105 protein-coding genes, 1 tRNA gene and 1 pseudogene (2 of these 107 cut by a window edge) are annotated in these 112,989 nt (G+C 65.2%); 61 read left to right on the top strand and 46 right to left on the bottom strand.

Features of this window, described 5'->3' with window-relative positions; all coding sequences use genetic code 11:
• Nucleotides 1-740 carry the 5' portion of a hypothetical protein gene (locus LB518_RS18430; protein WP_224579251.1) on the bottom strand. Its footprint begins 244 nt before the window's first position, so the window shows 740 of its 984 coding nt (coding positions 1-740); it begins with the start codon at nt 738-740; its stop codon lies beyond the left edge, outside the window.
• Between the two features lie 207 nt (nt 741-947).
• On the opposite strand from LB518_RS18430, the gene LB518_RS18425 reads away from it, so the two are divergent.
• The 3 genes from LB518_RS18425 to LB518_RS18415 all read left to right on the top strand — a co-directional run bounded on the left by LB518_RS18425 (nt 948) and on the right by LB518_RS18415 (nt 4,373).
• Nucleotides 948-2,366 carry a DegQ family serine endoprotease gene (locus LB518_RS18425; RefSeq protein ID WP_224579250.1) on the top strand — a complete coding sequence of 473 codons (1,419 nt, stop codon included), beginning with the start codon at nt 948-950 and terminating at the stop codon, nt 2,364-2,366.
• Between the two features lie 28 nt (nt 2,367-2,394).
• Nucleotides 2,395-3,675: a replication-associated recombination protein A gene (locus LB518_RS18420; RefSeq protein WP_286198761.1), complete on the top strand. Its 1,281-nt coding sequence runs from the start codon at nt 2,395-2,397 to the stop codon at nt 3,673-3,675.
• A 77-nt stretch (nt 3,676-3,752) separates the two neighbouring features.
• Complete coding sequence (locus LB518_RS18415) at nt 3,753-4,373, top strand: glutathione S-transferase family protein (protein ID WP_224579248.1); 621 nt, start codon at nt 3,753-3,755, stop codon at nt 4,371-4,373.
• Nucleotides 4,374-4,376: 3 nt separating this feature from the next.
• Here LB518_RS18415 and LB518_RS18410 read toward each other — a convergent pair whose 3' ends face one another.
• Entirely contained in the window at nt 4,377-5,855 is a 1,479-nt protein-coding gene (locus LB518_RS18410) for a DHA2 family efflux MFS transporter permease subunit (RefSeq protein ID WP_224579247.1), read from the bottom strand.
• 166 nt (nt 5,856-6,021) lie between these two features.
• Here LB518_RS18410 and LB518_RS18405 point away from each other — a divergent pair, with 166 nt between their 5' ends.
• The 3 genes from LB518_RS18405 (at nt 6,022) to LB518_RS18395 (ending at nt 9,372) form a co-directional block, all read left to right on the top strand.
• Complete coding sequence (locus LB518_RS18405; RefSeq protein WP_224579246.1) at nt 6,022-7,134, top strand: S-(hydroxymethyl)glutathione dehydrogenase/class III alcohol dehydrogenase; 1,113 nt, start codon at nt 6,022-6,024, stop codon at nt 7,132-7,134.
• 4 nt (nt 7,135-7,138) lie between these two features.
• Entirely contained in the window at nt 7,139-8,260 is a 1,122-nt protein-coding gene (locus LB518_RS18400; protein WP_224579245.1) for an AAA family ATPase, read from the top strand.
• A 71-nt stretch (nt 8,261-8,331) separates the two neighbouring features.
• Nucleotides 8,332-9,372 carry a fatty acid desaturase gene (locus LB518_RS18395; protein WP_224579244.1) on the top strand — a complete coding sequence of 347 codons (1,041 nt, stop codon included), beginning with the start codon at nt 8,332-8,334 and terminating at the stop codon, nt 9,370-9,372.
• 4 nt (nt 9,373-9,376) lie between these two features.
• On the opposite strand, the gene LB518_RS18390 is transcribed toward LB518_RS18395, so the two are convergent.
• The 6 genes from LB518_RS18390 to LB518_RS18365 form a co-directional block, all read right to left on the bottom strand.
• Nucleotides 9,377-9,802: an HIT family protein gene (locus LB518_RS18390; RefSeq protein WP_224579243.1), complete on the bottom strand. Its 426-nt coding sequence runs from the start codon at nt 9,800-9,802 to the stop codon at nt 9,377-9,379.
• A 26-nt stretch (nt 9,803-9,828) separates the two neighbouring features.
• Nucleotides 9,829-10,809 carry a 2-hydroxyacid dehydrogenase gene (locus LB518_RS18385; RefSeq protein ID WP_224579242.1) on the bottom strand — a complete coding sequence of 327 codons (981 nt, stop codon included), beginning with the start codon at nt 10,807-10,809 and terminating at the stop codon, nt 9,829-9,831.
• Nucleotides 10,810-10,835: 26 nt separating this feature from the next.
• A complete protein-coding gene (locus LB518_RS18380; RefSeq protein ID WP_224579241.1) occupies nt 10,836-12,521 on the bottom strand; it encodes a sulfatase-like hydrolase/transferase in 1,686 nt (561 codons plus the stop codon).
• A gap of 35 nt (nt 12,522-12,556) precedes the next feature.
• Nucleotides 12,557-13,831 carry a GNAT family N-acetyltransferase gene (locus LB518_RS18375; RefSeq protein ID WP_224579239.1) on the bottom strand — a complete coding sequence of 425 codons (1,275 nt, stop codon included), beginning with the start codon at nt 13,829-13,831 and terminating at the stop codon, nt 12,557-12,559.
• Between the two features lie 86 nt (nt 13,832-13,917).
• Nucleotides 13,918-14,664: a glycerophosphodiester phosphodiesterase family protein gene (locus tag LB518_RS18370; protein ID WP_224579237.1), complete on the bottom strand. Its 747-nt coding sequence runs from the start codon at nt 14,662-14,664 to the stop codon at nt 13,918-13,920.
• 2 nt (nt 14,665-14,666) lie between these two features.
• Nucleotides 14,667-15,131 carry a RidA family protein gene (locus tag LB518_RS18365; RefSeq protein ID WP_224579234.1) on the bottom strand — a complete coding sequence of 155 codons (465 nt, stop codon included), beginning with the start codon at nt 15,129-15,131 and terminating at the stop codon, nt 14,667-14,669.
• A 260-nt stretch (nt 15,132-15,391) separates the two neighbouring features.
• Here LB518_RS18365 and LB518_RS18360 point away from each other — a divergent pair, with 260 nt between their 5' ends.
• Nucleotides 15,392-16,213 (top strand): cell envelope integrity EipB family protein, encoded by an 822-nt coding sequence (locus LB518_RS18360; RefSeq protein ID WP_224579233.1) that lies wholly within the window; start codon nt 15,392-15,394, stop codon nt 16,211-16,213.
• Here LB518_RS18360 and gph read toward each other — a convergent pair.
• A complete protein-coding gene (gene gph, locus LB518_RS18355) occupies nt 16,210-16,893 on the bottom strand; it encodes a phosphoglycolate phosphatase (RefSeq protein ID WP_224579230.1) in 684 nt (227 codons plus the stop codon). The two genes, LB518_RS18360 and gph, sit on opposite strands and share 4 nt — an antisense overlap.
• A 179-nt stretch (nt 16,894-17,072) precedes the next feature.
• Between gph and rpiA the strand changes: the two genes are divergently transcribed.
• The 6 genes and pseudogenes from rpiA to LB518_RS18325 form a co-directional block, all read left to right on the top strand.
• Nucleotides 17,073-17,771: a ribose-5-phosphate isomerase RpiA gene (gene rpiA, locus LB518_RS18350; protein ID WP_224579229.1), complete on the top strand. Its 699-nt coding sequence runs from the start codon at nt 17,073-17,075 to the stop codon at nt 17,769-17,771.
• A gap of 28 nt (nt 17,772-17,799) precedes the next feature.
• Nucleotides 17,800-18,306 (top strand): DUF2059 domain-containing protein, encoded by a 507-nt coding sequence (locus tag LB518_RS18345; protein WP_224579227.1) that lies wholly within the window; start codon nt 17,800-17,802, stop codon nt 18,304-18,306.
• Between the two features lie 112 nt (nt 18,307-18,418).
• A complete protein-coding gene (gene gor, locus LB518_RS18340; RefSeq protein ID WP_224579225.1) occupies nt 18,419-19,789 on the top strand; it encodes a glutathione-disulfide reductase in 1,371 nt (456 codons plus the stop codon).
• Nucleotides 19,790-19,885: 96 nt separating this feature from the next.
• Nucleotides 19,886-21,169, top strand: a complete 1,284-nt coding sequence (locus LB518_RS18335; protein WP_224579223.1) for an MFS transporter — start codon at nt 19,886-19,888, stop codon at nt 21,167-21,169.
• Nucleotides 21,170-21,220: 51 nt separating this feature from the next.
• Entirely contained in the window at nt 21,221-21,412 is a 192-nt protein-coding gene (locus tag LB518_RS18330) for an Ada metal-binding domain-containing protein (protein ID WP_353619968.1), read from the top strand.
• Nucleotides 21,413-21,510: 98 nt separating this feature from the next.
• Nucleotides 21,511-22,200 (top strand): annotated as a pseudogene (locus LB518_RS18325) (DNA-3-methyladenine glycosylase family protein); the annotation flags it as partial.
• Between the two features lie 71 nt (nt 22,201-22,271).
• On the opposite strand, the gene LB518_RS18320 reads toward LB518_RS18325, so the two are convergent.
• Complete coding sequence (locus LB518_RS18320; RefSeq protein WP_224579222.1) at nt 22,272-22,631, bottom strand: nuclear transport factor 2 family protein; 360 nt, start codon at nt 22,629-22,631, stop codon at nt 22,272-22,274.
• Between the two features lie 131 nt (nt 22,632-22,762).
• Here LB518_RS18320 and LB518_RS18315 point away from each other — a divergent pair, with 131 nt between their 5' ends.
• The 3 genes from LB518_RS18315 (at nt 22,763) to LB518_RS18305 (ending at nt 25,485) form a co-directional block, all read left to right on the top strand.
• The gene (locus tag LB518_RS18315) at nt 22,763-23,560 is read left to right on the top strand and encodes a helix-turn-helix transcriptional regulator (RefSeq protein ID WP_224579220.1); all 798 of its coding nucleotides are present in this window, start codon (nt 22,763-22,765) and stop codon (nt 23,558-23,560) included.
• A gap of 142 nt (nt 23,561-23,702) precedes the next feature.
• Entirely contained in the window at nt 23,703-25,091 is a 1,389-nt protein-coding gene (locus tag LB518_RS18310) for a class II 3-deoxy-7-phosphoheptulonate synthase (RefSeq protein ID WP_224579218.1), read from the top strand.
• Nucleotides 25,081-25,485 (top strand): GFA family protein, encoded by a 405-nt coding sequence (locus tag LB518_RS18305; protein ID WP_224579216.1) that lies wholly within the window; start codon nt 25,081-25,083, stop codon nt 25,483-25,485. The genes LB518_RS18310 and LB518_RS18305 overlap by 11 nt, the downstream gene beginning before the upstream one ends.
• 526 nt (nt 25,486-26,011) lie before the next feature.
• Here LB518_RS18305 and LB518_RS18300 read toward each other — a convergent pair.
• Both LB518_RS18300 and LB518_RS18295 read right to left on the bottom strand, forming a co-directional pair.
• Nucleotides 26,012-26,824 carry an aminoglycoside phosphotransferase family protein gene (locus LB518_RS18300; protein ID WP_224579214.1) on the bottom strand — a complete coding sequence of 271 codons (813 nt, stop codon included), beginning with the start codon at nt 26,822-26,824 and terminating at the stop codon, nt 26,012-26,014.
• Between the two features lies 1 nt (nt 26,825).
• Nucleotides 26,826-28,103, bottom strand: coding sequence for an MFS transporter (locus tag LB518_RS18295; RefSeq protein WP_224579213.1), 1,278 nt, complete (start codon nt 28,101-28,103; stop codon nt 26,826-26,828).
• 93 nt (nt 28,104-28,196) lie between these two features.
• Between LB518_RS18295 and LB518_RS18290 the strand changes: the two genes are divergently transcribed.
• A complete protein-coding gene (locus tag LB518_RS18290) occupies nt 28,197-28,790 on the top strand; it encodes a TetR/AcrR family transcriptional regulator (protein WP_224579211.1) in 594 nt (197 codons plus the stop codon).
• Nucleotides 28,791-28,834: 44 nt separating this feature from the next.
• On the top strand, nt 28,835-30,208 hold the full coding sequence (locus LB518_RS18285) for a glutamate--tRNA ligase (RefSeq protein ID WP_224579209.1): 1,374 nt from the start codon (nt 28,835-28,837) through the stop codon (nt 30,206-30,208).
• Here LB518_RS18285 and LB518_RS18280 read toward each other — a convergent pair.
• Nucleotides 30,147-31,235: a DUF2865 domain-containing protein gene (locus LB518_RS18280; RefSeq protein ID WP_224579207.1), complete on the bottom strand. Its 1,089-nt coding sequence runs from the start codon at nt 31,233-31,235 to the stop codon at nt 30,147-30,149. The two genes, LB518_RS18285 and LB518_RS18280, sit on opposite strands and share 62 nt — an antisense overlap.
• Nucleotides 31,236-31,468: 233 nt before the next feature.
• Here LB518_RS18280 and LB518_RS18275 point away from each other — a divergent pair, with 233 nt between their 5' ends.
• Together LB518_RS18275 and LB518_RS18270 are read left to right on the top strand one after the other, a co-directional pair.
• Nucleotides 31,469-32,875 carry an MATE family efflux transporter gene (locus LB518_RS18275; RefSeq protein WP_224579205.1) on the top strand — a complete coding sequence of 469 codons (1,407 nt, stop codon included), beginning with the start codon at nt 31,469-31,471 and terminating at the stop codon, nt 32,873-32,875.
• A 69-nt stretch (nt 32,876-32,944) separates the two neighbouring features.
• Nucleotides 32,945-33,454, top strand: coding sequence for a CreA family protein (locus LB518_RS18270; RefSeq protein ID WP_224579203.1), 510 nt, complete (start codon nt 32,945-32,947; stop codon nt 33,452-33,454).
• 15 nt (nt 33,455-33,469) lie between these two features.
• On the opposite strand, the gene LB518_RS18265 is transcribed toward LB518_RS18270, so the two are convergent.
• Nucleotides 33,470-35,110, bottom strand: coding sequence for a peroxidase family protein (locus LB518_RS18265; RefSeq protein WP_224579202.1), 1,641 nt, complete (start codon nt 35,108-35,110; stop codon nt 33,470-33,472).
• Between the two features lie 295 nt (nt 35,111-35,405).
• Here LB518_RS18265 and gatB point away from each other — a divergent pair, with 295 nt between their 5' ends.
• The 4 genes from gatB to LB518_RS18245 all read left to right on the top strand — a co-directional run bounded on the left by gatB (nt 35,406) and on the right by LB518_RS18245 (nt 40,508).
• Complete coding sequence (gene gatB / locus LB518_RS18260) at nt 35,406-36,887, top strand: Asp-tRNA(Asn)/Glu-tRNA(Gln) amidotransferase subunit GatB (RefSeq protein WP_224579200.1); 1,482 nt, start codon at nt 35,406-35,408, stop codon at nt 36,885-36,887.
• A 163-nt stretch (nt 36,888-37,050) separates the two neighbouring features.
• Nucleotides 37,051-37,830 (top strand): FadR/GntR family transcriptional regulator, encoded by a 780-nt coding sequence (locus LB518_RS18255; protein WP_224579198.1) that lies wholly within the window; start codon nt 37,051-37,053, stop codon nt 37,828-37,830.
• Between the two features lie 99 nt (nt 37,831-37,929).
• Entirely contained in the window at nt 37,930-38,931 is a 1,002-nt protein-coding gene (gene araD1, locus LB518_RS18250) for an AraD1 family protein (RefSeq protein ID WP_224579197.1), read from the top strand.
• A gap of 140 nt (nt 38,932-39,071) precedes the next feature.
• On the top strand, nt 39,072-40,508 hold the full coding sequence (locus LB518_RS18245; protein WP_224579196.1) for an aldehyde dehydrogenase family protein: 1,437 nt from the start codon (nt 39,072-39,074) through the stop codon (nt 40,506-40,508).
• Nucleotides 40,509-40,597: 89 nt separating this feature from the next.
• Here LB518_RS18245 and LB518_RS18240 read toward each other — a convergent pair whose 3' ends face one another.
• A complete protein-coding gene (locus LB518_RS18240; protein WP_224579195.1) occupies nt 40,598-40,813 on the bottom strand; it encodes a hypothetical protein in 216 nt (71 codons plus the stop codon).
• A gap of 180 nt (nt 40,814-40,993) precedes the next feature.
• Between LB518_RS18240 and puuE the strand changes: the two genes are divergently transcribed.
• Together puuE and parC are read left to right on the top strand one after the other, a co-directional pair.
• The gene (gene puuE / locus LB518_RS18235) at nt 40,994-41,905 is read left to right on the top strand and encodes an allantoinase PuuE (protein WP_224579194.1); all 912 of its coding nucleotides are present in this window, start codon (nt 40,994-40,996) and stop codon (nt 41,903-41,905) included.
• A gap of 89 nt (nt 41,906-41,994) precedes the next feature.
• Nucleotides 41,995-44,253, top strand: a complete 2,259-nt coding sequence (gene parC, locus LB518_RS18230) for a DNA topoisomerase IV subunit A (RefSeq protein WP_224579193.1) — start codon at nt 41,995-41,997, stop codon at nt 44,251-44,253.
• Between the two features lie 26 nt (nt 44,254-44,279).
• Here parC and LB518_RS18225 read toward each other — a convergent pair whose 3' ends face one another.
• A complete protein-coding gene (locus LB518_RS18225; protein WP_224579192.1) occupies nt 44,280-45,032 on the bottom strand; it encodes an arginyltransferase in 753 nt (250 codons plus the stop codon).
• 79 nt (nt 45,033-45,111) lie between these two features.
• On the bottom strand, nt 45,112-45,612 hold the full coding sequence (locus LB518_RS18220; RefSeq protein WP_224579191.1) for an RDD family protein: 501 nt from the start codon (nt 45,610-45,612) through the stop codon (nt 45,112-45,114).
• Between the two features lie 191 nt (nt 45,613-45,803).
• Here LB518_RS18220 and LB518_RS18215 point away from each other — a divergent pair, with 191 nt between their 5' ends.
• Both LB518_RS18215 and LB518_RS18210 read left to right on the top strand, forming a co-directional pair.
• A complete protein-coding gene (locus tag LB518_RS18215) occupies nt 45,804-46,769 on the top strand; it encodes a glycosyltransferase family 2 protein (RefSeq protein WP_224579190.1) in 966 nt (321 codons plus the stop codon).
• A 227-nt stretch (nt 46,770-46,996) separates the two neighbouring features.
• On the top strand, nt 46,997-48,667 hold the full coding sequence (locus tag LB518_RS18210; RefSeq protein WP_224579189.1) for a hypothetical protein: 1,671 nt from the start codon (nt 46,997-46,999) through the stop codon (nt 48,665-48,667).
• 44 nt (nt 48,668-48,711) lie between these two features.
• On the opposite strand, the gene LB518_RS18205 is transcribed toward LB518_RS18210, so the two are convergent.
• From LB518_RS18205 to LB518_RS18190, 4 genes are read right to left on the bottom strand one after another with little or no spacing between them, the layout of a single operon-like run.
• Nucleotides 48,712-49,956 carry a threonine ammonia-lyase gene (locus LB518_RS18205; RefSeq protein ID WP_224579187.1) on the bottom strand — a complete coding sequence of 415 codons (1,245 nt, stop codon included), beginning with the start codon at nt 49,954-49,956 and terminating at the stop codon, nt 48,712-48,714.
• 15 nt (nt 49,957-49,971) lie between these two features.
• A complete protein-coding gene (locus tag LB518_RS18200; protein ID WP_224579186.1) occupies nt 49,972-51,333 on the bottom strand; it encodes a branched-chain amino acid ABC transporter permease in 1,362 nt (453 codons plus the stop codon).
• A 25-nt stretch (nt 51,334-51,358) separates the two neighbouring features.
• Nucleotides 51,359-52,381, bottom strand: a complete 1,023-nt coding sequence (gene hemB, locus LB518_RS18195) for a porphobilinogen synthase (protein WP_224579184.1) — start codon at nt 52,379-52,381, stop codon at nt 51,359-51,361.
• Between the two features lie 52 nt (nt 52,382-52,433).
• Nucleotides 52,434-53,738 (bottom strand): hemolysin family protein, encoded by a 1,305-nt coding sequence (locus LB518_RS18190; protein WP_224579182.1) that lies wholly within the window; start codon nt 53,736-53,738, stop codon nt 52,434-52,436.
• 264 nt (nt 53,739-54,002) lie between these two features.
• Between LB518_RS18190 and LB518_RS18185 the strand changes: the two genes are divergently transcribed.
• The 7 genes from LB518_RS18185 (at nt 54,003) to LB518_RS18155 (ending at nt 60,505) form a co-directional block, all read left to right on the top strand.
• On the top strand, nt 54,003-54,425 hold the full coding sequence (locus LB518_RS18185) for a DUF6163 family protein (RefSeq protein ID WP_224579180.1): 423 nt from the start codon (nt 54,003-54,005) through the stop codon (nt 54,423-54,425).
• Nucleotides 54,426-54,607: 182 nt separating this feature from the next.
• Entirely contained in the window at nt 54,608-55,120 is a 513-nt protein-coding gene (gene ldtR / locus LB518_RS18180; RefSeq protein WP_224579274.1) for a transcriptional regulator LdtR, read from the top strand.
• 414 nt (nt 55,121-55,534) lie between these two features.
• Entirely contained in the window at nt 55,535-56,800 is a 1,266-nt protein-coding gene (locus LB518_RS18175; protein WP_224579178.1) for a L,D-transpeptidase family protein, read from the top strand.
• Between the two features lie 131 nt (nt 56,801-56,931).
• A complete protein-coding gene (glyA, locus tag LB518_RS18170) occupies nt 56,932-58,239 on the top strand; it encodes a serine hydroxymethyltransferase (RefSeq protein WP_224579176.1) in 1,308 nt (435 codons plus the stop codon).
• 12 nt (nt 58,240-58,251) lie between these two features.
• Nucleotides 58,252-58,728 carry a transcriptional regulator NrdR gene (nrdR, locus tag LB518_RS18165; RefSeq protein ID WP_224579174.1) on the top strand — a complete coding sequence of 159 codons (477 nt, stop codon included), beginning with the start codon at nt 58,252-58,254 and terminating at the stop codon, nt 58,726-58,728.
• Between the two features lie 29 nt (nt 58,729-58,757).
• Nucleotides 58,758-59,891, top strand: a complete 1,134-nt coding sequence (gene ribD, locus LB518_RS18160) for a bifunctional diaminohydroxyphosphoribosylaminopyrimidine deaminase/5-amino-6-(5-phosphoribosylamino)uracil reductase RibD (RefSeq protein ID WP_224579171.1) — start codon at nt 58,758-58,760, stop codon at nt 59,889-59,891.
• Between the two features lie 2 nt (nt 59,892-59,893).
• A complete protein-coding gene (locus LB518_RS18155) occupies nt 59,894-60,505 on the top strand; it encodes a riboflavin synthase (RefSeq protein WP_224579169.1) in 612 nt (203 codons plus the stop codon).
• Nucleotides 60,506-60,532: 27 nt separating this feature from the next.
• Here the strand turns inward: LB518_RS18155 and LB518_RS18150 are convergent, their stop codons facing one another.
• Nucleotides 60,533-61,228, bottom strand: coding sequence for an isochorismatase family protein (locus LB518_RS18150; RefSeq protein WP_224579167.1), 696 nt, complete (start codon nt 61,226-61,228; stop codon nt 60,533-60,535).
• A 242-nt stretch (nt 61,229-61,470) separates the two neighbouring features.
• On the opposite strand from LB518_RS18150, the gene ribH reads away from it, so the two are divergent.
• The 5 genes from ribH to LB518_RS18125 all read left to right on the top strand — a co-directional run bounded on the left by ribH (nt 61,471) and on the right by LB518_RS18125 (nt 66,940).
• Nucleotides 61,471-61,923, top strand: a complete 453-nt coding sequence (gene ribH / locus LB518_RS18145) for a 6,7-dimethyl-8-ribityllumazine synthase (RefSeq protein ID WP_224579165.1) — start codon at nt 61,471-61,473, stop codon at nt 61,921-61,923.
• Between the two features lies 1 nt (nt 61,924).
• The gene (gene nusB, locus LB518_RS18140) at nt 61,925-62,455 is read left to right on the top strand and encodes a transcription antitermination factor NusB (RefSeq protein WP_224579164.1); all 531 of its coding nucleotides are present in this window, start codon (nt 61,925-61,927) and stop codon (nt 62,453-62,455) included.
• A complete protein-coding gene (gene thiL, locus LB518_RS18135) occupies nt 62,448-63,443 on the top strand; it encodes a thiamine-phosphate kinase (RefSeq protein WP_224579162.1) in 996 nt (331 codons plus the stop codon). The genes nusB and thiL overlap by 8 nt, the downstream gene beginning before the upstream one ends.
• A complete protein-coding gene (locus tag LB518_RS18130) occupies nt 63,430-64,659 on the top strand; it encodes an MFS transporter (protein ID WP_224579160.1) in 1,230 nt (409 codons plus the stop codon). The genes thiL and LB518_RS18130 overlap by 14 nt, the downstream gene beginning before the upstream one ends.
• Before the next feature lie 145 nt (nt 64,660-64,804).
• The gene (locus LB518_RS18125) at nt 64,805-66,940 is read left to right on the top strand and encodes a sodium-translocating pyrophosphatase (protein WP_286198759.1); all 2,136 of its coding nucleotides are present in this window, start codon (nt 64,805-64,807) and stop codon (nt 66,938-66,940) included.
• Nucleotides 66,941-67,081: 141 nt separating this feature from the next.
• Here LB518_RS18125 and LB518_RS18120 read toward each other — a convergent pair whose 3' ends face one another.
• Nucleotides 67,082-67,594: an outer membrane protein assembly factor BamE gene (locus tag LB518_RS18120; RefSeq protein WP_224579156.1), complete on the bottom strand. Its 513-nt coding sequence runs from the start codon at nt 67,592-67,594 to the stop codon at nt 67,082-67,084.
• A 230-nt stretch (nt 67,595-67,824) separates the two neighbouring features.
• On the opposite strand from LB518_RS18120, the gene LB518_RS18115 reads away from it, so the two are divergent.
• The 9 genes from LB518_RS18115 (at nt 67,825) to LB518_RS18075 (ending at nt 74,487) form a co-directional block, all read left to right on the top strand.
• On the top strand, nt 67,825-68,373 hold the full coding sequence (locus tag LB518_RS18115) for a ubiquinol-cytochrome C chaperone family protein (protein ID WP_224579154.1): 549 nt from the start codon (nt 67,825-67,827) through the stop codon (nt 68,371-68,373).
• Entirely contained in the window at nt 68,373-68,909 is a 537-nt protein-coding gene (locus LB518_RS18110) for a YceD family protein (RefSeq protein WP_224579153.1), read from the top strand. Before LB518_RS18115 ends, LB518_RS18110 begins: the two co-directional genes overlap by 1 nt.
• Nucleotides 68,910-69,030: 121 nt before the next feature.
• Nucleotides 69,031-70,092, top strand: coding sequence for a phosphate acyltransferase PlsX (gene plsX, locus LB518_RS18105; RefSeq protein ID WP_224579152.1), 1,062 nt, complete (start codon nt 69,031-69,033; stop codon nt 70,090-70,092).
• The gene (locus LB518_RS18100) at nt 70,089-71,066 is read left to right on the top strand and encodes a beta-ketoacyl-ACP synthase III (RefSeq protein WP_224579151.1); all 978 of its coding nucleotides are present in this window, start codon (nt 70,089-70,091) and stop codon (nt 71,064-71,066) included. Before plsX ends, LB518_RS18100 begins: the two co-directional genes overlap by 4 nt.
• A gap of 121 nt (nt 71,067-71,187) precedes the next feature.
• The gene (locus tag LB518_RS18095; protein ID WP_286198755.1) at nt 71,188-71,532 is read left to right on the top strand and encodes an integration host factor subunit alpha; all 345 of its coding nucleotides are present in this window, start codon (nt 71,188-71,190) and stop codon (nt 71,530-71,532) included.
• 65 nt (nt 71,533-71,597) lie between these two features.
• Entirely contained in the window at nt 71,598-72,425 is an 828-nt protein-coding gene (locus LB518_RS24905) for a MerR family transcriptional regulator (RefSeq protein ID WP_224579149.1), read from the top strand.
• A gap of 119 nt (nt 72,426-72,544) precedes the next feature.
• Nucleotides 72,545-72,621: transfer RNA gene (locus LB518_RS18085), tRNA-Pro, on the top strand.
• Nucleotides 72,622-72,739: 118 nt separating this feature from the next.
• Nucleotides 72,740-73,108 (top strand): YybH family protein, encoded by a 369-nt coding sequence (locus LB518_RS18080; RefSeq protein ID WP_224579148.1) that lies wholly within the window; start codon nt 72,740-72,742, stop codon nt 73,106-73,108.
• A 713-nt stretch (nt 73,109-73,821) separates the two neighbouring features.
• The gene (locus tag LB518_RS18075) at nt 73,822-74,487 is read left to right on the top strand and encodes an outer membrane protein (RefSeq protein WP_224579147.1); all 666 of its coding nucleotides are present in this window, start codon (nt 73,822-73,824) and stop codon (nt 74,485-74,487) included.
• Between the two features lie 257 nt (nt 74,488-74,744).
• On the opposite strand, the gene LB518_RS18070 is transcribed toward LB518_RS18075, so the two are convergent.
• The 5 genes from LB518_RS18070 to LB518_RS18050 form a co-directional block, all read right to left on the bottom strand.
• Nucleotides 74,745-75,014 (bottom strand): helix-turn-helix domain-containing protein, encoded by a 270-nt coding sequence (locus tag LB518_RS18070; protein WP_224579145.1) that lies wholly within the window; start codon nt 75,012-75,014, stop codon nt 74,745-74,747.
• 104 nt (nt 75,015-75,118) lie between these two features.
• The gene (locus tag LB518_RS18065) at nt 75,119-76,435 is read right to left on the bottom strand and encodes an O-antigen ligase family protein (protein WP_224579143.1); all 1,317 of its coding nucleotides are present in this window, start codon (nt 76,433-76,435) and stop codon (nt 75,119-75,121) included.
• On the bottom strand, nt 76,432-77,925 hold the full coding sequence (locus LB518_RS18060; protein ID WP_224579141.1) for an undecaprenyl-phosphate glucose phosphotransferase: 1,494 nt from the start codon (nt 77,923-77,925) through the stop codon (nt 76,432-76,434). Before LB518_RS18060 ends, LB518_RS18065 begins: the two co-directional genes overlap by 4 nt.
• A gap of 135 nt (nt 77,926-78,060) precedes the next feature.
• Nucleotides 78,061-79,221: a glycosyltransferase family 4 protein gene (locus tag LB518_RS18055; protein WP_224579139.1), complete on the bottom strand. Its 1,161-nt coding sequence runs from the start codon at nt 79,219-79,221 to the stop codon at nt 78,061-78,063.
• 4 nt (nt 79,222-79,225) lie between these two features.
• Nucleotides 79,226-79,792: a polysaccharide biosynthesis/export family protein gene (locus LB518_RS18050; RefSeq protein ID WP_224579137.1), complete on the bottom strand. Its 567-nt coding sequence runs from the start codon at nt 79,790-79,792 to the stop codon at nt 79,226-79,228.
• A 184-nt stretch (nt 79,793-79,976) separates the two neighbouring features.
• Between LB518_RS18050 and LB518_RS18045 the strand changes: the two genes are divergently transcribed.
• Nucleotides 79,977-82,118 (top strand): GumC family protein, encoded by a 2,142-nt coding sequence (locus LB518_RS18045; RefSeq protein ID WP_224579135.1) that lies wholly within the window; start codon nt 79,977-79,979, stop codon nt 82,116-82,118.
• Here LB518_RS18045 and LB518_RS18040 read toward each other — a convergent pair.
• The gene (locus tag LB518_RS18040; protein WP_224579133.1) at nt 82,115-83,317 is read right to left on the bottom strand and encodes a GNAT family N-acetyltransferase; all 1,203 of its coding nucleotides are present in this window, start codon (nt 83,315-83,317) and stop codon (nt 82,115-82,117) included. The two genes, LB518_RS18045 and LB518_RS18040, sit on opposite strands and share 4 nt — an antisense overlap.
• A 120-nt stretch (nt 83,318-83,437) precedes the next feature.
• Between LB518_RS18040 and LB518_RS18035 the strand changes: the two genes are divergently transcribed.
• Entirely contained in the window at nt 83,438-84,547 is a 1,110-nt protein-coding gene (locus LB518_RS18035) for a polysaccharide deacetylase family protein (protein ID WP_224579131.1), read from the top strand.
• Here the strand turns inward: LB518_RS18035 and LB518_RS18030 are convergent.
• Nucleotides 84,507-84,713 (bottom strand): DUF2842 domain-containing protein, encoded by a 207-nt coding sequence (locus tag LB518_RS18030; protein WP_224579128.1) that lies wholly within the window; start codon nt 84,711-84,713, stop codon nt 84,507-84,509. The genes LB518_RS18035 and LB518_RS18030 overlap by 41 nt on opposite strands.
• A gap of 194 nt (nt 84,714-84,907) precedes the next feature.
• Between LB518_RS18030 and LB518_RS18025 the strand changes: the two genes are divergently transcribed.
• Both LB518_RS18025 and waaC read left to right on the top strand, forming a co-directional pair.
• Nucleotides 84,908-85,996, top strand: coding sequence for a COX15/CtaA family protein (locus LB518_RS18025; RefSeq protein WP_224579126.1), 1,089 nt, complete (start codon nt 84,908-84,910; stop codon nt 85,994-85,996).
• A 54-nt stretch (nt 85,997-86,050) separates the two neighbouring features.
• Nucleotides 86,051-87,085, top strand: a complete 1,035-nt coding sequence (waaC, locus tag LB518_RS18020) for a lipopolysaccharide heptosyltransferase I (RefSeq protein WP_224579125.1) — start codon at nt 86,051-86,053, stop codon at nt 87,083-87,085.
• Here waaC and LB518_RS18015 read toward each other — a convergent pair.
• Genes LB518_RS18015 through LB518_RS17985 form a run of 7 tightly spaced genes read right to left on the bottom strand, consistent with a single transcriptional unit; the run spans nt 87,068 to nt 95,371 of the window.
• Nucleotides 87,068-88,207 carry an AGE family epimerase/isomerase gene (locus LB518_RS18015; protein WP_224579124.1) on the bottom strand — a complete coding sequence of 380 codons (1,140 nt, stop codon included), beginning with the start codon at nt 88,205-88,207 and terminating at the stop codon, nt 87,068-87,070. The genes waaC and LB518_RS18015 overlap by 18 nt on opposite strands.
• Nucleotides 88,204-89,643, bottom strand: coding sequence for a D-glycero-beta-D-manno-heptose-7-phosphate kinase (gene rfaE1, locus LB518_RS18010; RefSeq protein WP_224579123.1), 1,440 nt, complete (start codon nt 89,641-89,643; stop codon nt 88,204-88,206). Before rfaE1 ends, LB518_RS18015 begins: the two co-directional genes overlap by 4 nt.
• Nucleotides 89,640-90,179 (bottom strand): D-glycero-alpha-D-manno-heptose-1,7-bisphosphate 7-phosphatase, encoded by a 540-nt coding sequence (locus tag LB518_RS18005; RefSeq protein ID WP_224579122.1) that lies wholly within the window; start codon nt 90,177-90,179, stop codon nt 89,640-89,642. The genes rfaE1 and LB518_RS18005 overlap by 4 nt, the downstream gene beginning before the upstream one ends.
• Nucleotides 90,176-91,183 carry an ADP-glyceromanno-heptose 6-epimerase gene (gene rfaD, locus LB518_RS18000; protein WP_224579121.1) on the bottom strand — a complete coding sequence of 336 codons (1,008 nt, stop codon included), beginning with the start codon at nt 91,181-91,183 and terminating at the stop codon, nt 90,176-90,178. The genes LB518_RS18005 and rfaD overlap by 4 nt, the downstream gene beginning before the upstream one ends.
• Before the next feature lie 22 nt (nt 91,184-91,205).
• Nucleotides 91,206-92,285, bottom strand: coding sequence for a lipopolysaccharide heptosyltransferase II (gene waaF / locus LB518_RS17995; protein ID WP_224579120.1), 1,080 nt, complete (start codon nt 92,283-92,285; stop codon nt 91,206-91,208).
• 47 nt (nt 92,286-92,332) lie between these two features.
• Entirely contained in the window at nt 92,333-92,617 is a 285-nt protein-coding gene (locus tag LB518_RS17990; protein ID WP_224579119.1) for a hypothetical protein, read from the bottom strand.
• A 54-nt stretch (nt 92,618-92,671) separates the two neighbouring features.
• Nucleotides 92,672-95,371: a DUF2339 domain-containing protein gene (locus LB518_RS17985; protein ID WP_224579118.1), complete on the bottom strand. Its 2,700-nt coding sequence runs from the start codon at nt 95,369-95,371 to the stop codon at nt 92,672-92,674.
• Nucleotides 95,372-95,537: 166 nt separating this feature from the next.
• Between LB518_RS17985 and LB518_RS17980 the strand changes: the two genes are divergently transcribed.
• From LB518_RS17980 to LB518_RS17965, 4 genes are read left to right on the top strand one after another with little or no spacing between them, the layout of a single operon-like run.
• Complete coding sequence (locus LB518_RS17980) at nt 95,538-97,259, top strand: ArnT family glycosyltransferase (protein WP_224579116.1); 1,722 nt, start codon at nt 95,538-95,540, stop codon at nt 97,257-97,259.
• Nucleotides 97,256-98,212 (top strand): phosphatase PAP2 family protein, encoded by a 957-nt coding sequence (locus LB518_RS17975; RefSeq protein ID WP_224579114.1) that lies wholly within the window; start codon nt 97,256-97,258, stop codon nt 98,210-98,212. Before LB518_RS17980 ends, LB518_RS17975 begins: the two co-directional genes overlap by 4 nt.
• Nucleotides 98,169-98,948 (top strand): glycosyltransferase family 2 protein, encoded by a 780-nt coding sequence (locus tag LB518_RS17970; protein WP_224579112.1) that lies wholly within the window; start codon nt 98,169-98,171, stop codon nt 98,946-98,948. Before LB518_RS17975 ends, LB518_RS17970 begins: the two co-directional genes overlap by 44 nt.
• On the top strand, nt 98,941-99,267 hold the full coding sequence (locus tag LB518_RS17965; protein WP_224579111.1) for a lipid-A-disaccharide synthase N-terminal domain-containing protein: 327 nt from the start codon (nt 98,941-98,943) through the stop codon (nt 99,265-99,267). Before LB518_RS17970 ends, LB518_RS17965 begins: the two co-directional genes overlap by 8 nt.
• 6 nt (nt 99,268-99,273) lie before the next feature.
• Here the strand turns inward: LB518_RS17965 and metC are convergent, their stop codons facing one another.
• The gene (metC, locus tag LB518_RS17960) at nt 99,274-100,452 is read right to left on the bottom strand and encodes a cystathionine beta-lyase (protein ID WP_224579109.1); all 1,179 of its coding nucleotides are present in this window, start codon (nt 100,450-100,452) and stop codon (nt 99,274-99,276) included.
• Nucleotides 100,453-100,767: 315 nt separating this feature from the next.
• Here metC and LB518_RS17955 point away from each other — a divergent pair, with 315 nt between their 5' ends.
• The 4 genes from LB518_RS17955 (at nt 100,768) to LB518_RS17940 (ending at nt 105,296) form a co-directional block, all read left to right on the top strand.
• Nucleotides 100,768-101,787, top strand: coding sequence for an amino acid ABC transporter substrate-binding protein (locus LB518_RS17955; protein ID WP_224579107.1), 1,020 nt, complete (start codon nt 100,768-100,770; stop codon nt 101,785-101,787).
• 135 nt (nt 101,788-101,922) lie between these two features.
• Nucleotides 101,923-103,140 (top strand): amino acid ABC transporter permease, encoded by a 1,218-nt coding sequence (locus LB518_RS17950; RefSeq protein WP_224579105.1) that lies wholly within the window; start codon nt 101,923-101,925, stop codon nt 103,138-103,140.
• 7 nt (nt 103,141-103,147) lie between these two features.
• A complete protein-coding gene (locus LB518_RS17945; protein ID WP_224579103.1) occupies nt 103,148-104,488 on the top strand; it encodes an amino acid ABC transporter permease in 1,341 nt (446 codons plus the stop codon).
• 16 nt (nt 104,489-104,504) lie between these two features.
• Nucleotides 104,505-105,296 carry an amino acid ABC transporter ATP-binding protein gene (locus LB518_RS17940; RefSeq protein WP_286198754.1) on the top strand — a complete coding sequence of 264 codons (792 nt, stop codon included), beginning with the start codon at nt 104,505-104,507 and terminating at the stop codon, nt 105,294-105,296.
• A 44-nt stretch (nt 105,297-105,340) separates the two neighbouring features.
• Here the strand turns inward: LB518_RS17940 and LB518_RS17935 are convergent, their stop codons facing one another.
• The 8 genes from LB518_RS17935 to LB518_RS17900 form a co-directional block, all read right to left on the bottom strand.
• A complete protein-coding gene (locus LB518_RS17935) occupies nt 105,341-106,633 on the bottom strand; it encodes an OmpA family protein (RefSeq protein WP_224579101.1) in 1,293 nt (430 codons plus the stop codon).
• 134 nt (nt 106,634-106,767) lie between these two features.
• Nucleotides 106,768-107,313 carry an MOSC domain-containing protein gene (locus tag LB518_RS17930; RefSeq protein WP_224579099.1) on the bottom strand — a complete coding sequence of 182 codons (546 nt, stop codon included), beginning with the start codon at nt 107,311-107,313 and terminating at the stop codon, nt 106,768-106,770.
• Nucleotides 107,310-108,164 carry a 3-mercaptopyruvate sulfurtransferase gene (sseA, locus tag LB518_RS17925; RefSeq protein ID WP_224579097.1) on the bottom strand — a complete coding sequence of 285 codons (855 nt, stop codon included), beginning with the start codon at nt 108,162-108,164 and terminating at the stop codon, nt 107,310-107,312. Before sseA ends, LB518_RS17930 begins: the two co-directional genes overlap by 4 nt.
• 20 nt (nt 108,165-108,184) lie before the next feature.
• Complete coding sequence (locus LB518_RS17920) at nt 108,185-108,901, bottom strand: alanyl-tRNA editing protein (RefSeq protein WP_224579095.1); 717 nt, start codon at nt 108,899-108,901, stop codon at nt 108,185-108,187.
• Entirely contained in the window at nt 108,898-109,941 is a 1,044-nt protein-coding gene (locus LB518_RS17915) for a cysteine synthase A (RefSeq protein WP_224579093.1), read from the bottom strand. Before LB518_RS17915 ends, LB518_RS17920 begins: the two co-directional genes overlap by 4 nt.
• A gap of 109 nt (nt 109,942-110,050) precedes the next feature.
• Nucleotides 110,051-111,517 (bottom strand): cryptochrome/photolyase family protein, encoded by a 1,467-nt coding sequence (locus tag LB518_RS17910; protein ID WP_224579091.1) that lies wholly within the window; start codon nt 111,515-111,517, stop codon nt 110,051-110,053.
• 67 nt (nt 111,518-111,584) lie between these two features.
• A complete protein-coding gene (locus LB518_RS17905; protein ID WP_224579090.1) occupies nt 111,585-112,619 on the bottom strand; it encodes an acyltransferase family protein in 1,035 nt (344 codons plus the stop codon).
• Nucleotides 112,620-112,852: 233 nt separating this feature from the next.
• A protein-coding gene (locus LB518_RS17900; RefSeq protein ID WP_224579088.1) for a hypothetical protein crosses the window boundary here: on the bottom strand, nt 112,853-112,989 show its 3' portion. Its footprint extends 31 nt past the window's final position; the window shows 137 of its 168 coding nt (coding positions 32-168); its start codon lies beyond the right edge, outside the window; its stop codon occupies nt 112,853-112,855.

Below are 112,989 nucleotides of genomic sequence, written 5' to 3'. Positions count from 1 at the left end.
GGAAGGGCGATCGAGAGGATCGTGCGGCCGCCGGGATCGCGATCGAGTTCCTTGACCGCACCAACCCAGCCCTGGATGTCGGGCTTCTTGACCGCCGCGCAGACTGCGGCCGCGCGGCTCGACTGGACCGAGGCGCGATCGTCATCGCTCGCCTTGTCATAGGCGGTGCGCGCATCGGTAACGGCCTTGGTGAAGGCGGCTTCTTCGCGCGTCTGTTGAGGAACCAAGGCGGCGAGCTTCTCGGCGTCGGTCGGCGGTGGTGGCTCGGCAGGCGCCGTGGGCTCCGGCGGCGGGGAGGGGACCGGCGTAGTCGATGATGGCGGAGTTGCCGCGGCATCGTTCAACGGATCGGTCTCGGTGCCGACGACCGTGGTCGTGGGGACGGAGAGGGGGGCCGGCAGCTTGGCGGGCGCCAGCTGCGACTCGTCTTTCGATGAAGCCGGTGCTGGGCTCGCCGCAGGCGCTGAAGGTGACGGCGCGGCCGGAACTTCGGCAGCGGGCGCGGGCGGTTCCGGCTGCGGTTCGGGCGCGGCTTCGACGGGAGCAGGCAGCGGCGGGGCGGCGACATCGAAAGCAGGCAGGCGTGGCTTCAGGATCACGCCGCCGGCGCCGGCGGCAAGCACCACGAGGCCGAGCGAGGCGGCGAGGCTGTTGACGAGCCTGGGACCGCGCAGAATGAGTGGCATGACCCCGACAAGCAGGATCACCAGACCGGCGATGAACAGCAGAACCCAGAGCATCGGTTTCCTTCTCGCCCCGCGGCTATTATCCAGATGGGACGCATCCCGCCAAGCCCCGAATCGGGCGAAGGGAGATGCTCTACCGGCAAAGGGGCCGTGCCAAGCCGCCGCGTGATCATTGGCCGATTCAGTGGGGCCGCCGGCCACGGGCTTGCCTCAATTGATGGCGAATCGTCGTCCCTTCGCAGCAACATGGAGATCGGGCGCATGCGGATACGCGTGATGATGGCATTGGCTCTGGCCGGATGGCTCCTGCCGAGCCTGGCACCGTTGGCGGCCCGGGCGGCCGAACCAAGCGTTCCCCCGTCCGAGGCGGCGCTGCGCTATTCCTTCGCGCCGCTGGTGAAGCGGGTCTCGCCGGCCGTCGTCAATGTCTATGCCTCGCGCGTCGTGAAGCAGCGCGTCTCTCCCTTCATGGATGATCCCTTCTTCCGCCAGTTCTTCGGTGGCGGCGGCGGCGGGGCGCCGCGCACGCGGATCCAGCAGTCGCTCGGCTCCGGCGTCATCATCGACAAGGCCGGCATCGTGGTGACGAACTACCACGTCATCGCCAATGCCGACGAGGTCAAGGTCGCGCTCTCGGACAAGCGGGAACTTGCCGCCGACATCGTGCTGAAGGACGAGCGGATGGACCTCGCCGTGCTGCGCCTCAAGGACGCGACCGGCCCGTTCCCGATCGTCGAGTTGGCCGACAGCGACTCCGTGGCGGTCGGCGATCTCGTGCTGGCGATCGGCGATCCTTTCGGCGTCGGCCAGACGGTGACCAGCGGCATCGTTTCGGCGCTGGCTCGTACGCAGGTCGGGGCCACGGACTATCAGTTCTATATCCAGACCGACGCGGCGATTAATCCCGGCAATTCCGGCGGTGCGCTCGTCGACATGAATGGCCGCCTCGTCGGCATCAATACGGCAATCTATTCGCGCTCGGGTGGTTCGATCGGCATCGGCTTTGCCATTCCCTCGAACATGGTGCGCGTGATCGCCAAGGCAGCGCTCTCGGACGGCAAGGTTCATCTCCCCTGGATCGGCGCCGAATTCCAGCAGGTGACGCCGGACCTGGCCGATGGGCTCGGACTCGACCGGCCGCATGGCGCGCTCGTCGCGGGCGTCACTGAGGGCAGCCCTGCGGAAAAGGCCGGGCTCACGGCCGGCGATCTCGTCGTCAGCGCGGACGGGATCGACATCGACGATCCGAACGGGCTCAACTATCGCCTCGTGACCAAGGGCATCGGCGCTTCAGTCGAACTCGGCCTCCTGCGGGGCGGCAAGCCCGCCAATGCGACGATCGTGCTGGCGGCGGCGCCCGAGATCCCGCCGCGCGACGAGATGATGTTGAAGTCGGAATCGCCGTTCCAGGGTGCGACGGTGGTCAATCTCTCCCCGGCGGTGATCGCCGATACAGGCTATAAAGGCCGGCGGTCCAAAGGTGTGCTGATCGAGAAGGTCGACGACGGCTCGATCGCTGCCAGCGTCGGCTTCCAGGCCGGTGATATCGTCGTCGAGGTCAACGGCCAGGCGGTCGATGCGACGCGGACTCTGGCGTCAGTGACGGCGACCCCGGCCGATCTCTGGCGCTTGACCATAGAGCGCGACGGAAGGTTGATCCGCTCGACCATCGGAGGATGAGGTGAGCAATCTTTTCGAGGCGGCAGGCATGGAGCGGGCGGCGCCACGGCCGCTTGCTGATCGTTTGCGTCCCGAAAAGCTCGCTGATGTCGTCGGACAGGACCATCTCGTCGGTCCTTCCGGCGCGCTGACGCGCATGCTGAACTCCGGCTCGCTCGGCTCGATGATCTTCTGGGGGCCGCCCGGCACCGGCAAGACGACGGTGGCCCGCCTGCTTGCCGGCGAGACGGACCTGCATTTCGAGCAGGTCTCGGCCGTCTTCTCAGGCGTCGCCGATCTGAAGAAAGTGTTCGAGCAGGCGCGTGCGCGGCGGCAGATCGGCAAGGGCACGCTGCTCTTCGTCGATGAAATCCATCGCTTCAACCGCGCGCAGCAGGACAGCTTCCTTCCGGTCATGGAGGACGGCACGGTGACGCTCGTTGGCGCCACAACCGAGAATCCGTCCTTCGAGCTCAACGCGGCCTTGTTGTCGCGTGCGCGGGTGCTGGTGTTTCATTCGCATGGGCCGGACTCGATCGCACAGCTCCTCGCTCGCGCCGAAGCGGTCGAGCAGCGCCCGCTGCCGCTGGATGAGGAAGCGCGCGAGGTGCTGATCCGCATGGCCGACGGCGACGGACGGGCGTCGCTGACGCTCGCCGAAGAGGTGTGGCGTGCGGCGCAGCCGGGGGAGATCTTCGACGCGGCCGGACTGCAGGAGATCGTTCAGCGCCGGGCGCCGATCTATGACAAGGGCCAGGACGGGCACTACAATCTGATTTCGGCGCTGCATAAATCGGTGCGCGGCTCCGATCCTGACGCGGCGCTCTATTATCTCGCGCGGATGTTCGACGCCGGCGAGGATCCGCTCTATCTCGGGCGGCGGCTGGTGCGGATGGCGGTCGAGGATATCGGCCTTGCCGATCCGCAGGCGCTCGTCGTCGCCAATGCAGCGAAGGATGCCTACGACTATCTCGGCAGCCCCGAGGGCGAACTCGCCTTCGCCGAGGCCGCCGTCTATCTCGCGACGGCGCCGAAATCGAATGCCGTCTATACGGCGTTCAAGGCAGCTACGGCTGCGGCCAAGCAAGGCGGCTCGCTGCTACCGCCGAAGACCATCCTGAACGCGCCGACCAAGCTGATGAAGACCGAGGGCTATGGCGAGGGCTATCGCTACGACCACGACGAACCCGACGCCTTCTCAGGCCAGAACTATTTCCCGGATGCCCTTGGACGACAGTCGTTCTACGAGCCGGTCGAGCGCGGCTTCGAGCGCGAGATCCGAAAGCGGATGGAATACTGGGCGAAGCTGAGGAAAGAGCGGGGCGGGTAGCCTTACTTTCTGTTGGGCTTGACCGAGATGTGGTTCGCATGCCGGGATGCAGCGTTCAATCGCTTGGAGCCGTCCGCATGTTCCTCATCGGCCAGTATGACTCGCCCTTCGTCCGCCGCGTCGGCATAGCGCTTCGGCTCTATGATCTCGAATTCGAGCATCGGCCATGGTCGACCTTCAGCGATGCCGAGAAGATTGCGGTCTACAATCCGCTTCGCCGCGTGCCGACTTTGGTGCTCGATAGCGGCGAGGTGCTGATCGAGAGCGCGGCGATCCTCGACTATCTGGATGAGGAGGTCGGGCCCGAACGTGCGCTGATTGCGGACCACGGACCTGACCGGCGGCGCGCGCTCAAGATCGCCGCGCTCGGGACCGGGCTCGCCGACAAGGCGGTGATCCTCTTCTACGAAGGCGTGCTGCACAAGGAGAAGTCGGATGTCTGGGTGGCGCGCTGCAAGGCTCAGATCCGCGATGTTCTGGCTGTTCTGGAGCAGGAGCGGGCAACGCATGAGACAACATGGTGGTTTGGCGAAACGATCGGCCATGCCGATATCGCGGTCGCCTGCGCGCTGCGCTTCGTGCGCGAGGTTCATCCCGATCTCTTCGGCGAGCATCCCGGGCTTCTGGCTCATGCTGAACGCTGCGAGGCGCTGCCGGCATTCCAGGACGTTGCGCAGGCTTTCAGCCCGCCCGCCTGAGCGTCAGCTTTCCGGCGCAAGGCGGCGGCGCCACCATGTCGCGATGGCAGCGATCAGCGCCAGGACGAAAAGCAGGCCGAAGCTCGTTTCGACGGCGCCCAGCATGGGGTGGCCGTAAAAGAAGATGTCGGTGTTGCTCGACCCCGCGATGACCTCGGTTCGCCAATGCAGCATTGAGGCGGAACTGGCAACGCCGAGACTGACCCCGAGCATGCGGGCGAGGTTGATCAGCGCCCCGGCCTCGCCTGAGAAGGCCGGCGGCGCCGCACCCATGGTGGCGCTGTTGTTGGGTGCCATGAAGAAGCCGAGACCGGCGCCGAAGACGGCGAGGGCCACCATGCCGATCGCGCGTGAAGGTGTTGCCTCCAGCGCGACCAGCGAGAGGACGAGGAGCGCCGCAGCGGCGAGTGTCATGCCGAAAAGAGCGAGCGTCGAGGTTCCCCAGCGCTTGACCAGTGCTCCGGCGAAGGGCGCGGCGATGCCGAGCGCGATCGGGATCGCAGAGAGGCGTAATCCCGCGCGCTCCGGCGTTTCGTGCAGCCCGCGGATCGCTGCGTAGGACATCAAATAGAACATGCCATAGAGCAGCGCATAGGAGAGCAGCACGGCGACAACGCCGAGCGAGAACGGCTTTGACGCGAAGATCGCCAGATCGATCAGCGGCGAGGCGGTGCGCTTCTCCCTCACGATGAACAGCGCCAGTAGAACGATCCCGCCGATGCCGAAGCCCAAAGCCGGCAGCGACATAAGGCCCCAATCGGCAATGTGGTTGAGGACGACGACGAGGAACACAAGCGCAGGTCCAAGCAGCAGTGCGCCCGGCCAGTCAAACGGCCGCGGGTCGCGCTCGGTGTCATCAGGCAGGATGAGCCAGCCGGCCACGGCACCGATGAGGCCGATCGGCACGGTGACCCAGAAGATCGCCTGCCAGCCGAAGAAGCCGAGCAACAAGCCGCCCGCGATCGGGCCGAGGCTGACCCCGACCGCCTGGGCGGCCGAGAAGTATCCCATGGCGCGGGCGCGAAGCGCCTTGCCGGCTGCGCGATTGAGAATGACGATCGAATTGGCGCCGAGGCTCGCGCCGCCGATCCCTTGCAGGATGCGAAAGAAAATGAGTTCGGGCAGGCTGGTCGCGATGCCGCAGAGCGCCGAGGCAGCGGCGAAGACCAGGATGCCGGCGAGATAGAGCTTCTTGCGGCCGAACATTTCGCAGAGGCGCCCAAAGACAGGGAGCGCCGCGGCAAAGGCGAGCACATAGGCAAGCGCAACCCAGCTCGCGAGCGTCTCCTGTGTCTGGAAGACGAGCGCTAGATCGGGCAGAGCGAGCTGCACGACGCTGGCGTCGAACTGGCCCATTGCGGCGCCGATACAGGTGATGGCGATGATCGGCCATGGGTTGGCCCCCTGCGAGGGAGCTGCAGCGGGCGCCCGACCGCCGACCTCGGCTACACTGCGCGCCCCCGCCAACACTGCCTTGTCCATCCGCTCGTCCCCCGACATCGCGATTGCATGCAATCGCTAGCACGAAGCGGGCCGAGGGTGGAACGACTCTCGCACGTGCTCTTTCCTGCGCTCCGGCGCGCCGTATAAGCTAGACCGGACTTGAACCTCGCCGGGACGAGGATTCGACAAGAGAGAGGGATCGCCCATGAAGACCCGCGCCGCCGTCGCCTGGGAGGCGAACAAGCCGCTGACCATCGAAACCATCGATATCGACGGGCCGCGACCCGGCGAAGTGCTGGTCGAAATCATGGCGACGGGCGTCTGCCACACCGACGCCTACACGCTGTCGGGCCTCGATTCCGAGGGCAAGTTTCCAGCGATCCTCGGCCATGAGGGCGCGGGCATCGTGCGCGAGATCGGCGCCGGCGTCACCTCGGTCAAGGTCGGCGATCACGTCATTCCGCTTTACACGCCGGAATGCCGCAACTGCAAAACCTGCCTGTCGCGGCGCTCCAATCTCTGCACATCGATCCGCTCGACGCAGGGTCAGGGCCTGATGCCGGATTCGACGACACGCTTCTCCTGCTCCGGCGAGCAGGTGTTCCACTATATGGGCACGTCGACCTTCTCGAACTTCACGGTGCTGCCGGAGATCGCGGTCGCCAAGGTTCGTGAGGACGCGCCCTTCGACAAGATTTGTTACATCGGCTGCGGCGTCACGACGGGCATCGGCGCGGTGGTCTACACCGCCAAGGTCTGGGCTGGCGCGAATGTCGTCGTGTTCGGCCTCGGCGGCATCGGCCTCAACGTGATCCAGGGCGCGCGCATGGTCGGCGCTGACAAGATCATCGGCGTCGATCTCAACCCCGGCAAGGTCGAGATGGCCAAGAAGTTCGGCATGACGCATTTCATTAATCCGGACGAGGTCGGCCGCGACAAGGTCGTGCAGGCGATCGTCGATCTGACCGGCGGCGGCGCCGATTTCTCGTTCGAATGCATCGGCAATGTCCACACGATGCGGCAGGCGCTCGAATGCTGCCATCGCGGCTGGGGCGAATCCATCATCATCGGCGTGGCGCCATCGGGCACCGAGATTTCGACGCGGCCGTTCCAGCTTGTCACCGGCCGCGTCTGGCGCGGCTCGGCCTTTGGCGGCGCGCGTGGTCGCACGGATGTTCCGAAGATCGTCGACTGGTACATGGAGGGGAAGATCAATATCGACGACCTGATCACCCATACGATGCCGCTCGACGAGATCAATACGGCCTTCGACCTGATGCATGAAGGCAAGTCGATCCGCTCGGTCGTGCTGTACTGACAGCATGCCGCTGCCGCTTCGCGCAGTCGAGATCGAGAACTATCGGTCGATCCGCAAGCTCTATCTGCCGGTCGAGCGGCTGACGGTGCTGCTCGGACGCAACGGCGTCGGAAAGTCCAACCTCTATCGCGCGCTCGAGTTGCTGCAGCGTGCGGCGGCGGGCACGATTACGCGGGCGCTGGTGGAGGAGGGGGGTATCGAATCCGCCTTCTGGGCCGGCCAGCGGCGTGCGGGTGATCTTGCGCGGATCAGGCTGCGCGCCATCTTCGACGAGCTCGATTATCAGATCGAGATCGGCACACCGGCACCGATCGACGAGGCGGCGCTGACGCCAGCCGAGCCGATGGCGAAGGTGGAGGAGCTGCGTTCGCTGCTCGGGCGAAATCCGGTCACGCTCATGAAGCGCGGCGGCCCCAGCGCTTGGCTCCGCGACGAAAACGGGGCGCGGCAGAACTACAGCGAGGCGCTCGTCCCGTCCGAAACGGCGCTCGCCTCCTTCCGCGACCAGGGCCGCTTCCTCGAACTGGAACTGGTTCGCCGCGCTTTTGCAGATTGGCGCTTCTTCCACGACTTCCGCACCGATCGCGAGTCGCCGTTGCGGCGGCCGGCGCTCGCGATCACGACGCCGACGCTCGCCTCCGACGGCGCCGATCTTGCAGCGGCGCTCGCCACCGTTAAGGTCGTGCGTGAGGAGATGCCGGCGATCGAGGCTGCGATCAACGATGCCTTTCCGGGCGCAGAGCTTTCCTTCGAGTTCGGGCGGGGCCAGGTCGCCCTCGGTCTCCGGTTCGCCGACCTGCCGCGGCCCTTGGCGGCGAGCGAGCTATCCGACGGGACGCTCGCCTTCCTCGCGCTCGTCGCCGCGCTGACGAGCTATCGGCTGCCCGGCTTCATCGCGCTCAACGAGCCGGAAACGAGCCTCCATCCCGACCTGATCCCGGCGCTCGCGCGCCTGATTGCGAAAGCCGCCGAGCGGACACAGGTCTGGGTGGTGACGCATTCCGAACCGCTCGCCGCTGCGCTGGCCGCTGAAGCCGGCATCAAGCCGCGCGTCGTTATCAAGAACCAAGGCGCGACGACGATCGAGGGCCTGAGGCTCGTCGGCAGCTTCGCGGACGAGGATTGATCGCTCATTCTATCGGCACGTGCAGGAGCGATTCTGTGCCGCCGCCGGGCGATAGGGTGTATAAGTCGTCAATGTCCGACAGATCAGATGCCCCAGCCGGCAACCGCGGCGCCGCCGCCAAGCGTTGGCCGAAGCTCCTTGCCGCCTATCGCGAACCTCGCGAATGGCGCAGCACTTTCGAAATCCTCGTCACCGCGTTGCCCTTCCTCGCCTTCTGGGTGACGATGTGGCTGCTGGTCGAATATGGCTACTGGTGGGCGGCGCTGCTGCTCGCTGTGCCCGCCGCCGGCTTCCTCGTTCGCCTGTTCATGATCCAGCATGATTGCGGCCACGACGCCTTCTTCCGTCGCCGCAACGTGAACGACTGGGTGGGCCGCATCATCGGGGTGCTCACCTTCACGCCCTACGACTATTGGCGGCGGACGCATCAGCTACACCACGCGACATCAGGCAATCTGCAGCTGCGCGGCATTGGCGACATCACGACGCTGACGGTCGCCGAATATAGTGCGATGAGCCGGCTGCAGCGCCTCGGTTACCGTCTCTATCGCCATCCGATCGTGATGTTCGGCATCGGCCCGGCCTATCTGTTCCTGCTGCAGTTTCGGCTGCCGGTCGGGCTGATGCGCGAGGGCTGGCGGCCCTGGCTGAGCGCGATGTCGACCAATCTCGCCATCGCGCTCGCAGCGCTGGTGCTGATCATGACGATCGGCATCGGGCCGTTCCTGATGGTCCAGCTGCCGATCGTGATCATCGGCGCCTCGATGGGCGTCTGGCTGTTCTATGTCCAGCACCAGTTCGAGACGACGACCTGGTCACGGCCGCCGGATTGGTCCCATGCCGAAGCGGCGCTGCATGGCAGTTCGTACTATGACCTGCCGCCGGTGTTGCGTTGGATGACCGCCAATATCGGCGTCCATCACGTGCACCACCTCTGCAGCCGTATTCCCTATTACCGGCTGCCTGAAGTGCTGCACCGCCATCCCGAGCTGAAGACGATCGGCCGGATCACCGTGCTCGACAGCCTGAGGCTGGTTCGTCTCGTTCTGTGGGACGAGGCGAATGGCCGCCTCGTGCCGTTCAAGGGCTGGAAGGAGATCGCTCCGGCGTGAGCGGTCAGGCGCCGAGCACCGCGCGCAGCTTCGCCGCGTGGTCGGCGAGAATTTCCGGCTTCTCCATGCCACCGCCATGCGGCTTCAGAGGGATGCCGTCATAGCGCGGGATGACATGGACATGCAGATGGAACACCGTCTGTCCCGCCGGTGCCTCGTTGAACTGCGCAATGAAGATGCCGTCGGCCGCGAAGGCCTCCTTGGCGGCGCGGGCGAGTTTCTGGACCACAGGGAACAACGTCGCCAGCGTCTCCGGCTCCGCGTCGAGCAGGTTGCGCGAGGCAGCCTTCGGCACGACGAGCAGATGGCCCGGCGATTGCGGCATCACATCCATGAAGGCGAGCGTGTCGGCATCCTCATAGACCTTGGTCGACGGGATCTCGCCGCGCAGGATCTTCGCGAAGATGTTGCTGTCGTCATAGGCGTTCATGCTTGCTACTCCGCGGAAGGGTTGGGCTAGCCTGTAACCGGGGTGAGCGGCGCCTTCAAGACGACCGGGGTCGGGACCGGCCGGCCGGCGAGGAAAGCGTCGATATTGGCGAGCACCATGCTTTTCAGCGTCGTATGTGCCTCATAGGTGCCACCGGCGATATGCGGCGCCAGCACGACATTATCGAGCGATGTCAGGGCTTCCGGCACGTTGGGCTCATGTTCGAACACGTCGAGGCCGGCGGCGGCGAGTTCGCCGGACTTGATCAGTTCGGCCAGCGCCACTTCATCGAGAAGCGAACCGCGCGCGATATTGATGACGATGCCGTCCGGGCCGAGGGCGCGCATCACATCGCGTGAGACGATGTGGCGATTGCCGGCGTCCGCCCGGGCCGCGACGACGAGCACGTCGGCCCAATCGGCGAGGCTCGCGAGCGTGTCGTGATAGGCGTAGCGGTCGCCAGGACGGCGGCTGCGATTGTGATAGGCGACGGTCATCTCGAAGGCTTCGGCGCGGCGGGCGACGCGCTCGCCGATCTCGCCGAGACCGAAGATGCCGAGCTTGCGACCGGAGAGCCCGCGGACGAGCGGCATCCGCGCGGCGCTGCTGTTCTGCCCGTTCCAGCGACCTTCCCGCACGAAGCGGTCAGCGGCGACGATGCGGCGACAGGCGGCAAGCAGCAGCCCCATCGCGAGGTCCGCCACCGCCGAGGCGTTGCCTGAAGGACTGTTGGTCACGACGATGCCGCGCGCCGCTGCGGCCGCATGATCGGTTCCTTCAAAGCCGCTGCCATAATTGCAGATGAGGCCGAGATTGGGCAGTGCTGCGATGAGGCCGGCTCCGCATTTCACGGTTCCCATCGTCATGACGACGCGGATCTTCTCGCGATCCGCCAGGGGGAGGGCGATGGAGGCGTCCTGATCATGCGGTCCGACGATCTCCAGCCGTTCGGCAAGCGCGTCGCAAAAGTCGTTCGGGAAGCGGCTCAGAAGCAGGGCGGCAGACATCGATCACTCCGAATGGTTCATGAATCCTAGGCACGGTCCGGCACGGCGGCGAGCGGCTTCTGCGTCGCGGAAAGGTCGATCATGCCGGCATCGACCAAGGTGCGATGAAACCGGCGTTTGCGCTCCGAATGTGTCGCGACATAGCGATCGCCGAGTTCGGCGAAGAGGTCGAGCCGAGTCGCGGATACCGCATCGAGTGGCAGTCCCGATGCCTTCAGCGCAGCGGTGCCGAGCTGGGCGATGTCGAGGCTTTCAGGCAGGCCGGCGAAATCGGGTTCGAAATTCAGCGCCTCGATCGTGAAGAAGGTCTCGAACTGGCGCGGATCGTCCGAGCGGACGCCCTGCGCCTTCTCGATCGCGCGCGACATCGTCGGCTGGTGATCGCCATAGCGAACGATCAGCATCGGCCGGCCGGGATAGCGGGCGAGCAGCCCCGCGCGGAAGGCAGCGTAGCTCGCGGCTGTTTCAGCGAGCCGCGCATAATATTCCGCATAGGTCGCGTCGTTCAGAGCGCCGAGCGCGAAGCGTCGTTCGTCCTCGTACTGCCCGGGCGGCTGCAACCGGACCTCATGAGGCCCATGGTTGAAATTCGTGAGGATCATGGCGAAGCGTGGTGCCGGGTCGCGGTCGAGGGAACGCTGCAGCGCGCCTTCGGTGGCTGCGAAGAAGGCGGCATCGGAATTCGTCGCCTCGAAAGCCGTCAGATCGAAGGGGGGCGGGAATTCGTCCGAGAACACGCGTTCCTCGACGCCGAGACCGGTATAGAAGGGGTCGTAGTTCATGAAGGCGCGCCGGCAGCTCGTGATGAGCTGGCTGCGATAACCGAGGCCCATCAGCTCCGAAGGCAGCGAATGGGCGAAGCGACCGACGCCCTTCTTGAACAGGAAATAGGAATCGGGGCCGAAACTCGCCGACGAAAGACCGGTCAACAGGCTGAACTCCGTCTGCCACGAGCCGCCGCCATAGATGTCGACATGCAGCGTGCCCGAATGCGCACCCGGCGGAGAGAGGAACGCCGCGATCTCGTCGTCGACGGCGAGGCCATAACTGCGCGGATCGAACACCGATTCATGTTGGATCACGAAGATATCGGGCCTCACGCCGTGCCGCGCCGGCAGCGGCGGAAGCAGCGCGAGCGGCGTGTCGGCGACGTCGAGCATGCGGAGCCCACCCGTCGGCCACCAGCTCGCAACATCGATCAATGACGCCATGAAGAAAGAGAAGAGGCCGCTGCGAACCGTCACGTCCCGTCGCCAGCGCTCCGCGCCGCCTGTCGCATAGAAGGCACAGGCATAGAGGGCGATGGTGAAAGCCAGGATCGCGAGGCGCTCGGAGATGCGAAGCGGCGTGCCGGGCACGAGCACGATCACCGCGACGGCGGCCAGAGCAAGCAGCACGGCGCCGATGATGGTGAGCGTCGCCGTCAGCCGATATTGGCGCAGCATGAAGGGGATCGTGCCTGCGAAGGTCAGGCCGAGATCGGCGACCGCCAGCTTCATCCCGCTATGGTGATGCTTGACGCCTGAGGCGCCGGCGATGGTCGCGGTGAGGATCGCGGCAAGCAGCGTCGCGCGCGGCAGATCGCCGACGAAGCCCATAACCAGTGCGGTGAGCGTCGCGAAGGCGGCGAGCGCCAGCAGGATGCGGGCGGATTGCCGCTCCGTGAGGGCGAGGACGGCCGCGGCGGCGAGCCAGAGGAAAAGCGCGTTCATTCGTAGTCCGGGTCCGCCTTCCGCTGCACCTGTCGTTATCTCGCCGGCGGTTCCGCCTTGAAAGGCGTGTGCTCGTCGAGGATTTCATGCTCGGCTTCGACGGCCGCGCGCTCCCGCTGCAGATAATCCGCAACCGCAGTTCGAAAGTTCCGATCGGCGATCCAGTGGGCGGAGCGCGTGATGACCGGCCGGTAGCCGCGGGCCAGTTTGTGTTCACCCTGCGCGCCCGCTTCGACGCGCGGCAGGCCATGGGCGATCGCCCATTCGACGGCCTGATGGTAGCAGATCTCGAAATGCAGGAACGGCACCTCCTCGAGCGTGCCCCAATAGCGGCCATAAAGCGCGTCGGAGCCGATGAGGTTGAGCGCTCCGGCGATACGTTCGCGGCCGCGTTTGGCGAAGATCAGCAGGACGCGATCGGCCATCGCCTCGCCGAGCAGCGAGAAGAAGCGCCGATTGAGATAGGGCCGGCCCCATTTGCGCGCGCCGGTATCGGTATAGAACGCGAAGAACGCATCCCAAGCCGCCTCGTCGATGGCCTTGCCGGTGAGGATCTCGACCTCTAGCCCGCCCGCGAGTGCATCGCGCCGCTCGCGCCTTATGGTCTTGCGCTTGCCGGACGAGAGCGCGTCGAGAAAGTCCTGGAAGTCCCGATAGCCGGGGTTGTCAAACTGGAACTGTTGGTCGACGCGCGGCAGGAAGCCCGCGCCGCCGAGGATCGCCGCGTCTTCGTCCTCGAGGAAGGTGGCATGCACCGAAGAGGCGCCGATGCGGCGGCAGAGCTCGCCGAGGCCGGCGGCAAGCGTTGCCTTGGCCGAGGTCCCCGCATCCGGCCGGACTAGCAGGCGCCGTCCGGTCACCGGTGTGAACGGCACCGAGACCTGGAGCTTTGGATAATAGCTTCCGCCAGCGCGCTCGAAGGCGTCGGCCCAGCCATGATCGAAGACATATTCGCCCATTGAATGGGTCTTCTGATAGCACGGCACGATTGCCTCGGGCCGGCCATCCGCATCGTCCAGCACGAGGTGTCGGCCCTGCCAGCCTGTGCGGCCGACCGCAGAGCCGGCCTCCTCCAGACACCTCAGAAAATCGTGCGAAATGAAGGGGTTATAGGCCGGTCGCTCAGAAACCGATCCATTGTGCTCAGTTTTTGAATCCGCATTGCCGCGTAAGTCGTTGAAAAACGAGCCGGTATCGGCGCCGAAGGGCGCCTCGGAGTTCCAGCCGGGATTGGCGCAGGCATCCCATGCCTCACGTTCGATCTCGCCAAGCGAGGACAGGACAGTGAGGCGCGCGGCAGAGGCGCTCATCGGCAGGCGACCTTTGGATGTCGTGGGAGATGCATCCGATCATCTAGGGCTCGTAACTTCAAGCGCAAGCCGCCGAGCCAGAGCTTTCACACGTCGGGATCGAAGCCCTCGAATGTGATCTGGTCGGCGACGCGGCTTGCCTTTTCGCGGTCCGCCTCTGTGCGGACGGTCCAAGTGATCAGCGGCCGGCCGAGCGCGCGCACGATCGAAGGCGCGAACGAAGGAAGGCCCTTCAGATCATAGGAGACGAAACCGGCACCGACCCGCGGAACATCGAGCAGGTGACGGAATCGGAACCGCTGCCCGGCCGTCAAAAATCCCCAGTCGCTGAGGTCGGTGTACCGATCGGCCACGATGCCGCGCGGTATCGCCGGTGCGAGATGCTTCATCGCCGCCATCGAGTCGGGATCGAAGGACATGACGACGCAGGGGCCACCATAAGCGGCAAGGATCGGCGCCACGGCGGCTTCGAGGCGGCGGTCGCCCTTGAATTCGCTCTTGAGCTCCAGCACCAACGGGACCGCACCCGCGACCGTCTGCAGCAGCTCGGCGAGGGTTGGCACTGAATCACCGCCGCCGCGGAAGGGCAATGCCTTCAATGCGGCGAGGCTGAAGCCGTCGACCCGGCCGGTCGCGGCCAGCAGACGATCGACGGTTTCGTCATGAAAGACCACGACGGCGCCGTCGGCGGTCAATTGCAGGTCGACCTCGATGGCGAAACGATGCGCGATGGCCGCGCGCACCGCCGAGAGGGTATTTTCGATCCGCCCTTCGGCGCTCGCGTGATAGCCGCGATGGGCGATCGGGCGGGCGGTCAGCCAGGACGGTGCCATGATCAGGCGATCTCGATGACGGCTTCGACTTCGACAGCGACGCCGAAGGGCAGCGCCGAGACGCCGACCGCGGAGCGCGCATGGCGGCCCTTGTCGCCGAATACCTCGACCATAAAATCGGATGCGCCGTTCACGACCTTCGGCTGGTCGTTAAAATCCGGCGCGGAATTGACGAAGCCGACCAGCTTGACGATCCGTCCGACCCGATCGAGATCACCAAGGGCGGCGCGGGCCTGCGCCAGGATGTTGATGGCGCAGAGGCGGGCGGCGACGCGGCCGTCGTCGATGTCGAGGCCGGCTCCGACCTTGCCGACATATTGGATGCCTTCGGCGCCGACGGGAATCTGCCCGGAGATGTAAAGCATGCCGCGGCTCTCGACATAGGGCACGTAGTTGGCGGCTGGCGCGGCCGGCTGAGGCAGGGTAACGCCGAGGGTCTTCAGGCGGGCTTCGATGGCGCTGGTCATGGGGCTTCTCCGGTCGGACAGGCGATTAGCGACGGTTTCGCCCGAATTCGGCCGTGCTGCAAGGCAAGAACCGGTTCATCATGCCGGCGGGGTCGATCGAATCGGCGTGGACTTCGCTGGAATTGCAGATTGAAATGCCGATATGTCGCCGGGAAGACGGCGGGAACGAGGGTGGTCGCCACGGCCATGATGGAGTGACAGGAATGGTTGCCACCCTGACGATGCCTGTATCCGGGCGCCGCTTAGCCGCGGCAGGCCTTATGGCGGCTCTTCTCGGTTCCGCTGCATCGGCCCATGCGGCCGTACCGCCCGGCCCCGCGATGGTGGCCCACCGTGCCGTCTACGAGCTGACCCTCGACCAGGACAATTCGTCCGATACGGTCAGCGATGCCGAGGGCCGCATGGTCTATGACTTCGCCGGCACGCCTTGTGACGGCTACACGACGCGGCTGCGCTTCGTGACGCGGATCAGCGATGAGGACGGCAATGCGCGCCTCACCGATGTCGCGACGACGACGTTCGAGGACACTGCCGGCAAGACCTTCAATTTTTCGACCAAGAGCTTTGTCGACGGGACCATCTCGGAGGATTCGTCCGGATCGGCCGCTCGCGAGGGCTCGAAAGTCGACGTCACCATCGCCAAGCCGAAGGCGCAGCACTTCGCGATTGCCCCGAATTTCCAGTTTCCGAACCAGCATCTGGCCGCGATCATCGCCGCGGCGCAGCGGGGCGAGCATTTCCTGCAGGTCGATCTCTTCGATGGATCGGACCAGGGCCAGAAGTCCTATGAGACCTCGGCGGTCATCGGCGCGGAAAATTCAGGCACTGATGAACTCGGCGACGAGGCGACCGCCAAGGGGGCGGGTCTCGCCAATATCCGCTCATGGCCGGTAACCATCAGCTATTTCAGCGGCGCCGATGATAGTGGCGAGCAGAAGCCGTCCTACGAGCTCTCGTTTATCATCTATGAGAACGGCATCACCCGGCGCATGAAGCTCGACTATGGCGACTTCGCGCTGCAGGGGAAGCTGGTGAAGCTCGATCTCGCCCCGACGCGGGTCGCGGCCAAGGCCTGCCGCTAATGCGTGCCTGAAAGATCGGGCCTGAGCCGCGCAACGGCGCCGATCAGCTCGTCGTAATGGCTGATCACGGCGTCCGGGCCCAGCTCCGTCACCGGGATCGGCGTATAGCCGAAATCGACCGCGACGACCGGGATGCCCGCCGCCTTGGCGGTGTCGATGTCGGTCTTCGAGTCGCCGACCATCAAGGCTGCTTCCGCCGCACCGCCAGCGCGGCGGATGGTTTCGGTGAGCGCGATCGGATCGGGCTTCCGCGCCAGGAATGTATCGGCGCCGCAGATCGCGGCGAAGCGGTCGGCGAGACCGAGGCGGCCGAGCAACTCGATGGAAAGGTGCTCGAGCTTGTTAGTGCAGACGGCGAGAATCCAGCCTTCGGCCGCGTAGTGGTCGAGTGCTGCGACGAGCCCCGGATAGGGCCGGCTGAGGTCTGCGATGTGATCGGCATAGTGGGCGATATAGTCGTCGAACAAGCGGTCGATGATCGCCGCTTCCCGCGTCACGTCATTGGCGGCGAGGCCGCGTTCAATCAGGACGCGCGCGCCGTGTCCGACCATCGAGACGGCGCTTTCGAAGGGCAGCGCGGCGAGGTTCTCGCGCTCGAGGATGACGTTGAGCGTGGCGACGAGATCATGGGCCGTGTCGATCAGGGTTCCGTCGAGATCGAAGACGAGGGTAGGGCGCATGCGGCGGACTTCCGGCTGGAGGGCGGCGGGAGCATAGCCGCAGTTCGCGGGCGGACAAGGGCCGGAGGTCACAAGCCAGGAAGATGCTGGGCGAAGCCGGGGCAGGCGTTGGCGTGGCAGGTGCCGCGTGCTAACACACCAGCCGCCGCGCAGGCTGCGGCACAGGCCGGACGGGACCGATGAGCGACAGTGACGATCTGAAGAAGCAGGCGGCGCTTGCCGCTCTCGACCATGTCCAGTCCGGCATGAAGCTCGGCATCGGGACCGGCTCGACGGCGGCCTTTCTCGTCAAGGGTCTCGGCGAGCGCGTGCGGGCTGGCCTCGACATTGTCGGCGTGCCGACTTCGGAGCGAACGGCCAAGCTTGCGACGGCCGAAGGAATCCGCCTGACGACGCTCGACGAGACGCCGCATCTCGACCTCACGATCGACGGTGCCGACGAGCTCGACCGTTCGCTGCAGCTCATCAAGGGCGGCGGCGGTGCGTTGCTGCGCGAGAAGATTGTCGCTTCGGCATCGGACCGCATGATCGTCATTGCCGATGGTTCCAAGCTGGTCGACCGGCTCGGCGCGTTTCCGCTGCCGATCGAGGTCAATCATTTCGGCCTCGGCGCGACGCTGATCGCCATCGAGACGGCGGCGCGGCGGCTCGGCCAGGCTGTGACCCTGAAGCGCCGTCTTGCGGCTGATGGCAGCGCGTTCGTCACCGACGGCGGGCACGCCATCATCGATGCATCATTTGGCCTCATTCGCGAGCCAGAAGCCATGAACCTTGCCCTCGCCGCGATTCCGGGGGTGGTGGAGCATGGTCTGTTCATCGGCATTGCGACCGCCGCCGTCATCGCCCGTTCCGAAGGCGTCATCTGGTTGCACGCCTAAAGTCATTCGCCCCATGGGAGCCCGTTCAATGAACCTCATCCACTCGTCCCTCCGCGCGGCGGTCCTCGCCATAGGCCTGATGGTCGGCTGTGTCGGCGCCGCTTCCGCCGAGGAGGTGACCGAGGCGCATCTGCAGGCGGCGGTTGCCGCGGTGCAGGCTGCCAAGACCTCGCGGGGCTTCGACAACTTGCTGCCGCTCCTCGCCCAACAGACCCAGAACCGCCTGATCCGCATGCGTCCTGATCAGCACGTCCTCATCGGTCAGGTCGTCGACGCCGAGGCGCTCGACCTCGTTGCCCGTCGCGCCGATCTCGACAATGACGTTGCGCGCATCTGGGCGAAGTACTTCACCGAGGACGAACTGAACGCCATCACCACCTTCTACAAGAGCCCGGCCGGTTCGAAGCTTGCCGATATCGGTCCGAAGGTCGTCGGCGAGACGCTGCAGTCCGTCAAGGGCTGGTCGGATCGCGTCGGCGAGGAGATGTTCGAGAAGTCGCGCGAGGAGCTGAAGAAGAAGGGCGTCGACCTCTAGGCTCTGGCGCGACCGGCCCAGCCGGTCCTATATATGCAGCGAAGCCGGCCCGCTCGTGGCCGGCTTCGTCGTCTTCAAGCGGCGTTGTTTTCGGCAAAGGGCATCCAGGATCATGGCGGAGTTCGACGTCGACCTTTTCGTTATCGGCGCGGGTTCGGGCGGGGTGCGCGCCGGGCGGATCGCGGCGCAGCACGGCGCCCGGGTCATGGTCGCCGAAGAGGACCGGGTCGGCGGAACCTGCGTCATCCGCGGCTGCGTGCCCAAGAAGCTCTTCGTCTACGCGTCGCGCTTCGCAGAGGATTTCGAGGATGCCGCCGGCTTTGGCTGGACGGTCGCCCCGCCGAGTTTCGATTGGCCGACGCTGGTCGCCGCGAAGGACCGGCAGATCGACACCCTCAATGCCGCCTATATCCGCAATCTCGAGCGTTCCGGCGCCAAGCTGGTTGCCGCGCGCGCCACGATCGAGGATCCGCACACCGTCCGCCTGGCCGACGGCACCATCGTCACGGCGAAATATATCCTGGTCGCGACGGGATCGACGGCCTTTGTCGATCCGGCCCTCGAAGGCCGCGAATTGGTGATCACGTCGAACGAGGCGTTTCATCTGCAGAGCCTGCCAGAAAAGATCGTCATCATCGGTGGCGGCTATATCGCGGTCGAGTTCGCGGGCATCTTCAACGGCCTCGGGGTCGAGACGACGCTGATCCATCGCGGTGACAAGCTGTTGCGCGGTTTCGACGATGATCTGCGGCATGGCCTTGCCGAGGCGCTGGAAAAGAAGGGCATTCGCCTGGTGCTCGGCGATAGTCCCGCGCGGATCGAGAAGGGCGAAGGCGGTCTTCTCGTCCACACGATGGCGGGGCTGGCCATTCCGGCGGGCCAGGTCATGGTCGCGACGGGGCGGCGCCCCAATACGAGCGGGCTCGGGCTGGAACAGGCCGGCGTGCAACTCGACGGCGCGGGCGCGATCACCGTTGACGAGCGTTCGCAGTCGAATGTGCCGTCGATCTACGCCGTCGGCGACGTCACCAACCGCATCAACCTGACGCCGGTCGCGATCCGCGAGGGCCACGCCTTCGCCGATACGATCTTCGGCAATCGCGACGTCGTCGTCGATCATCTCGGCGTGCCGAAGGCTGTGTTCTCTCAGCCTGAGATCGGCACCGTGGGCTTGTCGGAGGAAGAGGCGCTGGCGGAATTCACTTCGGTCGACATCTTCAAGACAAGCTTCAAATCGCTGAAGAACGGTCTCTCCGGCCGCGATGAGCGCATGCTGATGAAGCTCGTCGTCGATGGCGACAGCGGTCGTGTGCTCGGCTGTCACATCCTCGGCCACGACGCTGCCGAGATGATCCAGCTCGTTGCGATCGCCATCAAGCTCGGCGCCACCAAGGCGCAGTTCGACGCGACGATGGCGCTGCATCCGACTGCGGCGGAAGAACTCGTGACCATGCGCGAGCCCTCGATCCGGCATCGTCGGTAGGTTTCTCGTCTTTTTGCTTGTGAATCTGCGCTTTCGGGGCCAAACAACGCCGATCGCCAACATACGAACGGCGCATAGACGCCGAGAGTGATCCCCATGACCGCAATTGCTGCACCCGGTCGCCGTCTGCTTGACGGAAACGACTACAAGACCCTTGCGCTCTCCGCCCTCGGTGGCGCGCTCGAGTTTTACGACTTCATCATCTTCGTCTTTTTCGTCACCGTTCTCGGCCATCTGTTCTTCCCGCCGGAAATCCCGGAATGGGTGCAGCAGGTTCAGGCCTTCGGGATTTTTGCGGCCGGCTATCTGGCGCGCCCGCTCGGTGGCCTCGTGATGGCGCATTTCGGCGACCGGCTTGGCCGCAAACGCATGTTCACACTGTCGATCCTCCTGATGGCGCTTTCGACGCTCGGCATCGCCGCGCTGCCGACCTATGCGACCATCGGCATCGCCGCGCCGATCCTGCTGCTGGCGATGCGCGTCCTGCAGGGCGCGGCGATCGGCGGCGAGGTTCCCGGCGCCTGGACGTTCGTGTCCGAGCATGTGCCGGTGCATCGGATCGGGCTTGCCTGCGGCATCCTCACCTGCGGCCTCACGGCGGGCATCCTGCTCGGTTCGCTGGTCGCGACCGCTGTCAACGTCATCTTCACGCCGGCCGATATCCTCGGTTTTGCCTGGCGCGTCCCGTTCCTGCTCGGCGGCGTGTTCGGGCTGGTTGCGGTTTATCTGCGCCAGTGGCTGGCAGAAACGCCCGTCTTCATCGAGATGAAGGCCCGCAAGGCGCTGGCCGCCGAACTGCCGCTGAAGGCGGTGCTGCGCGACCACCGGGGACCGACCATCCTTTCGATGCTGCTGACCTGGATGCTGTCGGGCGCGATCGTCGTCGCAATCCTGATGACGCCGACGCTGCTGCAGACACTCTACAAGATCCCGGCGACCGATACGCTCGCCGCGAACTCGATCGCGACGCTGTTCCTGACATTCGGCTGCGTCCTGGCCGGCCTCATCGTCGACAAGGTCGGCGCTGGCAGGTTCTTCACCATCGGCAGTCTCTTCTTCGGCGCCGCTACCTATTATTTCTATTCCTCGGTCGCCGCCGATCCTGCGACGCTCTATCCGCTGGCGGCTCTGGCCGGATTTTCGGTCGGTGTCATCGGCGCCGTGCCCTATGTGATGGTCAAGGCATTCCCGGCGGCGGTGCGGTTCACCGGCGTTTCGTTCGCCTACAACATCGCCTATGCGATCTTCGGCGGCCTGACCCCGCTGCTGGTGACGCTGGCGCTGAAGTCGGACCCGATGGCGCATGCGCACTACCTCGCGTTTCTTTCACTGCTCGGCGCGGGCATCGGTGTCTATCTCTGGTCCAGGGATCAGCACTGATCGCGCAGGAAGCGGGTGGCCGGACGCCTCGCGCCCGGTCATGATCGGCTCATGAGCACAACCGTCCCGTTCCCAGCCGAAGCCCGCTTCTATGGCGTGACGACAACCGGCATCTTCTGCCGGCCGGATTGTCCTTCGAGGTCGCCCCGGCCGGAGAATGTCCGCTTCTTCGCTGATGCAGCCGCGGCCGAGACAGCCGGCCTCCGGGCCTGCAAGCGCTGCGCGCCGGACCTGGAACCGTGACGGCGTTTGACGTCCCGCTGCCAGCCGGCTACCGGAGCGCCGATTTCCTCGCCTATCATGGCCGCGATGCGCTGAGCGTCAGCGAGCGCGTCACGGGCATGGTGCTCGAAAAGCCGCTCTGGCTATCGGGCGGCTTGGCCCTGCTCTCGCTTGAGATCGGTGACGCCGTGGCGATGGCGCGCTTCGACCGGGCGCTAGGCGACGCCGAGAGCATCGAGGCGCATGACATTGTCGCGCGGCTTCTAGGGTTCTCTAGCGATCCGGCCGGTTTCGAGGCCATGCCGGCGGCGGCGGCGATTGCTGCCGCTCGTCCCGGCCTCCGCATTCCCCTGACCGCGACGGTTTTCGAAGCGGTGTGCTGGGCTGTCATCGGCCAGCAGATCAACCTGACCTTCGCGGCCGCCCTCAGGCGCGAGATGATCGCGCTCGCCGGAACGCCAAATCCAGGCAGCGGTCTTCTCGCCCATCCCGGCCCGGCTGCCGTGGCATCGCTCGATCCTGCAGATCTCGCGGCGCGGCGCTTCTCGCGCTCCAAGGCGCGCTATCTGGTCGAGACATCTGCCGCGATCGCCGCCGGCACGCCTTCTCTCGAAGGCCTTGCGGCTGCCGGGCCGGAAACGGCCGAAGCGGCGCTGACGGCGCTGCGCGGCATCGGACCCTGGACGGCGCGCTACATTCTGCTGCGCGGCTTCGGCTTTCCCGACGTCGCGCCGGTTGGCGATTCCGGCCTCGCGACCGGGCTCGAACGGCTCCATGGCCTCGACCGGCGCCCCGATATTTCGGAGCAGGAGGCCGCGATGCGGGCCTTCGCGCCACATCGCAGCCTCGCCACGGTTCATCTTTGGGCGAGCCTCAAGGATCAGCCCGGCGCGAAGTCAAGGAAGCCGACCACGCTGGCGAACCGGCCGGATGCAATCGTCGCGAAATCGGTCCCGCCCGCCACGGCCGGACCGGAGGCTGGGCCGAGCGTCCAGCTGAAGCGCAGCCGGTCGCCATAGGCATCGACGCTGCCGGCCGGTGCAAACCGGAAGTCTGGAAATTGCGCCTGCACGGCGGCGACCAGTCCGTCGATGCCTGCATGCCCTTCGACCTCGGCCAGCGGATCGCCATAGGTGGCGCCCTCGGCAAAGGTCTCGGCGACAAGCGTGCTCCGGCGATCGGGATCGCGCTCGTTCCAGACGGCGATATAGCGCTCGGCAAGCGTGGCTGCATCGGTCATGTTGGTCTCCTTCACAATCGCCACCGGCCAATCCGGGGCGTCGACGGGCAGACCCTGCGGTCCCGATTGAACGGCGTCGATTACCTCCGAGGTCATTGGATGCCGCGCCCGAGGCGGCTAGTTTTGACGCCATGACAGCCACAAGCAGCACCTCCTTCGGCGAGGAACTCCGCAATTGGCGCCTCCGCCGGCGTCTCAGCCAGTTGCATCTTGCCGGCGAGGCAGATCTCTCGGCGCGCCATCTCTCCTTTCTCGAGACAGGTCGCTCGCGGCCGAGCCGCGCCACGGTTCTGAAGCTTGCCGCGCAGCTCGACCTGCCGCTGCGCGAGCAGAACGCCCTGCTGCTGGCCGCAGGCTTTGCACCCGTCCATACGGAGCGCCGGCTCGACGATCCGGATCTTGCGGCGGCGCGCGATGCGGTCCGGCGGATCGTCGATGGCCATCAACCCTATCCGGCCCTTGCGATCGACCGCCACTGGACCATGATCGAGGCCAATGCCGCCGTGGCGAGGCTGATCGAGGGCGTTGATCCGGCCCTCTTGAAGCCTCCGGTCAATGTTCTGAAGCTGGCATTGCATCCGGCTGGCCTCGCCGCGCGCACGGTCGATTTTCCGCTCTGGCGCGCGCATCTCCTCGGCCGCCTGGCCCGCGAGGCTGAATTGACTGGCGACCCGAAGCTGCAGGACCTGCATGCTGAACTGGACGCCCTTCCGGCCGGCGGACCGCGCCGGATCGCATCGCCCGCACCCTATGGTGGTATCGCTCTGCCATTTCGCATCCGCGTCGGCGATCAGGTGCTGTCCTTCATCACCACGACGACGGTTTTTGGCGGGCCGGCCGATGTGACGCTGTCCGAGCTTGCGATCGAGGCGTTCTTTCCGGCCGACGAGGAGACCGCTGCGCGGCTGCGCAGCCTCGCTCTTGGCTGACGCGGTTCGCCGCGGCGCTGTGGCAGTGCAGCATGGCTGACGATTGGCGAGCGGGCCGAGACGCGTGTATAAGGGCGCCTTTCCGGCCGGCAGGGCAGGGCGCCGATTGGGCGCCGCATGCCGGCTCGCAGTGGAGCGGATCATGATCAAGACAGGCTGGACCCCCGCGAGCTGGCAGCAGAAGCCGATCCAGCAGGTGCCGGATTATGCCGACAAGGCTGCGCTCGAAGCGGTCGAGGCAAGGCTTGCGACCTATCCGCCGCTGGTCTTCGCGGGCGAGGCGCGGAAGCTCAAGAAGGGCCTCGCTTCCGTCTCGCGCGGTGAAGCCTTCCTGCTCCAGGGCGGTGATTGCGCCGAGAGCTTCCTCGAGCATCACCCGGACAACATCCGCGATTTCTTCCGTGTCTTCCTGCAGATGGCCGTGGTGCTGACCTTTGCCGGTCAGATGCCGGTGGTGAAGGTCGGCCGGATCGCCGGCCAGTTCGCGAAGCCGCGCTCGGCGCCGATGGAGAAAATCGGCGATATTGAGCTGCCGTCCTATCGCGGCGACAATATCAACGGCATCGAGTTTACGCCCGAGGCACGCAATCCCGATCCGCGCCGGATCGAGGACAGCTATCGCCAGTCGGCGGCGACGCTCAACCTGCTGCGGGCTTTCGCGCAGGGCGGCTATGCTAATCTCGAGCATGTGCATCAATGGATGCTCGGCTTCGTCAAGGACAGCCCGCAGGGGCACCATTACCAGGAGATCGCCGACCGCATTTCCGAGGCGATGGCCTTCATGCGCGCCTGCGGCATCGATCCGGAAACGGCGCCGTCGCTGCAATCGACCGATTTCTTCACCTCGCATGAGGCGCTGCTGCTCGGCTACGAGCAGGCGATGACCCGCGTCGATTCGACGACCGGGGACTGGTACGCCACGTCAGGCCACATGCTATGGATCGGCGACCGCACCCGCCAGCCCGATCACGCCCATGTCGAATATATGCGCGGCGTGAAGAACCCGATCGGCCTCAAATGCGGCCCCTCGCTCACCGGTGATGGGCTGATCGAACTCATCGATCTGCTGAACCCCGAGAACGAGCCCGGCCGGCTGACGCTGATCTGCCGCTTCGGCGCCAACAAAGTGTTCGATCATCTGCCGCAGCTCATCCGCGCCGTCGAGCGCGAGGGCCGCTCCGTTGTGTGGTCGTGTGATCCGATGCATGGCAACACGATCAAGGCGGTGACCGGCTACAAGACGCGGCCGTTCGACCTGATCCTCAAGGAAGTGAAGAGCTTCTTCGAAGTTCATGCCGGCGAGGGTACATTCCCCGGTGGCATCCATATCGAGATGACCGGCAAGAACGTCACCGAATGCACCGGCGGCGCGCGGGCGATCACGGACGAGGACCTTTCGGATCGTTATCACACGCATTGTGATCCGCGCCTCAACGCGGATCAGTCGCTGGAGCTCGCCTTCCTCGTCGCCGAACTCCTGAAGACGAGCCGCACCGGTCAGCAGAAGCAGGCGGTCGCGAGTGGCTTCTGAGGCTGCCATCCATCACGGCGCCTGCCTTTGCGGCGCCGTGCGCTATCGCGTGGCCGGTCCACTCGCGCCGGTCGTCGCCTGCCATTGCACCCTGTGCCGGCGGCAGACTGGTCATTTCCTCGCCTCGACCAATGTCGCCGAAACGGATCTCGCCCTCGAGGGCGTCGGGCATGTTCGCTGGTACGCCGCCTCCGAGATCGCCGAGCGCGGCTTCTGCGGAACGTGCGGCTCGGTGCTGTTCTGGCGAAGGCCAGGCTCCGGGCGCATCGCGATCGCGATGGGCGGCTTCGACAAGCCGACCGGCACATCCATCGACCGGCATATCTTCGTTGCCGACAAGGGCGACTATTACGAGATTGCCGACGGGATCCAGCAGTTCCCGGGCGACGATTGAGGCCCATGCATATTACTTCATGGGTTGGCGGTCAGCCCTCCAACAGGTCCCCAGGATGTATAGCACACGCAAGGCTGATTACCCTCCCCGGTACCATAAGGGCAGCCCCCGAAATTCGTCATGCACACTCGAGGCCGTATAGAACCCAAGAGGTTTTGAAGGTTTAGGTTGAAGATAGAGCTCGCCGGCGAATCTGGACCATTTGTGTTGCTGCACGACGTTACGCTTAGCGGAACGAGCAGCCCCGCAGCGATCCGAAGCAGCCGTAATCTGCCGCGTAACACGGCGCTATTTGCCATAGGTGACCGTGGGCGAGACGGTCACTGCGCTCGAAGCCATCGCATCAGAGTTTGGGCCATGCGTTTCAGCGCATCCACATAGAAGCGCAAGGCACAAAAAACAGGCTGACAGAACACGCGTGTTCATGAAGGCCCCCCGGCGTCATACTGCACACGGAAGAGAACATCACTTGCCTTTCTATTTGTCAACCATGAGTAGGTAAGTTGATTTTACTCAACCAAAGAGATCACCCCGTTAGCTTATCCATCACTTCCGCCGCCTCGATGGCGAGGCGCGGCTCGATCCCGTCCTCGATGCACCATGCGGCGGAAAGGCCGGCATGGGCAAAGGCGAAGCCGATGACGCGCGCCGGATCGAGGCCGAGCGTCTCCGAGACGGTCGCCTGCAGACGCGACGCCCGTTCGGGATCGAGAACGAGCCGGTCGATGCCAGTGGGATTGAGGAAGAGATTGGCGGTGTCGTAGGCGCGCTCGCCATAAACGCCTTTCGGGTCGATGGCGAGCCAGCCGCGCGGGCTGTCGAGCACGTTCTCATGGTGGAGATCGCCGTGCAGGACGAAGGACTCACGCGGTTTCGCCAGGAGGGCGCGCGCCATCGCGGCACAGCGGGCGAGGACCGGATGGACCGGGCCCGCCTCGAACAAGGCACGAAACCGTCGCGTGAGCGACGGCAGCTCTGGGGGCAGTGCCTCGCGGGGCGCATGAAGCTGCGCTGCGACCGTCGCGATGATGCGGATCGCGCCGTCGTCATCGCCTGAAAGCGCCATCTGCGTCAGCGAGTGCGAGCCGACGGCGCGCTCCATGACGACTGCGTCGCCATCCATCTCGATGACGCGCACCGCGCCGTGACCGCCAAACCAGCGGAGCGCTGCAAGGCCCGGACCTTCGTCGCTCGAGGGCTTCAGCAGCTTGAGCATGGCCGGCTGGCCGTCACGGATAACGGGTAGCAGGTTGCTGGTCGGCGTTTCGATCGGCGCGCCATCGGCGACGAGTTGCCAGCGCGCCATCCAGGGCGAGAAGAGCAGGGTAGGCGCCTCCATATCAGGCCGCGCCCGCGACGATGGGCTCCCGCCGCGGCCTTGCGATCAGCAGCGCGAGCGCGGCCGCGATAATGCCGGTGACGCCGGCGATCATGAAGGCATCGAAATAATTGCCCTGTACCGTTCGCATCCAGCCGGCAAAGAAGGCCGCGGAAGCTGCGCCGAGTTGATGGCCGGCGGCGATCCAGCCGAAGACCATCGGTGCCTTGCGGTCGCCGAAGGCTTCGGTGGCGAGGCGGACGGTCGGCGGCACGGTGGCGATCCAGTCGAGGCCATAGAAGACGACGAAGAAGGAGAGACTGTAGAAGGAGAAATCCGAAAAGGGCAGGTAGAACAGCGAGAGGCCGCGCAGGCCGTAATAGGCGAAGAGCAGCTTGCGCGGGTCGACGCGGTCAGTGAGCCAGCCCGATGCTGTGGTGCCGATGAGGTCGAACAACCCCATCATCGCCAGCATGCTCGCGGCCTGGACTTCGGGAATGCCCATATCGGCGCAGAACGAGATCATATGCGTCCCGACGAGGCCGTTGGTCGTAAAGCCGCAGATGAAGAAGGTGGCGAACAGATACCAGAAGGTGCGGGTCCGCGAAGCTTCGACCAGCGCGTTGATGGCATTGCGGAAGGGATTGCCCTGATGCGGCGCGGCCGGCGTTTCGGTGCCGGTGGCGCCATAGGGCAAGACACCGATGGAGCGCGGGCTCTCGGGGACGAGCAGCAGCACGACCGGTATCAGAACCGCCATGAAGATCGAGATCGTCAGCACGATCGCCTGCCAGCCGCCCCATTCGGAGAGCGCGGCGAGACCGGGCAGGAAGATCAGCGTGCCCGTCGCGGTCGAGGCTGAGAAGAGGCCCATCATCAGGCCGCGATTGGTGACGAACCAGCGATTGACGACCGTCGCGCCCATCACCAGCGCGACTGCCCCGGAGCCGATGCCCGAGAGCACGCCCCATGTGGCGATGAACTGCCATGGCTCGGACATCAGCGCGCTGAGCCCGGTCGAGACCGACATCAGCAGGAGCGCACAGACAAGGGTCCGCCGGACGCCGAAGGTCTGCATCAAGGCGGCAGCGAACGGGCCGGCGAGACCATAGAGGAAGATGCCGATGGCGGCGCCGGCTGATATGGTGGCCTTGTCCCAGCCGAACGCCGATTGCAGCGGCAGCATCATGACGCCCGGCGCGGCGCGGAGCCCGGCTGCCGATAGCAGCGCCAGGAAGATCACGGCCGCAACGATGAAGGCATAGTTCGGGCCGAAGGGCCGCCTTGTGATGGATTGCATGAGACTCACCACCGCGATGACAGGGCTTGATGATACGTACCGGTCTGTTACATATCAAAGGGGCGCGTTGTCAATGGGAGACCGCAGCAAGCTATGAACGCGAACACGCCAGATGGTACGGCCAAGCCCCGCGCGGCCGAGCGGATTCTCGATGTCGCGCGCGAACTCTTCTATCGCGATGGCATCCGCGCCGTTGGCGTCGACGAGATCGTGGAGACTGCGGGCGTCTCCAAGCCGAGCCTCTATCGCGCCTTCCCCTCGAAGGACGAACTCGCGGCGGCCTATCTCCGCGACTATGAGATCGGGTTCTGGGATCGGTTCGAGACAGCGCTGGCGCGCCATCCGGGCGATCCGCGCGCCGGCATCGTCGGCTATTTTTCCGGCGTCGGGCAGCGCCAGGCGCGAACCCGCTATCGAGGCTGCGCCCTCACCAATGCCGCGGTCGAGTTTCCCGAGCCGGGCTCGCCGGCGCGTCTCGTCAGCGAGGCCAACAAGCGGATGCTGCGTGATCGCCTGGAGGCGCTCGCGCTCGAGATGGGTGCCGATGATCCGCGCCTGCTCGCCGACGGTCTGTTGATGCTGTTCGAGGGCGCCAACGCGTCCGGCCAGATCTTCGGGGCGGATGGGCCGGTGCGCTCGCTCGCCGCCGTTGCCGATCGCCTGATCGGAGCGAGCCTTTCCGCTTGAGCGCGTGATTGCGCTGCGGCCAGGCGCGGGCTACATCGCCTCGCATGACACAGAACCCCGTCATCGTCCGCTTCGCGCCCTCGCCAACCGGCTTTCTTCACATCGGCAATGCGCGTCCGGCTCTGTTCAACGCCCTGTTCGCGCTGCGCCATGGCGGTCAATTCGTGCTGCGGCTCGACGATACCGATCGGGAGCGCTCGGAAGAACGCTTCGCGGACGCGATCCGGCAGGACACCGCTTGGCTCGGAATCAAGGCGGATCGCTTCGAGCGGCAGTCGAGCCGTATCGCTGCCTATGAGACCGCAGCCGAGGGGCTCAAGCGTTCGGGGCGGCTCTATCCGGCCTATGAGACGGCCGACGAACTCGATCGCCGCCGCAAGCGCCAGATGGCGCGCGGCCTGCCGCCGATCTATGACCGCGCCGCCCTGCGCCTCACCGAAGCCGAGAAGGCTGCCCTCGAGGCCGAGGGCCGCCGGCCGCATTGGCGCTTTCGCCTCGACGATGCATCGCCCCATGTGGCGTGGGACGATCTGGTGCGCGGAGCCGAGAGCGTCGACATCGGCTCGCAGTCCGATCCGGTGCTGATCCGCGGCGACGGGACTTTTCTCTACACGCTGCCTTCAGTCGTCGATGACATCGATTTCGGCATCACGCATATCATTCGCGGCGACGACCACGTCACCAATACCGGCGTGCAGATCCAACTCTTCGAAGCACTTGGCGGGGCGGTGCCGCGCTTTGGCCATATCAACCTTCTGACAACGGCGAGCGGCGAGGGTCTCTCCAAGCGGACCGGCGCGTTGTCGCTCGCCTCGCTGCGCGAAGCGGGCTACGAGCCGATGGCCGTCGCCTCGCTGGCCGTCCTCATCGGTACGTCGGCGCCTGTCGAGCCCGCAGCCGATCTCGAAGCCCTCGCCGGGCTCGTCGACCTCTCGATGATCTCGAAAGGGCCGGCGAAATTCGATCCGGCCGATCTCGACGGGCTCAATGCCCGCCTGCTGCACGCACTGCCCTTCGAAGTGGTCGCGGACCGCCTTGCCGCGCTCGGCATCGCTGGCGGCATGGCGTTCTGGGAGGCGGTGAAGGGCAACCTCGTCCGCCTGCAGGATGCTTCAGACTGGTGGGCTGTCATCACCGGACCGGTCGCGCCGCTGCCGATCACGCCCGAGGATGCCGCCTTCATCGAAGCGGCCGAGGCAGCGCTGCCGCCCGAGCCGTTCGATGCGGGGACCTGGAAAGGCTGGACCGATCAGCTCAAGGCCAGCACGGGACGGAAGGGCAAGGCGCTGTTCCTGCCGCTTCGCCGCGCGCTGACCGGCCTTGATCGTGGACCGGAGCTAGCGGCGCTGCTGCCGCTTATTGGGCGTAGTAATACGATGGCCCGACTCGCCGCACAGCGCTTGCGGCCGGCAGCGTGAGCGTCGCGACGGGGGTGTCGGCGCCGGACTCGCCGGTGTCGGCCTCGCTTTCGCCGCTGGCAAGCGATGGTGCATCCTCGACGAGGGCGGGCCGCGTCGCCGAGGGCGACGTCAACGTGTTCGTGTAGGGGCCGTCGCCAATCGGCGTGTAGTCGCCGGCAACCGGGTCAAGCGCGGCCGGCTTGCCGCAGGCGCAGCTGGGATTGAAGCTGGTGCGATAGGCGAACGCCGTCGGCAGGTCGCTGTAGCGCGACTGGTCGACCGTCGAAAGGGCGCGGCTCGCATCCTGGCCGGGGTTTCGGTAGGCATAGAGCGCGACGTCGGTGCCAGGGCACAGTTGATGGCAGGCCTGCTCGTCAGCTCCGAAGTTCGCTTTCGACGTCGAATAGCTGATCGGGAAATAATAGCCGTCGCAGGACCGCACGCAGAGTGTCCGATAGGTTCCGCGCCCGAATCCACTGTCATAACCGCCGCTATCCGACCTCGAGCTGTCGCGCGTCACGGGCGCCGCCGGCACGACGGCGACGTTCGGCTGCGGCTGGTTGTTGTCGGGATTGAACAGGCGTTCGAGGAAATTGCGCTGCCGCGGCTGGACGACATAGCTCGCATATTGCGGACCGCAATCATTGGCGCCGAGCTGCCGCAGGATCGCATCGCGGTTGCCGGCGGGCGCCTGGCGCATCCCGGCGATCCGGGAACCCCGCTCGAGCTTGGCAAGGTTGGCCTTCATCTTGCCGATCGAGGCGACGAGCGCCCTGCATGCCGGCGAACCGGACTGGTCCCGCGTCAGGAAGGCCGCGCCGAGGCAGCCACCGCGACGGGCCTGGCTTTCAGCCGAGGCAATCGCCTGGCGCTGGCGACTGGCCGCATCGCCGAAAGCTGCCGCGCGGCCGCCACCCTGCGGGGCGGCTGCGAGCTGCGCTTCAAGCGAGCGGCAGACGGTCGACGCCGCCTCGGCGGCTCCGGCAAATCCAAGCAGAACGACCGCCGAGATGGCGACCCGCGAAAGCTTACTCAGAACACACATTATCCGGTCTCTTCGGCGGCTTGGCACTTCATCGACTTGATCAGTCTCTCTTAGCATGGTGGCGGCTCCGGGTCACTCATGCGCAGGCCTCGCCAACAGGAACGTCGCCGAAAACCAATCATTCGTGCCGCGAATGGCAGCGATCACAATGTTTCGATGGTTATTTCGCGGGCATTGTGCCTAATGAGCGCCCAACGGCGCCGCGCGCCGCTTTCGTCATTTCCGAGATCGCCATGCCTGTCCAAACCGCCACTCTCGAGCGGGAGAGCCTGCTTCACCCCTGGATCGTCGAAGCCCGCGCCACGATTTCGCTGTCGCTGCCGCTGATCCTGACCAATCTGGCGCAGACGGTGATCAACGCCACCGACATCGTCTTCATCGGCTGGCTCGGCTCGCGCATGCTGGCTGCCGGTGCGCTCGGCACCAATCTCTATTTTGCGATGCTGATCTTCGGCATCGGCATGATTTCGGCCGTCTCGCCGATGATCGCCAAGAAGCTCGGTGAGCGCCGGCATTCGGTGCGCGCCGTGCGCAACATCGTTCGCCAGGGCTTCTGGCTGGCGCTCGCGATCTCGATCCCCTTCTGGATTCTGCTGTGGCACAGCGAAGCGATCCTGCTCGCGATCGGCCAGGAACCGGAACTGGCGGCCATCGCCGGCCACTATATGCGCGGCCTGCAATGGGCGATGCTGCCCTTCCTCTGCTATCTCGTGCTGCGCTCGTTCGTCGTCGCGCTCGAGCAGCCGTTCTGGTCGCTGGTGATCGGCGTCATCGGGCTGGCAGTCAATGCGCTCGCCGTCTGGTCGCTGGTGTTCGGCAAGTTCGGGTTGCCGGCGCTCGGCATTGTCGGCGCCGGCATCGGCTCGACGATCTCGGCGGTGGCGATGTTTGCCGGTATGGCGGTGGTCTGTGTCGTCCATCCCCGCTTCCGCCGATATCACGTGTTCGGCTATTTCTGGCGGCCGGACCTCGGCGAATTCCTGAAGCTCGCTTCGCTCGGCCTGCCGATCGGCATCGCCGTCGGCCTCGAGGTCACCGTCTTCAACGCGGCTGTGTTCCTGATGGGCCTGATCGGCGCGACCGCCGTCGCGGCGCATGCGATCGCCATTCAGTTTGCCGCGCTTTGCTTCATGGTGCCGCTCGGCTTTTCGCAGGCGGCGACGGTGCGGGTCGGCTATGCCTATGGCGCCGGTGATCGCGACGCGATCCGCCGTGCCGGCTGGACGCCGTTCGCGCTCGGCATCGCCTTCATGTGCTGCACGGCGCTGGTGATCCTCGCCGTTCCCGAAAAGCTCGCCGGAATCTTCCTCGACCGGGGCGATGTCGCGAATGCCGAGGTGGTGCGGCTCACCGTCTCGTTCCTGTTCATCGCCGCGCTGTTCCAGGTGTTCGACGGGGCGCAGGTGATCGCCGGCGGCATGCTGCGGGGCTTGCATGATGCGCGCGTGCCGATGCTCTATGCCCTTCTCGGCTATTGGGGCGTCGGCCTCGGTACAAGCGTGACGCTGGGCTTCGGGTTCGGCTATGGCGGTATCGGCATCTGGATCGGGCTTGCCTGCGGCCTTGCGGCCACCTCGATCATGCTGGTGACCCGGTGGATGCGGCGCGGCCGGCTCCGGCTTGAAGGCATCGCCGCCTGAGCGTTGCCCCTCGCAAGCGAGGGGGCGGCCATCCTATATAGCGTTCGGCCCCTCGCAACGGAGACATCCATGCGCCGCTCGATCGCTGCCGTTCTCGCGCTCTTCGCCGCCTGCGCCTTTGCCGCGCCGGCGCTTGCCGACGGTCCGGATCTCATCTTCAAGGAGTCGACCACCTTCAAATGGGTCACGCCCAACGACAAGATCGCCGTCTACGGCATCGATGATCCTGAAGTCGACGGCGTCGCCTGCCATTTCGCGGCGGCGGAAAAGGGTGGCGTCTCCGGCATGCTCGGCCTCGCCGAGGAGACCTCCGACATTTCCCTCGCCTGCCGGCAGGTCGGCCCGATCTCGTTCAAGGGAAAAATCGGCCAGGGCGACGAGATGTTCCGTCAGCGCCGCTCCTTCTGGTTCAAGAAGATGCAGATCGTCCGCGGCTGCGATCCGAAGCGCAACGTGCTGGTCTATCTCGTCTATTCCGACAAGCTGGTCGACGGCAGCCCGAAGAACTCGATCTCCAGCGTCCCGATCATGCCCTGGGGCACGGCAACCGCGCCCCAGTGCAAGGATTTCATGAACTGAGGCGCGGGCCTTAGCTCAGGCGGTCGCTTGTCCGATCGCGATGTTGACGAGATCGGAAAGCGTGAAGCTTCCGGGCGTTTTCGCCGGAAGCGTCGGCATCCAACCGGGCTCCTGCGATAGGAAGGACTGCCCGTCCGCGAGGATCAGGCCCGCGATCACCTCCGCGACGATTTTGCCGCCAACCGGTCCCAGATGGCTGCCGCCTTCGAGTTCGGCTTCCTTCAGGAGGTAGAACCAGAGCGGTGCATTGCCAGCCAGGATCGGTTTAAACTTAGCGAAAAGCGCCTTCCGCCGAGCGTCCAGGCTTGGCTTGTCGTGAGAGAAGAGAACGTCGTCGGCAATCGGAGCCTGGTTTAGAAAGCGCGCGACCGACTGACCGGAAGGAAGGTCGAAGCGCCACCCGCGCAGGAGATTGAGCACGGAAAGAGCACGGCGCGGTACTGGCTGGCCAACGTGATCCGGCAGGCTGCGCAGAGGGTCGACCAGTTCCGTGTCGATCTTGAAGGAATGCTGCGGCAGGGTAATCCCGTCTGGTGCGAGCACGGGTGCTACGTCCGGCAGGAAGAAGCCCCAGTCGATCACCCAAAAATCCGGCAATTCGCGGAAGCCGTTGAGATTAGCGAGTTCGAGCGCAACGAGTTCGTCAGGCGTCTTCCCGACGGCCGTCAGAGCATTGGCCGCCGAAAAGATCGGAATGCGGAAGAATATTCCGGTGCTACCGTCATTGTCGGTCGGAATAGCCTTCGCATTGCCGGCTGGCCGGGCGCCGACGATATGGTTGAGGGTATAGCTCGACCGGACCTGTGAGTGGCCGTAGCGATACGCGGCGACTGAAAACTCCACGGGAATGAAGGCGTATCGGCCAGACGTCGAGTAGAGATCGAGCTCCGGTGTCTGGCCAGGACCGACAATGATCTGCTCATAGGTCTCGTCGCCAACGATCCTCTTCAGGAAATCATGCAGGACGATCCACTGATAATGCCATCGGACTGTGCGTTGAGCGGCGAGGAATTCGCGCGGGGTGGGATTGCCGCCAGGCGCTATGCGGTCGAGCACGGCGTTGTGGAACCGGATGATCGTAGCGTGAAGCTGCGAGACGATGATGTTCTCATCGTTGCGCTTGTCCCCGATCAGGGCCCTGCGTGGCCTCCCGGCAGCATCGCGATTGCGGGCCAAGTCAAACCCGCCAAGGCCGCCTTGGCGCGAAACTCCGAGCAGGAGATGCGCGCCGTCCTCGTCATAGAGGAATGGCTGATCGTCTGGTCCTGAGCCGTACACCGAATCGAGATCGAGCCGAGGCGTTCGGAAATCCTGAAGCGCATCAGGATCGTTGAACCGATCGAGGGAGGAGGCCGGGTCGAAGGTAAGGTCGTGATCGACGAACTGGCCGAAATAAGTATAGGCGGCCGGGATTGTCGGGTTCTCATCGTTGCTGATCGTGCCGAGCGTCGTGTCGAGCGCTCCGTTGCTGTCACGTTGGGGGTCCTGCAGCATGGACATGCCTAGTTCCGTCAGCGCTGCGACGATATCGCGTTCCTTGTCGCCGAAATCCGCCGGCGGCAGGTCGCGGAACAGGCGACCGAAGCGCTGGTCGCGGATGCTGGAGCGTGGAACGTTGGAAAGGCCGCGAACTGGCGACCCATGACGTGGTGACATGGTAACCCCCCGAGCTAAATGCCTCTGTAGAGGCGGCAATCGGGCGTCGTGATCCTCGCCTCGCGGCGTCCGTCACTGGGTTGCATGGGGAACCATGCAGGCGGGACTGTGAATACTGCAACTATAACAATGTGTGAGTCAAATATACTCGCATAACAGGAAATCCCTCGGCTCGCGTGTTGGTCCGCTCGCCCGCCTCCGCAGGCTTGCCGATGCCGTTCGGCAAGGGAACGCTTGCGAAGCGCCGCCTGAGGTTCTAACCGAAGCTGAACCGAAGACTGCCGGAGCCATATCCATGAACGCCATTGCCCGCCCCGCCGACCCGAAGAAGCTGATCCGTGGCGCGACCGGCGATTGGGAGGTCGTGATCGGCCTTGAAGTCCATGCTCAGGTGCTCTCGAACTCGAAGCTCTTCTCGGGCTCGTCGACGGAATTTGGCGGGGCGCCGAATTCGCATGTCAGCCTTGTCGATGCTGCGATGCCGGGCATGCTGCCGGTCATCAATCGCGAATGCGTCGCGCAGGCGGTCCGTACCGGCCTAGGCCTCAAGGCGGCGATCAACACGCGCAGCGTCTTCGATCGCAAGAACTACTTCTATCCGGACCTGCCGCAGGGCTATCAGATCTCGCAGTACAAGCAGCCGATCGTCGGCGAGGGTGAGATCACCATCGATCTCGATGGTGGCGAGAGCGTCGCCGTCGGCATCGAGCGGCTGCATCTCGAACAGGATGCTGGCAAGTCGCTGCACGACCAGCATCCGACCATGAGCTTCGTCGACCTCAATCGTTCGGGCGTCGCGCTGATGGAGATCGTGTCGAAGCCGGACCTCCGCTCCGCCGACGAGGCCAAGGCCTATCTGACCAAGCTGCGCACTATCATGCGCTATCTCGGCACCTGCGACGGCAACATGGATGAAGGGTCGATGCGCGCCGACGTCAACGTCTCCGTGCGCCGGCCGGGCGAGCCTTTCGGCACACGCTGCGAGATCAAGAACGTCAATTCGATCCGCTTTGTCGGCCAGGCGGTCGATTATGAGGCGCGCCGCCAGATCGCGATCATCGAGGACGGCGGCGTGATCGAGCAGCAGACCCGGCTCTTCGACGCCAACAAGGGCGAGACGCGCTCGATGCGCTCGAAGGAAGAGGCGCATGACTATCGCTACTTCCCGGATCCCGACCTGCTGCCGCTCGTGCTCGATGAGGCCTGGATCGAAGGCCTTGCCGCCGGGCTGCCGGAACTGCCCGATGCCCGCAAGGCGCGCTTCATCGCCGACTACGGCCTCTCGCCCTATGATGCGGGCGTGCTGGTCCTCGAGAAGGATACGGCCGAATTCTACGAAGCCGTCGCCCGGGGCCGTGATGCCAAGGCGGCCGCCAACTGGGTGACGCAGGAACTTGCGGCCCGCTTGAACAAGGACGGGCTCGATATCGCCAGCAGCCCGGTTTCGGCCGGTCAGCTCGGCGCGATCATCGATCTGATCGCCGATGGCACCATCTCGGGCAAGATCGCCAAGGACCTGTTCGAGATTGTCTGGTCCGAGGGCGGGGATCCCAAGGCGATCGTCGAGGCGCGAGGGCTGAAGCAGGTCACGGATACCGGCGCGATCGAGAAGGTGGTCGACGACATCATCGCCGCCAATCCCGACAAGGTCGAGCAGGTCAAGCTGAAGCCGACGCTTGCCGGCTGGTTCGTCGGCCAGATCATGAAGGCATCCGGCGGCAAGGCCAACCCGCAGGCCGTGAACGAAATCCTGAAGCGCAAGCTCGGCCTCGAATAGGCTGGACGGCGCGCCGGCATCCCTCTCGGTGCTGCGTCGTCGCGGACCCGCGTCGGGCTTGCATGCACGGCGGGTTGAGTTTTTCAGTCGCCAAACATACTATGAATGGGCGCGCAGGGTCGTTGGCCCCCGCCAGGCGCGTCCACGGAGGGGCAGACAGAACATGCGCGGCGTCCAGGATACGACGCGCGCTCTCGCAACGACGGGGCGGGAGCGTGTGATCAGCTTGTCCGATCGCGTTGCGGGCGAGATCGGTCGCCGCATCGTTTCCGGCCAGTATCAGCCCGGCGATACGCTCCCGACCGAGCCGCGCGTCCAGGAAGAATTCAAGGTTTCGCGCACGGCCGTCCGGGAGGCCATCCGCCTGCTTTCGGCCAAGGGGCTGACCGTGTCGCGGCCGAAGATCGGCACCAAGGTTCGTCCGCGGGCCGACTGGAACATGCTCGATCCCGATGTGCTGCGCTGGCAGATCGATCCGTTTCCGAGCGACGAGTTCATTCATTCGCTGTTCGAGATGCGCGAGATCATCGAGCCGGCCGCCGCTTCGCGCGCTGCAGAACGCGCCACGCCCGAGGAAATCGAAGCCCTGGCCGAGGCGTTCGAGGGCATTCGCAGCCGGCCGCGTGGCAGCGCCGATCAGATCAAGGCGGATCTCGCGTTCCATATGGTCGTGCTGGAAGCTTCGCATAATCCGTTGCTGCGCTCGGCTGGCAGCATGATCGAATCTGGCCTCGTCATCTCGTTCTCGCTCGGCTGGCGCACGGTGATGGGCGACGACGCGGTGCTGCAGCATCGCGACGTCTATGAGGCCATCCGCGACCGCAATGCCGACGGCGCCTATCTCGCGATGCGACGTCTGTTGCGGAACGCCAAGGGCAACGTATTCGACTCGATCTGGGTCAATCGCCGCAGCGAGGCCGGCGCCGAAACCGAAATCCGCTAGCGAACCGAAATCCTATCCGCCCAGCCGCATCGCGCCGCTGGGCTTTTTGACAATCGAGCCCACCTGAAGGCGTGGCTCAAGCAACTGAAGGAGGAAGCGATGAGGTTGATGCAGATCAGGACCGAGGATGGCGGCCGCGCCGTCGTGGCGACCGTCGGCCCGGCGAAGAACGAGCGGTCCTACATCGTTCCGGGCTATGTCACCGTCTACGATCTGGCGCGCGCCGCCATCGCCGCCAAGAGCGGGATCGTGTCGCTGGTCGAAGCGGCCGGCGAGGGCGCTGCCGTCGACCGTGCGGCGCTGCTGGCATCAGGCCGCGTTCTCGCGCCGATCGATCACCCGGACGAGGCGCATCTCCTCATCACCGGCACGGGCCTGACGCATCTCGGCTCGGCCTCGGCGCGCGACGCCATGCACAAGACGGCGGCAGTGGCCGAAGAGACGCTGACCGACTCGATGAAGATGTTCCGCATGGGCATCGAGGGCGGCAAGCCTGCCGCCGGCAAGGTCGGCGTGCAGCCGGAATGGTTCTTCAAGGGCGACGGTGCACTCCTAGTCGGCCCGGGCGAGCCGCTGACGGCGCCGTCCTTCGCCCAGGATGGCGGCGAGGAGCCGGAAGTTGCCGGCATCTACATCATCAGCGATGACGGCTTGCCGTTCCGCATCGGCTTTGCGCTCGCGAATGAGTTTTCCGATCATGTGATGGAGCGGGTGAACTATCTTTATCTGGCCCATTCCAAGCTCCGCGAATGCGCGGTCGGACCGGAACTGCTGGTCGGCCCGCTGCCGGACGACGTGCGCGGCCGCTCGCGCATCCTGCGCGGCGGCGAGGTGATCTTCGACGAGCCCTTCCTTTCGGGCGAGGCGAACATGTCGCACACGCTGGAAAACCTCGAGCATCATCACTTCAAGTACGATTTCTTCCGCCGTCCCGGGCAGCTTCACGTCCACACTTATGGAACGGCGACGCTGTCGGTCGCGTTCGGTATCAAGACCGAGCCGGGCGACGTGTTCGAGATCGAGTCCGAGGCTTTCGGGCTGCCGCTGCGCAATGCGCTTGCCTTCGCCCCCGAGGAAACGGTGGCGGTGACCGCCCTCTGAATCGGCGGGCGGTCGCGTCGATGGTTGGCCCGGCCGGCCCGGCGCGCTAGAACGAACGCCAACGCGATCCAGCTCATCCCTTGCGAAGCCATCCCGTTCGGCGGGACGGCTTCGCTCCCCATGAAACATTCGAGGATGCGATGACCGAACTGCACAAGAATTATATCGGCGGCGAATGGGTCGCCGGCGATGCGCGCCCCAACATCAATCCCTCCAACACCAATGAAGTCGTCGGCGAGTTTGCGCAGGGCACCGCGGCCGATGCGGTCGCGGCGATCGAGGCCGCTCAGCTGGCTTTCAAGACCTGGTCCCAGTCGGGCATCCAGCAGCGCCACGACATCCTGAAGGCGACCGGCGACGAAATCCTCGCCCGCAAGGAAGAGATCGGCCGCCTGCTGTCGCGCGAGGAAGGCAAGACGCTGCCCGAGGGCATCGGCGAGACCATGCGCGCCGCGCAGATCTTCCACTTCTTCGCCGGTGAAACGCTGCGCCTCGCGGGCGAGATCCTGCCGAGCGTGCGTCCGGGCATCGACGTTTCCATCACCCGCGAGCCGGTCGGCGTCGTCGGCCTGATCACGCCGTGGAATTTCCCGATCGCCATTCCGGCGTGGAAGATTGCGCCGGCGCTCGCCTACGGCAATACCGTGGTGATCAAGCCGGCCGATCTGGTTCCGGGCTGCACCTGGACCATCGTCGACATCCTCGTCCGCAACGGTCTGCCGAAGGGCGTCATCAATCTCGTGATGGGACGCGGCTCGGTCGTCGGCCAGGCGATCCTCGAATCGCCGAAGGTCAACGCGCTTTCCTTCACCGGCTCGGTCGGAACCGGCAAGAAGGTCGCCGAGGCCTCGATCGCCGTGATGCGCAAGTTCCAGCTCGAAATGGGCGGCAAGAACCCGACCATCGTGCTCGATGACGCCGACCTCAAGGTCGCGGTCGAATCGACCGTCAACAGCGCCTTCTTCTCGACCGGCCAGCGCTGCACGGCGTCCTCGCGCCTCATCGTCACCGAGAAGATCCACGACCAGTATGTGGAGGCGATGGCCAAGCGCATGAAGGATCTCGTCGTCGACGACGCGATCAAGCAGGGCACGCATATCGGCCCGGTCGTTGACCAGAGCCAGCTTGACCAGGACGAGCGTTACATCCAGATCGCCAAGGATGAGGGCGGCACGCTCGCCGTCGGCGGCAACCGGATCGAGCGCGACAATCCCGGCTTCTTCCTAGAGCCGACGCTCTTCACCGGTACCACGCCGGAGATGCGCATCAACAAGGAAGAAGTGTTCGGCCCGGTCGCCAGCGTCATCAAGGTCAAGGATTACGAGGAAGCGCTCGCGGTCGCCAACGATACGCCGTTCGGCCTTTCGGCCGGCATCGTGACGACCAGCCTCAAGCACGCCTCGCACTTCAAGCGCAATGCCGAGGCCGGCATGGTGATGGTCAACCTGCCGACGGCGGGCGTCGATTATCACGTGCCGTTCGGCGGGCGGAAGGGTTCGAGCTACGGCCCGCGCGAGCAGGGCAAGTATGCGGTCGAGTTCTTCACGACCGTCAAGACGGCCTACACGCAGCCGTAGAGAGCATTTGGGGCGGTCCGTTGCGGCCGCCCCTCACACATGGAGTTCGGTCGACGCCGCAGGGCGCCGATCGAGGAATTTCGGTGAGGTCAGTCGCGGATGCCGGCGACGGCCATGGCGCGCTCGCCGAATGACGAGTCAGGGAAGGCGTCGCGCATGGCGCGCAGTGCTTCCGCGCCGCTCGATGGCGCCATCAGGGTGAGCACGCGGCGCATCTGGGCGATCTGCAGATCGAGCGCGGCGACGAAACGAGGATCGTCGGCGGCCAGTGTTTCGGCCTCAAACTCGCGCGGGGCATGCTGCATCTGCCGTCTCCCTCGTCGCGGGTTGAGCCGCGGTTCTCATCCCCTTAAATTTGCGCGTCGAAGGTTAACCACTCGTAAAGCGCGGCGTCCCGGAGCAGGTTCGCCGACGCGGACCGCCTTGCGGCGGACGGCCTGCTCTGGTCCACTCCGGGTCAATCCGATCTCGACAGCGAGCGCCTCATGACGACACCCACTCCGCGCGATCTCATCGGCTATGGCCGCAACCCGCCCGATCCGAAATGGCCGGGCGGCGCCAATATCGCGGTGCAGTTCGTCGTCAATTACGAGGAAGGCGGCGAGAGCTCGATCCTTGATGGCGACAAGGCTTCGGAATCGCTGCTGTCGGAGATCGTCGGCGCGCAGCCCTGGCCCGGCCAGCGCAACCTCAATATGGAATCGATCTACGAGTACGGTTCGCGAGCCGGCTTCTGGCGGCTGTGGCGGCTGTTCTCAAGCCGCGGCATCCCGGTCACCTGCTATGGCGTGACGCTCGCCATGGCGCGTAATCCCGAAGCGGTCGCGGCGATGAAGGAGGCGGATTGGGAATTGGCGAGCCACGGTCTCCGCTGGCTCGAATACAAGGATTTCCCGGAGGCCGAGGAACGTCGGCATATCCATGATGCCATCCGCATCCATACCGAGATCACCGGCTCGCGGCCGCTCGGCTTCTATCAGGGCAAGCCATCGGACAACACGCTGCGGCTGCTGATGGAGGAGGGCGGCTTCCTCTATACGTCCGACAATTATTCGGACGATCTGCCGTTCTGGGTCGCCGGGCCGCACGGGCCGCATCTGATCATCCCCTATACGCTCGACACCAACGACATGCGCTTCGCGACGCCGCAAGGGTTCAATTCCGGCGACCAGTTTTTCACCTATCTCAAGGATGCGTTCGACGCGCTCTATGAGGAAGGCGAGCAGGGCGCGCCGAAGATGCTGAGCGTCGGTCTCCATTGCCGGCTGGTCGGCCGACCGGCGCGCGCACAGGCGCTCGCCCGCTTCGTTGACTATGTCGCGTCAAAGGAGAAGGTCTGGATCCCGCGGCGCATCGACGTCGCCTGGCACTGGCACGCGCATCACAAGCCGGCCTGAGCGGCGCGCCTCGGTCCAGGGAGGCGCATCAAGGCCGTTTGGCCCGTTTTCCTTGAATCGCGGGCTTTTGGAGGGTACTTCCCTCAGAGATGGGCAAAGCATTGATTCCGCCTGGCGGCGGCGACATCGAAGGCATCAATCTGCGCGAGGCGCTTGAGCAGCGCTATCTCGCTTATGCCCTTTCGACCATCATGCACCGAGCGCTGCCGGACGCCCGCGATGGCCTGAAGCCGGTCCATCGCCGCATCCTCTATGCGATGCGACAGCTTCGCCTCGATCCGGACGCCGGGTTCAAGAAGTCGGCCCGCGTCGTCGGCGATGTCATCGGCAAATATCACCCGCATGGCGACCAGTCCGTCTATGACGCGCTGGTGCGCCTCGCACAGGATTTCGCCGTCCGCTTTCCCCTCGTCGACGGCCAGGGGAATTTCGGCAATGTCGACGGCGATAGCGCCGCGGCCATGCGCTACACCGAGACGCGCATGACCGAGGTCGCGGCCCTCCTTTTGGAGGGTATCGATGAGAATGCCGTCGATTTCCGCGAAACCTATGACGGCGAGGATAGCGAGCCAATCGTCCTGCCGGGCAATTTTCCGAACCTGCTCGCCAACGGCTCTTCCGGCATTGCCGTGGGCATGGCGACGTCGATCCCGCCGCACAATGTCGCCGAGCTCTGCGATGCGGCGATCATGCTCATCAATCAGCCGGACAGCGACGTCGCCGCGCTGATGCAGCATGTGAAAGGCCCCGACTTTCCAACCGGCGGCACCATCATCGATGAGCAGGCCACGATCGCGGAGGCATATCGCACCGGTCGTGGCGGATTTCGTGTCCGCGCGAAATGGCATGTCGAAGACCAGGGGCGCGGCACCTATCTGATCGTCGTCACCGAGATTCCCTATCAGGTGCAGAAGTCGCGCCTGATCGAGAAGCTGGCCGAGCTCGTCCAGACGAAGCGCGTGCCGCTTCTCGTCGACGTGCGCGATGAATCGGCCGAGGACATTCGCGTCGTGCTGGAGCCGCGCGCTCGCACGGTCGATGCGACGCTGTTGATGGAATCGCTGTTCAAGCTCAGTGATCTCGAAAGCCGCATTTCGCTCAATATGAACGTGCTCTCGAAGGGCATCGTGCCCAAGGTCATGAGCCTTGGCGACGTGCTGCGCGAATGGCTCGATCATCGCCGCGAAGTGCTGCTGCGCCGGTCGGCCTTCCGCCAGGAGCAGATCCGCAAGCGCCTCGAGGTGCTCGGCGGCTATATCATCGCCTATCTCAATCTCGACGAGGTGATCCGCATCATCCGCGAGGAGGACGAGCCGAAGGCCGAGCTGATGCGGACTTTCGAGCTCACGGATGTCCAGGCTGAAGCGATCCTCAACATGCGGCTCCGCTCGCTGCGCAAGCTCGAGGAGATGGAGCTGCGCCGCGAGCATGCCAATCTCTCCGAGGAACTCGCGCAGATCGATGCCCTGATGGCCTCCGAAGGTAAGCAGTGGAAGACGATCGCCTGGCAGATCGGCGAGATCCGCAAGACGTTCGGGCCGGAGACGCCGCTCGGCAAGCGCCGCACCGATTTCGCCGATGCGCCGACGCATGATGTCGAAGATCTGCAGCAGGCGATGATCGAGCGCGAGCCGATCACGGTCGTGGTTTCGGAGAAAGGCTGGATCCGCGGGCTGAAGGGCCATATCGGCGATCTCTCGACGCTGACCTTCAAGACCGATGACAGCCTCAAATTCGCGCTGCATGCCGAGACGACGGACAAGATCCTCGTCTTCTCGACCGGCGGGCGTTTTTACACGCTCGGCGCCGACAAGCTGCCGGGTGGGCGTGGCCATGGCGAGCCGATCCGCCTCATGGTCGACATGGACAACGAGCAGGACATCATCTCGGTCTTCGTTCACAAGCCAGGCCGTAAGCTGCTGGTTGCCTCCAGCGAGGGTTACGGCTTCGTCGTGGCCGAGACCGAAATCATCGCCAATACCCGCAAGGGGAAGCAGGTGCTGAACGTCGACGGCACCGCGGAGGCGGCGCTCTGCGTCGATGCCAGCGGCGACATGGTCGCGATCATCGGCAAGAACAGGAAGTTCCTGGCATTCCCGCTCGAGCAGGTGCCGGAGATGTCGCGTGGCAAGGGCGTGCGGTTGCAGCGCTATCGCGATGGCGGGCCGGCTGATATCCGCGTCTTCTCGCGCGACAAGGGGCTGACCTGGCAAGATTCCTCCGGCCGCCTCTATACGCGGTCGATGGACGAATTGAAGGATTTTGTCGCGGATCGCGGCCAGGCTGGACGGTTGCCACCGGATCGCTTCCCGAAGACCAACGCCTTCGGTACGCCCGCCATTCCCTGATCGGTCAATCGCCTGCGGCGCGGCTTTCAGGGCCTGGCTGCCGGTTCCCAGCCCTGCGCGCCGAGATGCTCCTGCGGCTGGAAGCGCGCCTTGTAGGCCATCTTGCGCGAGCCGGCGACCCAATAGCCGAGATAGACATAGGGCAGCCCCATCTTCCGCGCTCGCGCGATATGATCGAGGATCATGAAGGTGCCCAGCGAGCGGTCAATATAATCGGGCTCATAGAACGAATAGACCATCGACAGCCCATCCGAGAGCACATCCGTCAGCGCCGTGCCGATCAGTGGTCCGTCGCCGGCACCGGTGATCGCGCTGTCGGGTCCGCGAAAGCGATATTCGATCAGCATGGTCTCGACATGCGTGTCCTCGACCATCATCGCATAGTCGAGCACCGTCATGTCGGCCATGCCGCCTTCGGAATGGCGCGCATCGAGATAGGCCCGGAACAACGAATACTGGTCCGAGGTTGGGGCCGGATCAACACGCGTGCCGATGACGTCGCGGTTCTTGTCGATGACGCGGCGAAAGCTCTTGCCCGGCCGGAAGCGATCGACCGGAACGCGGACCGAGATGCAGGCCTTGCAGGTTTCGCAGGCCGGCCGATAGGCGATGTTCTGGCTGCGCCGGAAGCCGCCTTGGGTCAGGATCTCATTGAGCGCGGACGCGCGTGCGCCGACGAGATGCGTGAACACCTTCCGCTCCATTTGCCCCGGCAGATAGGGACAGGGCGAAGGCGCGGTCAGGAAGAACTGCGGTGTGTCGGTCTGATGATGCGTCATCGGGCGAAAGACCGTCGCGGCTCGGCTGCACAGGAACGATGATCGGCCGGCGTCTCAGCCCTGACACCCATTGCGCGGTTCACCGACGGCTGCGTTTCAGCGGATCGCGATTCATGATGACTGTAGAGAGCAGCATGTCATGAAGCAGGCGCTTGCGGTTGGAAAAAAGGCCGATCAGCAGGATGAAGGGCGTCAGCAGCGAGATCGATACCCAATAGAGAATGACATGCGCGGCGGCGATGAAGAAGCCGATGCGGCTGCCATCGGTCGCCCTGATTGCGAGACCGGCGAGGCGCATTCCGGGCGTGCCGGCATTCGGGCCGCCCAGGGTCAGCGCGACATAGAGCACGGCGACGATGGCGAAGAAGGGCAGGGCGAACAGAAACCACGCGACGCCGAATGTCAGCAGGCCAAGCGCGAACACGACGAGAACCGCCAGCAACTCGAAAATGCCGAGCAGCAGGACATCGACGATGAAGGCCAGGATCCGCTTGCCGAGGACGCCGGAAAACAGCTCCGGCTCACGCACGGGATCGAACACCTCGCCGATCGCATACATTCCGGTTTCCGAAACGCTCATGGGTCTTCGCTCCGCAGTTCTCGTCTCTTTTCGCCACCTTGCACCGCGCTATCCGCGAATGCTAGATCGCTTCACGGGCGCGTGATTGAGAGAGGCCACGCGTCCGAATTGCTATGTTGTGTGTGGCGTGCGCCGCTGCAAGTTCCGTCATCGGGCTCCTTGCCCACCACAGTCTGTTGGGTGAGATCCAGATGGCATCAGAGCACACGGTCGAAGGCCCCCGCTTTTCGGTGGTGGCGCCGGCCTATAATGAGGAAGCGTGTCTCGAAGCGTTTCACCGCCGGGCCTCTGATGCCGCACGGATTGTCGCCGGCGACGATTACGAGATCATCATCGTCGATGACGGCTCGCGCGATAGCACTTTTGAGATCGCGCGCCGCATCGCGGCCGAGGACCCGCATGTGGTGGCTGTCCGTCTGTCGCGCAATTTCGGCCACCAGCTCGCACTCTGCGCTGGGCTGAAGCTTTGCCGCGGTGCCCATATCCTCATCATCGACGCCGATCTGCAGGATCCACCGGAACTGCTCGCCGCCATGCTCCAGGCCATGGAAGCCGAGAAGGCCGATGTCGTCTATGGCCAACGCCGGACCCGCGCCGGTGAGACCGCGTTCAAGCGCGGTACGGCCAAGGCGTTTTATCGTGGGCTGCGCCGGCTGGCCGATGTCGATATTCCCGCCGATACCGGCGATTTCCGCCTGATAACACGCCGCGTCTGCGACATCCTGAACACCATGCCGGAGCGCTACCGCTTTACGCGCGGCCTCGTCAGCTGGATTGGCTTCCGTCAGATCGCCATTTCTTATGATCGCGAGGCGCGTTTCGCGGGAACGAGCGGCTATCCGGTGAGGAAGATGATCCGCTTCGCCGTGGACGCGATCACCAGCTTCTCGATACTGCCCCTCCGTATCGCAAGTTTCACCGGCCTCGTGGCGTCGATCGTCAGCGGCTTTGCTATCCTGTATACGCTCGTCTCCTGGTTTACAGGGCACACGGTCGCCGGTTGGACCAGTCTGCTGTCGGCGGTCTTCCTGATCGGCGGCATCCAGCTCTTCGTGCTCGGCATCATTGGTGAATATCTCGGACGCCTCTATCTGGAGACGAAACAGCGGCCGCTGTTCATCATCGATGAGGTCTACCGAGCGCATGAGCGGACCTAGTCCTGCGCCGGTCGGGCCCTCCGTGTCGATCTCTGCAACGTCGCGATGCCGGGCAGCCAGGGGTGCTGGAATTCTTATTGAGCACTCCCGCCGGTCTCTGGCGCATCTGACGGACTTCGGCCATAAGCTCGCGATCTGCAGTGCCGCCTCTCTGTGGGGATGAGGCTGGATGTCTTGGAGTTGAGCCGTCCGGGAGATGATCCAGCGCGGTTGATCGGGGACTAAAATTGTCGGAAGCAACCCATCCGCCGGTCCGGCCGCTTCTTTCGGCGGGCTCTGGCGACAAGCAAAAGCCGTGGTTTCTCATCGGCGCTGTCGCCGCGATGTTCGTCTTCACGATGCTGGTCAATCTCTCGCTCAGTCGCCTCTCGGGGCATCTGGCGATGGTTCCGACCTATGACGACGTGAACTATTTCGCGGATGCGCTGGTGCGGCTGCGATTCGCCGACGGCTTCGGTCTCAGATCCGTCATCTGGTCGATTATTTCGGATCCGCCGCACGCGCCGGTGACGACGCTGACGGGCATGCTCGGCTTCTGGCTGTTCGGGCCCGAACCGATCGCGGCCTACATCGCCAATGGCTGGGTGATGCTGCTCTTCCTCGTCTTCATGGCGCGGATGAGCAGGCCGCTGGGCAACGAACCGGATCGGGCGCTGTTCATTGGTGTCTTCCTGTTCGTGACCGCTGTGCAGGCGATGGTCATGGAGTTTCGCCCGGATCTGCCGTCCGGGCTCATGCTCGCCATCGCGGTCCATGTCATCTGCCGCTTCGATTTTCGCACGGCCAGCCTTCGGGACAAGATTGGCTTGGCGGCCATCGCTGTCGCGACGACCATCATCAAGCCGTCAGCCGTCGTCTTGACCATCCCAGTGCTGTCGATCGCGCTCGGTCTCGGCGTGCTGACGCAATGCCTGAACGACAGAAAGAATTACGCGCTCATTCTCAAGGCGGCGCTGCCGGCGATTGTCGCCTATTTCGTGATGATGGTGCCGTTCGCCCTGATCTGGGGACAGCAGACAATCATATATATCATCGGCGTTCTCTTCACCTATGCCGATGTCTGGCGGACGCCGGGCGATGCCGCGTTCCACTGGAATTATCACCTCTTCGGTGTGGGCGGTCAGGCCGCCCTTGGGCATTTTGTCAAATTCGGCATCGCTGTCATTGCCATCGATCTGATGCTGTTCGCTGGCGTGAGGCGGTACAGGCAGCGTGGCGTGATCCAATACTACATCATGCTTGTCATCATCTATTGCGCGATGGCGACATCCGGCGAAAAGACACCTTATCAGGGTAGCCTCATCTATCTCCCCATCGTCATCGGTGTTGGCACGGCGCTGGTGCGTGTTCTTGCTTTTGCCAAGGACATATCGGGCGTGAACTGGCTGCCGCGCGCCGCATTGATCATGATGATCGTCGTCGCCGCCTATCGTGCGCCGCTTGCCTTCTACTACTACGGCGCCGCGCCCAATTCTCCCCAACTGCCGCCTATCGTCGAGCGGATCGTGCAGCGACTGGTCGAGGTCAAACTCGCCAATGTCGAGAACCCGCAATGCACGGACCGTCCGCTGGAGGTAGTCTCGGCCGATGCGGAGCCGATCCCGGTCCCTCTCATCCAGTACGAGGCCGCAAAGGCCGGGGTTCACGTCGTTACGCCGGTTACCTTCATGATGCGCGACCTGCCCGATATGGAGACGATCGCCGATCATGGGGACATCGTGCTGATCGCCGATCCGTCGCATCATTCGACAAGTCGATGGCTTCCGGGCGTCGTCAACAATACCGCCCTGTTCGACCATCTGACCGCACAGCAGGGCGGAGCGCGCTTTGATGTCGGAAGCCCGGACGGGACGCCACAATGGCTCATAGTGGCGCCGCGCTGCGTCGTTCCGAAGTGACTATCGACATTGGCGCCTGACGGGTCAGCGACGCCCTGCGCTTGTCAGGGCGCCGCGAGACGCTCGACCTTGTAGTGCCGTGCTTCGAGGGCTGCCTCGATTTCGCGGGCATGATGGGGGCCGTGGGTTTCGATCGTGACGTCGACGCTGGCGCCCTTGGCCGGGACGCTGAGAAGCGTCCGGTGGTGCAGGACCTCGAGGATATTGCCGCCGCAGCCGCCGATCGTCGCCGCGATATCGCCGAGGACACCCGGCCGGTCGGGAATGATGAGCCGGACGGCGACGATCTTTTCGGCCCGTGCGAGCTCGCGCACCATGATCGAGGCGGCGAGCCGCGGGTCGATATTGCCGCCGCAGAGAACGAGACCCACCCGCTGGCCGGCGAAGCGCTTCGGGTAGGCGAGGAGGGCTGCTAGTCCCGCCGCGCCCGCGCCTTCCGCCATGGTCTTCTGCAGCGTCAAATAGGCGTTGACCGCCCGCTCGATGGCGCTTTCCGGCACCAGCAGGACATCGTCGACGAAGCGGCGGGCGATCGCGAGCGTCAGGCGCCCGACATTCTTGACCGCGATGCCCTCGGCCAGCGTGTTGCCGCCGCACTCCGGCGGTCGGCCGTCGAGCGCGGCCCGCATCGAAGGATAAAGCTCGGTTTCGACGCCGATGATCGCGGTGCGCGGCGACAGTGCCTTGGTGGCGATCGCCATGCCCCCGATGAGACCGCCGCCGCCGACCGGCACGACGAGCGCGTCGAGCGGGATGCCGCTCTCGATCATTTCGAGGGCGATCGTCCCCTGGCCTGCAATAACCTGCGCATCGTCATAGGGGTGGACCCAGACGGCGCCGGTCGTCTCGGCAATGGTTGTCGCCCGGGCCTGCGCCTCGACCAGCGTCTCGCCCTCGACGACGACCGTCGCCCCGAACGATCGTGTCGCCTCGACCTTCACGAAGGGCGTCGTGGCCGGCATGACGATGGTCGCGGGAATGCCGAGGCGCGAGGCGTGATAGGCCACCGCCTGCGCATGGTTGCCGGCCGACATCGCCACGACGCCGGCGGCGCGCTCGGCGGGCGTCAGCGAGAGCAGCTTCACGAGAGCGCCGCGTTCCTTGAAGGCAGAGGTGACCTGCAGGTTCTCGTATTTCACGAAAACCTCGGCGCCGGTCAGCTGCGAGAGGCGTGGCGCGGGAAGGAAGGGCGTCTTGAGGACACTGCCCTCGATGACGCGCGCGGCGTCGCGGATGTCGTCTATCGATGGCAGCGCGATTGGGTCGAGAGCGGGATCGAGCACGGTCATGGCGCGCCTCCAAAATCACGATAGCCGGATCAGCCGGCCTTCCTCAAGCGCGGCCCTGCGGCCGATCAGGCCGTCCGGTCGCAGCAGGAACAGGATCGTCATCACGATGAGCACGAAGATGTCGCGCTCGCCGGAGCCGAAATAGGCCGACCAGCCGGTTTCGAGCGCTGCCAGCAGCAATCCGCCGATGACGGCGCCGCCAAGCGTCCCGCCGCCGATCAGGCAGGCGATGAGCGCCTTGAGCCCCAGCAGGAAGCCGCCCGAATAGGATGTCCCGCCATAGCTCAGCGCGACGATGGTCCCTGCGAGCGCGGCGATGCTCGCGGCAAGGATGAAGGTGAGTGCCGTCACGGCGCCGGGGTCGATGCCGCAGAGACGCGCCATCATCCGGTCATCGGCGACCGCCCGCCAGGCGCGGCCGAAGGACGAGCGGCGGATGCAGAGCATGAGACCGAGCACGGCAAGGGCCGAGGTAACGACGACGAGCGTGCGCATGGCCGTGATGACGACGGGAAACGGGCCGCCGGTCAGCACGATCTGGCTCTCCAGCATCGGTTGCAGCCAGATTTCGCGCGAACCCTGCGCGATGCGCAGTCCTTCGGAGATCACGAGACCGAGACCGACGGTCGCAACGATGAAGCTGCGCGGCGGTCGCTCGATCAGCGGCAGAACGATCGTGCGTGTCGCCAGCCAGCCTGCAAGGGCCGTCAATGATACGGCCACCGCAAGCGCCATCGCCAGAATGCCGGCGAGCGAAGGCACATGCGATCCAATGGCCGTGACGAGACCGAACACGGCCCCGAAGGAGCCGATCATCGCCATTTCGCCGAAGGCCATGTTGATGCGGCCGATCAGGCCGTAGATGAGCGCATAGGCGAGTGCCAGCGGCACATAGAAAGCGGCGAGGTTGAGCGCGTTCACCGTTTGCTGCAGCGCGTAGCCGACCGCTGCCGGTAGCGCGACCGGCAAAAGGGCGAAGCTCGGGGGTTGCCATCCCGTCTCGCCGACGGCGGTCATGACGGCGCCGGGCTGATCGAGGAACCAGCGATCGAGCAGGGCCAGCCGCCATCCTGGCATGGGCCCCTCATAGCCACGGACGGCGAGGATCTCGGTTCGGCCGACCGAAAGGGCGCCGCCGGCAAAGGCGCAGTCCGCGAACAATGTGCGCGGATCGCCGGCCGCGGTGAAGATCACGCGCACGGCGTTTTCGATGCCGCCAAGCGGCTCGACGGAGCGGATCGTCACCGGCCGGTTGTCGGGGCCGATCGCCGTCGCGATGGCGACGCAGACCAGCGACTGCTGGCGGTCAGCTTGGCTGCAGCCGGAAAGGAGCAGGGCGAGGAGGGCTGCGAGCGTGGCCAGGACGATCGGGCGCAAGGTCCGGCTCATCCGCGGCCTGTGCTCAGCGCTTCAGCAGCGGGGCGACGAACGGGGCGAAATAGGTCAGGATTCCATCGGCGCCGGCGCGCTTGAAGGCCCAGAGGCTCTCGATCATGGCGCGCTCGCCGTCGATCCAGCCATTGCGCTCCGCCGCGCGGATCATCGCGTATTCGCCGGACACCTGATAAGCGAAGGTCGGCATGGCGAAGGCGTCCTTCGCCCGCCTGATGATGTCGAGATAGGGCAGGCCGGGCTTGACCATGATCATGTCGGCGCCTTCGGCAATGTCGAGCTCGATCTCGCGCAGCGCCTCGTCGCTGTTGCCGAAATCCATCTGATAGGTGCGCTTGTCGCCGGTGAGCGTTTTCGAGGTGCCGATCGCGTCGCGGAACGGGCCGTAGAACGCCGAGGCATATTTGGCGGCATAGGCCATGATCTGCACGTCGGGCAGGCCCGAGATGTCCAGTGTCTCGCGAATGGCGGCGACGCGTCCGTCCATCATGTCGGACGGCGCAATGATGTCCGCGCCGGCCTCTGCCTGGTTGAGAGCCTGCTGGGCAAGAAGCGCCACGCTTTCGTCGTTAAGGATCGTCGATCCCTCCATGACGCCGTCATGGCCATGGCTGGTATAGGGGTCGAGCGCGACATCGCAAATGATGCCGATCTCGGGCACGGCGGCCTTGATCGCCCGGCTGGCGCGGCAGACGAGATTGTCGGGGTTGAGCGATTCCGAGCCGGTCGGATCGCGCAGCGACGGCTCGGTGAACGGGAACAGCGCGATGGCGGGAATGCCCAGCGCCGCCGCCTTTTCCGCCTCGATGACGGCCTGGTCGACCGAAAGCCGCTCGACGCCGGGCATCGAGGGCACGGCCTGGCGGACATGGTCGCCGTCGACGAGGAAGATTGGCCAGATCAGGTCGTCGACCGTCAGGACGGTCTCGCGGACGAGGCGGCGCGACCAGTCCGCGCGGCGATTGCGGCGCATGCGCCGGCCGCCGAGGATGGCGTCCATGTCGTATTTCGGGAAGCGCGGTTCTGCTGTCATCGCAATTTCCTCTCGGGCGATCATCGATGAGGCCCGTGGGCAAGCCGGGGCGTCAGGACGCCGGTTTCGCCTCGATCCTGTAGACAAGCACCTTGTCGATGCGGCGTCCGTCGAGATCGACCACCTCGAAGCACCAGCCCTCATAAGCGAAATGCTCACCCGGCACGGGGATATGGCCGAGATGATGGAGCATGAAGCCGGCGATCGTCGCGTAGTCCTCGTCATTGGCGAGCGATTTCAGGCCAAGCACCCGCTCGACGGCGTCAATCGTCGCGCTGCCGTCGATCAGCCAGGAGCCATCCTCGCGCTGGACCGCGTCGGGCTCCTCATCGCCGGCCCGCTCCGGCAGATCGCCGGCGATGGCCGTCAGGATGTCCATCGGCGTCACGACGCCCTGGAAACTGCCATACTCGTCGAGGACGATCGCCATATGGACATTCGAGGTCTTGAAGCGATCGAGCATGTTGAGGATCGGCATGCGCTCATCGACATAGAGCGGCTCGCGGATCACCGACTGGAGGTCGATCGGGGCGCCGTGGCGCATCTGGTTTAGCAGGTCCTTGGCGTGGACGATGCCGAGCACGCCGTCGATCGCGCCGCGCGACACCGGGAAGCGCGAATGGCCGCCATCGAGGATCTCGGTTGCGATCATGTCCGGCGGATCATCCGCATCGAGCCAGACGACATCGGGTCGCGGCACCATGATCGAGCGCACGGAACGGTCGGCGACGCGGATCACGCCCTCGATCATCTCGCGCTCTGCCTGGTGGAACACGCCGGACTCGGTGCCTTCTGCGATGAGCGTCTTCACCTCTTCCTCGGTGACACCGCGCTCGTCGTTCACGTCCTTGCCGAGCAGGCGCAGGATGAAATTGGTCGAAAGCCGCAGGAACCAGACGATCGGATGCGCAACACGGGCGAGCGCCGTCACTGGCCGCGCCACGAGACAGGCGATCCGCTCGGGATTGGTGAGGCTGAGCCGCTTCGGAACCAGCTCGCCGCAGATCAGCGAGAAATAGGCAAGACCGACGACAACCGTCACCGTGGCGATCGTATCGGCGCGCGCGCCGAGTTCGGGGAAGGTGTCGACGAGGAATACGCGCAGTGGCGCCGCCAGCTCGGCCTCGCCGAAGGCACCGGAAAGGATCGCCACCAGCGTGATGCCGATCTGCACGGCAGACAGGAAGCCGGTCGGATCTTCGGAGAGCTTGAGCGCGGCGGCGGCGCCGGGAATGCCGTCAGCAGCCATTCCTTGCAGCCGGGCCGGGCGGGATGAAACGACGGCGATCTCCGACATGGCGAAGAAGGCGTTGAACGCGATCAGGACCGCGATGATGGCAATGTCGCCCCAGGGCATGTTGGATCCCGGGACTCAGCGGCCGCTTGCGGTTGGAAGGCGGAGAACCGCCAGCCGGCTTGCCGCGTGAAAGGGGTCGGACCATGCTTGGTCCGGGCGGAGAATCGTCATTGCCGGGGTGGTCGACATGGGCGCGATGATAGCCAAGCGCGCTGTCACCCGCCAGAGCCCTCTGCGGCACCGCAGCAGAAAGCCCTGCTTTGACGTCTGCCCCGCGCCCGGCTATCGCAGGGCGCTGCGCATGACAATGAGGATGGCAGGCTGATGATCGACCACGAGGTGACGCAGCTTCCGAGCGAACCGGACAATCCGTGGTCGCTGGCGCTCACGATCTATCTCCGCGGCATCGCGGCGCTGCTGATGCTGCTTGGCCTGCGCCAATGGCTCTATATCGCCGGCATCTTCAACGAGCCCGGCTGGACCTTCGAGTCCATGACGACCGAATGGCAGTTCGTCACGATCCATCTCGCGGTGGTCGATCTCGTCGCGGCTGTCGGCCTTTGGATGCGCGTTTCCTGGGGCAATGTGCTTTGGGTCTATGCGGCCGTTTTCGAGATTGCGATCCACACCGTTTTTGCCGAGACGTTCGGGCTCGATCCGATCATCGTCGGCTTCCATGCCGTTTCGCTCGCCGTCTTCGCCGCGCTGGTGTTCATGGAGCGGCGGCGCGAGGCGCAGCTTGCCTAGGGTTTGACGCGAGGACGGGCCGGTCGATAGTAGGTCTTTAACGATAAAACTCGCTTCGAATGCCAATTCGCGAGGTAAGCCGTCGTTAAGCGTGATGTTTAAGGTGATTTTCAAATCGCGCGTTTAATGTTGCTTCTCATGAGGCGGGAAGAATACCTGCTATGAAACAGAGAGGCACCGAGATGATCAATGCGAAGCGGGCAGTGGAGTCGCACAATCAGCCGCAGACTACGCCAGAACTAAAGCCGCTTTACATGGAAGCTCTCACGCTGGTCGAGCGGCTTCATCGCCGGCTCCTGGACGTGATCAAGGACGAGTTCGACCGTTCGGGCCGTTCCGACGTGAACAGCGTGCAGGCGCTGCTGCTGTTCAACATCGGCGACGCCGAACTGACGGCCGGAGAACTTCGCTCGCGCGGCTATTATCTCGGCTCGAACGTCTCCTATAACCTCAAGAAACTGGTTGAGATGGGCTATATCCATCACCAGCGCTCGCGGATGGATCGCCGCTCGGTTCGCGTCAGCCTGACGCCGATGGGCCAGGAGGTCGCCAACATCGTCAGCGCGCTGTACGAGCGCCACATCCGTTCGATCCAGCAGGTCGGCGGCATCGCGATCGACGATTTCCAGCTCCTCAACAAGTCGCTGCATCGCCTGGAGCGCTTCTGGACCGACCAGATCCTCTATCGGCTCTGAGCCGCGACGCCTCCAAAAGCCGCTTTCGACCGTTCGTCCCCCACCCCGGGACCGTTGAGGAAAGACCCCGCCGCGCGATCGGCGGGGTCTTTTTCTATTCATGAACGTCTCGGTAACCCTCTGCGCCGATCATGGTTTCGTGAGGCGGATCCGCCGGGCGGACCGTGACATGAAAGCGCCATACTGGCGTGAAAACCAAACATCGACATCGTTATGCGCGCGTGGGGCGCCCATTCCGGTTAGCATGTGCAGCAAAGCGGGCTCAGGCCCGGGTATCAGGCGGTCGCGGCGGCAGACGAGGGCTTATGCCTCGAAACGCTATGCGACGGGCCGGTTTCAGCGATCGAGAACAAACATATGAGCGGATCTGGCAAGGCACTCACTCTTCATGGTTCGTCGGTTGCGAGCCGGATGATGTCGCGTCGCAGCATGTTGCGGGCGCTGGCAGGGGGCGTCGCCGCCTCGGCCTTCGGCTCGTTGGCGCTGCCGGGCTTTGCGTTTGCCGCCAACTCCGATGATCCGGTGCAGCAGATGCTGCAGAGCAGTTTCGGCGAGGCATCGGACGGTTTCGACGCCGGCCCGACGAGCGCGGCTTCCGTGCGGACCACCGAGCCGATACTGTCGCCCTCGACCGCGATGGCGGTCGAGCAGGCCATTGCCCAGTATAGCGATATCGTGGCGCGTGGCGGCTGGCCGGAAGTTCCGGCCGGGCAGAAGCTCAGCCTCGGCATGCAGGACCCGACGGTCGTGATCCTGCGCCAGCGGCTTCAGGTGACCGGCGATCTCGCCCCAAGCATTCCGAGTTCCTCGACCTTTGATTCCTATGTCGACGCCGCCGTGCGCCGTTTCCAGGCGCGGCATGGCCTGCCGGCCGACGGCATTCTCGGCGACACGACCGTCGCGATGATGAACATCCCGGCCAATATCCGTCTCGGGCAGTTGCAGACCAATCTCGTCCGGCTCAAGGCGATGTCGGGTTCGCTCGGCGATCGCTATGTGATGGTCAATGTGCCCGCGGCGGCGATCGAGGTCGTCGATGGCGGCCGGGTCGTCTCGCGCCACACGGCGGTGGTCGGCAAGATCGATCGCGAGACGCCGATCCTGAATTCCAAGATCTATCGCATCAGCTTCAATCCGAACTGGACCGTGCCGGCTTCGATCATCCGCAAGGATCTGATCCCGCTGATGCAGAAGCAGCCGGATTATCTGACCAAGAAGCACATCCGCATCTACGATCCCGCGGGGACCGAGGTTCCGCCGACATCGATCGACTGGACGACCGATCAGGCCACGAAAGGCTACATGTTCCGTCAGGATCCGGGCGATTTCAATTCACTCGGCACGGTGCGCATCTCGTTCCACAATGACGAGGACGTGTACATGCACGACACGCCGCTGAAGGACATCTTCGGCAATGTCGAGCGTTTCGATTCCTCGGGCTGCATACGCGTCCAGAACGTCCGGCAGGTCATCGCGTGGCTGCTGCGCGACAACCCCGATTTCCCGCGTTCGCGCATCGACGAGATCTTCAAGTCGGGCGAACAGGTGAATGTAAACCTGAAGCCGGAAATCCCGGTATTCCTCGAATACATCACCGCCTGGTCAACGCCGGACGGCGCGGTCTATTTCCGCAACGATATCTACAATCGCGACGGCGTCGGCCAGATCGCGCTTCAGTAGCGCTGACGGCACACAGCCGATTTCACTATCGATAGGTCTCCGCCTTGGCGGAGACCGCATGATATGGTACGCCGCCCGCGTTGCTGAGCGGCGCCGTGCGGCGGCCTGCTCGACCAGAAGGATCACCGGCCATGTCGCTCACCGATCAAGCGCTTTCCGCCAGCCCGACGGCGGATTTCTTCAACCGCAGCCTTGCGGAATCCGATCCCGAGATTGCGGATGCCATCGCCAGGGAGCTCGGTCGGCAGCAGCATGAAATCGAGCTGATCGCCTCGGAAAACATCGTCTCGCGCGCCGTGCTTGAAGCGCAGGGCTCGGTGATGACCAACAAATATGCCGAGGGCTATCCGGGTAAGCGCTATTATGGCGGATGCGAGTTCGTCGATATCGCCGAAACGCTGGCGATCGAGCGGGCCAAGAAGCTGTTCGGCGCCGGGTTCGCCAATGTGCAGCCGAATTCCGGCAGCCAGATGAACCAAGCGGTGTTCCTGGCGCTGCTCCAGCCCGGCGACACCTTCATGGGCCTCGACCTTTCGGCTGGCGGCCACCTGACTCACGGCTCCTCGGTCAATATGTCGGGCAAATGGTTCAAAGTGGCGCCGTATGGTGTGCGCCGCGAGGACCAACTCCTGGACTACGAAGAGATTGCCCGCATCGCCGAAGAGACGAAGCCGAAGCTGATCATTGCCGGCGGCACGGCTTATTCGCGTTTCTGGGATTTCAAGCGCTTCCGCGAGATCGCCGATTCGGTCGGCGCCTATCTCATGGTCGACATGGCGCATTTTGCCGGTCTGGTCGCTGGTGGCGTGCATCCTTCGCCAATCCCGCATGCCCATGTCGTGACGTCGACGACGCACAAGTCGCTGCGCGGCCCGCGCGGTGGCCTGATCCTCACCAATGACGAGGCGATGGCCAAGAAGATCAATTCGGCCGTGTTCCCCGGGCTGCAGGGTGGACCGCTGATGCATGTCATCGCCGCGAAGGCGGTCGCCTTTGGCGAAGCGCTGCGTCCGGACTTCAAGGTCTACGCGAAGAACGTCGCCGAAAATGCTCGTGCGCTTGCGGAAACGCTGAAGGGGACCGGGTTCGATATCGTCTCCGGCGGCACTGACAATCACCTGATGCTGGTCGATCTGCGGCCGAAGCGCGTCCGCGGCAATGTCTCAGAAAAGGCGCTCGTCCGCGCGGGTCTGACCTGCAACAAGAACGGCATTCCCTATGATCCGGAGAAACCGTTCGTGACCTCCGGCATCCGCCTCGGCACGCCGGCCGCCACGACGCGCGGCTTCGGCGTTGCCGAATTCCAGGAAGTCGGCCGGATGATCGCCGAAGTGCTCGACGCCGTCTCGCAGTCGGAAGATGGCAGCGCGCCGCTCGTCGAAGCCTCCGTCAAGGAGCGCGTCCACGCCCTGACGGCTCGCTTCCCGATATACTCCTGATCGGGGGCGGGCATGCGCTGTCCCTATTGCGGAAGCGACGACACTCAGGTCAAGGATTCGCGGCCGTCTGAGGACAGCAACTCGATCCGCCGCCGCCGTGTCTGCACGGTCTGCGGCGGTCGCTTCACGACGTTTGAGCGCATCCAGCTTCGCGAGCTCGTGGTGCTGAAGAAGAGCGGCCGCCGGGTTCCCTTCGACCGTGACAAGCTGATGCGATCGGTCGAGATCGCGTTGCGCAAACGTCCGGTCGATCCAGACCGCATCGAGCGGATGGTCAATGGCGTCGTGCGCCAGCTCGAATCGAGCGGCGAGAACGAGGTTCAGTCCGACCAGATCGGCGTTCTCGTGATGGAGGGCCTCAAAACCCTCGATGACGTCGCCTATGTGCGCTTCGCCTCGGTCTATCGCAATTTCCGCGAGGCCAAGGACTTCTCGGCCGTGCTCAGCGAACTCTCTTCGCTTGAGGCGATCGAGGATCAACCCAAATAGCGGCAGGCACCGCCGCCGGAGGCCGCAGCGTGGCGCAGGGGATGATCGCTGATCCGGAGATGGACCGCAGGCTGATGGCCGCGGCGCTGCGCCATGGGCGCCGCAACCAGGGCCAGACGCATCCGGCGCCGTCCGTCGGCGCGCTGGTGGTCCGCTTCGAGGATGGGGCACCGATTGTCGTCGGCCGCGGGGTCACCTCGCCGGGCGGCGTCAGCCATGCGACGGAGATCGCACTTCTCGAGGCCGGCGAGGCGGCGCGCGGCGCGACCTTCTATACATCGCTCGAGCCTGCCATCCGCCATGGCGACGGCTATTCCGATACGGATGCGCTGATTGGCGCTGGCATTGCGCGGCTTGTCAGCGCGCTCGACGATCCTGACAGCCGCCGAACCCGGTCGGGCTATGCGCGCTTGCGCGAAGCTGGCGTCGGCGTGACGGCCGGCGTGCTCGGCGAGGAGGCGCGCCGGCAGCATGCGGGCTTTGTCAGCGTCGCGACGCTCGGCCGGCCGCATGTGACGCTGAAGCTCGCGGTCTCGGCCGATGGTATGATCGGCCGCAAGACCGGCGAGCGCATGCTCGTCTCGGGTCCCGAAGCCTTCCAGCGATTGCAGATGATGCGCATCGAGGCCGACGCCTCGCTGATCGGCATCGAGACGGCACTCGTCAACGATCCGAGCCTCGTCGTGCGCGCTGCCGGTCTCCGCGCGCTCTCTCCCATCCGCATCGTGCTTGACCGCGACGCGCGGCTCGGCACGGCCTCGGCCCTTGTGAAGAGCGCCAGCGAGACACCGCTGTGGCTGCTGGTCGGTCCCGAGGCGGATGCCGGTGCCACGGCAGCACTCGCATCGGCCGGCGTGAGCGTGCTGCCAGTGGGCGGCGGCTCCGGCGGGCTCGACATCCATGCCGTGCTGAAACTGCTCGCCGAGAGGGGCATAACGCGGCTCCTGGTCGAGGGCGGCGCGCGCGTTGCCGCCACGCTGGTTTCGAACGGCCTCGCGGACGAAGTCGTGCTGTTCCGCGCGCCGGTCGTGATCGGGCTTGATGGTGTCAGAGCATTGGCCGGCGGCGCCATGTCGGCCATCGAGCGCAGCCCGCGCTACCGAATCATCGAGGACGCGCGGCTCGGCGAGGACCGCATGATCCGCTACGAAAGGACCAACTGACGATGTTCACCGGGATCATCACCGATGTCGGCACCGTGACCGCGATCGAGCGCCGCAACGACGTCAACCGCATCACGATCGACAGCGCCTATGACCCGGCGACGATCGCGATCGGCGCCTCGATTGCCTGTTCAGGCGTTTGCCTGACGGTCATATCGCTCGATCCGAAAGTCGAGGGCGGCACGCTGTTCGACGTCGAGGCCGCGCCTGAGACGCTGGCACTCACCGAAGTCGCGCATTGGGGCGAGGGCACGCGCATCAATCTCGAACGCTCGCTGCGTCTCGGCGATGAGCTCGGCGGCCATATGGTGTCCGGCCATGTCGACGGGCTCGCCACGATCGTCAGCCGCGAGGATCTCGGCGAGACGACGCGGTTCGTGTTCGAGGTGCCGCATGCCTATGCCCGCTTCATCGCCACCAAGGGATCGGTCGCGCTCGATGGCACGTCGCTGACCGTGAATTGGGTCGAGGGCGATCGTTTCTCCGTGCTGCTGATCCCGCACACCCTGCACGAGGACGTCACCACCTGGGGTTCCCGGAAGGTCGGCGACCGCATCCATCTCGAGATCGACCAGATGGCACGCTATGTCGCCCGGTTGACGGAAGCGGCCTGACGGCCGTCGATCACGAATGCGCCAAGCCTAGAGCGTGACCGGCACCGGCTGCTCGATGAAGCCGATGACAGTGTCGGTATCCATGACGTCGGCGAAGATCGTCACCATGTTCTTGAGCGCTGCATTGTGATCGGCGTCGTTCAGCGCCGAGGTGGCGTCCGAGACGAAGATCACCTTGTAGTTCAGCTGCATGGCATCGCGCGCTGTCGCCTCGCAGCAGCAATTCGTGACGGTGCCTGAGATGATCAGCGTGTCGATGCCGCGTTCGCGGAGTATCGACTGCAGCGGAGAGGCGCCCGGGAAGAAGCAGGAATAGCGGTTCTTCTCGATAACGATATCGGAGGCGCCGACCGCGATGGCGGGATAGAGCGCCTGACCATGCGTGCCCGGGCGCAGGATCGCCTTCACATTGGCGGAACGCCGGTCGCCGCAGAAATAGCGCAGCCAGATCGTCCAGTTCTGCTCGAAATCCTCGTCCATCACCATGCGGGTGAAGATATTGACCCCGCCGGCCGCGCTGAGGGCAGCCGAAATGCGATTGATGTTGTCGACTGTCTCGCGCGATTGCGGAACCTCGAGTTCCATGCCCTCCTCGAGAAACGCGTTCTGCATGTCGATGACGAGATGAGCCGTGCGGGCGGGGTCGATGTCCGAAAAGACATGATCGACGCCGCGCCAATCGCGCACCAGCTCGAGGGCATCGTCAATGTCAATCGTATGCATGGAGGGGCTCCGGTTCTGGGCGGTGGCCGCCGCAGCAGGTTTCGATGCCGGAGAGGATTGATAGAAGCGCGCGGGCGGTCAAGCACGTCCGTCATGGGCGTCGCCGGCCACCCCGCTTCGAGAGAGAGTGGCCCGATGCCCATCGAGCCTGCGTCATCCCGCCTTCGGCCCTGATTTTTGCTTTACAGCCTGGGGGCGCGCATGGTTCACCTGCCGACCATTCAGAGCCAGAAAGATCCCTCATGAGCGAAGCGTCGCCGCACCTTCTCGTTATCGATGCCCGTTTTTACGAAGATATTTCGGACGAGCTCTTCTCCGGCGCCAAGCAGGCGATCGAGAGCGCCGGCGCGACATTCGACCGGGTCTCGGTGCCGGGCGTGCTGGAAATTCCGGCTGCGCTGTCGATGGCGCTCGCGTCCATGGAAGATGGCGAGAGGGATTATGACGGTTTCGTCGTGCTCGGCTGCGTCATTCGTGGCGAGACGTCCCACTATGACATCGTGGCCAACGAATCGGCGCGCGCCATCATGGACATGGCGGTGATCGAGGCGCTGGCCATCGGCAACGGCATCCTCACCGTCGAGAACGACGCACAGGCCTATGCCCGCGCGCGCGTCGCCGAGAAGAACAAGGGCGGCGCTGCGGCCGAGGCGGCGCTGGCGATGATTGCGCTCAGGCGCAAGTTTGGTCTTTGACATGACGCCGACCGACAAGGCGCCGGCGGAGCGGACCGTCCGCCCCGCCAACCAGCGGGGCGTCGCCCGTCTCGCCGCGGTCCAGGCGCTCTATCAGATGGATGTCGGCGGCGCGACGCTGACCGAAGTCGTGGCCGAGTTCGAGAATTTCCGTCTCGGCAAGGAAGTCGACGGCGACCAGTATCGCGACGCCGACGCGGCGTTCTTCCGCGACATCATGGCCGGGGTGGTGCGCGAGCAGCGCAATCTCGATCCCGCCATCCATACGTCGCTTTCCGCCGACTGGCCGCTCAGCCGCATCGACGTGACGCTGCGGGCGATCCTGCGCTGCGGCACCTATGAACTGGTCGGTCGGCGCGACGTGCCGGCGCGCGTCGTCATCACGGAATATGTCGATGTCGCGCGCGCGTTTTTCGGAATCGGCGACGAGATCAGGCTGGTCAATGCCGTTCTCGACACGGCCGCCCGCCGTTTGAGACCCGACGAGTTTCCCGGCGAGGGGCCCGACCGCCAAGGCCAGAGGAATGGCTGAGGATAAGGCGCGGCCGGGCGAGTTCGACCTGATCGCCCGCTATCTTCGCCCGCTCGCCGATGATCCGGCCGCGCTCAATCTGACCGACGATGCGGCGGCTTTCACGCCACCGCCCGGCGCCGATCTCGTCCTGACAAAGGACATGGTCGCGGCCGGGATTCATTTCTTTCCCGATGATCCGCCCGCTTCGATCGCGCGCAAGGCGCTGCGCGTCAATCTCTCCGATCTCGCCGCCAAAGGCGCGCGGCCCCTCGGCTATCTGCTGGGTCTGGCGTTGCCCGCCGACTGGACGGCGGACTGGATGGCGGACTTCGCCGCGGGTCTCGCTGCGGACCAGCAAGCCTTTGGCATCACGCTGCTCGGCGGCGATACGGTCAAGGCGCCAGGCGGGCTGACCCTCTCGATCACGGCCATCGGCGTTGTTCCTTCCGGAACGATGATACGCCGCGCCGGCGCGCGAGTGGGCGATGTGCTGCTCGTCTCCGGAACGATCGGCGATGCGGCGCTCGGGCTTCGTCTCCGTCTAGGCACGATCGATGGCGCTCCGGCAGGCGCGGAGGCGGCTCATCTGCTCGATCGCTATCTGCATCCGCAGCCGCGCACGGCGCTGGCGGAAGCGGTTCTTCGCCATGCCTCTGCCGCGCTCGACATTTCCGACGGGCTGGTCGGCGATCTCGGTCACATGCTGAAGGCTTCTAGCGTCGGCGCTCGAATCGAGGCAACCCGCCTGCCGCTGTCGACTGGGGCCCGCGCGCTGGTCGCGGCCGAGCCGTCGGCGCTTGCCAGCGTGCTGTCCGGCGGCGATGACTATGAAATCCTCGCCAGCGTTCCGCGCGATCAAGTCGAGGCTTATCGCCAGGCCGCTGACGCTGCGGGGATTGCCGTGACGCCGATCGGCGAGATCGTGGCGGGAGCCGGACCGGCCCTCGTGGTCGGAAGCGATGGCGTGGCGATACGGCTGGAGCGCGCCTCGCATGACCATTTCTGACGTCGCCCCGGCGGAACTCGACAGCGCGGTCCGGCGCAATTCGTTCGTTCTCACCGCCGCGACCGCCTTTGGCGGCTCGATGATGCCGATAGCGGTCGCCTTTGGCGGTCTCGCCGGCAGCTACCTGCTCGGGTCCGACAAGTCGCTCGCCACCGTGCCGGTCACCGCGCTGACGGTCGGATCGGCCCTCGCCACCATCCCGGCGGCGATCCTGATGGCGCGGATCGGCCGACGCATCGGCCTGATGCTCGGCGCCGTGCCGGCCATTTTCGGCGGGTTGCTGGCCGCCTATGCGATCGTCGCGGGGATGTTCTGGCTGCTCGCCTTCGCCTGCCTCTTCATCGGCATCTCTGCCGCGTTCAACCAGCAATATCGCTTCGCGGCCGTCGACGCTGGCGGCGAGCGGGCCCGCACGCGGGCGCTGGCGCTGGTCATGGGGGGCGGCGTCCTCTCCGCCGTGCTCGGGCCGCAGGCAGCAATCGCGACGCGCGATCTGTTCAGCCCGATCCCGTTCGCTGGCGCCTACGTGGCCATAGCGGTCTTCGCATTTCTCGCGGTTCTGGCCGTCAGCCGCTTTCGCGATCTCGTGACGCCGCATCCGCGCGGCAGCACGCATGATCGCGGCCGCCCGCTGACGGAGATCGCGCGGCAGCCGCGCTTCGTCGCGGCAGTGCTCTGCGGCGTCGCCTCCTATGCGATGATGACATTGGTCATGACGGCGGCGCCGATCGCGATGGTCGGTTGCGGCCTCAGCCAGAGCGATGCGGCGCTCGGCATCCAGTGGCATGTCATCGCCATGTTTGCGCCGAGCTTCTTCACGGGGCGGCTGATCACCCGCTTCGGCAAGGACAGGATCGTCATCGCCGGGCTCGGACTGCTCTCCGCCTGCGCGATCGTCTCGATCGCCGGACTGACCGTCTGGCACTTCTGGGGTGCACTCGTCCTGCTCGGGCTCGGCTGGAATTTCGGCTTCATCGGCGCCACCGCGATGCTCACCGAGACCTATCGGCCGGAGGAGAAGGGCAGGGTCCAGGGACTGAACGACTTCCTCGTCTTCGCCGTCTCGGCATGCGCTTCGCTGCTGGCCGGGCTGCTGATCGGCGGGCCGGGCTGGGGCTTCATCAACGGGATCGTCTTCCCCGTCGTGGCCCTCGCGCTCGGCGCGCTGGCGCTTGCCGCGCTGACGCGCCGGACTTTCCCATCGCCCGCACCTTGACCTCCGCCCAAACCCGTTCTCAACTCTGATTCCAAGGGGATCGAGCCGGGAGGAACGGTGCTTTTTCCCCTTGCAGTTTGGGCCGGCCTGACGCGCGAGCGCCAGCAGAAGATGCCGGGCAGGGAGGAATGAGGACGTGATTTATCTGATCATTCTATGCGCGCTGGTGGCTCTCGCCTATGGCGCCTGGGCGACGCAGTCTGTGCTCGCCGCCGACGCCGGCTCGGCCCGGATGCAGGAGATCGCCGCTGCGATCCGCGAGGGCGCGAGCGCCTATCTCAGGCGGCAATATCTCACCATCGCAATTGTCGGCGTCGTCATCTTCATCGTCGTCGCGTGGCTCTTGTCGCTCACGGTCGCGATCGGTTTCGCGATCGGCGCGATTCTCTCGGGCATCACGGGCTTCATCGGCATGAACGTTTCGGTTCGTGCCAATGTCCGCACCGCGCAGGCGGCAACCAAGAGCCTCGCCGAAGGGCTCGAGATCGCGTTCAAGTCAGGCGCCATCACCGGCATGCTGGTCGCGGGGCTCGCCCTGCTCGGCGTCGCCGTCTACTATCTCGTGCTGACCAGCTTTGTCGGCTATCAGCCAAACGACCGCATCGTCATCGATGCGATGGTCGCTCTCGGCTTCGGCGCCTCGCTGATCTCGATCTTCGCCCGCCTCGGCGGTGGCATCTTCACCAAGGGCGCCGATGTCGGTGGCGATCTGGTCGGCAAGGTGGAAGCCGGCATTCCAGAGGACGATCCGCGCAACCCGGCCACGATCGCCGACAATGTCGGCGACAATGTCGGCGACTGCGCCGGCATGGCGGCCGATCTTTTCGAGACCTATGCGGTGACGCTGGTCGCCACCATGGTGCTCGCGTCGATCTTCTTCGCCGCTTCGCCGATGCTACCCTCAATCATCCTCTTCCCGCTCGGCATCGGCGCCGTCTGCATCCTGACCTCGATCGCCGGCACATTCTTCGTCAAGCTTGGCGCCAGCCAGTCGATCATGGGCGCGCTCTACAAGGGCTTCATCGCCTCCGCGCTGCTGTCGATCGTCGGCCTCGCGATCGCAACCCAGTTGTTCATCGGCTGGAGCGAGATCGGCACGGTAGGCGGAGCCAGCATCACCGGGCTCAACCTGTTTTTCTGCGGTCTCGCCGGTCTCGCCGTCACCGGCGGCATCGTCTGGATCACCGAATATTATACCGGCATCGGGTATCGGCCGGTGCGCTCGATCAGCCAGGCTTCCGTGACGGGTCACGGCACCAATGTCATCCAGGGCCTTGCCGTCTCGCTGGAGGCGACCGCGGTTCCGACGCTGATCATCGTCGTCGGCATCATCGTCACCTATTCGCTGGCCGGCCTGTTCGGCACGGCGATCGCCGTCTCGACCATGCTGGGCCTTGCCGGCATGGTGGTTGCGCTCGATGCCTTTGGCCCGGTGACCGACAATGCCGGCGGCATCGCCGAAATGGCGGGCCTGCCGAAGGAAGTGCGCAAGTCGACCGATGCACTCGATGCTGTCGGCAACACCACCAAGGCGGTCACTAAGGGCTATGCGATCGGCTCGGCCGGCCTTGGCGCGCTGGTGCTGTTTGCGGCCTACAATTACGACCTGACCTACTTCATCGCGGAGGCCAACAAGGAGGGAGCGACGGCGTTCCAGTACTTCAAGGGCGTCATTCCCGACTTCACGCTGTCCAACCCCTATGTGGTGGTTGGCCTGCTGCTCGGCGGCCTCATCCCCTACATCTTCGGCGGCATCACCATGACGGCCGTCGGCCGGGCTGCCGGCGCGATCGTCGAGGAAGTCCGGCGGCAGTTCCGCGAAAAGCCGGGCATCATGGCCGGGACCGACAAGCCGGATTACGGCAAGGCGGTCGACATCCTGACCAAGGCCGCAATTCGCGAGATGGTCGTGCCGTCGCTGCTGCCGGTGCTCGCGCCCATCGTCGTCTATTTCGCGATCTACTGGATCGCGGGCAAGAGCGAGGCGTTCTCGGCCGTCGGCGCCATGCTGCTCGGCGTCATCGTCACCGGCCTTTTCGTCGCGATCTCCATGACGTCAGGTGGCGGCGCCTGGGACAATGCCAAGAAGTCGTTCGAGGATGGCTTCACCGACGCCAATGGCCAGACGCACTACAAGGGTTCCGACGCGCACAAGGCCTCGGTAACCGGCGACACTGTCGGCGATCCCTACAAGGACACGGCGGGACCCGCGGTCAATCCGGCGATCAAGATCACCAACATCGTCGCGCTGCTGCTCCTGGCGGTCCTCGCGCATCACTGACGGGATACCGGGGCCGCAAGGTCCCGGATCTCCCGCCTGAGGGCTGTCCGCGCCGCTGCGCTCGTGATCGCAGCAATCGGCAGACACAAAAAAGCCCTCGGCGATGCTCGCCGAGGGCTTTCTGTTTCGGGCCGCGGACTATTATCCGCCGAACGGATTGTTGGCGCCGACGCCGAGGGCGCCGGTCAAGACCTGCTCGAGGAAGGCCTGGTCCTTGCCGCCGGTCGGCGTGGTCTGGGTGATGAATTCGAACACCTTGCCGTCCTTCAGGCCGTAATCGGCGACGCGCTCGATGTTGCGGTCCTTGTCGAAATAGATGGCGAGCACGCGCTGATCGACGATCTTCTGATTCTGGAAGGCCACACGGCGCACGCGGGTCTGCGAGATGTAGTACCAGACATCGCCGCCGAACTCCGCCGTCGTCGACGGTGTGCCGAGAACGATGCGGACCTGGTCCTGACTGGCGCCGACCGGGATCTGCTCGAGGGCATTGGGCGGCGGGACGAAACCCGAATGATAGGTCTCGTTCAGGCCACCGGCGACATTGGTCTTGCAACCGGCAAGCCCGGCCGCCATGCCGACGGCAAGCAGCACGACTCCGACCCGGCCCACGCGGGCCATGTCAAACCGCTGGTCAGAAACGCCAAACCGCATTCTGCTCTCCTGGCACCATTCGCATGTCCGATCCGCGCGCGGACCGGCGACCGTTTCCGGTCTTCGCCAGCCCATCGAACGGGTTGGCAATCTCCCTAGCCTGCGCTAGGGCTCGTGACAATCGGCCTCGCCAATCGCGAGGCCCGCTTGCGGCAGCGCCCGAGAGACCCATTTTCGGTGGATCGGAAGCAATCCGGCTGCGGCCGGCCAGCCTTTCGGAGAACGAACCGGTGTTTCCACGACTGTTCGCGCGACGGCGCCGCAACGAAGCCATAGCATATTCCCTTTACGGCACCATCGTGGCGCAGGCGCGCCAACCGGCCTTCTATGCCGAATTCGGAGTGCCGGACACGCTGGACGGTCGGTTCGACATGATCGTCCTGCATGGGTTCCTGCTGTTTTACCGCCTGAAGACCGAGGATACGGACCATCGCCGCATTGGCCAGGACGTTTTCGACATCTTCCTGAAGGACATGGACCGCAACCTGCGCGAAATGGGCGTCACCGACATGGGCGTGCCCAAGAAGCTGAAGAAGATGGCCGAGGCTTTCTATGGCCGCGTCGGCGCCTATGATTCGGCGCTGACGGCTGGCGACACCGCTGCGCTTCGCGATGCGCTGGCGCGCAATGTCTTCCCCGATGGCGGCGGGGAGGGCGCGGCCTCACAGCTTGCTGCCTATGTCGAGGCCGCGGCACGATCGGCGGCGGCTCAGCCCGTCGATGCGATCCTAGCCGGGCGAATCGCCTTTCCCGAACTCTCCTCGCCGGAGGCTGCGTGATGGACCCGATACCCTTCAGTCGTCTCGTAGATGTTCGCCGCATCAACGAATCAGGTCGCACCGAGCGGATCACCGCCAATGCTGACGAGTGTGCGGCGATCAGCACCGCCTTTGGCATTCTCGGGCTTTCGAGGCTCGAGGCCGAGATCAAGATCAGGCCGTGGAACCGGGTCGGCCTCGAACTTGATGGGCGCCTGATCGCGGAGGCCGTGCAGGCCTGCGTCGTGACGCTGGACCCGGTTCCGGAACAGATCGACCAGCGCTTTTCGCTGACTTTCCTGCCGCCCGAAGCCCAAGCGGCTGATCCGAAGACGGTCGCCGAGGCCGAAGTGATCGTCGATGTCGATGCCGAGGACCCGCCCGATCCGCTGACCGGCAATACGCTCGACCTCGGCGCTATCGTGACGGAGCAGCTCGCGCTGGCGCTCGATCCCTATCCGCGCGCCGCCGGCGCCGACCTCGCGAAGGCGCTCGCCGAAGATGTGGATGGCTCAACTTCGCCTTTCGCGGCCCTCTCGCAGCTGAAGCGGGAATAGGTTTGCCTGCGACGCTCGGACCGACGGGGTTGTCTCTCCTCCCGAAACGGGTATTTTCCAGCGCCGTCCGCGCGCATCCGCCGACCCTTTCGCGACTGCTTCGAGGCTCTGAAAGACTGCCATGGTGAAAATAGCGATCGACGCCATGGGCGGCGATAACGGGCCGTCGATCGTGCTTGCCGGCGCCGATATCGCGCTGGTGCGCCGTCCCGATCTCGAATTTCAGCTGTTCGGCGAGGAGCCGGTCGTACGGCCGCTTCTCGATGCCTATCCGCGCGTCAAGGCGGTCTCGACCTTCACGCATTGCGAGATCACCGTCCAGATGGACGACAAGCCGAGCCAGGCGCTGCGCAAAGGCCGCTGGAAATCCAGCATGTGGCGCGCACTTGAGGCCGTGAAGAAGGGGGAGGCGGATGTCGCTCTTTCGGCCGGCAATACCGGCGCGTTGATGGCGATGTCTAAATTCTGCCTGCGCACCATGGCCGGGATCGAGCGCCCGGCGCTGGCAGCGCTCTGGCCGACGCTGCGCGGCGAGAGCGTCGTGCTTGATGTCGGCGCCACCATCAATGCCGATGCCCAGCAACTGATCGATTTCGCCATGATGGGCGGTGCCATGGCGCGTGCCCTGCTCGATGTCGAGCGCCCCACCGTCGGACTGCTCAATATCGGCGTCGAGGAGATGAAGGGGCTCGAGGAGGTTCGCGTCGCCGGACAGATCCTCAAGGAAGCCAATCTCGATCATCTCAATTATATCGGCTTCGTCGAAGGCGATGACATCGGGCGCGGCACCGTCGATGTGGTCGTGACCGAAGCCTTCGCCGGCAATATCGCGCTGAAGACGGCCGAAGGCACGGCTCGGCAGATTGCCTCTCATCTTCGCGATGCGATGAGCCGCACGCTGATGGGACGCATCGGCTATTTCTTCGCGCGCGGCGCCTTTCGCGAACTGCGCCAGAAGCTTGATCCGCGCGCTTCCAACGGCGCGGTTCTGCTCGGCCTCAACGGCATCGTCATCAAGAGCCATGGCGGCACCGACGGAGTCGGCTACGCCAACGCGATCGAGGTCGGCTACAGCATGGCCAAGAATGGCCTGCTGACAAAAATCAACCAGGACCTTGGCGATTATCACCGTGCGGGCTTCGCGCGCGACATCGCCGATGTTGTCATCGAGGAAGCCAAGTGAGTTTCATCCGTTCGGTCGTGCTCGGCTGCGGCAGCTATCTTCCCGAGCGCGCACTCTCCAATGCCGAACTCTCGACAATGGTCGAGACCTCGGACGAGTGGATCGTTCAAAGGACCGGCATTCGCTCACGGCATATCGCGGCGAAGGGCGAGCTGACCTCCGATCTCGGTACGGCGGCGGCCGTCGCCGCGCTGGCCGATGCCGGTCTTTCGATCGGCTCGATCGACATGATCATCGTCGCGACCTCCACGCCGGACGACACCTTTCCCTCGACCGCGGTCACGGTTCAGAGAAAGCTCGGCATGGAGCACGGGGCGGCCTTTGACCTGCAGGCCGTCTGCTCGGGCTTTGTCTATGCGCTCTCGACCGCGGACGCCTACATCCGCGCCAGCCAGGCCAAGCATGTGCTGGTGATCGGCGCCGAGACCTTCTCGCGAATTCTCGACTGGACCGACCGCACGACCTGCGTGCTGTTTGGCGACGGCGCCGGCGCTGTTGTCCTCGGGGCTTCGGTACAGGACGGCACGCGCGAAGATCGCGGTGTGCTCACGACGCATCTGCGCTCGGACGGTCGCCACCGCGAGAAGCTCTATGTCGACGGCGGACCATCTTCGACCGGCACGGTCGGCCATGTTCGCATGGAAGGCCGGGAAGTGTTCAAATATGCCGTTGGCATGATCACCGATGTGATCGAGGACGCCTTTAGCGCCACGGGATATGGCGCCGAGGACGTCGACTGGTTCGTGCCGCATCAGGCCAATATCCGCATCATCGACGGCAGCGCCAAAAAGCTCGGCATCGCCAGCGAGAAGGTTGTGCGCACCGTCGCCGACCACGGCAACACCTCGGCGGCCTCGATCCCGCTGGCGCTTTCGGTGGCGCGAGAGGACGGGCGGATCAAGCGGGGCGATCTCGTGCTGCTCGAGGCGATGGGCGGTGGCTTCACCTGGGGCTCGGCACTTGTGCGCTGGTAATGGGTCGTACTGAAAATCGTCTTGTTTCCCCGCGCGTTACCATGAAGGTCGTTGACCAGCCCCCGGTCCCGCAATAGGCTTCCAGCTTCGAGACACGGTTCTCGAATGCCCGGGGGAGAGGTTGGAAAACAGGACCATGGCAGGCAAGACGGTTACGCGCGCCGATCTTTGCGAAGTCGTCTACCAGAAGGTCGGGCTTTCGCGAACCGAGTCGGCAGAACTGGTTGAACTGGTTCTGGACGAGATCAGCGCGTGCATCGTCCGCGGCGAATCGGTCAAGCTGTCATCGTTCGGCTCGTTTATCGTTCGATCGAAGAGCGAGCGGGTCGGCCGCAATCCGAAGACCGGCGAGGAAGTTCCGATTTCTCCTCGCCGCGTGATGGTTTTCAAGCCGAGCAATGTGCTGAAGCAGCGCATCAATGGTACGCTTCTGCCGAACGGTCACGCGCCGGACGACGAAGCGTGAGCTGACGACCCGGCGACGACGTCCCGTCGCGCCGGCTGTGCAACTGAATGTCCGAGGGTCAGGCCTTGTCCAAGGGTCCCGATGCATTCCGGACGATCAGCGAGGTGGCCGAGGAACTCGACCTGCCACAGCATGTGCTGCGCTTCTGGGAAACGCGCTTCTCGCAGATCCGTCCGATGAAGCGGGGCGGCGGGCGCCGCTATTACCGGCCCGACGATGTCGACCTGCTGCGCGGCATCCGCAAGCTTCTCTATGGCGAGGGCTATACGATCAAGGGCGTGCAGCGCATCCTCAAGGAACAGGGCGCGCGCCAGGTCATCGTAGCCGGGCAGGGTGGCGAACTCGATCCCGCGCCGCCGGATCACCGCTTCGAACCTGAATTCGACAACGAGGTGCCAGTTGGTATCCTTGTTGACGAGAGTGACGCGGTGCGCGCGTCCGCGCCCGGCGGACGAACAGGGCGCGACCAGCGCCGCGAGCCGCAGTTCGGCGAACGGCGCGAGCCTGTTCTGACGGACCGGGCCGCGCCATTCGGCCGCGCCGAGGCGCATGCCGTGCCTGAGCGATCGGCGGAGCCCGATTTCGCAGCCATGCCGCAATCGCGGATTCCTGCGGCGCCGCCGGAGGAGCCCGATGAGGCGGAAGTCTATCTGCCGCCGCAGGCCGTGCAGCCAGCCCCGCCGTCGTCCTATCATAGTCCGGCGCAGGCGCGCGCCCAGCCGTTCGAAGGTCCAGCGATCCGCGCCTTTGCGCCGCCGACGGAGGACGACGACCGTCCGCCTTCCGGCCGCGCGACCGGCCTCGCCCATCTCTCCGACGACGACATGGACAGGCTTCAGGCAGCGCTCGTCGAACTGCTCGAATGCAAGCGTATTCTCGATCAGGCACGCTGAAGACGTGGATCGCGCGCAATAGCCGGTGACAAGGCGCTGAAAGTCGTGCTAACAGCGGCGCGTCGCTCGCGGCGGGCCAAGGCCCCGCCGTCCGGCCCAGCATCGGGCAGCCGCGACATCGGAGTGTAGCGCAGCCTGGTAGCGCACCTGTCTGGGGGACAGGGGGTCGTCGGTTCAAATCCGGCCACTCCGACCATTCTTTTCAAGCGAAGCAAATGCCCATCGATGGCACCGGGATTGTCCTGCGCCGACAGCGCTGTTGATTCTTCGTGCGTGTCGGCAGACGCTTTGCGAATAAGGAATGGGAGGATGCTATGAGTGAGACATCGACGGTCGAGGATTTCGTGGAACAGTGGGTCGCCGCTTTCAACAGCCGCGATCTCGACGCGCATATGGCGCTCTATACAGATGACGCCCTCCTGTTTGGCTCCGTCGATGTGCTGCATGCCGGACGCCCCGCCGTTCGGGGCTATTTCGCCGGGCGGCCGCCGGGCGTACGCGTCATGCGCTATCCGATGCCGACGGTCCTGCAGCTGGCGCCCGATGTCGTCGCGACCGCTGGACATGTCGACTTTGCCAATGGCGAAGATCCGATGCCTTATCGCATGACATGGATGTTGGTCCGACGGGATGGCGGCTGGCAGATCGCCCAGCACCATGGCTCGCCTCGATTTGGGGACTAGGGATACAGGCCGGGCCCGTGTGGATCGACCGCGCCCGAGTCTTCCCGGCCCGCTTCAAGCATAACGGTCGGGCGGATGTGAATGTCCTAACTAATTCCTAAGCCGCGGTGGCCGGCTTGGTATGCATCAAGTGCCGGGTCCGGCTACCGCGCCGGGTGGGTTTGGGACGTCAGCCGGATTCTTTCGGCGTCGCAGGCGCCGCGCTCACGCTCTCTCGCAGGAACGACGAGACGCGCCTGGACGCCGGAAACGCGGTGACACGTGCTCACGGCCGCGTGAAGCGGGATTGGTCACGCTGTTGTCGAAATGCCACGCGGCGGCGTCCATGATGCGTAAAAACGCAGGATTGCGGCCTTTTTCTTTAAGGTGCGAGCGCGCCGACCCTTGAATGGAAGGGTGCGGCGCCCTAATTCCCTTGGCGTAGGTCTGCGTTCCGACCGCGCGTAAGGCGGCCGTCTGGAACCTATCTCAATTTTGCCCGTTTTCAGGCCCAGAAGTCGCCCAGATCGGATTGGCTGCCGCCAGTCCGGTCTTAGTTGTTTGTTAGCTATACTTGTGGTCACTGTGAAGCACTTTAGCAACACTGTCAGACCGAAGCGCTAACCATCTCACATCGCTCTTGAAGGCCGCTGCGATGCGCGTATGTTTCAGTCCGAGGCCGCAATTCGCACGGGGGGTTGATAGGCCCAATGTGTAAAGATTGGAGATTTCAAATGAAGCGTGTTCTTCTTGCAGGTGTGGGTGTGCTGGCGCTGACCGCCGCAGCCTCCGCCGCCGACCTGACCATGGAGCCCGCTCCGATCGCCGCCGTGGTTGCTCCCGCAGCTTTTGATTGGTCCGGCTTCTATGTCGGTGTCCATGGCGGCGGCGCCTGGGGCGACTTCAGCACCAATATCTGGAGCGACGCGTTCGGTAATTCGAGCAGCGCCCTCGGCGGTGTCCAGGCCGGCTATAACTACCAGATCAATCAGATCGTCCTCGGCGTTCAGACCGATCTGGCCTACACGAACCTGAAGACGGGCCAGGACGTGATCCCGGGCATCGTCGGCATCAACGCAGAGCTGAACTGGCTCGGTTCGACCACCGTCCGTGCTGGCTACGCGATCGACACCTGGCTCCCCTACGTCAAGGGCGGTTTCGCTTACGGCGAGACGAAGGCCAACATCGACTCGCTGGTCTATTCGGGCTCGAAGTGGGCGACCGGCTGGACCGTCGGCGCTGGTCTCGAGAAGGCCTTCACGAAGAACATCACCGGCTTCGCCGAGTATGATTACTTCGATCTCGGCTCTGCTGCTTACGACATCAGCAACGCCATCGGCACGATCGAGCTGAAGAACACCTCGAACGTCGTCAAGGTCGGTCTGAACTACAAGTTCTGATCATCTGACACGTCAGTTGTTTGAAGAATGGCCCGGCGCAAGCCGGGCCATTTTTTGCGCTGGCTGTTAGCAGGGCCGACCGACTCATTCGGCGACCGTTGAAAACGGTCGTGCCAATGCTTCGACGATTTGGCGTGCCCGATCGCCATGGCCGGCACGTCCGGACGCCAGGACGGCGATGGTGTGAATGCGACCAAACGAAAACCGCCCGGCACATGTGCCGGGCGGTTTTCGTTTGAGGGATTTGAAAGGCCGGGTCAGGCGATCCGGTCGACCGGAACATTGAGGGCGGCGGCGATGGCTTGCCGTTCCGGGGTGGTCGGCTCGACGCCGGCTTCGATCGCGCGAAGATGGTCGGGCAGGATGCCCGCAAGGCCAGCCAACTCGACCACGCCAAGCCCGCGCATCTCGCGCAAGGCCTGGACCGAGACCGGTTCTTCAGGCGCGACGCTAGCAGGATCGATCGGGGTATCGCCGCGCACCGCGGCCGCCAGCTCGAATTTGCCGGGGTCGAATTCGTTGAGCATGTCGATGCCTCCTCGGGTTGGAACCTAAGGGTCCAATGCCGAAGGGCGCGAATGGTTCACGAAAAATGTCGGGATTGTTTCCGCTGGACAGATGCTGTGAGCCGTTAATGCGCGCGGGGCAGGGCGACGGGCCCGAACACCAGTCGCGATGAAGGCGATTTGACGAGCGACGATGAGAGCGCATCAGTCCCGCGACGGATGCGATATCGCACCGGCGATCGCTCGACGGCATAGGCGCCCCAGAGCAGTCCATAGATCAGAAAAAGATGACGCCAGTGATCATTGTCGATCACGTTGTGGATCATCAGATGCCCGACGTAAACGGCATAGACGCATTGGAGAAAAGGCGTCCATGGCCGCTTACGGACGACAAGCGGCGTAGCGATCACCAGCGTCCAGATGACGAGGGCGATATAGGAAAAGCCACCTAGCCAGCCGTAAACAGTGAACCCCTTCAGCCACATATTGTGCTCGTCCTCGCCGAGCGAGAGGCCGAACTGGAACGGTCCCACCCCGAACGGGTGCTCCTGGATGAGGAAGAAGCCGATGATATGGCGCTCGAAGCGGCCAAGACGCGAGGCGTCATAGTCCTGCACGAGCTTGACGCGCTGGACGACGAGTTCCTGCACGGCCGGAATCGAGATTGCAATGGCGAGCAGAAATGCGACGGCCATGATTGCGGCGACCAGCGCGGCCAGCATGCGCAGCCGCTTGGAGGATCGCGGCTCGGTGGCGAACACCAGCAGCGTCATGATCAGCATCGCCAGGACTGCGAGGCCCCAGGCGGCGCGAGAGAAGGAGAGAAACAGCCCCAGAAAGAGAATCACGGACGCGAGGATTGCCCAGCCAGAGCGATGGATCGGCTGTGTCAGGATGGCGCGGGCAAGCACGACCAGCGGCAGGACGACGAAGGGGCCGAACACGTTCGGATCCTTGAAGGCGCCTTTCGCCCGCTCATAGAGCGTAAAGAGATCGGCATGAGGGATGGCGCCGAAATAGCCGAGAATGCCGGCGATCGAGCAGAGCACCGCAGCGAGGACGTAGCTCTTTTCGATGACCCGCATGCGCCGCGCGGTATCGGTTTGAACGACCGCGCAGAAGAAGATCGACGAGATCGCGAGGAATATCGTCGTTGCCATATAGGTAATCGGCTTCTGAAAAGCCTGAAGCTGCGTGAAGGACAGTAATCCGCCAGCACAATAGAGTGCGAGTAATACGATCAGTGGCAGCATCGACCGGGTGAAGGTAAGGCCGCAACTGGCCCACATGATCGCCACGACGCAGAGCAGCAGGTCGGATGGCGCTGGTTCGACCATCACGAAGCCGGAGAGAAACACGAGCACCGCGATAGCCGCGTTGCCGATGACGCGTGTCGGAATGCCCTGCGGCGCGGGCAGCGCGGTCGTGGCCCTGCTGCTCAATAGGCATTCTCCCCTTGGAGCAGGCGGAGCGGCGTCATCGCGACGATGTAGAGATCGAACAGCACGGACCAACGCTCGATATATTCGAGATCAAATTCGACACGGCGCTGGATCTTCTCCGGCGAGTCGATCTCGCCGCGCCATCCATTGATCTGCGCCCATCCGGTGATGCCGGGCTTCACGCGATGACGCGCGAAATAGCCGTCCACCACCTCATCCCAGAGCCGCTGCGCCGTATGGGCATTCACGGCATGCGGGCGCGGGCCGACGATCGAGAGTGTCCCGGCCAGGACGTTGAACAACTGCGGCAGTTCGTCGATCGACGTGCGGCGGATGAAACGCCCGACCCGCGTCACGCGTGGATCGCCCCGCGACACCGCGACCTTGGCGGCGGGATCGCTCAGGTGATGATACATCGAGCGGAACTTGAGGACAGAGATGACCTCATTGTTGAAGCCATAGCGCTTCTGCCGGAAGAGGATCGGTCCAGGGCTGTCGAGCCGAACGGCGAGCGCTGTGGCGAGCATCAGCGGCGAAAGCAGGATGAGCGCGACGACGGCGACGGCAAGGTCGAAGCTTCGCTTCGCCACGGCGCTCCAGCCGCTGATCGGGCGGTCGGCGAGATCGAGAAACGGGATCGAGCCAATGAAGGAATAGGCGCGTGGGCGAAAACGTAGGCGTGCGCCGAGTGCCGAGAGGCGGATATCGACCGGCAACACCCAAAGCGCGCGGAGGACTTCGAGCAACCGACCTTCGGCGCTCTGCGGCAGCGAGACGATCAAGAGATCGATCTCTGCAATGCGAGCGAAAGTGACCAGTTCTGCGACGGTACCGAGCTTCGGCGGACCCTCGCTGCGTTCGGGTGAGCGCGGGGAGCCCCGGTCGTCGAACACGCCACAGACGCGAATATCGGGCGATTCGTCGGCAAGTGTCGCAATCAGCGCCTCGGCCTCGTCGCCGCCACCAACGATGACGGCCCGGCGATCGAACCGTCCCTGACGCATCCAACGGGCGACGAGATGCGCGAGGATCGAGCGCTCGGCAAGCAGCAAGGCCAATCCGGAAACGTAGAACAGCAGCAGCCAGCGCGGCGCGCCGCTGCTGCCGAGATCGAGCAGGAACGCCATGGCTGCGAGGAGCAGGATCACGCCGGTCCAGACCGCCAGCAGGCGGCCGAGTGCGCCGACGCCGTCGCGCAGCGCCGCGATGAGATAGGAGCCACCCGAATGAGCGGCCATGACGGTGAGCAGCGGCGCCAGCACGATCGCCGTCCAGCCGAGCCATCCGGCTGTGTTGAGGCCAGAGCCGACGAGATGGCGCAAGACCGCTCCGATGATCAGGAGCGCGCTGAATTCGAACGCCTGGACAGCGTTCGCCAGGATCGCAGGCGCGAGCGAACGCTTCGAGAGGGCGCTGGCAACGGCAAGCGCCTCCTCGCCCAGAGCCGGGCGGCCGGGCTCGTCGAAGCGACCTTCTGTATCTGCAGCCATTTTACGCGAACACTGGTGGCCGGATGCGATGGCCGAGAGTTAGCAGGCCGAGGCTAACAAATGCTTTTGCGCCGACGGTCGGGCAATGCGCGCCGTTCGCAGCATCGAAAATGGCAAGGTCCGGAACGCCGCGTGTCAGGTTCGCTCGAGCGCCTTTGCGTAGAGAGCTTCAACCGACCGCGCCATGGTTTCGATCGAGAAGCGATCGCGGATCGATGACTGCAAGGCTACAGCGTCGGCCCGTGCTCCGGCCGGATCATCGAGCTGCGCTTCCATGGCGCCGGCGAGCAGATGCGGCGCGCCAGGCGGAACGAGACTCGGCGCAAGAGGGCCGAAGATCTCTGGTATGCCGCCGACCTTGGTTGCGACCATGGGCAGCCCTGCAGCGATGCCTTCGAGCACGATATAGGGCATCGATTCGGCACGCGAGGGCACGACGATACGTTCGGCCATGGCAAAGGCGCGGCGAGCCGGCATTGCTGGATGAAAGACAATGTCACCAAGACCAAGGGCCGTCGCCTTGGCCTTGTAGCGCGCCGTGTCCGGACCGTCGCCGACCATCAGTGCGCTCGGCGCGACGCCGCGGCGATCCCGGATGAGCGCAAGCGCATCAATGAAGAGATCGGGTCCCTTCAGGTCGCGCATCATGCCGATATAAAGGAAATCCGCTCTGCTTGAATCGACGGGCAGAGGGGCGAATTCCGCCGCCTCGATGCCGTTCGGCGCAATACAGAACGGCTTTTCCGGCGGCCCGACCTTCGCCGCGAAGGCGTCGGACTCATAACGGCTGACGAAGACGAAGCCGTCTGTCATGCGCTCCATGAGCCGTTCGAGGCCGAAGAAAAGCCGTCCGGCATTGGTGCGCGCGTCATAGTGCAGGCTGCCGCCATGCGGGCAATAGATGCGGGCCACGCGTTTACCAGAGACCCGCAAGAACGTGCCGATCGCGCGTCCATACACGCCGCCCTTGGCGCCATGTGTATGGATCACGTCGGGATCCAGCTTGCCGATACGCCGGAAGAGGCGTGTCAGTGTGATGATGTCGGTCGGCGTGATCTGCCGCTGCATGGGGATGCGCTGCAGGCCGAGGCCAAGAACCGGGGCGATCTCGCTGAAAAGCTGCTCTTCCCGCGTGCCACCGGTCGCCGCGTCGCAAACGATGCCGACCTCGTGACCGGCCGCTGTCTGCGCGCGGACCAGATCGCGCACGTGGCGGAAAATCCCGCCGACCGGCGATCGGAAGCAATGAACGATGCGCAGTCGCCCGTCCGGATTCGATGAGGCGTCCCCCGACATGGCGTCAGAAGAAACGCTCGCGAATGTTGATCGTATCGCCTGGCATGACCGGCTGGGTCGGCAGCAGCCTGACCGTCGTGACTTTGCCATTCACTTGGCGCGTCACGTCGACATCGGACTTCTGGGCGCGCGGGGTGAAGCCGCCGGCGATGGCAACGGCCGTCTGGACTGTCATGCCGGTGACATAGGGATACTGCCCGGCGCTGGTGACCTCGCCCATGATGAAGAAGGGCCGGTAGCGATCAACCTCGACCGAAACGTCGGGATCGCGCACGAAGCGCCCGGATTTCAACTTGCCGGCGATCTCGCCTTCCAGCATCTGGGCGGTTCGGCCGCGCGCGGCGACGGCGCCGATCAGTGGCATGGAGATATAGCCAGCCTGATCAATGAGATAGGTGCTCGAAAGATCGGTCTGCCCAAAGACGACAACCCGCAGGCGATCCCCGCTGTCGAGGCGATAGGGAGCGATCAGCGCCGAATAGGTGGTCGTATCCGGCGGCGGATAGCTGCTCGCGCAGCCGCCGAGCAGCATCACGCCAATGAGGCTGAAGAGAAGAAGGACGAAACGCATCGGCGGGCGTTCCCAGCTTGAGGGGCAACTGCCGAACTCTCCCCCGGTCGTGGTTAATTACCGGTAAAATCGCCGCGACATGGTTAGCGATTAACTAGCGAAGAGAGGATGCGCCGTTCGTTATTAACGCGGCGGTTACTCTATTTTCCCATGATCGCCCAAAAGCCAACGGGAAGATTCCGCGATGAGCGACGGCCGCTTGGGACCTATCGACGATGTCGAGCTCGACATGCGCGCGCTCATGCGTGCGCTTGGGCGCGCCTTGCCGATCCTGGTGCCGCTGTTCCTGATCTTTGCGATCGGGCTCTATATTGGCCTCTCCTTCGTGACGCCGCGCTACACCGCCGAGACCAAGGTCCTGATCGAAAAGGGAGAATCGTCGATCACCCAGACGGGCGGCGATACAGAGGAATCGCGGGCGCTCCTCGACGCCGAGGGTGTCGCCAGCCAGGTGCAGCTGATCGACTCGCGTGATCTTGCGATGACGGTGGTCGCACAGCTGCAGCTCGACAAGCTGCCGGAATTCTATGCGACGCCGACAGCCGACTTCATCAACGGACTTCTGGCCCGGATCGGTCTCGGCAAGGCTTCGAGCGATTCGGTGCGCGAGGAGCGGGTGCTGCAGCGCTTTGCCGAGAAGCTTGAGGTCTATTCGGTCGACAAGACGCGCGTCATCAATATTTCGTTCTCGTCATCCGACCCGCTGCTGGCGGCCAAGGTGACCAACATGATCGCCGAGGAATATCTCGCCCTGCAGCGCGAGGCGACGCGAACTGCGAATGCCGATGCGACGCGTTGGCTCGATTCGCAGATCGAAGCACTGCGCGCCCGGGTGAAGACGGCCGAGGCCAAGGTCGAGAGCTTCCGCGCCGAAAGCGGGCTCTTCATGGGCGGGCAGAACAACAATGTGTCGCTGCCGCAGCAAAAGCTCTCCGATCTCAACACGGAGATGGCGCGCCTCGAAGCGGCACGGGCTTCTGCGGACGCCAAGGCCGAGCAGGTGCGCAAGGCGCTCGCGTCCGGCAACGATTTCGACATTCCCGAAGTTCTCGAATCCTCGCTTGTCCAGCGTCTTCGCGAACAGCAGGTCGCGCTGCGCGCCCAGGTCGCGCAGCTGTCGGCGACTCTGCTGCCGGCGCATCCCCGCATCCGCGAGCTGAATGCCCAACTCGCCGATCTCGATAGCCAGGTGCGGCAGGCCGCGCGCCAGATCCTCTCCAGTCTTGAGGGCGAAGTCGCCACGGCCAAGGCGAGGGAAGTCGAGATTGCGGCCGATCTCGACCGCGCCAAGGTGGCGACGGCGCAATCAAATGGTTCGGAGGTTCAGCTGCGTGCGCTCGAGCGCGAGGCTGCGGCCGAACGAGACCTGCTCGAAGGTTACCTTCGGCGGTATCGCGAGGCGACATCGCGGCAGGACGGAGACTATCTCCCGGCCAATGCTCGTGTGATCTCGCGCGCTGCCGTCCCGCTGGAGCCGTCCTTCCCGAGGAAACTGCCGATCACCGCCGCGGCGACCGTGGCGCTGCTGCTGCTGGCGCTGGCATTCGTGATGGTGCGCGAACTGATCAGCGGGCGGGCCCTCCGCCGGGTGTTCGTCGAACCGCCGGAGCCTGCTGAACCGGGCCTGCCGGTGGACGGGCGGATGCGCTGGTCCGATGGCGGCGACGTTCGCCGGATGATGCCGGCCGCGCCATCCTTTGCGCAGCCACAGGTTTTTCCGCCCGACCTGCAGGATTCGCTCCGTGCCCTGGTCGACCGGATTGTCGCGACAGGGTCGCATCGGCTTGTCGTCACAATGGCCGAGCCGCCCGAGGCGGGACGTCCCCTGGCAGCCGTGGCGCTGGCGCGCCAGCTCTCGCGCCGTGGCAGTCGCGTATTGCTGGTCGATCTGCACGCCGATGGCGCCGATGGCGCGGCGATGGCGCCCGAGAGCGAGCGGCTGACCGGGTTCTCCGATCTCTTCGCCGGCGAAGCCTCCTTCGCGCAGGCAATCTTCCGTGATCGCTCGTCGCGTGCCCATATCATTCCCCGCGGCACCGAACCGCTGCCGGAAGGGCTCGCCGGTGACGGGCGTCTCGCCGAGATCCTCGACGCGCTCGACGCGACCTATGACCATATTCTTCTCGACGTCGATCGGGGCCTCGCCGAGGCGCTGGCGGCAACGGCATCGACCATCGTCCTGGTGGCTGAATCGCAGGCCGGCGATCCGCGCGCCTTGACGGCGCATGATGCTTTCGCCGCAGCGACCAAGGCGGAGATCCTCCTGCTCATCGCCGATACGGCGCCGGAAGGCGAAGCGCCCGATCCAAAGACGGAAGCCGCCTAACTGTCGCTCGCAGCCTGGCCCTCGGCCCGGCTTCGGCGCAGCCGCATCACCAGCCGCCAGAGGCGCTCGTCATTGCGCACGCGCCGTTCGGCCGCATCACGCGCCCGCAGCGCCAGAGCGCCAATACGGCCGACCAGCGTGACCGGACGCAGCAGGCGGACATGGGTTTCCGTCCGATCGAGCCAGGAGGCCTTGTAGCGCTCCTCGCCGCGACCAAGATCGATGAGGCGCGTGCCGCGGGCGCAGGCAGCTGCGATGACGTCGTGGATGAGAAGCTCTCCAGGGCTGATCCGTCGCCATTCATCGTCGGCAACGGCCAGAAAATAGCCGCTCTGCCGGCCCATGGCGGTGCCACTGCCGAGAATGGCGTGCAGACCGCCATCGAATTCAATCGCGTCGATATCGATGACGGTATTCTCGTCGCCGGCCCAGCGCCGCGCGATCAGCGCCCGGAAGAAGGGGGCGATGCCGGGCTCCGCGAAGCTGTCAGCGATGCCCATCCGGCGAAACCAGGCGGCCTTTTCGCCCAGGAACGTATCGAACATCGCCGCTGCCTCGGCCCCGGTTTGGGCTCGGCGCAGACGATATCCCCCGACCGGCGCAAGCGCGTTTTTCTGCCAGCGATGCTTCTTGCTCTTCTTGGCACCCCGATGCGCGGCGAGAAGCGCCGCGAAGTCCGCTTCGAGCGGCAGCGTGCCGACATTGCAGCGCGCGGGCCGTGCTGCGCGGTGGCTTGCGAGAAAGTGCGTTGTCTCGGGCTGATCGGCGGGCAACGCATCGAAATCGAACAGGTCCACGCCGCCAAGCGCCGCTGCGACGCGCGCCAGCAATCGATCCGTCGCCGCGTCATCGATAGGAGAGCGCCAATCAGCTGCGGCGAGCGGCATGCGGATATTCGCGTGTTCGCCGCCGAGATAGCGAGCGACCCTCAGCGGACCGATGCGCTCGATGCCGAGCGGGATGAGCATTACCAGCTGCCCCTCCCAGCGCAAGGCGACCACGGCAGGCCGGACGCCGAGCGCCGGTGCGGCCGTGGTCAGCCAGCAGTCGGTCCATTCGAAGGATTGGTAGACGTTGCTGCCGGCGCTTTCGAACAGCGCGCGCCATTCCGCCTCGATGTCGCGTGCCTGGGCGTGGACGCTGATCGCGAGCTGGTCCAGCCGTGTTGCCGGATCGCCGACGCGGGAGCTTTCTGTCATCAATGCCGTCGTCGCGCCGTCCATTTACCAAGCTCCACGAAAACGGCCGCTGCGACAGTCCGGGTTGGTCAACCGGCTGTTAACATATTCGTGAAGTCTTGCCATGTGGATGCACAGCGCGTGAAACGCCGACCGATCATGAACGAACTGAAGACGCTCGGAATCAAGACGGCCCTCAACGCCCTCTACTTGAGCCGTACGCACGAGATCGCCGCCCCGTTGACCGAGGGACTTGGCGCGATTCTGATGTTTCATCATGTCCGCAGCGCCAGACCCGGCCGTTTCCAACCCAACCCGCATCTCGACGTCACTCCCGACTTTCTTGGTGCCGTCATTCGTCATCTCAGGCGGCGCGACATCGATATCGTCGATCTCTATGAAGCGATGCGCCGGCTCGCCGGATCCGCGTCCGGCCGGCGCTTTGTCGTCCTGACTTTTGATGACGGATACCGCAACAATCTTACCGAGGCCTATCCGGTCCTGAAGGCGGCGGCGGCGCCCTTCACGGTCTATGTCGCCACGGGGCTTGTCGACCGAACCGCGATCACATGGTGGGACGTCATCGGCGAAATCGTCCGTCACAATCCGCGCATCTGCGGCCGCGCTGGCGATGCCGAATTCGATCTGCCGGCCGCATCGGTGCGGGAAAAGGCTGCGGCGCTCGAGGCGATCATTCGGCTGCTCACGACATGCGACGAAGACGAGCAGCGGCGCGCCGTCGCGCGGATGGCGGCGGCCCACGGCATCGACGCCAAGGCGCTCGGTGACAGCCTTATGCTAGACTGGGATGAAGTGCGCGCGCTCGCCAGTGATCCGCTCGTGACGATCGGAGCCCATACGGTCGGCCACTACGCGCTGTCGCGCCTCGACCAGGGCCGTGCCCGCCGAGAGATGGAGGAAAGCCGGGCTCGGCTTTTCGAGGCGGCGGGCGTCGCCGCGCGCCATTTCGCCTATCCCTACGGCTCGGTCGATGCCGCCGGACCACGCGAATTCGCGCTCGCCGAGGAGCTTGGCTTCGCGACAGCGGTGACGACGCGGCGCGGCGTGCTGCAAGGGGGTAACGCCGAATCGCCGCTGGCGCTGCCGCGCATTTCCGTCAATGGCGGCTTCCAGGCGCTCCGCTATATCGACCTGTTGCTGTCCGGCGTCCCATTCGCCCTCGAACGGGGCATGAAACGCCTGCGCGGCATCACGTCCGCGGCGCCCTTGGCTTCTGCATCCACGCAATGATCAGCCCGGCGGGCAGCACCCAGATCAGGCCGGCGACGGCATAAGCAAGCCACATCAGCGCGCCGGGAATATTCTGGATCGGGATCGTCACCACGACGAGGGCGTAGACCACGACGAAGACGACCAGCACCACCATGCCAATGAACTTGCGCAAGCGTTCGGGCATTTCGGCTCCATGGTCGAGGTTCGGTTGCTGCGATGCTCCGTACCGGCATCGTCTAGCCTGACAGGGGCCTTCGCAACAAGCCTTGTCCGTGGTGATTGCCCTTGGCTATTCGCGGGCCTGCGACGAGAAGCCGATTGTCGCGACACGCATCCGGCGCTAAGCCGCTGCTGCCGGGGGAAAGGCGAGGGTTCGAGATGACGGACAGCGTTGAAGTTGCTGGAACGATCGCTCCTGCGAAGCTGCGCGACCGGCGGCGCGACAGGGCGCTTATTCGCGCATGGCTCGGCGCAGTGATCGTGATGATCATCGCGATGATCGTGGTCGGCGGCGCCACGCGTCTGACGAATTCCGGCCTGTCGATTACGGAATGGAAGCCGATTCATGGCGTCATTCCGCCGCTGAACCTCTCCGAATGGCAGGAGGAGTTCACGAAATACCAGCAGATCCCGCAATACCAGCAGCTCAACAAGGGCATGAGCCTCGACGCGTTCAAGGCGATCTTCTGGTGGGAATGGGGTCATCGCCTGCTCGGGCGGCTCATCGGCGTCGTGTTCTTCCTGCCGCTGCTGTTTTTCTGGTTCACGGGCCGGATCGAGCGCAAGCTCGTGCCGCCGCTGGTTGGCCTTTTCGTGCTGGGCGGACTGCAAGGCGGCGTCGGCTGGTGGATGGTGGCCAGCGGCCTCGTCAACCGCGTCGATGTCAGCCAGTACCGCCTTGCGACGCATCTTGTTATCGCCTGCCTGATCCTCGCCGCTGCGGTCTGGATACGGCGCGGGCTGGCGCCGTCCGATGGCGACGCACCCGCCGCGACGGCCCCGCTGAAAGGCATGGCGACGTTTCTGGTCGTGCTGGTCTTCGTGCAGATCTTCCTCGGCGGTCTCGTTGCGGGTCTTGATGCCGGCTTCACCTACAACACCTGGCCGCTGATCGACGGCGCCATCATTCCAAGCCGCGTCTACCAGTATGATCCGATGTGGCGGAGCGTGTTCGAGGACGTCATGACGGTGCAGTTCGATCACCGAATGGTGGCCTATCTGCTGCTCGTCGGTGCGCTTGTGCACGCGTTCCAGACCTTCCGACTGGCACGGGGAAGCCGTGCCGCCCGCCGTGCCCGGCATCTCGCCGTGCTGGTGCTGGCGCAGGCTGGGCTCGGCATCGCGACGCTGCTGCTGGTCGTGCCGATCGACGTGGCGCTGACACACCAGTTCGGCGCGGCCGTGGTCCTTATCGCGGCAGTCTCGCATCGCAGGGCTCTCTCGTCGCCGATCCCGATCGACGACTGAGGCCGGCCCGGCGGAGGCTTGCCAACATCCGATGCATCGGCGATAGGCTCTCGCATGCGCGTGCTCCTTGTGAAGCTCTCCTCGCTCGGCGATGTCGTCCACACCTTTCCGGCGCTGACCGATGCGGCGTCAGCGCTGCCGGGCATCGAGATCGACTGGGTCGTGGACGAGGCCTTCGCCCCGCTTGCGCGGCTGCATCCCGCGATTCGCCGGGTGATCCCGCTGCCGATCCGGCGCATGAAGAAGACGCCGCGCGCCGCGCTCGGCGATCTTCGTCTTGCCATGCATGAGCTGCGGGCGGTTCGCTACGATCTCATCGTCGATGCCCAAGGGCTGGTGAAGAGCGCGATCGTCGGCCGGCTGGCGCGCGGCGGCCGCCGCCATGGCTTCAGCCGCGATACCGCCCGCGAGGGCATGGCCGCGCTCACTTATGACATCGGTCATGCGCTGCCCGAGGTCGAACACATGGCTACGCGCATCCGCCGCCTGTTCGCGGCCATGCTTGGCTATCCGATGCCGGAGACGCCCGCCGATTCGGGTCTCGATCGGGGTGCGATCGCGGCCCGGTCCACGACACGGCCCTATATCGTCCTGATCCACGGGACGACCTGGCCGACCAAGACCTGGACCGTCGAAGGCTGGCGTGCGCTCGCCAGAGCGGCCGGTGAGGCTGGCCTCGATGCGCTGGTCTTTGCCCATGGCGAACAGGAGCGGGCCCGTGTCGAGGCGATCGCCGAAGGCATTCCCGCCGTGCGCCGCCTGCCACCGGGGCGACTCGAGGCGGTGATCCCGGTCATTGCCGGGGCGGAAGGCGTGGTGACGGTCGATACCGGCCTCGGACACCTCGCTGCCGCCTTCGACCTGCCGACCATCGGGCTGTACGGCCCGACCAATCCCGGCCTGACCGGCCTCATCGGTGCGAGGGCGCGGGAATTCATCGGTCGGCTGCCCTGCGCGCCCTGCGAGAAGTCGGGCTGCGCGGTCCGGCCGGATTTCGGTGAGGGCCCGCCTTGCCTCGCCGATCATGCGCCGGACGAGGTCTGGCGCGCGCTTCAGGCATTGAGTCCGCTTTCAGACGGAAGACCTTGATCCAAAAGCTCTATCGGCCTCCAGGATTGCGCCGGAGATATGATAGAGCGTGCTGGCCGGCATGTGATCGACCAACGGAGTGCCGGAGGCGTCGAAGCGATCGATCCAGCCGCCTTCGAGGCAATCGGGTGCAAAGGTCTGCATGAGCATACCGAGCACCAGATCCGCCGCGCGCTCGGCATCGGCCGCGCCACCGAGTGCGGCGGCCGCGAAGGCCTTGACCGCTTCGGCATGCGGCCAGGAGCGGGTCGACGCCGCCAGAACCGTGCCGCGCTCGTTGACGGCATCGACAATCCGGCCCGTGGCCGGGTCGAGCCCGGTCCGGGTTGCAAAGGCGATCAGCCGTTCGCGCACGCCGTTGTCGATGGTACCGCCGAGCCGGGCATATTCGCCGAGCAGCCATGCCCATTCGAAGAGATGGCCCGGCTCGACGCGGTTTTCGCCGGCCGCCTCGAGCGGCTGCCAGTCATGGCCGAAATCCTCGATCAAAGCGCCGCCATCCGCCGCGATGAAGCGATCGGTGGCGAGGGCGATCAGATGCTCCGCGCGGGCCATGTAGCGCTCGGCACCCGTCGCCTGATGAAGCGCGAGCAGCGCTTCCAGCAGGTGCATATGCGGGTTCTGCCGGCGAATGTCGTCGGCGGCCGGCACGGCATCGCGAAAGCCGCCATGCGGGGCGGCGAAGATGTGGTCCATGTCGGCAAGCGTCTCGTCCGCCAGCGCGATGAGCTTCGGCGACCCGAACGTGCGATAGCCCCAGGCGATCGCATAGAGGATGAAGGCGTGCGCATAGAGATCGCGCACGGTCGAGGCCGGGCTGCCGTCGGGATGGAGCGAGAAGATCCAGCCGGGCGCTCCGTCGCGCTTGTGATAGAGGCGGATGACCGTTTCCAGCGCGTCGGCCTCGGCGCCCGGCCGATGCCAGCCGACGAGGCTGGCGCGGGAGAAGCTCGCGATCTGCCGTGCCTGCACCATGACGCGGCGCGGGCAGGCGGCGAGGGGCCGGCGGTCGAGGTCGAGCCGCTCGTGGAAAAGCCCGATCCGGGCATCGAAGCCGGTCGTCGACCAGAGCGGCAGGGCGCGTTCGATTGCCCAGCGCCGGGCGGCGGCCAGCGTGTTCATGTCCGCGCCGCGGCGACGAGCGCGCTGGTCGAGCGGCCAGCGAGAATATCGGCGAGCACGAGGCGTCCGCCTGCCGCGATCACGAAATCGGCGCCGACGACCTCTGAGGGCTTGTAGTCGGCGCCTTTGACCAGGACATCCGGCCGAACGGCTTCGATGAGCTGCAGCGGCGTATCCTCGGGAAACAGCACCACAAGGTCGACGTCGCGGAGCGCACCGATGACGCGGGCGCGCGCTTCCTCGTCCTGCAGCGGACGGCTGTCGCCCTTGAGACGTTTCACCGACGCATCTGAATTGAGGCCGACGATCAGTCGGTCGCCCTCGCGCGCTGCGGCCTCGATCAGGCCGATATGGCCGGGATGGACGAGATCGAACACCCCATTGGTGAAGACTACGGTCTCGCCGCGCGCGCGCCAGCCGGCGGCGATGTCGGCGGCAGCGTCGCGGCCCACGAGGGCACCGGCATGCACGGCGTCGGCAGCCGCGCGATGCAGTGCCGCATCGAGCTCGGTGCGGGTGACCACTGCGGTGCCAAGCTTCGAGACCGCGATCGCGGCGGCGGCATTGGCGATCTCCATCGCCGTATCGATCGTGCTGCCCTCGGCGAGCGACACGGCGAGGGCTGCAAGCACTGTATCGCCGGCGCCCGAAACGTCGAACACCTCGCGGGCATGGGCAGGCACGTGTTTCACCGCACCGTCGCGGCGCCAGAGCGTCATGCCCTTCTCGGCCCGCGTGACGAGAACATCGCCGCCGAACTGGTTCGCCGCCGCTTCGGCAGCGATGGCGGCCTCGAGATCAGTGTCGTCGGCAAGGCCGGTCGCCTCGAAGAGTTCCTTGCGGTTTGGAGTCACCAGCGCGGCACCGCGATAGATTTCGAAGGTGCGACGCTTGGGATCGACGATCACGGGCACGCCATGCGCGTTGGCCTCGGCGACCAGGGCTGCAATCACAGCGTCGGACAGCGCGCCCTTGGCATAGTCGGAGAGGACCACGACCGCGGCGCCGCGGATCGCCACCTTGCCGCGCGCAATCAACGCATCGGTGACATGATCACCAGGCGGCGCGCTGACTTCCGCGTCGATGCGGACGATCTGCTGGCGGCCGCTCATCACGCGCGTCTTGGTGACGGTGGGACGATCGGCATCAATGACGAGGCCGGAAAGATCGATCGCCGCATGATCGGCGAGCACGCCGCGCAGCGATTCCGCCGCCGCGTCATGCCCGACCAATCCGACCAGCGCGACGCTCGCGCCGAGCGCGGCAGCATTCGCCGCGACATTGGCTGCGCCACCCGCAACGACGCGCTCCGCGCCATGCAGCAATACTGGCACCGGCGCCTCGGGCGAGATGCGATTGACGGAACCCGTGATGTAGCGATCGACCATCACGTCGCCGATCACGGCTATGCGGGCCGGCTTTCTCTTCTCGCTCATCGATCCCCCTCTGGTGCCGGATCCAGTGCTGCCGCAGCGAGCACGCCGGCCATGAAGACGTCAAGGTCGCCGCCTGTGAAGAGATGGCCGGGAATGCCGGCCGCCTCGGCCGCTGCGATGTCGCTTTTCTTGTCGCCGACAAGAAAGGACCCGTCGCGCGCGATGTCGAGATCGGCAAAGGCGCGGAGAATCATGCCCGGACGCGGCTTGCGATCGGGATGATCGGCGCGATAGGCGGGGACGGTCGCATCCGGGTGATGCGGCGCCGTATAGATCGCGTCGATGCGCGCGCCGGCTGCAGCAAGCCGCTCGCGCAGATGATCATGGAAACGGCCGACATCCACCTCGGTGAAATAGCCGCGCGCGACGCCGGACTGGTTGGTGACGACGACGACGACATAGCCGCCCTCGTTCAGCCGCCGGATGGCAGCCTCCGCGCCCTCGATGAAGTCGAGCGCAGCGGGATCGACGACATAGCCATGATCGACATTGATCACGCCGTCGCGGTCGAGAAAGGCGGCCTTGCGCCCGCTCATTGCGTTTCGGCGGATTTCAGCGCGGCGACATAGCGCGCAATGCCGTCCTCGAGCGAGGTGAACTGGCCGTCATAGCCGGCGGTGCGCAAACGCGTCGCGTCGGCCTCGGTGAAGTACTGGTAGGCGTTCCGGATGCGCTCGGGCATGTCGACATAGGTGATGCGCGGCTCGCGGCCGAGCGCCGCGAAAACGGCGCGGGCGAGATCGGCGAAGGAGCGCGCCTTGCCTGTGCCGACATTGAAGATGCCGTTCACGCCGGAATTGGCGATCAGCCAGCGCATGACGGCAACGCAGTCGTCGACATGGATGAAGTCGCGGAGCTGGCCGCCGTCCTGGTAGTTCGGATCATGCGACCGGAACAGCGTCACGCTCTCGCCGGACGCGGCGAGCGGGTAAATCTTGTGGATCACCGAGCGCATGTCGTCCTTATGCGCCTCGTTGGGTCCGTAGACATTGAAGAAGCGAAGGCCGGCCCATTGCGGCGGCGTCGGCCGCCCGGCAGCGACATCCGCGATGAAGCGGCGGTCGACGGCGAGTTTCGACCAGCCATAGGCGTTGAGCGGGCGCAGTCTGGCGAGATGGGTGGCGGAATTGTCGTCGACGAAACCCGCGCTGCCGTCGCCATAGGTTGCGGCCGAAGAGGCATAGATCAGGCGAACGTCATGGCGGGCCGAAATCGCCCAGAGATCAAGCGTCGCGCGGATGTTGCGGGCGACGATGAGATCGACATCGGGCTCTGTGGTCGCCGAGATGGCGCCCATATGGACGATCGCCTCGACGCGGGCGTGTTGCGCCTCGATCCAGCCGAGCGTCGCTTCCGGCGTCAGCACATCGTCGAGCAGGACGTCGGCGAGGTTTTTCCACTTGCCGCCAGTGCCGAACCAATCGGCAACCACGATGCGCCAGCCGTCGACGGCCAGCGCCCGCGCGATGTTGGAGCCGATGAAGCCCGCCCCCCCGGTCACGAGGATCGTGTCGCGGCCGTCTCTCGCTGCTATCGCCATGTTTCCGTCCCCGGCGCCGGGGTCACTCGACCGCCGGCCGCCGCGTGGATAGCGCAATCGGGGCCGGCATGGAAAGAGCCGCCGCCGCGACGCGCCTGACAGCGGCGAAGACGGATACGGGCTCGATGCCTTCAAGACAGGCCAGCGTGCCGAGCGGGCAGGTGCGCTCGAAGCAGGGCCGGCAGCTGAGTTCGAGCGACAGCGCCTCGGCATTCGGTGCCGTGGGCGGCGTCAGCTTCTCCGAACTCGACCCGTAGAGCACGACCAGCGGGCGGTCGAGCGCGCCGGCGACATGCATGAGGCCGGTATCGTTCGAGACGACGACGTCGGCGATCGACAGCAAAGCGGCGGCCTCGACCAGGCTGGTACGTCCTGCGAGGTCGTCGAGCGGCACGCCCGATTTTTCCGCGATCTCCGCCGTGATCGGTTTGTCCTTGGGACCGCCGAAAAGGCGGACCCGATAGCCATCCCGATGCGCGAGACGGGCGAGCCCGGCGAACTTCTCGGCCGGCCAACGCTTGGAGGGGCCATATTCTGCGCCCGGGCAGAACGCGATCGATGGAGCAGAAAGGTCCAGGCCGAGCCGGCTTTCAAGCTCGCGCGTCGGGCGATGGGGCATCCTGAGCACCGGGCGAGGCGAAACCGGTGGCGAGCCGCTGGGGCCCGCAAGGGCGACGAAACGATCGATGGTGCGGGCGGTCTTGCGCTCGCGATCGGAACGCGCGTCGGTCAGAAGCAGCGAACGCCCCTCGGCGGCATAGCCGATGCGTTCGGGAATGCGGGCCGCGAACGGCGGAATCACAGCCTTGAAGGCGCGTGGCAGCACGATGGCCGTGCCATAGCCGCGCTTCTTCAGAGCGCGGCCGATCTTCCAGCGGTCCATGAGGCCAAGTTGGCCGTGCCCGAGCGCCAGGGGGATCGTCTGTTCGACCCCTTCGATGAGCGTCGCGATTGGCAGCGAGGAGGGCGGCGCCAGCATGTCGATGGGTCGCCCCGGCCAGCGCCTGCGCACCGCTTCGACCAGACTCGCAGCCATGACCATGTCGCCGACCCAGGAAGGGCCGACGATCAGGATGGGCGAGGTGTTGTCGCGATCTGGCATATCCGGCTCGGCCTTCTCATGGCGGCGCCGGACGCCTTCGTCAAGACCTACATAACCGGCGGCTCGGGCTGGAGCGGCGGGACGTAGTCCGGCTCGGAGCCGGGCTGATCCTCGATGGGCGGATCATTGACCGGATAAGGCGTACGGCCGCCCTTTGGGTTGGTCGGCGGCAGTTCCTGCGGCTCCTGCTGCGGCAGTTCACGCGGTACGTTGCCGGGAATGTCCGGCGGCTGGACCGGCGGCTGCTGCGTCGGGATCGGGTCATGCATCGGCGGCATCGGCTGGCCTGGCGGCATCGGCTCGGGCGTCGTCGGCTGAATAGGATCGGACATCGGCATTCTCCCTTTGCTGCAGGGTGAACGCAGCGCCAGCGCAGAGGGTTCCGGTCAACCCTCCGGCGCGGGCGGGGCCGTGCTTCGTGTGCCCCCGAACAGCAGCCTTTGATACAGCAGGCCGATCCCGATCAGCACGAGACCGAGCCCCATGAAGGACAGCGCGCGCCAGATGCCCTCCAGGCTGCCCATGTCGATCAGGAACACCTTCAGCACCGCGATGAGGATCACCACGGCCGAGGCCAGACGCGCGGCCTTCACGTCGAACAGCAGCCCACCGATGAGCAGCAACAGGCCGAGCACTAGCCAGACCGCCGAATAGGTGTAGGATTCTGCCGAGCCGATGATGCCGACCGTCAGGTCGGGGCTGGCTGCGTAGAGGAAGCGGATTTCCAGCGAAATGCCGCCAAAGGCCAGCCCAAGCGCCGCGAGGCCGGTCGCGAGCCGCAGCCATCGCCTGATGGTCCCGGAGCCGGCCGGAAGCGGCTGCATGGCGAGGAGGCCGGCGAGCAGCGCTGGCAGCCAATAGGCTAGGACGATCTCGTTGAGCAGCGCCGAGCCGGCCACCGGCTCGCCGGTTACGAGCGGATTGAGCGCGAAGCCAAGGGCGATCACCGCGTTGAGGAGGCCGACGAAGCGGGCGATCATGGCGCCCACGGACGTGACAGGGTTCGCGCCCCGGCGGCCGAGGCGTGTGAGGCCGAGCGCGAAGGCGAAGGCGGTGGCGGTGATGAGGCCCTGCTCGCCGAGCCGTGTATCTTCGGCGAGGAGATCGCCGCCGAATGTGATCGCGTGGATCTCGAACACGACAAGGAGCGCGAGCATCGCCAGCGCAACCGCCTCGGCCGCGAGCGCGGCCCGATCGGTCGCGCGCCGCCGCAACAGGACGGCAGCGGCGCCAAAAGCCAGCGTCGGAATGCCGTAACCGGCGAGGATCGAGACATAGACGGCCGATCCGGCGCGGATATCGAAGACATAGGGATCCCAAGCGATCCGCCCGAACACGGCGATCGCCATGACGAGCACGGCATAGCGCAGCGCCACGATCGGACGCTTGGTCTCCACCCAGGCGGCGCCAAGGCTTGTCAGCGCGAAAGCGGTGGTGAGGATGCCGCCATCGAGCGCCATGGTGAGCGCGAAGGCGATCGCGCCGACGGTTCCGGCTGCGAAGAGCCCGGTCGCGATGATATCCGCGGGATGATCGGGACGCTCGGCCGACGAGGCGCGGGCGGCGAGAGCGCTATAAAGCGCGGCGAGCGCCAGCGCGACGGCGGCGAGCACCGGATTTGCGGTGAAGCCGGAAATCCGCAGATAGGTCATCGCGATGATGAGCAGGGGGCCTGCCGTCGCCGCGCCGACAAGCGCGGCCGTTGCGAAGGAGCCAGGCTCGGGATGGCGCCGGAACCGCGCAAGCGCGGTCGCGATCAATCCGGCGGCGCCGATCGCCGCGACATTGGCGAAGAAGACGATTGTGGCCGGCAAGGGAAAATAAGCGGCGACCGCATCGACGACATAGGTCGTCGGCTCAGCGGCGGCCTGGCTGGCGGCCGGCCAGAAGTAGAGCAGCGCCACGACCAACGCGGCGGCGACGCCGCCACCCAGCGCTACGGCGTCATAACGCCAAGCGGCGGCCAGCATCAGCGCGCCACCGAAAAGCGCTGCGACGATACTGGTGGCCGGATAGGCGTGAGCAGCGCTGCCGGCGACCAGAAGAGCGGCGGCGCCGGCCAGAACAAGGCTCGCGAGCCAATCCGGCGTCGGTTCCGGATCGCTGTCGCGATGGACGTCGATGACGAGGAAAACCAGCGTCAGCACCAGGAAGGCGAGCGCATAAGCGGCGCCGACCAGCGCGTCGCTTGTCGTCCCCACGAGCATCAGCAAGCCCCAACCGAGCGCGCCGACGCTGGCCGCGATGGCCAGCCAGCGCCAGCCGCGAATGCGGGCAAGGCCAAAGGCCGATGCGCTGACGAAAGTCAGGTAAAACGCGAGGATCGCGAGATTGGGATCACGGGAGGCCACCAGCAGCGGCGTGGCATAGGCGCCGACGAGGCCAAGGCCCGAGAGCCAGGGGCCATGCAGGGCGGCGGCTGCCATCGTGCCGAGGCCGATGGCAGCGAAGAGGATGAAGGCGCTGGCCGGACCGATCAGGGCATAGAGTGCATAGGCTGCATAGACGGTGGCGAACAGGCCGACCGTGCCTGCCGCCGTCAGGATGCCCGGAATGTTGGCGGCGGGAATCGCCGAGAACGCCGTGACGCGCGGTGAGCGGCGCAGCCATTCCCCGGCCGCGAGCAGGGCAAGCGAGAAGGCGGCGCCGAAAGCGACGCGGATGCCCGGACCGAGCAGGCCGGCATCGATCGAATAGCGGACGAGGAAGATCGCTCCGAGCGCGAGCGCAAGACCGCCAACCCAGACCGCCCAACGCGCGCCGAGCTTCTGCTCGAGGCTTTCGCGTGGTCCGCTTGGGGCAGAGGCGCGCGCTGGGGCGGCCGTTTCCGACGGCGCTGGTTCTGTCGCGTCGGTTCCGGCGAAATCATCGGGCTCGGCGGCGACCTCGGGGGCCTCATCGATTCGCTCCGGAACGATCATGTCCGGCAGCGGCGGCCGCGCGCCGGCACCCTGCTCGATCGCGATCAGCCGCCTTTCGACCGCGGTGAGGCGGCGGCGGGTGCCAATGAGCATGAAGAACGACACCACCGTGATGATCGGTAGTGCGATGAGCAGAAGGATTCCAAAGGCGATGAGACCGTCCATGCTCCGTCGATAGCATGTCCTTTGGGGCGCCGCTGTGTCCGCGATCCCAGCGTCGTGCCTCGCCTAAGGCGCGAGGCCACAGTTGCCGCGCCGCGCGGTTCCCTGTATCCCGCAGCGGGCGAATATCGATGGCGGGCTGGGCAGGCAGAGGAAACGGCGAGGTCGCGTGAGCAGCACGGAAACGCCTGTGGAGCCCGATAGCTCCGGCATCGCTCGGCTCGGCCGCGCGATCGACACGTTGATCTCGCGGATCGCCACCTCCACGGTCGCGAGCCTTCTCGCCATCGCCGTGACCGCTTTTCTCGCCTTTATTCCCGGCCTCACAACGCTGCCGCCGATCGATCGCGACGAGCCGCGCTTTGCGCAGGCGACGCATCAGATGATCGAGACGGGCAACTATCTCGATATCCGCTTTCAGGACGAGGCGCGCTACAAGAAGCCGATCGGCATCTATTGGCTGCAGTCTGCGGCGGTCTGGTTGACCGGAACCGGGCCCGACGCGCCGATCTACATCTATCGCCTGCCGTCCTTCATCGGCGCCATTGCCGCTGCGATGCTGACCTGGTGGATGACGATTGCATTTGGCCGGCCGCGCGCGGCGCTTCTTGCCGGAATGCTCGTCGCAACCACCATTCTCGTCGGAGTCGAGGCGCGTCTTGCCAAGACCGACATGGTGCTGCTCGTGACGATCACGGCGGCGCATGGCGCGCTCGCAAGAGCCTATCTCTCGGCCGACAACAAGCGTTCGCTGAAGCTTGCCGCGATCTTCTGGACGGCGCTCGGCGCGTCGATCCTGATCAAGGGGCCGGTCGGCGTCGGCGCCATCGCCTGTCCGGTAATCGTGCTGTCGCTGGTGCGCGGGTCGTTCGGATGGTTGCGCCGCCTCGCGCCGCTGCCGGGCGTGATCTGGATGGCGCTCGTCGTCGCGCCCTGGTTCATCGGGATCGGGCTTGCCAGCCGCGGCGCCTTCTATCAGGAGGCGCTGGGCAAGGATCTCTTCCAGAAAGTCGTCAGTGTCCAGGAATCGCATGGCGCGCCTCCCGGCGCCTATGCGTTGATCTTCGTCTTCACCTTCTGGCCGCTCGCAGCCTATTTTCTTGCCGGCCTCTCCTCGATTCTCGACCGGCTGCGCCAGCCCTCGATCCTCTATGCCGCGACCGCCGTGATCCCCTATTGGGTCATCGTCGAGGCGGTGCCGACCAAGCTGCCGCACTATATCCTGCCGCTGTTCCCGCTCATCGCGATGGCGACCGCCGATGCGATCGATCGCGGCGTGATCAACAAGGCGAGCACGCACTGGTTCATGCGCTTCCTGGCGCTCGCGCCGGCTCTTCTGCCGGTCGCGCTCGGCGTTGCGGGCGTCGCCATTGCCATCCTGCTTGGTGACGCGATGCCGATCCTCGGCACGCTGATCCTCATCGCCGCGGCGGGCGTCGGGCTGGTTTCCGCGAAGCTGTTCAGCCGATCGACTGTTGCCAGCGCCGTCGTCGCGGGGCTTGCAGCCATCGTTGCCTATTGGGGCGCATTCGGCGTCGTCCTGCCGGGATTGCAGCAGACGCGGCTCAGCGAGCGGCTGGTCGCGGCTGGCCATGCAGCGGCGTCCTGTCCCTCGCCGGCGCTTGCAAGCGCCGGCTTCGAAGAGCCGAGCCTCGTGTTCGTGGCGGGGACCGCCATCCAGCTGATCGACGGTGAGCGCGCCGCGACCTTCCTCTCGGAGGGAGGTTGCCGCGTGGCGTTCGTCGAGCGGCGGCAACTGGCGATGTTCAACGGCCGCGCCGATGATCTCGGCCTCGCGCCGCAGGAGCGGGCGGTCATCGAAGGCTACAACATCAATGGCGGACGCCGTCTCGAAATGCATGTGTTCACCCTCCCGGAGGCGAAGCGTTGAAGCTTGATCGCCACAGCCGGCTCAAGGCGTTGAAGCAGCGCTTCGTCGATAATGTCATTTCCATTCGGGGCAGGGCGATGCGCGTCACGCTGCGCAGCCATGTCGAGCCGCCGCGCCTTCGCCTCGGCGAATGGTTGGCGATCGGCTTGGCCGCTGCGGTGACCGTGCTGGTGATCGGTATCGCCTTCGACCCGATCTCGATCGATCGCGCCCGCGCGCTGCCGGGCGTCGTGGTCGAAGTGCTGCGGATTGTTTCCGATGCCGGCAAGTCGCAATGGGAGCTTTATCCGGCCGGCATCCTAGTGCTTTTCCTGCTGCTGTGCCGCTGGCAGGCTGCGCCGCGCTTCGCACGCGTGTTCTGGGCCGAAGTCGGGGCGCTCTCGGCCTTCGTCTTTGCCTCGATCGGCGGCATCGGCATTCTCGTCAACATCGTCAAGCAGCCGATCGGGCGCGGCCGGCCGCCGACGTTCGACATGTTCGGCGCCTTCACGCTGCAGCCACTGCATTTCGCCTATGAGTTCCAGAGCTTCCCATCCGGCCATTCGGCGACGGGTGGCGCCCTGATCGCGCTCGGCTTTCTGGTCTTTACGCGCTGGCGTATTGGCCTGCTGCTTTTCGGTCTCGCGATCGGCGCCAGCCGTGTCGCCGTGGGGGCGCATTATCCCTCGGACGTCGCTGCCGGCCTCATCGTCGGTTTCGCTTTCACAATGTGGCTGTCGGCTGTCTTTGCCCGTTATGGCTGGGCCTTTCATCGCGGTGCAACAGGCACTATAAGGGCGCGCTCCGGGGCGATCCGGCGGGTCTCGCGAAGTCCCGCGCGGATCGTGATCGTGCTCGCCAGCCTTGTCGATGCGCTGGTCGGCCGCCCCCTTTTCATTCCGGCGCTGGCATCGATCGGAGACGGCTCGTATGGCAGAACCTTCCCCCGCGTCGGGCCTATCGACGAAGCCTGACGGGCTGCTGCCGGGTGTTTCGGTTCTCATTCCCGGCAAGAACGAGGCCGAGAATCTGCCCGAGTTGATCGAGGAGATCCGCGTCGCGCTCGGCGCGCAGTCCTTTGAGATCATCGTCATCGATGATGGCTCCGACGACGATACCCCATCAACCATCACGGCGCTGATGCGCGAACGGCCATGGCTGCGGCTGATCCGCCACGCCGCTTCCTGCGGGCAGAGCGCCGCCGTGCGGACGGGGTTGCTCGCGGCCCGGGCGCCCATCGTCGTCACGATCGATGGCGACGGCCAGAACGATCCCGCCTTCATGCCGAAATTGATCGATGCGCTCGAGGCGGGCGGCCAGCGGACGGCGATCGCCGCAGGGCAGCGGCTGAAGCGCACCGATTCCGGCGCCAAGCGGATTGCCTCGCGCTTCGCCAACTGGCTGCGTGGCGCGATCCTCAAGGACGGCACGCGCGATTCCGGCTGCGGCCTCAAGGCCATCCGTCGCGAAGTGTTCCTATTGCTGCCGTATTTTGACGGTTGGCACCGGTATCTGCCGGCTCTCGCCATTCGCGAAGGCTATATCGTCACGCATATCGACGTCGTCGACCGCAACCGTCGGCACGGCGCGTCCAAATACGGCATTCTCGATCGCGGCCTTGCCGGCGCGCTCGATCTTTTCGGTGTCTGGTGGCTGCGGCGGCGGCGCAAGCGCGTGCCGAGCCCCACGGAGATTTCGCTCGATGGTTGATATGTTCAATGCGCTTGGCGGCTGGCTGCATGCCGTGTTCGTGCAGCAGCTCGACTGGTGGGTGCTGCTCGGGTTCGCGGCGCAGATCCTGTTCACGATGCGCTTCGTCGTGCAGTGGGTCGCGAGCGAGCGGGCGCGACGCAGCGTCGTGCCGGCTGCCTTCTGGACCTTCTCGATCCTCGGCGGCGCGCTGCTGCTGGTCTATGCGATCTATCGCAAGGACCCGGTTTTCATCGCCGGCCAGGCCGGCGGCCTCTTCATCTATTTCCGCAATGTCTGGTTCATCCGCCGCGAAAAGCGCGAGGCGGCTGTCGGCTGATCGCCGTCAGGCGAGATTGCCGACCCGCTCGAAGGCCGCGTCGAGATCGGCGATGAGATCCTCGGTGTCCTCGAGACCGACATGCAGGCGGATCAGCGGACCCGTCGCCTGCCAGTCGGTTGCCGAGCGGCGCAGGCGCGCGGGAATTGCGAGGCTCTCAAAGCCGCCCCAGGAATAGCCGAGGCCGAAGATCTGTAGCGCTTCCAGGAAGGCCGTCGCCTTGTCCTGGCTCCAGCCATCCATCACGACGCCGAACAGGCCCGAGGCGCCGGTCATGTCGCGCTGCCAAAGCGCATGGCCTGGATGTCCAGAAAGGCCGGGATGCAGCACACGCGCAACCTCCGGGCGTCCGTCGAGATGGCGAGCGACGGCAAGGCCTGAGCGCATGTGATGATTGAGGCGCACACCAAGCGTTCTGAGGCCGCGCAGGCCGAGAAAGATGTCGTCCGGGCCTACACAGAGACCGAGCGCGAGATAGGTCGAGCGGAGGCGGGCATAGGCGGACGGTGCGGCCGAGACGGTGCCGAGCATAAGGTCTGAATGGCCGCCGATATATTTCGTCGCGGCGAGCAGACTGATGTCGGCGCCGAGCGCCAGCGGCTTGCAATAGAAGGGCGTCGCCCAGGTGTTGTCGGCAATGAGGAGCGCGCCATTATCATGCGCTGCTGCCGCCATCGCCGGAATGTCGGTCAACTCGAAGGTCAGCGAGCCGGGGGTTTCGACATAGACGGCGCGGGTGGTGTCGCGCATCAGCGCTGCGATGCCGCCGCCGATCTGCGGATCGAAGAAGGTAGTCTCGACGCCGAACCTCGACAGCACCGTGTCGGCGAAAGTGCGGGCCGGATCATAGACGTTGTCGGCCATCAGAAGATGATCGCCGCTACCGAGCACCGCGAAAAGCGCCGTCGAGATCGCGGAAAGGCCGGAGGGACAGAGAACGGTGCCGGCCGCGCCTTCGAGTTCCGTCATCGCGGATTCAAGCGCTTCGGTCGTTGGCGTTCCGGTTCGGCCATATGTGTAGGGCTGGCCGCCCGGACGCATCGTCTCGACATCGGGAAACAGGACGGTCGAGGCATGGACAACCGGCGGATTGACGAAGGCGCCCGTGATCGATCGGCTGCGTCCCCCTTGCGCCAGCCGAGTCAGCGGGCGCTTTTCGCGGCCGTTGTCATTGCCATCCGCCATTCTGCTCTCCTTCAAGCGCAACGCTGGCGCTAAAATCATCATGCCGCATCAATGTGCGCATTTGCTGTCAGGTGCGGCGCTCGCCCCTTGACCTGCCTGCCATAATCGCCTGAGATGGTCCGGTCAAACGTCGTCGGAGCGTTTCCGGTGGCGTGCCGCAACGGTTTGGCGAGCGCGCGATAGTCGGCGCGGCGACGTCAGAAGCGCCGGGATTGAGGGGCTCTGGCCCGTACTCACGGAGTTTGAAAGCCATCCGGCAGGACATGCCAATCATGCGGCATGGGATGATCCGACAACGACAGAGGGCTGCAGAAAATGAAGAAACTAATCGCATCGATCATCGCTGGCGCCGCGTTGGCGACGGCAGGCATCTCAGCCGCCAGCGCTGGAACGCTCGAGGACGTGAAGGCCAAGGGCTTCGTGCAGTGCGGCGTCAATCCGAGCCTGATCGGCTTTGGTATCGCTGACGAAAAGGGCGAGTGGAGCGGCCTCGACGTGTCCTTCTGCCGCGCGGTCGCTTCGGCGATCTTCGGCGATCCGACCAAGGTCAAGTTCAGTCCGTTGAACGCCAAGGAGCGGTTTACCGCGCTTCAGTCCGGCGAAGTCGATCTGCTGTCGCGCAACACGACCTGGACCATGTCGCGCGATTCGTCGCTTGGGCTGATGTTCGTCGGCGTCAATTATTACGACGGTCAGGGCTTCATGGTCCGCAAGTCGCTCGGCGTCTCGTCGGCGCTCGAGCTCTCGGGCGCCAAGGTCTGCACGCAGACCGGGACCACGACAGAGCTCAACCTTGCCGACTATTTCCGCTCGCACAACATGCCTTATGAGGTCGTCGCCTTCGAGAAGAACGAAGAAGTGCTGCAGGCCTATGAGGCCGGCCGCTGCGACGCCTATACGACCGACGCCTCCGGCCTCTACGCCGAGCGTCTGAAGCTCACCAATCCCGACGACCATATGATCCTGCCCGAGATCATCTCCAAGGAGCCGCTCGGACCGGCCGTGCGCCAGGGCGATGACAAGTGGTTCACGGTCGTGAAGTGGACGCTGTTCGCGCTGATCAATGCCGAGGAACTCGGCCTGACCAAGGCGAACATCGACGAGAAGAAGACCTCCGACAATCCTGAGATCAAGCGCTTCGTCGGCGTCGAAGGCGATTTCGGAACCGGCATCGGTCTGACGAATGACTGGGCCTACAACGTCATCAAGGGCGTCGGCAATTACGGCGAGATATTCGACGCCAATGTCGGGCCGTCGACGAAGCTCGGCATCGCGCGTGGGCTCAACAATCTCTGGTCGAAGGGCGGCATCCAGTACGCGCCGCCGATCCGCTAGTCTTTCGATTGCGAATGGCCGCGGGCGGTTTTCCGTCCGCGGCGACCGCCGCGTTGCCGACCGGGCGCCAAGATCCGGAGAGTGAAGCAGGCCAACCGCGCATCTGACCGGCGAAACGCCGGATGACGAGGGGATATGGCAGCAGGGGATATCGGGGCTCGATCCTTTGGAGGTCGCGCCGCCGCTTTCATCAACAACCCGGCCGTGCGGGGCCTGGTGTTCCAGATCGCGTTCGTGGTGGCGCTTGTCTGGTTCGCCTGGGACATCGCCGACAACACCGCCCGCAATCTGCAGCGGGCCAATATCGCCGCGGGTTATGGCTTTCTCGATCGCACGGCAGGCTTCGGCATCGTCCAGAAGCTGGTCGACTATACCGAGGCGAGCTCCTACGGCCGCGCGCTGCTGGTCGGCCTCCTCAACACGCTGCTGGTCGCAGGTCTCGGCATCCTGATCGCGACGATCCTCGGCTTCATCATCGGCGTGGCGAGGCTCTCGTCCAATTGGCTGATATCGCGGATCGCGACGGCCTATATCGAGATCCTGCGCAATATCCCGCTGCTGCTGCAGCTCTTCTTCTGGTATTTCGCGGTGCTGCGCTCCGTGCCTGGCATGCGCGAGAAATGGACGTTTCTCGGCATCTTCCACATCAATATCGGCGGTCTGCATGTCCCCCGGCCGGTCTTCGCCGATGGCGCTGGCACGGTCGGCATCGCACTCATTGTCGGCATCATCGCCGCGCTGCTCGTCGGCCGCTGGGGCCGCAAACGGCAGGAGGCCACCGGCCAGGCGCCGCCAGCCGGCTGGATCGGCGCTGCGCTGATCGTCGGGCTGCCGCTTGTCGCCTTCTTCGCGTTGGGTCGGCCGATCTCGTTTGATGTGCCGGTCTTCAATGACCAGGGCCCCATCCTGAGGCGCGGCTTCCAAGCCGGCTCGGGCATGACGGTCATTCCCGAATTCTTCGGCCTACTGCTGGCGCTCTCGCTCTATACCGCCGCCTATATCGCCGAGACGGTGCGTGCCGGTATCAGCGCCGTCGGAAAGGGACAATCGGAAGCGGCGCATTCGCTTGGTTTGCGCAATGGGCAGACGCTGCGTTATGTCGTGATCCCCCAGGCGATGCGAGTGATCATTCCTCCGCTCACAAACCAGTATCTGAACCTCACCAAGAACTCGTCGCTCGCGGTCGCCGTCGCCTATCCCGATCTCGTCTCGGTCGGCGGCACGGTCTTGAACCAGACCGGCCAGGCGGTGGAGATGGTCAGCATCTGGATGATCTTCTATCTCGGCCTCAGCCTACTCACCTCGCTCGTGATGAATATCTGGAACCGGCGCGTCGCGCTGGTGGAACGGTGAGGCGCCGATGAGCACGATGGCCTCAACCGCTTTTGTCCGCGACGAGATGGTCGGCCCGCAAAAGGCGCCGCCGAACATGATCGGCCCGATCGGCTGGGCCAGGAAGAACCTGTTCTCAACTCCGATCAACAGCGTGCTGACGATCGTTGCGGCGCTGTTTATCGTCTGGTGCCTCGTTCCGGTCATCCGCTTCACCATCATCGATGCGGTCTGGACCGGCGATGATCGCGCCGCCTGCGCGCAGGCGAGCGGCGCCTGCTGGGCCTATGTGAAGGCCTATCTGCCGCAGTTCATCTATGGCCGCTATCCGATCGACCAGCGCTGGCGCGTCGACATCGTGTTCCTGATGCTGGCCGTGGCGATGGTGCCGATGCTTATCCCGCGCGCGCCGTTCAAGCGGCTCAACGCGCTGTTCCTCCTGACGATCTATCCGCTGGCCTCGTTCGTCCTCCTCACCGGCGGCCATCTTCGCCTTCGCGGGCGGTTCCTTCCGGACGACATTGTCGCGCCGGGGCCGGTTCGCTTCGCGCTTGAATTCGCGCTTCTGTCCTTCGCGGTCGTCCTGCTGGCGGGGCTCGGCGCCCGGCTTCTTGGGTTGAGGACGGCCCAATCGGCCGCCCCGATCGGCATTTTCCTTGGCGGGCTCGCCTTCATCTTTCTTGTCGCCGGCGCCGATTTCGGACTTGTCCCGGTCGAGACAGCCAATTGGGGCGGGCTCCTGGTGACGTTGGTCGTCGCGGTGACCGGCATGGTCGCGTCATTGCCGCTCGGGGTCCTGCTGGCGCTGGGGCGGCGCTCGAAGATGCCGGTCGTCCGGGTGGCATCGGTGACCTTCATCGAGGTGTGTCGCGGCGTGCCGCTCATCACGGTCCTGTTCATGGCCTCGGTGATGCTGCCGCTGTTCCTGCCCGAGGGCGTGACCTTCGACAAACTGCTGCGCGCGCTGATCGGCGTCGCGCTGTTCCAGGCCGCCTATATGGCCGAGGTGATCCGCGGCGGTCTGCAGGCGATCCCGCGCGGCCAATATGAAGGCGCGATGGCGATCGGCCTCAGCTACTGGCAGCGGATGCGCCTGATCATCCTGCCGCAGGCGCTGCGCGTGGTCATTCCGGGCATCGTCGGCTCGTTCATCTCGCTGTTCAAGGACACGACGCTGGTCGCGATCATCGGTCTGTTCGATCTGCTCGGGCAGATCCAGGCCTCGGCCAATGACGCCAAATGGGCGTCGCCGGTCACCGGCATCACAGGCTATATTTTTGCGGCGTTGGTGTTCTGGGCGTTCTGCTTCTCCATGTCACGCTACGCTGCGTTTACCGAAAGGCGGCTCGACAGAAGCCACCGTGGATAGATTCGAAGGGGATGTCATGACCGAAGCGATTGCTGCTGCCGAACCGCCGATCACGCTCAAGGTCTCGTCGACGGACGTTGCCCTCGAGATGATCGACGTCAACAAATGGTTCGGCGAGTTCCATGTGCTGCGCGATATCAACCTGAAGGTCATGCGCGGCGAACGGATCGTCATTGCCGGTCCTTCAGGATCGGGCAAGTCCACGCTCATCCGCTGCATCAACCGCCTCGAGGAGCATCAGAAGGGCAAGATCATCGTCGACCAGATCGAGCTCACCAACGATCTGAGGAAGATCGACGAGGTGCGGCGTGAAGTCGGCATGGTGTTCCAGCACTTCAATCTCTTCCCGCATCTGACCATCCTCGAAAACTGCACGCTCGCGCCGATGCATGTCCGCAAGATGCCGAAGCGGGAAGCGGAGGAGGTCGCGATGCACTATCTGACGCGCGTCAAGATCCCCGAGCAGGCAAGCAAATATCCTGGCCAGCTTTCGGGCGGTCAGCAGCAGCGCGTCGCCATTGCCCGCTCGCTGTGCATGAACCCGCGCGTGATGCTGTTCGATGAGCCGACCTCCGCGCTCGATCCCGAGATGATCAAGGAAGTGCTCGACGTTATGGTCGGTCTCGCCCTCGAAGGCATGACGATGATCTGCGTGACGCACGAAATGGGTTTCGCGCGCCAGGTCGCCAATCGCGTCATCTTCATGGATGGAGGCCAGATCATCGAGCAGGACGAGCCCGAAACCTTCTTCACCAATCCGCAGCACGAGCGGACCAAGCTGTTTCTCAGCCAGATCCTGCATCACTGAGAGATATCGCCCCTCTCAAGACGAGAGGGGCAAAGCGGAGCTGATCAGCGCCCGAGCAGCGGCGTGATGTTGCGGATCGTCACGCGGCGGTTCTGCCGCGAAGGTCCGTCGGTCGGCACCTTCAGATAGTCCTCGCCATAGCCCTGCGTGACGAGGCTGCGCGCCGGGATGCCGAAATAACGGGTCAGGATGCCGGCGACCGAAGCGGCGCGCCGGTCGGAAAGTTCCTGGTTGGCGAGCCGGGTGCCGATGGCGTCCGTGTGGCCTTCGATGAGGAAAACCTGGTTTGGCCAGCGGTCGAGCACGCGGCCAAGCGCGGTCGCGATGCGCTCCAGCTTCCAGACCTCTTCGTCAGGAACGCGTGCCGATCCGCTCTCGAAGGTGATCGTGTCTAGATCGACCGCCTGGACGCGGGCGCGCAGACGCTCCGAACGGCGGATTTCATTGATCGAGTAGCCGCCCATGCCGGGTGCCGCCGGACGGCCGCGTAATGCCCCCTCGATCTCGGCTTCGCTCGCCCGGCCGCCATCAAGGCCGCCGCGACCGCCGATGCCGGGGGGCGGGGGAACCTCGCGCGGATCATAGATGCGCGGCGAATCTGCGCGGTCTTCGTCATAGCCGCCCGGGCGCATGCGATCGATGACCACGGTCTCGGTGCCATCCGGCCCGATCTGGACGCGGCGAACGAGGCGACTGTTGCGATCGGTAAGGTCGATGACGGTCACCCCGCCCGGGTAGCGCTGTCGCGTCTCCGTCAGGTTGCCGCGACGGACGATGACGGGGCCCTCGGGCGCCGGGCGCGACGGCTTGGCGGTCTGAGCCGGGCGCGCGGGCGGCGCGGCAGCGGGTGCTGGAACTGGTGCGACGGGCTTTGCGGGCGCGGCGGGCTTTGGCTGCGCCGCGGGCTTTGGTTCCGCTGCCGGTATCGGGGGCGCGGGCTGCTCGATCTTCGGCGGCTGGTAGGGCTTCGGTGCATCGGCGGTCGGTGCTGGCGTCGTCGTGGCGGGTGCAGCGGGCTCCGTTGCCGGCGGCTGCGCCGCTGCCGGCGCGGGCGCTGCCGGTTCGGCCGGCGTCTTGCCCGCGGCTGTCTCGGCGGCGCGCAGCGACTTCATGGCATTGGCAACCGAACGGCGGGCGGCACGGATGTCGCCGCCTGTCTCCTCGGCATTGGACAGTGCCTTCTCCGCTGCATTGAGCGCTTTCTCCGCCGCGGCAACCGGGTCATCGGCCTGTGCCAGAACGATCGATTGAGCCGCCGCGCCATAGGCGGGCAGCAGCGAGGCGAGCGTTGCGACCGGGAGAACGGCGGAGAGCAGCAGGAACGAGGCGAGCTTCATGCGGATGACCTTCACGAACGGACGGCATATTTCGCCGGCAGAATGCGGCGAGGGTGTGAGGCCTTATGCTGCGCTGCACATGAACCGCTGCTGAACGGATTGGCGAGATCGGTGGTGGAGGGTCGGCTCGGCGACTAGACGCGTTCGAGCCGAATGTGAGGCAGTGGCGGCAGCGTGACCGTGACGGCGTCGCCCGCCTGGACCATCCCGTCGGCGATGACGATCGCCATGATGCCGGCCTTGCGCACCAGCTGGCCATCAGCGTTCCGGCCGAGGACGGCGGCCGTCAGCCCCTTGCGATATTGGTCGAGCTGGACGCAGGGATTGCGCAGTCCCGTGACTTCGATCTCGGCGCTCTCGCCGAGATGGAGGCGCGCGCCGCGCGGCAGAGCGAGCAGGTCGATGCCTGAGGTCGTGATGTTCTCGCCGATCGCGCCGGGCCCGATCGAGAAGCCCATCTCCGCCAGTTCATCGAACAGCTCGGCATGCACGAGATGGACCTGCCGCAGATTGGGCTGGCTCGGATCGACGGCAACCCGCGAACGGTGCTTGACGGTCACGCCCTGATGCGCGTCGCCCTCGACGCCAAGCCCGGCAAGAAGCTGGATCGATGGCCGGTTATCCTTCGAGAAGGCGTGGACGGGGCTCGCGCTGACGGCAACTATCTGGGCTCCGTTCATTCTGCCGCGCCGGTCGCCACGGGAACGTCAGGACGGCTGCCCCATTCGGCCCAGGAGCCGTCATAGAGCGCGACGTGTTGCGCGCCGATCGTCTCGAGGCCGAGGGCAAGGATCGCGGCCGTGACGCCGGAGCCGCAGGTCGTGACGACAGGCGCGGCCGGATCGATACCGGCCGCGGCAAAGACCGCGGCGACGGTGTCGGGGCTTTTCAGCCTGCCCTCCGCGATCAGCTCGCTCGCCGGCACGTTGCGGCTGCCCGGCATGTGGCCGGAGCGGAGGCCGGGGCGGGGCTCGGGCGCCTCGCCGCGGAAGCGAGCCGCCGGCCGTGCGTCGACGATCGCGGCAGAGGTTGAACCGACGATGGCCTGCATCTCGTCGAGCGTCCGCAGCGCGTCGCGGTCGAGCTTTGCCGTGAAGATCGCCGGCTCGGGTTTCGGACCATGCGTTTCCAGCGGCAATCCCGCCGCGACCCAGGCCGGCAATCCGCCTTCGAGGATGCGCACGTCGATCGCGCCCATGACGCGGAAGGTCCAGCGGACACGCGGCGCCGAGAAGAGGCCGGCGCCGTCATAGATGATGATCGTCTGCCGCTCGGATATGCCCAGCGGGCCGACCGCCGCCGCGAAGGCTTCCGGGGAGGGCAGCATATGCGGCAGGCCGCTCGTCGTGTCGGCGATCTTGTCGATATTGAAGCGGACAGCGCCCGGGATATGGCCGGCCGCGTATTCGGCATCAGGATCACGCGCATCGGCCGGCAGATACCAGGAACCATCGACCACGGAGAGGCCGGGCTCGCCGAGCCGGTCAGCCAGCCAGGCCGGGGATACGAACGGGGACGCGGCGTTGGTCATGACGGCCTTTCGCGGAAAGCTCACGCAAAGCGAATGCGGATGCGGCGGTTCTGCTTGCCCTTGTTTTCGATCTTGGCGACCGTGACCGGGCCAATCTCGGCGGTCGCCTGCACATGGGTACCGCCGCAAGGCTGCAGATCGATGTCACCGATGCGCACGAGACGGACGCGGCCACTGCCCATCGGCGGCTTGACGCTCATCGTCTTGACGAGACCGGGATTGGCGAGGAGCTCGTCATCCGTGATCCATTCGGTGGTGACCGGGTGATCGGCCGCGATCATCGCCGCAAGGCGCGCATCGATTTCGTCCTTCGCGGGCACGGGGCCATCGATATCGAAATCGAGATGGCCCTCGTCCGCGCCGATGCGGCCGCCGGAAACCGGAAATGGCACGGCGACGGTGAGAAGATGCAGCGCGGTGTGGATTCGCATGTAGCGGTGACGCGTCGGCCAGTCGACATGCGCGACGAGCTTCTCGCCGATCTCGGGCAGAACCGAGCCGGCGACCGGCACATGTACGATCTCCGACTTCGAGGCGCCATAGATCGCCGTGTCGATCTCGATCAGCGTGCCGTCGGCGCGCTCGAGCTTGTCCTTATCGCCGGGCTGGCCGCCACCAGTCGCATAGAAGATCGTCCGGTCGAGCAGGATGCCGCCCTCGTCCGTGAGGCCGACCACCGCCACTTCGGCCGTGGAGAGATAAGGGTCGTCGCGGAAGAGGAGGGCGGTTTCTGTCATGCGTCAGCGTCTTCGTAGGGGATGGCGATATCGACCGGACGCTCGAGCCATGCCGGCACCGGCAGCCCCTTCTCGCGCAGAAAGGCCGGGTTGAACAGCTTCGATTGATAACGGGTGCCGTAATCGCAGAGAATCGTCACGATGGTGTGGCCGGGCCCGAGATCCTTGGCGAGGCGGATGGCGCCGGCAATGTTGATGCCGGACGAGCCGCCGAGGATCAGCCCTTCATGCTCGGCAAGGTCAAACACGATCTCGAGGGCCTCGGCATCGTCGATCCGGTAGGCCCGGTCGACAGGCGCACCTTCGAGATTAGCGGTGATGCGGCCCTGGCCGATCCCCTCGGTGATCGACGAGCCCTCGGCCTTCAAAACGCCGTCCGTGTACCAGCTGTAGAGCGAGGCACCATGGGGATCGGCGAGGGCGATCTGGATGGCCGGATTGAATGATTTCAGTGCGATGCCGACGCCCGCTAAGGTCCCGCCCGAGCCGACCGCTGCGACGAAGCCGTCGACCTTGCCGTCGGTCTGTTCCCAGATTTCGGGGCCGGTCGTGTCGATATGCGCTTGGCGATTGGCGACATTGTCGAACTGGTTGGCCCATATGGCGCCGCTTTCCTCGCTCTTCGCCAGTTCCATGGCAAGGCGTCCGGAAAGCCGCACATAGTTGTTGGGGTCGCGGTAGGGAACCGCCGGCACTTCGATCAGCGTCGCGCCGGCGAGGCGCAGCGCGTCCTTCTTCTCCTGCGACTGCGTGTCGGGAATGACGATGACCGTCTTGAAACCGAGCGCGCTTGCGACAAGCGCAAGGCCGATGCCGGTATTGCCGGCCGTGCCCTCGACGATGGTTCCGCCGGGACGAAGCTGTCCCTTGGCGATCGCATCCTGCACGATGTAGAGCGCGGCGCGATCCTTCACCGACTGGCCCGGATTGAGGAATTCGGCCTTGCCGAGAATCGTGCAGCCGGTTTCCTCCGACGCGCGGCGGAGACGGATCAGCGGCGTATTGCCGATGGCTTCGATGACGGAGGGGAAAACGGCCATGGGGTCCTTCGGATGACGGCGCCAGAACGCTAGCGAGCGTCCACAGATGCTGCAAGCGGCGGTGCATCGCAAAGCACTTTGCCTCGCGATCCGGCTCGACGGGAGAAAATCATTTCGTCGAGGCAGGCTCGGTTGGAACATCGCCTCGATCGGTGTTTCTGAGCGCCGCGAACGCCGCCAGAGCGCGCTGGCGGGAAGCGCCAAGATCGATGATGGGTTCGGGATAGCCCTGCGCCTGGCCGTTCTTGGTGGCATGAATCCCCGCCGCCGGGCTGTCGGCGAGTTCGGGGATGAAGGCGCGGACATAATCGCCCTTCGGATCGTGCTCCTCGCCCTGCCGGACGGGATTGAAGATGCGGAAATAGGGCGCGGCGTCGGCGCCTGATCCCGCTACCCACTGCCAGCCCGCCGGATTGTTGGCGGCGTCGGCGTCGACGAGCGTATCCCAGAACCAGGCCTCGCCGATCCGCCAGTCGATCAAAAGGTTCTTGATCAGGAACGAGGCGGTGATCATGCGGACCCGGTTGTGCATCCATCCCGTCTGCCAGAGCTGCCGCATGCCGGCATCGACGATGGGAAACCCTGTCCTGCCGCGCTGCCACGCTTCGAGCGCTCTCGCATCCGGCTGTGCCCACCGGAAGGCATCGAAGCGCGGCTGGAAGTTGCGTGTTGCGAGGTCCGGCTGGTGGAACAGCAGGTACCAGCTGAATTCGCGCCAGCCGAGCTCCGACAGGAACTTGTCGATCGAACGTCGCGGCGGGGCGGGCGAGGTGGCGTGCGACGCCGCCTCGACGGCATGCCAGAGCTGGAACGGGCTGATCTCGCCAAAGCGGAGATACGGCGAGATCCGGGACGTCGCATCGATGGCCGGCTCGTTGCGACGAGCCGCATAGAGGCGCAGTCCGTGGCCGAGAAATTCGTAGAGACGCTCCAGCGCTCCGGCCTCGCCCGGCGTCCACGCGTCACGCAATCCGCCGGCCCAATCTGGATGGCGCGGCAGCAGCCGCCAGTCATCGAGGCTATCGGAGGCGACCTCGGCCGCTGCTGGCGGCCAGTCGCCGGGTGCCGGCATCGGCTGGCGCGGCGGGGGACCGCTCAGGCAGGCGCGCCAGAATGGCGTGTAGACGCGAAACGGCTGGCCTTCCTTCGTGCTTATCGTCCACGGCTCAAACAGAAGGTTGGCCTGATGGCTTTCCGCCGTGATCGCCTTTTCCTTCAGCCGTGCCTTGAGAGCGGCGTCGATAGCGCGCTCGGCGCCGCCATAGCGACGGTTCCAGAACACGGCGCCGGCACCGACCTCGTCGACAAGCTCCTCGATCACCTTTGTGGCCTGGCCGCGACGAAGGATCAGCCGGTGGCCCTTGGCGGCCAGCGCTTCCGAGAGGCGCGCCAGCGAATGATGCAGCCACCAGCGCGTTGCGCCGCCGAGCGGACGGATGCCATCGCTCACCTCGTCCAGGCAGTAGACGAGTGCGAGCGGACGGCCGCTTTTGATGGCGGCCGTCAGCGCGGGATTGTCGGCAAGGCGAAGATCGTCGCGAAACCAGACAAGGGCGGGAGCATGGGCATGGGTCATCCGCGCTGAACTAGCGCTGCAGGGCCCAGTCGGCGAGGGGGGCGATGAGAGATCGGCGCGAGATTGGCTACTCGGCGGCCGCAAGCGACGGCGCAGGGCTTCGTTCCAGCCTTGCCCAGGCAGGACGTTCGAACAGGAAGCGGAAGCGTGTGCCGCGCACCAGCCAGAAGAACAGGATCGGCGTGACCACGGCGACGGCGGTGACGATCAGCGACACGGTGCCGAGGTCGGGAATGACCCCGGTCTTGAGCAGGAGCGTTCGTGTCGCGGCCATCGGCAGGAAGAAGGCGAGGTAGATGACGATCGAATTCTGTCCGCAATAGCGTAGCCAGCCGAGGCGGTGGTTCTTCGAGAGGAGGGCCGAGAAAGCGATGACGGCGGCGGCCCCGAGCAGGCCGAGGCCAAGACTGACAATAGGCATTTCGGAAATGCCGCCGAAGACGGCAACGCCTTCGAGTATGGCCCAGAGCGCCAGCCCTGCCGCCGCCTCGACGGGGCGGTCGATGACGCGCGCCGCGAAGCGGAAGATCAGCGGCGCGAAGATGTAGCCGGAATAGAAATAGACGAAGCGTGCCGCGAACTCGTCCGGGATCACCCAGCCAGTCTGGATTGGCAGCGTCTCGAGCGCGGCTGCCGCGAGCCAGACGAGCCAGACCGGAACGCCGCGCAGCAGCTTGGTGACGGCGAAGAAGACCGGCAGCAGGAAAATGAACCAGAGCGTGCCGAACGGATCGATGAATGCCAGCAGGAATTCCCGCACAGCGCCCATGGCGCCCTCGTCGGCGATCATGCCGGGCGCCTTGAAGGCGAACTGAATAACCAGCCAGAGCACGTAGAAATAACCGAAATGGACGATCTTGCGGTCGCCATAAGTGCGCCAGTCGCGATTGATGACCTGGGCGAGGAACAGGCCGGAAATCATGAAGAAATCAGGCATGCGGAACGGCTTGGCGAAGGCGACGATATACGTCATCCAGCCTTCGGCGCCGGCGGCTTTCTCGACGCCGAGCGTCGAATGCATCATCACGACCATGATGATGCAGAACCCTTTTGCGTAGTCGACCCAGTCGACCCGCGCCTTCGTCCGCGCCGTGCGACCCATGGCGTTCCGCTCCTGTCGATGCGGCAGGATTAGCGCCCGCGGCCCGGCAAAAGGTTAATCGGACCGTCTAAATCCGGCTCTATCTTCATCAAATCTTAGAGATCAGCGAATGCATCGCGGCTAGGCCACGCGGATCTAAAACTGCCGCAGCGATACGACGATCGGATGTTGCGATGCATGGGATCATCAGGGCCGGCTGCCTTTGAGCAAGCGGGCCCTGATGAGCGGCGGGATCAGCGGATGGTGTCGCAGTCCTCGATGTTCTGGCTGCCGCCGGGGCCGCAGGAATTCGGCGGGTTGTCCATTGCCTGGATCGCGGCGGCATTGTTGCCGGTGCTGGAACAGCCGGAAACGGCAGCAAGGCCAGCAA

The sequence above is a fragment of the Mesorhizobium sp. BR1-1-16 genome (assembly GCF_020165495.1).
Lineage (GTDB): Bacteria > Pseudomonadota > Alphaproteobacteria > Rhizobiales > Kaistiaceae > Kaistia.
This window is presented reverse-complemented; position numbering and strand designations above follow the sequence as displayed.

Coding starts and splice junctions, on each gene's coding strand:
- metC (WP_224579109.1), bottom strand. CDS start 100,452: ATGGCGGATGGCAATGACAACGGCCGCGAAAAGCGCCCGCTGACTCGG.
- ribH (WP_224579165.1), top strand. CDS start 61,471: ATGAGCGAAGCGTCGCCGCACCTTCTCGTTATCGATGCCCGTTTTTAC.
- LB518_RS18315 (WP_224579220.1), top strand. CDS start 22,763: ATGACAGCCACAAGCAGCACCTCCTTCGGCGAGGAACTCCGCAATTGG.
- nrdR (WP_224579174.1), top strand. CDS start 58,252: ATGCGCTGTCCCTATTGCGGAAGCGACGACACTCAGGTCAAGGATTCG.
- parC (WP_224579193.1), top strand. CDS start 41,995: ATGGGCAAAGCATTGATTCCGCCTGGCGGCGGCGACATCGAAGGCATC.
- puuE (WP_224579194.1), top strand. CDS start 40,994: ATGACGACACCCACTCCGCGCGATCTCATCGGCTATGGCCGCAACCCG.
- LB518_RS18075 (WP_224579147.1), top strand. CDS start 73,822: ATGAAGCGTGTTCTTCTTGCAGGTGTGGGTGTGCTGGCGCTGACCGCC.
- LB518_RS18240 (WP_224579195.1), bottom strand. CDS start 40,813: ATGCAGCATGCCCCGCGCGAGTTTGAGGCCGAAACACTGGCCGCCGAC.
- LB518_RS18385 (WP_224579242.1), bottom strand. CDS start 10,809: ATGTCTGCCGCCCTGCTTCTGAGCCGCTTCCCGAACGACTTTTGCGAC.
- LB518_RS18360 (WP_224579233.1), top strand. CDS start 15,392: ATGGCGGCTCTTCTCGGTTCCGCTGCATCGGCCCATGCGGCCGTACCG.
- LB518_RS18215 (WP_224579190.1), top strand. CDS start 45,804: ATGGCATCAGAGCACACGGTCGAAGGCCCCCGCTTTTCGGTGGTGGCG.
- LB518_RS18415 (WP_224579248.1), top strand. CDS start 3,753: ATGTTCCTCATCGGCCAGTATGACTCGCCCTTCGTCCGCCGCGTCGGC.
- gor (WP_224579225.1), top strand. CDS start 18,419: ATGGCGGAGTTCGACGTCGACCTTTTCGTTATCGGCGCGGGTTCGGGC.
- LB518_RS18205 (WP_224579187.1), bottom strand. CDS start 49,956: ATGACCGTGCTCGATCCCGCTCTCGACCCAATCGCGCTGCCATCGATA.
- LB518_RS17965 (WP_224579111.1), top strand. CDS start 98,941: ATGGTTGATATGTTCAATGCGCTTGGCGGCTGGCTGCATGCCGTGTTC.
- LB518_RS18270 (WP_224579203.1), top strand. CDS start 32,945: ATGCGCCGCTCGATCGCTGCCGTTCTCGCGCTCTTCGCCGCCTGCGCC.
- LB518_RS17920 (WP_224579095.1), bottom strand. CDS start 108,901: ATGACAGAAACCGCCCTCCTCTTCCGCGACGACCCTTATCTCTCCACG.
- LB518_RS18050 (WP_224579137.1), bottom strand. CDS start 79,792: ATGCGTTTCGTCCTTCTTCTCTTCAGCCTCATTGGCGTGATGCTGCTC.
- gatB (WP_224579200.1), top strand. CDS start 35,406: ATGAACGCCATTGCCCGCCCCGCCGACCCGAAGAAGCTGATCCGTGGC.
- LB518_RS18245 (WP_224579196.1), top strand. CDS start 39,072: ATGACCGAACTGCACAAGAATTATATCGGCGGCGAATGGGTCGCCGGC.
- LB518_RS18400 (WP_224579245.1), top strand. CDS start 7,139: ATGCCGCTGCCGCTTCGCGCAGTCGAGATCGAGAACTATCGGTCGATC.
- LB518_RS17910 (WP_224579091.1), bottom strand. CDS start 111,517: ATGACCCATGCCCATGCTCCCGCCCTTGTCTGGTTTCGCGACGATCTT.
- LB518_RS18220 (WP_224579191.1), bottom strand. CDS start 45,612: ATGAGCGTTTCGGAAACCGGAATGTATGCGATCGGCGAGGTGTTCGAT.
- LB518_RS18390 (WP_224579243.1), bottom strand. CDS start 9,802: ATGAACGCCTATGACGACAGCAACATCTTCGCGAAGATCCTGCGCGGC.
- LB518_RS18330 (WP_353619968.1), top strand. CDS start 21,221: ATGAGCACAACCGTCCCGTTCCCAGCCGAAGCCCGCTTCTATGGCGTG.
- LB518_RS18345 (WP_224579227.1), top strand. CDS start 17,800: ATGAACCTCATCCACTCGTCCCTCCGCGCGGCGGTCCTCGCCATAGGC.
- LB518_RS18320 (WP_224579222.1), bottom strand. CDS start 22,631: ATGACCGATGCAGCCACGCTTGCCGAGCGCTATATCGCCGTCTGGAAC.
- LB518_RS18280 (WP_224579207.1), bottom strand. CDS start 31,235: ATGTGTGTTCTGAGTAAGCTTTCGCGGGTCGCCATCTCGGCGGTCGTT.
- LB518_RS18335 (WP_224579223.1), top strand. CDS start 19,886: ATGACCGCAATTGCTGCACCCGGTCGCCGTCTGCTTGACGGAAACGAC.
- waaF (WP_224579120.1), bottom strand. CDS start 92,285: ATGCCAGATCGCGACAACACCTCGCCCATCCTGATCGTCGGCCCTTCC.
- LB518_RS18380 (WP_224579241.1), bottom strand. CDS start 12,521: ATGAACGCGCTTTTCCTCTGGCTCGCCGCCGCGGCCGTCCTCGCCCTC.
- rfaD (WP_224579121.1), bottom strand. CDS start 91,183: ATGGCGATAGCAGCGAGAGACGGCCGCGACACGATCCTCGTGACCGGG.
- LB518_RS17990 (WP_224579119.1), bottom strand. CDS start 92,617: ATGTCCGATCCTATTCAGCCGACGACGCCCGAGCCGATGCCGCCAGGC.
- LB518_RS17935 (WP_224579101.1), bottom strand. CDS start 106,633: ATGAAGCTCGCCTCGTTCCTGCTGCTCTCCGCCGTTCTCCCGGTCGCA.
- LB518_RS18120 (WP_224579156.1), bottom strand. CDS start 67,594: ATGCGGTTTGGCGTTTCTGACCAGCGGTTTGACATGGCCCGCGTGGGC.
- LB518_RS17930 (WP_224579099.1), bottom strand. CDS start 107,313: ATGAACGGAGCCCAGATAGTTGCCGTCAGCGCGAGCCCCGTCCACGCC.
- LB518_RS18225 (WP_224579192.1), bottom strand. CDS start 45,032: ATGACGCATCATCAGACCGACACACCGCAGTTCTTCCTGACCGCGCCT.
- LB518_RS18110 (WP_224579153.1), top strand. CDS start 68,373: ATGGACCCGATACCCTTCAGTCGTCTCGTAGATGTTCGCCGCATCAAC.
- ldtR (WP_224579274.1), top strand. CDS start 54,608: ATGATCAATGCGAAGCGGGCAGTGGAGTCGCACAATCAGCCGCAGACT.
- LB518_RS18255 (WP_224579198.1), top strand. CDS start 37,051: ATGCGCGGCGTCCAGGATACGACGCGCGCTCTCGCAACGACGGGGCGG.
- LB518_RS18275 (WP_224579205.1), top strand. CDS start 31,469: ATGCCTGTCCAAACCGCCACTCTCGAGCGGGAGAGCCTGCTTCACCCC.
- LB518_RS18015 (WP_224579124.1), bottom strand. CDS start 88,207: ATGAACACGCTGGCCGCCGCCCGGCGCTGGGCAATCGAACGCGCCCTG.
- LB518_RS17985 (WP_224579118.1), bottom strand. CDS start 95,371: ATGGACGGTCTCATCGCCTTTGGAATCCTTCTGCTCATCGCACTACCG.
- gph (WP_224579230.1), bottom strand. CDS start 16,893: ATGCGCCCTACCCTCGTCTTCGATCTCGACGGAACCCTGATCGACACG.
- LB518_RS17955 (WP_224579107.1), top strand. CDS start 100,768: ATGAAGAAACTAATCGCATCGATCATCGCTGGCGCCGCGTTGGCGACG.
- LB518_RS18130 (WP_224579160.1), top strand. CDS start 63,430: ATGACCATTTCTGACGTCGCCCCGGCGGAACTCGACAGCGCGGTCCGG.
- LB518_RS18080 (WP_224579148.1), top strand. CDS start 72,740: ATGAGTGAGACATCGACGGTCGAGGATTTCGTGGAACAGTGGGTCGCC.
- LB518_RS18025 (WP_224579126.1), top strand. CDS start 84,908: ATGACGGACAGCGTTGAAGTTGCTGGAACGATCGCTCCTGCGAAGCTG.
- LB518_RS17970 (WP_224579112.1), top strand. CDS start 98,169: ATGGCAGAACCTTCCCCCGCGTCGGGCCTATCGACGAAGCCTGACGGG.
- LB518_RS18060 (WP_224579141.1), bottom strand. CDS start 77,925: ATGGCTGCAGATACAGAAGGTCGCTTCGACGAGCCCGGCCGCCCGGCT.
- LB518_RS18045 (WP_224579135.1), top strand. CDS start 79,977: ATGAGCGACGGCCGCTTGGGACCTATCGACGATGTCGAGCTCGACATG.
- waaC (WP_224579125.1), top strand. CDS start 86,051: ATGCGCGTGCTCCTTGTGAAGCTCTCCTCGCTCGGCGATGTCGTCCAC.
- LB518_RS18055 (WP_224579139.1), bottom strand. CDS start 79,221: ATGTCGGGGGACGCCTCATCGAATCCGGACGGGCGACTGCGCATCGTT.
- LB518_RS17915 (WP_224579093.1), bottom strand. CDS start 109,941: ATGGCCGTTTTCCCCTCCGTCATCGAAGCCATCGGCAATACGCCGCTG.
- LB518_RS18190 (WP_224579182.1), bottom strand. CDS start 53,738: ATGCCCTGGGGCGACATTGCCATCATCGCGGTCCTGATCGCGTTCAAC.
- LB518_RS18185 (WP_224579180.1), top strand. CDS start 54,003: ATGATCGACCACGAGGTGACGCAGCTTCCGAGCGAACCGGACAATCCG.
- LB518_RS17940 (WP_286198754.1), top strand. CDS start 104,505: ATGACCGAAGCGATTGCTGCTGCCGAACCGCCGATCACGCTCAAGGTC.
- sseA (WP_224579097.1), bottom strand. CDS start 108,164: ATGACCAACGCCGCGTCCCCGTTCGTATCCCCGGCCTGGCTGGCTGAC.
- LB518_RS18155 (WP_224579169.1), top strand. CDS start 59,894: ATGTTCACCGGGATCATCACCGATGTCGGCACCGTGACCGCGATCGAG.
- glyA (WP_224579176.1), top strand. CDS start 56,932: ATGTCGCTCACCGATCAAGCGCTTTCCGCCAGCCCGACGGCGGATTTC.
- LB518_RS18410 (WP_224579247.1), bottom strand. CDS start 5,855: ATGGACAAGGCAGTGTTGGCGGGGGCGCGCAGTGTAGCCGAGGTCGGC.
- LB518_RS18005 (WP_224579122.1), bottom strand. CDS start 90,179: ATGAGCGGGCGCAAGGCCGCCTTTCTCGACCGCGACGGCGTGATCAAT.
- nusB (WP_224579164.1), top strand. CDS start 61,925: ATGACGCCGACCGACAAGGCGCCGGCGGAGCGGACCGTCCGCCCCGCC.
- LB518_RS18300 (WP_224579214.1), bottom strand. CDS start 26,824: ATGGAGGCGCCTACCCTGCTCTTCTCGCCCTGGATGGCGCGCTGGCAA.
- LB518_RS18365 (WP_224579234.1), bottom strand. CDS start 15,131: ATGACCAGCGCCATCGAAGCCCGCCTGAAGACCCTCGGCGTTACCCTG.
- LB518_RS18375 (WP_224579239.1), bottom strand. CDS start 13,831: ATGAGCGCCTCTGCCGCGCGCCTCACTGTCCTGTCCTCGCTTGGCGAG.
- LB518_RS18295 (WP_224579213.1), bottom strand. CDS start 28,103: ATGCAATCCATCACAAGGCGGCCCTTCGGCCCGAACTATGCCTTCATC.
- plsX (WP_224579152.1), top strand. CDS start 69,031: ATGGTGAAAATAGCGATCGACGCCATGGGCGGCGATAACGGGCCGTCG.
- rfaE1 (WP_224579123.1), bottom strand. CDS start 89,643: ATGAGCGAGAAGAGAAAGCCGGCCCGCATAGCCGTGATCGGCGACGTG.
- thiL (WP_224579162.1), top strand. CDS start 62,448: ATGGCTGAGGATAAGGCGCGGCCGGGCGAGTTCGACCTGATCGCCCGC.
- LB518_RS18285 (WP_224579209.1), top strand. CDS start 28,835: ATGACACAGAACCCCGTCATCGTCCGCTTCGCGCCCTCGCCAACCGGC.
- LB518_RS17905 (WP_224579090.1), bottom strand. CDS start 112,619: ATGGGTCGCACGGCGCGGACGAAGGCGCGGGTCGACTGGGTCGACTAC.
- LB518_RS18395 (WP_224579244.1), top strand. CDS start 8,332: ATGTCCGACAGATCAGATGCCCCAGCCGGCAACCGCGGCGCCGCCGCC.
- rpiA (WP_224579229.1), top strand. CDS start 17,073: ATGAGCGACAGTGACGATCTGAAGAAGCAGGCGGCGCTTGCCGCTCTC.
- LB518_RS18040 (WP_224579133.1), bottom strand. CDS start 83,317: ATGACAGAAAGCTCCCGCGTCGGCGATCCGGCAACACGGCTGGACCAG.
- LB518_RS18370 (WP_224579237.1), bottom strand. CDS start 14,664: ATGGCACCGTCCTGGCTGACCGCCCGCCCGATCGCCCATCGCGGCTAT.
- LB518_RS18425 (WP_224579250.1), top strand. CDS start 948: ATGCGGATACGCGTGATGATGGCATTGGCTCTGGCCGGATGGCTCCTG.
- LB518_RS17950 (WP_224579105.1), top strand. CDS start 101,923: ATGGCAGCAGGGGATATCGGGGCTCGATCCTTTGGAGGTCGCGCCGCC.
- LB518_RS18030 (WP_224579128.1), bottom strand. CDS start 84,713: ATGCCCGAACGCTTGCGCAAGTTCATTGGCATGGTGGTGCTGGTCGTC.
- LB518_RS18070 (WP_224579145.1), bottom strand. CDS start 75,014: ATGCTCAACGAATTCGACCCCGGCAAATTCGAGCTGGCGGCCGCGGTG.
- LB518_RS18405 (WP_224579246.1), top strand. CDS start 6,022: ATGAAGACCCGCGCCGCCGTCGCCTGGGAGGCGAACAAGCCGCTGACC.
- LB518_RS17945 (WP_224579103.1), top strand. CDS start 103,148: ATGAGCACGATGGCCTCAACCGCTTTTGTCCGCGACGAGATGGTCGGC.
- LB518_RS18310 (WP_224579218.1), top strand. CDS start 23,703: ATGATCAAGACAGGCTGGACCCCCGCGAGCTGGCAGCAGAAGCCGATC.
- LB518_RS18290 (WP_224579211.1), top strand. CDS start 28,197: ATGAACGCGAACACGCCAGATGGTACGGCCAAGCCCCGCGCGGCCGAG.
- LB518_RS18150 (WP_224579167.1), bottom strand. CDS start 61,228: ATGCATACGATTGACATTGACGATGCCCTCGAGCTGGTGCGCGATTGG.
- LB518_RS18265 (WP_224579202.1), bottom strand. CDS start 35,110: ATGTCACCACGTCATGGGTCGCCAGTTCGCGGCCTTTCCAACGTTCCA.
- LB518_RS18420 (WP_286198761.1), top strand. CDS start 2,395: ATGGAGCGGGCGGCGCCACGGCCGCTTGCTGATCGTTTGCGTCCCGAA.
- araD1 (WP_224579197.1), top strand. CDS start 37,930: ATGAGGTTGATGCAGATCAGGACCGAGGATGGCGGCCGCGCCGTCGTG.
- hemB (WP_224579184.1), bottom strand. CDS start 52,381: ATGACAGCAGAACCGCGCTTCCCGAAATACGACATGGACGCCATCCTC.
- LB518_RS18175 (WP_224579178.1), top strand. CDS start 55,535: ATGTCGCGTCGCAGCATGTTGCGGGCGCTGGCAGGGGGCGTCGCCGCC.